Below are 109243 nucleotides of genomic sequence, written 5' to 3'. Positions count from 1 at the left end.
GATGCAGCCGCTGATCTTGAGCTTCAACTCGCCCAGATCGCGCTGGCGATTCTGATCGGCGAAGCGCGTCGCGATCTTCTGTGCGACCGGAATAGAGCGCGCATTGGCAAGGCTGCAATAATCGAGACCGGGGCAGGCGATGATATCGCTGATCAGGTCGAGATTGGCAGGTGCCAGACCCGCCGCGTCGAGCGCTTGCCACACCGCGTACAGGTCCGCCTTGCGCACGTGCGGCAGCACGATGTTCTGCGCGTGCGTCACGCGCAGTTCGTCAAAGCTGTAGCGTTCGGCGAGATCGGCCATCAGGTCGATCTGCTCGGCAGTGGCGTCGCCCGGGATGCCACCGGTCGGCTTCAGGCTGATCGTTACGATCGCATAGCCGGGTTGCTTGTGCGCGGCGGTGTTTTGCGCGCGCCATGCTTGGAAATCCCCGTTCGCTTCGAGCGCAGTCGAGACGCCGGTCGCGGAGGCAGGTGTCTCGACTTCGCTCGACACGAACGGGGTGGCCGGGGTGTCGGCGGCGACGAAGGACGGCGGTGCAAACATCGCGGTGATGCGTTCGAACTCCGCCTTGGGCGGATCGAGCCCGAGCGATTTGACGTGCGCGAACTCTTCCTCGACCTGGCGGCGATAGTCGTCGGCACCGATTTCATGGATCAGGATCTTGATCCGCGCCTTGTAGATATTGTCGCGGCGGCCATAGCGATTGTACACGCGCAGGCACGCCTCGACATAGCTCAGCAAATCGTCGGCGGTGACGAAGTCCTTGATCTCAGGCGCGATCATCGGCGTGCGGCCCATGCCGCCGCCGACATAGATCCGCCCGCCGAGCACGCCGTCACGTTTCACCAATTGAATGCCGATATCGTGCAGCCGCATCGCCGCACGGTCTTCCTCGGCGCCGATCACCGCGATCTTGAACTTGCGCGGCAGGTAGCTGAATTCGGGGTGGAAGGTGCTCCACTGCCGCAGCAATTCCGCCCAGATGCGCGGATCGGCGACTTCGTCGGCGGCAGCCCCGGCATATTGGTCGGACGAGATATTGCGGATGCAATTGCCGCTGGTCTGGATCGCGTGCATCTCGACCGTCGCCAGATCGGCAAGGATGTCGGGCGCGTCGGACAGCTTGATCCAATTATACTGGATGTTCTGGCGCGTAGTGAAATGGCCGTAGCCGCGATCGTATTTGCGCGCGATCGTCGCCAGCATCCGCATCTGGCGGCTGTCGAGCGTGCCGTAGGGAATGGCGACGCGCAGCATATAGGCGTGGAGCTGCAGATACAGGCCGTTCATCAGCCGCAGCGGCTTGAACTGGTCCTCGGTGATCTGCCCCGCGAGGCGACGCTTCACCTGATCGCGAAACTCCTCGACGCGCGCGTCGACGATCTGCTGGTCGTATTGGTCGTATTTATACATTGTGATTCTCGCGGAGACGCGGGGAGAAGGACGGATTCACGCGAAGACGCGAAGGCGCGAAGAAAGAAGACGTTTGCTTCGCGCGGAGGCGCGGAGACGCGGAGAGAGGCCGCGTGCCGCGCAGCGGCTCTATAAATTGCGCGCGGCAGACGCGACGTTGCCCGCTGACGCGGGAGTGTGCAGCGACCGTTGCCCCTCCGCGTCTCCGCGCCTCCGCGCGAACCAAACCATCTTCGCGCCTTCGCGCCTTCGCGTGCCAAAAGATCATATGACCCAGCTTCCCGCAGCGGGGTCGGCAGGCTTCAAGGTCAGATCAGGGCGCACGGTTGGCCCCAAAGCACGGACGCGGTCCTTGATATGGGCAGGGCGGGGGCCTTCGGGCGTGGCGGTGGCGTCGATCACATAGGCACCGTTGACACGGCGCGCGCCTTCCTCAACGCGGGCGATGCTTTCGCCCCGGTCGCCGACATCGCCTGCGTCCTCAACATGGCGCGACCAGGTCGAGCCCGTCCACCACAGCACATCCCCCGTGGGCAAATCGTTTCCGGTCAGCAGTTTCAAGCAACAGACTCCGCAATGCGGGCCCAGCGGCCCAATTTGTCCTCAGCATCGGACAGATCGACGACTTCGCCCACGACGATAATCGCCGGGGACGCGACGTTCTCGCGCTCGACCATCGAACCCAGATCGGCGAGCAGCGTGCGGATCGCGCGGTGGCCGGCGAGCGTGCCGCGTTCGAGCACCGCGACCGGCATTTCCGGCGCGACGCCATCGCGCATCAATTTGTCCGCGATGTCGGCGGCGGTGGCCACGCCCATATAGATGACGAGCGTACGGCCCTTGCCCGCCAGCCCCGACCAATCCTGATCGGCCAGCCCCTTGCACTGCCCGGCGACGAAGCTGACCGCGCTCGAATGGTCGCGGTGCGTCAGCGGCAGCATCGCCTCGGCCGCGCAGCCAAGCGCTGCCGACACGCCGGGGATAACCTCGACAGGAAGGCCAGCAGCCCGCACCGCCTCGACCTCTTCGCCGCCACGCCCAAAAATGAACGGGTCGCCGCCTTTCAACCGCACCACGATCGCACCCGTCTTCACATGCGCGACGATAAGGGCATTGATCGCGTCCTGCGGCAAAGTGTGCCGCGCCCGCCGCTTCGCCACGGAGATGCGCTGCGCAGTCGCTGGGGCAAGGTCGAGCACGCGGGGGTCGATCAACCCGTCATGCACGACGACATCCGCGCTTTCGAGCGCCGCGACCGCGCGGACCGTCAGCAATCCCGGGTCGCCCGGGCCCGCACCGACGAGAATGACGCGCCCGCGCGCAGTGGGATCGAGAAGCGTTGCCATCGTTGTCAGATGGGCTGCACCGAACGCTTGGGCAATTCAAGGTTGCTTGGGGGCGGGGTAGGAGAGCTTTTCCCTACTATCGCGCTAGGCGATCATCCCTTTGTCGCCAGTTCCTTCGATCGACGCGCCAATTTGGCGGCTTCGTCGATCAGCAAGGCGGCCACCTCGCTGTCGCGTTCACGGATCGCGATGGCGAGGCAATTGTCCGATTCGGTTTTCAGCTTGCGGGCGCGGGGCGATTTGCAGTCGGCAGAGTCAGCGTTTTTCACGAACAGGCAAAAGCCCAGCCCGCGCGTAAGTTCCTGATTTTGCGATCAACGGTTGGGCTCAACCCGCGATGGCGCGACCGTCGGCCGCGTTATGCGTCGCGCAAGCCGACGCCGATCGATGCGCGCGCCTGATCGGCCTCGCTCGAGACGACGGGATAGGCGCAATAGTCCGCTGCGTAATACGCACTCGGGCGGTGGTTGCCCGACCAACCGATGCCCCCGAACGGCGCGGCGGAGGAAGCCCCGTTGGTCGGCTTGTTCCAATTGACGATCCCAGCCCGGGCATTGGCCCAGAATTGATCGTACAATGCCGGATTCTGGCTGAGCAGCGACGCCGACAAGCCATAGCGCGTATTGTTCGCTTCGGTGATCGCATCCTCGAAGCTCGATTTGCGGATGACTTGCAGGATCGGGCCGAACAACTCGATGTCGGGGCGATCGTTCATCTCGGTCGTGTCGATCAAGGCCGGGCGCAGGAACGGGCGATCCGCGATCGGGCGCTCCAGATGTCGGATCGGGCGACCGCCGCGCATCATCAGCTCGAGAAAACTCTCGCTGAGCAAATCCGCGCTCTCATTGTCGATCACCGGCCCCATGAAGGGGGAGGGGGTGGCGTGGGGCTCGTCGACGATGATGCGGCTGACCAGCTTGGTCACTTCCGCCATCAGCGGTTCGTACAGCTTTTCATCGACGATCAGGCGGCGCGCGGCGGTGCAACGCTGGCCTGCGCTGGTGAAGGCCGACTGGACGATGATGATCGCCGCGGAAGGCAAATCGGGCGAATCCCACACCACGATCGGGTTGTTGCCACCCATTTCGAGCGCGAGGATCTTCTCGGGCCGTGTCGCAAACGCGCGGTTGAGCGCGATCCCGGTATGCGCCGATCCGGTGAACAGCAGACCATCAATGCCATCATGCGCGGCAAGCGCCTTGCCTTCGTTGGTACCCCCGATCAGCAAGCGGATGCACCCCTCGGGCACGCCGCCGGCATGGAAACAGTCGACCAGAAATGCGCCCGAGGCCGGGGTCTTTTCGGACGGCTTGAACACCACCGCATTGCCGGCGAGCAGGGCGGGCACGATGTGGCCGTTGGGCAAATGCGCCGGGAAATTATAGGGCCCGAGCACCGCGAGCACGCCATGTGGCTTGTGCCGCAACGCCATGCGCCCGCCCATTTGCGAATCGAGCCGCCGCTGGGGCGTGCGCTCGGCATAGGCGGTCACGGAAATGTCGACCTTGGCGATCACGGTTTCGACTTCGGTGCGCGCTTCCCACAGCGGTTTGCCGGTTTCGCGTGCGATCAGATCGGCAAAGGCATCGGCGCGCGCGCGCACGACATTGGCGACACGGCGCAACGCCTCGATGCGATAGGCGAGGGGCTGTGCCGCCCAGCTTGCCCAGCTCGCCCGGGCGGTAGCAACCTCGGCATCGACATCGCCAATCGCGCCACGCCACAAAGTGGCACCGGTCGCGGGTTCGAAGGAAAGAAGTTCAGAAGACATTTATCAGCTTCTCTGCCCCAGAATCGTACGCGAATCCACACCGCTTGCGGCGGTTCGCTCACAATGGGTTACGTCAACGCGTCGCCCATCTCGCGGATGCGCGCGATCTTGGCGTGGAAAGGCTGCCAATCGTCCTGCTGATCGATCGCCGCCCAGATCGCCTCGACCTCGTCGATCAGCATCGAACAGGGTTCGCCCTGCCAATAACGATGGTCGCGCGGCTTGCGGGCATCGTACGGCGCAAGCGCAGCGCGCACTTCGGCAAAGGTCTCGCCTTCGGGCGCTATGCCGCCGAATGTTTCGAAGAAGAAGCGGTCGATACCGCGCTCGCTGGTGCGCAGCGCGCGTTCGATCGTCTGCACCAGCGCACGGTCCTGCTGCGGGTCGCGTGGCGTGACGCCCAGCCGCCACAAAATCGCGCGGGATACAGCCAGCTGATAGCGCTCAGGGAAGCTTTCCAGCACAGCGATCAGCGGTTCGGCCGCGCTGATCGTGCGCAGGCTGACCGCGAGCTGCATCACGTCCCAATGGATCGCTTCGGGCTGGCGACCAAAGGCATAAAGCCCGGCATGGTCAAAATAGGCGGCGGTGAAGCTCGGGTCCCAGGTCGGCGCGAATCGCCACGGGCCGTAATCGAAGCTTTCGCCGGTGACATTGATGTTGTCCGAATTGAGCACGCCGTGGACGAACCCTGCCGCCATATAGCTCGCGGCCAAAGTGGCGGCGCGACCCACCACGAGATCGAGCAACCGCTCGGCGGCGTTCTCGCCGGGTGCCTCGTCATAGAGGTTGCGCAGGACATATTCGACCAGCCGCGTCATGTTCTCGGCATCGCGCAGATAGGCGATGCGCTGGAACGTGCCGATGCGGATATGGCCGTGGCTCAGCCGCACCAGCACCGCCGAACGCGTGGGTGAGGGCTCGTCACCGCGTTCCAGCGCCTCGCCGGTTTCGATCAGCGAGAAGCTGCGCGAGGTTTCGACGCCCAATGCCTCCAGCATTTCGGTGGCGAGCACTTCGCGCACGCCGCCTTTGAGCGTCAGCCGCCCGTCGCCGAAGCGGCTCCACGGGGTCGTGCCTGATCCCTTGGTGGCAAGGTCCATCAGCCGCCCGCGCGAGTCGCGCATCTGGGCGAACAGAAAGCCGCGCCCGTCGCCAATCTCGGGATTATACACGCGGAATTGGTGGCCGTGATAGCGCAGGGCCAGCGGCTCGGCGAGGTTGCCCGGCAGGGGTGCGAAACGCCCGAAATGCCGCAGCCATTCGTCGTCCCCCATCGCATCAAGCCCGACCTCCCGCGCCGCGCGATCGTTGCGGAAGCGCAGTCGCGTTTCGGGGAAGTCGGCGGCGGCGACGGGATCGTAAAAGGCATCCCCCAGTTCGAGGATCGCGCTTTGCGGCGCATATGCTTGCGGGGTGATGCTCATGCGTGGATATGGAGGGTGCCGACCGCAGGACGCAACCCCAGGATCTGACCATGTCGCCTTATGAAAATCGATATTGGTGGTCGAATGACGGAGTGCGGCTGCATTATCGCGATTATCCGGGGTCGGCCGATCGCCCGCCGATCCTGTGTTTGCCCGGCCTGACGCGCAATGCGCGCGATTATGACGAGCTCGCGCGGCGGCTGTCGCCGCAGTGGCGGGTGATCGCGGTCGATCTGCGCGGACGCGGCGAGAGCGGCTATGCCAAGGATCCGATGAGCTATGTCCCGCTCACCTATGTGCAGGATATAGAGGGACTGCTCGGCGAACTGGCCGTCCCCCGCTATATCGCGATCGGAACGTCGCTTGGCGGGATCGTGACGATGTTGCTGGCGGGCACGGCGCGCGAGACGCTGGCGGGTGCGGTGTTGAATGATGTCGGCCCGGAAATCAGCGCTGAAGGCCTATCGCGGATTCGCAGCTATGTCGGCAAATCCAACACCTGGCCGACCTGGGTCCACGCTGCGCGCGCGGTTGCCGAGGCCAATGGCGACGTGTTTCCGACCTACCAGTTGGAGGACTGGCTGGCGATGGCCAAGCGGCTGTACCGGCTCAACAGTGCCGGGCGGATCGTGCTCGATTACGACATGAAGATTGCCGAGCCGTTTCGGGTTCCAGGCAATGAAGCAGGCCCCGATATGTGGCGTGCGCTTGATCGCCTCAAGACTGTGCCGACGCTGATCGTGCGCGGTGGCAAGTCGGATATCCTCGCGGCGGCGACGGCGGAGCGGATGAAAGCGGCGCTCGACCAGGCCGAACTGGTGACGCTGCCGGACATCGGCCACGCGCCGACGCTGAATGAGCCTGCCGCTGTGGCCGGGATCGACCGGCTGCTCGCCCGCATCGCAGCGGAACCGGCAGCGACGTGAGGCGTCTGCGTCCTGTGGCGGTCGCATGGCCATGACGCAGCCAAGGCAGGATTTTCGATGACCTTTTCCCATGATGCGCTGATCTTCGCGCCCGCCGATGTCGACCTCGCGCAGTCGCCGCTGGCGGGCAAGGTCGATGCCGAGACTTATGTGCTCGGCGCGTTCAACCCCGGCATGACGCGCCTACCCAATGGCAATCTGTTGCTGATGGTGCGCGTGGCGGAGGCGCTGCGCACGCCGATGGCAGAGCAGCATATCAACGCCTTGCGCTGGTTCGATGGCGGCTATTGTCTCGATGCCTGGCCGCTCGATTTCGTTGATACCTCCGACCCGCGAAAGTTCATGATGCGCGGTGGCGGGTGGAGGGTAATGGCGCTGACCTCGCTATCTTGGTTGCTGCCAGTCGAACTCAATCCCGACGGCACCCGCATCGAGGCCGTGCATTACGACAAGGCGGTCACGCCGCGCGCGTCCTATCAATGCTATGGCGTCGAGGATGCGCGGATCAGCAAGGTTGGTGATCGCTATTTCATGACGACCTGCTCGGTCAGCCCGGAGCGGCATTCGACCACGCTTTACACCTCCGACACTGCGCTCGACTGGACGCTGGAGGGGATCGTGCTCGATCACCAGAATAAGGACATGCTCATCTTCGAGGGGCTGATCGACGGTAAGTATTGGGCGCAGACGCGGCCCTTGGGCGATTTGTATTTCGCCTATCCGCCGGGCAGCGAATGGCGTGCCGGGCCCTCGATCAACCTCGCCAGTTCGCCCGATGCGCTGCATTGGAAGCCGTATGACAAGCCCGGCATCCGCCCGCACGCCGCGACAATGGCGACTGCGCGGATGGGCGGCGGTGCCCCGCCGATCGCGACGCCCGAGGGCTGGCTCACTTTGTGGCACGGGGTCGAGCCGTCGGGCGTGGTCGGGGTCTACCGCACTTATTGGTCGCTGCTGGACCAGGATGACCCAAGCGTCGTGCTGCGCACCAGCCACGATCCGCTGATCGAAGCCAATCCGGCGCTGACCGACCCGATCAAAGAGCTGATGTATATCGACAATGTCGTGTTCACGACGGGTATCGTCGATGCGGGCGACCACTATGTCATCGCCAGCGGCGAGGCCGATCTCGCGTGCCGCATCACGCATATCCCGAAATCGGCCTTCGCCTGAACGCCCCCCTCCCGCAGTAGCGGGAGGGGGTAAGGGTTTATTCCTCGCGCTGGCCCATCAGGCCCAGCAGCAGCTGGAACAGGTTGATGACGTTCAGGTACAGCGACAGCGCTCCCATGATCGCCAGCTTTTCGGCGGCTTGGGTCCCTGCATATGCGAAATATTCGCTCTTCAGGCGCTGCGTGTCCCAGGCGGTGAGCCCGGTGAACACGACGACGCCGGCGACCGACACGACCGTCTGCAACACCGACGAGCCGATGAACAGATTGACCAGGCTCGCGCCGATCACGCCGATCAGGCCGACCATCAGGAAGGTCGACATTTTGGTCAGGTCCCGCCCGGTGGTGTAGCCCCACAGGCTCATGCCGGCGAACAGCGCGGCGGCGGTGAAGAACGCCTGGGCGATGCTGGTGCCGGTAAAGACCAGGAAGATGCTCGCCATCGACACGCCCATTACGGCGGCGAAGGCGAAGAAGGCGGTGCGGGCACCCGAGGTGGTCATCCGGTCGATGCGGAACGAGAAGAACATCACGAAGGCGAGCGGCGCGAACATCGCCACCCATTTGAGCGGCGTACCGAAGATCAGCGCCACCAGCGCGGGCGTCGAGGCCACGCCCATCGCGACCAGCCCGGTCAGCGCCAGGCCGATCCCCATGTTGCGATAAATGCCGAGCATGTAGCGGCGAAGCCCCTCGTCGCGCGCGGCGACGGTATTGGGGATAGTGCGATAGACATTGGGTTGCACGGGTGTGGGTCCTTTATGCGGTAGCGGTCGCGCGCCGGGTGCGCGCGCGGTGAAGGTGGTCCTTGATCGCGAGACGGCGCTTCTTCAGCGCGGCGATGTGCAAGGGATCGGGGGTAAGGCGTGCGCGCTCGCGCGCAACGGCGGCGTCGATCGCGCGGTGGAGGGCGGTCAGGCGGTCGATCATTTTGGTCATGGCAGCAGCCTCTTCGTCGATGGTGAAATCGATCGGGCTGTTTCGGGGCGGGGGACGGTGTCATGGGCCGTCCTGCACCGAGCGAGCTCGATGCGGTCCGACATCACGAGGGCTTATTCAGCCCTCGCCAGAGGGGCCCGGTCCGCACCCCAACAATATGGATCGTCGTGCGGGCTTTCAAGAGGGGGGAGATGACGCGGGCGTCATTTGTCGCTAACGCGCGGCCAAATGGCGCGTCCGGTCAACATTCTGCATCTGCACTCCACCTTTTCGCTGGGCGGGAAGGAGGCGCGCGCAGTGCGCCTGATGAACGCCTTTGGCGACCGTGCGCGGCACACGATCGTGTCGAGCATGGACGGCCAGTATGGCGCGCGCGATGCGATCGCCACGGGCATCGACTATGAGATCGCGCAGAACCCGCCGCCGTTGACGGGTGGTCCCTCGGTCAAGCGTTATGAAGCGATCGCGGCCTATATGCGCCGCTTCGATTTGGTGCTGACCTACAATTGGGGCGCGATCGACGGGGCGATGGCGCGGCGCGTGTCGTCCGTCGGGGTGCCGCCGCTGGTGCATCATGAGGACGGCTTCAACGCCGACGAAGCCGAGGGGTTGAAGCCGACGCGCAACCTCTATCGCCGCTTCGCGCTGACCAAGGCGGCGGCGCTGGTGGTGCCCTCCGAGACGCTGGAAGACATTGCGCTGAAAACGTGGAAACAGCCGCGCGAGCGCGTCCACCGGATCGCCAATGGCATCAACACCGCGCTCTATGCGCAAAAGCCCAAGCCCAACGCGATCCCCGGCTTCAAGCGCAAGCCGGGCGAGATCGTGATCGGCAGCGTCGCTGGGCTGCGCGAGGTCAAGGACTTGCCGATGCTGGTGCGCGCGGTCGGCGGCATGTCGTCGCGCGTGCGGCTGGTGATCGTCGGCGAGGGGCCTGAGCGGCAGGCCATTCTCGACACCGCCGAGCGGATGGGGATGCAGGACCAGTTGGTGCTGCCCGGTTTCCTGCCGCGCCCGCATGAATATATCGGGCATTTCGACATCCTCGCGCTGTCGTCCAAGTCCGAACAATTCCCGATCTGCGTGATCGAGGGGATGGCGGCGGGGCTACCGATTGTCTCCACCCCGGTCGGCGACGTGCTGCGCATGGTCGTGCCCGACAATGCCAGCTTCATCGAGAAGCGCGGGCATGAGGTGTTGATCCGCGATGCGCTGGAAGCCCTCGCTAAATCGGATCCGGAGGGGCGGCGCTGGCTTGGCGAGCTCAACCGACGCAAGGCGGTGGCGGAGTATGACGAGGCCACCATGATCGCTCGGTACGCCGCCTTATATGGCGCGGTGATCGGGCGGCCGGAGGCCTTCGTCTAATTGACGATTTGCCCGTCAGTGCATCCAAAGCGTATATCGAACGTAGTTTAAGTCGGAGGCCGTCACGTTGTTCAAAGGTTTGAAGCCCATCGTCTATGGCGGCCGCGAGGTCTGGCCCCTGGTCGAGGGTGGCAAGGGCGTCGCTGCGACCAACCACGCGAGCGCGGGGGCCTGGGCGGCGGCGGGCGGTATCGGCACGGTTTCGGCCGTCAATGCCGACAGTTATGATCCCGACGGCAAGATCATCCCGCAAGTCTATAAGGCGCTCACCCGCCGCGACCGGCATGAGGAGTTGATCGAATATGCGATCGAGGGGGCGGTGCAGCAAGTGCGCCGCGCGTTCGACATTGCCGGTGGCAAGGGCGCGATCAACATCAATGTGCTGTGGGAAATGGGCGGGGCGCAGCGCATCCTGCACGGCGTGCTGGAACGCACGCGCGGGATGGTTGCCGGGGTCACCTGTGGTGCCGGCATGCCCTATAAATTGAGCGAGATCGCGGCGTCTTACGAAGTCAGTTATCTGCCGATCGTCAGCTCGGGCCGCGCCTTCCGCGCGCTGTGGAAGCGCGCTTATTCCAAGGCGGCGGAATGGCTGTCGGCGGTGGTGTATGAGGATCCGTGGCTGGCGGGCGGCCATAACGGCCTATCCAATGCGGAAGACCCGCTCGTCCCGCAGGACCCGTATCCGCGCGTCAAGGCGCTGCGCGAGACGATGCGTGAGGGTGGCATTGCCGACAGCGTGCCGATCGTGATGGCGGGCGGCGTGTGGTACTTACGCGACTGGTCCGACTGGATCGACAATCCCGAGCTCGGCACGATCGCCTTCCAATTCGGTACGCGGCCGCTGCTGACTCAAGAGAGCCCGATTCCCGATGCGTGGAAGGCGCGGTTGACCCATATCGAGGAAGGCGAAGTGCTGCTGCACCGCTTCTCCCCGACCGGTTTTTATTCGAGTGCGGTGCTCAACCCGTTCCTGCGGCATTTGCAGGCGCGCTCGGAACGGCAGATCGCCTTTTCGACGCAAAGTGCCGGCGACCATGTCTTCCAGCTCGACGTGGGCGTGAAGGGCAAGAACTTCTGGGTGACGCGCAACGACCTGCTGCGCGCGCGCCAGTGGTTCGGCGAGGGCTTTACCGATGCGCTGAAGACGCCTGACAACACGCTGGTCTTCGTCACGCCCGAGGACAAGGGCGTGATCCGCAAGGATCAGGCGGATTGCATGGGCTGCCTCAGCCAGTGCGCGTTCTCGTCCTGGTCGGACACCGAGACCAATTCGACCGGACGCCTGGCCGATCCGCGCAGCTTCTGCATCCAGAAGACGCTGCAGGACATTGCGCATGGCGGCGATGTCGAACAGAATCTGATGTTTGCCGGCCACGGTGCGTATCAGTTCAAGCGCGATCCGTTTTATTCCAACGGGTTTGTGCCGACGGTGAAGCAATTGGTCGATCGGATCCTGACCGGAGACTGATGTCTTAGCGCTGGCGCAATGTTTGTTGGGTTGGTGAAATCTTCATCCCGTCGCTTTACGTGCCGACGGGATGACCTCTCCTGTTTTCCTGACCGTCGACACGGAATTGATGTGGCGCCACCACGCCGACGGGCTGGTCGGGGCCGAGATTTTCGCGCGGTCGCTGGAACCGGCGGGCGTCGGGGTGTCGTATCAACTGGACGTACTCGCACGGCATGGGTTGAAGGCGTGCTTCTTCGTCGATCCAATGCCGGCATTGACCTTTGGCCTCGCGCCCGTCCGGGCGATCGTGGAAACGATCCTCGCGGCCGGGCAGGAGGTGCAACTGCATCTGCATCCGAATTGGACCGCTGCGGTGGCGGGCGACAAGGGCGCGCGGGCGGCGCGATTCGAGCTGGTCGAATATAGTCTTGCCGAACAACGCGACTTGATTCGCGGCGCAACCGAGTTGCTCGTCGCGACCGGCGCGCCGCACCCGATCGCGTTTCGCGGCGGATCGTATAGCGCCAATGCCGATACGCTGACCGCGCTCGTCGAACTCGGCTTCGTCTATGATTCGAGCCACAATGGCAGCGAACACCCCTGGCCGAGCGCGATCGACCTGCCGAGCGCGCAAATCGCGCCGCTCGCGCATCGCGGGATGATCGAGGTGCCGGTGACGCTGATCGAGGAGAAAGCGGGAGCCTTCCGCAATTTCCAGATCTGCGCGCTGTCGGCAGGCGAAATGCGCGCCGCGCTCGACCATGCGCGCGATCAGCGCCATGCGGCGGTGACGATCGTCAGCCACGGTTTCGAACTCGCCAACCGCGCGGGCACGCGGCCCAATGCGGTGCATGTCCGCCGCTTCGAGGCGTTGTGCGCGCTGCTTGCCGAACGCGCCACCGAAATGCCGACGGTGCATTTCGCCGACCGTCCGGCGTTGCGGCTCGGGCAATATGACGTTCCGCTTGGCCCCGATCCGCTGCGCACGCGCTGGCGTCAGGCCGAGCAATTATGGTCCAACATGGTCGCGGAACGGGCCGCATGAACAGGGCGGAGCCGCTACCCTTGCGGTTCCAAATCGGCGCGCGGACCTTGGCCGCCGTGGAGCGGCATTTGGTGCGCGTGCCTTTGTCGCTGGGGCAGGTGCTGGACGGGGAAGCGCCCACATTGCCGCCGCTTTCCGCGCGGGCGCATGGCTATCTCGTCACCTCCTTGCCTGCGGTGCAGCTCGAGGCCGTGATGGCTGCGGCACCGGGCATGATCGCGCAGGTGCGGCAACGCTATACGCGGCACTATGCCGATCTCGGCATCGGGTTCGACGCCTATCAGGCCGCGCTGTCGGGCAACACGCGCTCCGGCCTGAAGCGCAAGACGCGGCGGGTGATGGAGGTGTCGGGCGGCCTGCTCGACGTGCGGCGGTTCCGCACGCCCGAGGAGATGCAGCGCTTCCACGACATTGCGCGCGGCATTTCGCGGCGCACGTATCAGGAGCGCTTACTCGGCGGCGGTCTGCCCGACGACACGGCGTTTCTGCACAGCCTGCACGCGCTGGCGGCGGCGGATTCGGTGCGCGCGTGGCTGCTCTCTATCGCCGGGGAGCCGGCCGCCTATCTCTATTGCCCGGTCGCGGGAGGGATCGTGCGCTATGACCATGTCGGACACGATCCTGCGTTCAACGATTTGTCGCCGGGCGCGGTGCTGATGCTGGAGGCGATGCGCGACCTCTATGCCGAGCCGGGCCTCACGCAGTTCGATTTCACCGAGGGCGACGGCCAGCACAAGCGCAGCTTCGCCACGCATGGGGTCGCCTGTCTCGACTTGCTGCTGCTGCGCCCCTCACTCGCCAATCGCGCGACGATGGTGGCGCTCGATGTGTTCGACCGCAGCGCGGCGTGGGGCAAGCGCGCGGTCGCGCGGCTGGGGCTGGAGGCGCTGGCGAAGCGGGTGCGGCGGTAGGGATTGGGTGGCTGAGTGGGCACAGATTCGAGGCGGGCGAGCGCGATCCGGGGCGCGCATGAGCCGACAGGCAACTTCTGTCACGCGGGGGCGAAAGCTGCTATCGATAGTTAACTGAAGCGCTGAAAGGCACTCGCCATGGACGATGCGGAAAAAACAAACGGCCATGTAATTGATCGCGACAAGCTTCACGGTGACTTCCCGACGCAATTTCAGGAGCCCGCTTTCTGGGAGGAACTTGGCCGCACGGTCGCTGCCTTTGGATTCATCGAGGGAGAGTTGGCGAAGGCCATTTACGCGCTCACCGGCGAGAAGGAGTTTGATCCCAAGGGCGATCCGGAAGCCTTTAACGCGTGGATCAAGACACTGGAAAAGGCCCTCACGGACCAGCTAGGCGCTCTCATCATCACCTACGGAAAAGCGCTGACTGAAAATCCCCGAACCAAGGAACATGACTTCAGCAGACTGATCGCCGAGCTCAAGGAGGCCAAAGAGATTAGAAATGCGCTGTGCCACGGTTCGTGGGGCAAACCCGACGATCAGGGGCGCACGGTGCCCAAATTCGTGAGGCGCGACCTTCAGATTTTCGAAACGCCGGTTGATGTCGCCTTCTTCAAACAAACCCGCGCCGCCCTGAGGGAAATCATCTGCGACATTCTCGATAGCGTGACAATGGTTGGCTACAAATTTCCGGGTTCCGACAGCCCCGGCGAGCAGCTCTGGCCCGACCCAGCGACCGTTACGGTCAATTAGCGGCCAAAAACGCGCGTCGATTTTGAGTGGCAGCTAACCACCCAATCTAAGCCCAATCCCCAATCCCCAATCCCCAATCCCCCATCGCCCCACGCCAAGGCTGGCGAAAACCCACGCCCGCGTTACACCGCCGCCATGCATCTCCGCGTCGAAGCCCTGATCCTCGCGATCCGCCATCATGGCGAGCATGGCGCGATCGTGCGGGCGCTGACCGCCGAGCATGGACTGCAGGCGGGCTATGTGCGGGGTGGGCGTTCCAGTCGCATTCGGCCGATCCTGCAACCCGCCAACCGTGTGATCGGCGAATGGCGTGCGCGCACCGATGACCAGCTTGCCAGCCTGAGCGTGGAACTCGTCACCAGCCGCGCGCCGCTTTATGCCGAGCCGCTGCCCGCCGCCGCGCTCGATTGGGTGACGACGCTGACCGCTGCTGCCTTGCCCGAGGCGCAACCCTATCCGCGGCTCTATGCAGCGCTCGACGGGACGATCGCGGCGGTCGAATCCGCGCCCGCCGCGCGCGGCTGGGCGCTGGCGCTGGCGCGCTATGAACTGCTGCTGCTGGCCGAGCTTGGCTATGGGCTGGAGCGGGACACGCTGCCGCGCGCGCTGACCACCGGTGTTGCGCCCGATTGGGACGATATTCTCGCCGCGCTCGCGCTCACCGGCGAGGCGCTGGAGCGGCAAATCCTGGTCGATCGCCGCGCCGCGCCGCTCGATGCGCGGGCGCGGCTGGTCGATCGGTTGAAAAGGGCGGTTGCGTGAGACGCTTCGCCTCGGCATTGCCCTGCGCAACATAATGGAGGTCGCCCCGTGGCATTGATCGCACTTCTCGCCGGAGACGGCATTGGCCCAGAGGTCACGCACGAGGCACGCCGTGTGCTCGAAGCGCTCGACCTTGGCCACACGTTCGAGAGCGCGCCGGTCGGTGGGGCCGCCTATCGCCAGACCAGCCACCCGCTGCCGCCCGAGACGCTCGCGCTGGCCAAGCGCGCCGATGCGATCCTGTTCGGCGCGGTCGGCGATCCCGAAATGGACGGGCTGGAGCGCGCACTTCGTCCCGAACAGGCGATCCTGGGCTTGCGCAAGGCGCTCGGCCTGTTCGCCAATTTGCGCCCGGCCAAGATGTTTCCGGGGCTGGAGGACGCCTCTGCACTCCGCCCGGAAGTAGCGCGTGCGATCGACATGGTGATCGTGCGCGAACTCACCGGCGACGTCTATTTCGGCGATAAGGGCCGCAGCATCACGCATACCGGCCTGCGCGAAGGCCATGACCTGATGCGCTATGACGAGGTCGAGGTCGCCCGCATCGTGCGCGTCGGGTTCGAGATGGCGCAGCGGCGCAAGCGCATCCTGACCTCGGTCGACAAGGCCAATGTGCTGGAAACCTCGCAATTGTGGCGCGAAGTGGTCAACGAGATCGCGCTCGATTACCCCGAGGTGAAGCTGACGCACATGTATGTCGACAATGCCGCGATGCAGCTGGTGCGCAACCCCGGCGCGTTCGACGTGATCGTGACGGGCAATCTGTTCGGCGACATCCTGTCCGACCAGGCGAGCATGTGCGTCGGCTCAATCGGGATGCTCCCCTCGGCCTCGCTCAATGAATGGCAGGGGACGTGCGGGCTGTACGAGCCGATCCACGGCTCGGCACCCGATATCGCCGGGCAAGGCAAGGCCAATCCGTGCGCGGCGATTCTGTCGGCGGCGATGCTGCTGCGGCACTCGCTCGCGGATGAAGCCTCGGCGCAGCGGATCGAGGCGGCGGTGATCGCGGCGATTGCAGGCGGCGCGCGCACGCCGGATCTGGGCGGAACGCATTCGACGGCGGCAATGGGCGACGCGGTGCTGGCTGCTTTGCAATGAGCGAGACACTGGAACTCGCAGTGGTCATCCCGACCTTCAACGAACTGCGCAATGTTCCAGTGTTGATCGCCAAGCTCGATGCGGCGCTGGCCGGTCGACGCTGGGAAGCGATCTTCGTCGATGACGACAGCCCCGACGGCACCGCGCAGGCAGCGCGCGATCTTGCCCTGCGCGATTCGCGGGTGCGCGTGATCCAGCGGATCGGGCGGCGCGGCCTGTCCTCGGCGTGCATTGAGGGGATCTGCGCGACTGCGGCACCGGCGGTCGCGGTGATCGATGGCGATTTACAGCATGACGAGACGCTGCTGCCGCAGATGCTCGATGCCTTGCAGGCGGATGGCGCGCTCGATCTAGTGATCGGGTCGCGCTTCGTCGCGGGCGGGGGCACGGGGGATTGGGATCAGGACCGGGTGGCGAAATCGGCGCTGGCGACGCGGCTGTCCCGTTATGTGTTGAAGGCCGACCTTAGCGACCCGATGAGCGGTTTCTTCATGATCCGCACCGCCGTGGCGCGCGCGCTGGTGCCGGGCCTGTCGGCGATCGGCTTCAAGATCCTGCTCGACATCATGACCGCGAGCCCGCGCCCGCTCACCTTTCTGGAACTGCCTTACACTTTCCGCCTGCGCAGCGAAGGCGAGAGCAAGCTCGACCATGTCGTGGCGATGGAGTTTCTGATCGCTTTGTACGACCGGCTGTTCGGGCGGATCGTGCCGGTGCGGTTCGTGATGTTTTCAGGGATTGGGGCGCTGGGCGCGCTGGTCCACCTGGCGGTGTTGTGGGCGCTGTTCCGCGCGGAGGGGCTCAATTTCCTGGCCGCGACGATCGTCGCCACGGGCGTGGCGATGACGTTCAATTTCTTCCTCAACAACGCGCTGACCTATCGCGAGCGGCGGCTGAAGGGCGCGCGGCAATTGCTCGATGGCTGGGTGTCCTTCTGTCTCGTCTGCGCCGTGGGTGCTGCCGCGAATGTCGGCGTCGCGGCGTTCCTGTTCAGCGTGCAGCATGGGGCGTGGGCGGCCCCGGCGCTGGCGGGAATCGTGGTGGCGGCGGTGTGGAATTACGCGCTGTCGTCGCGCTTCGTGTGGGGGCGGTATTAGAGTCGTTTTCGCCCAACGCGCATCTTCGCTTCAACGCGCACCCAAAGTCCGTTCGGGCTGAGCTTGTCGAAGCCCCCCCAAGCGAGCGGTTCCGGCTGCGGAGGCGGCCCTTCGACAGGCTCAGGGCGAACGGGGTCTAAACCCAGCTCGGAAACCAGGTCCAGAAATGGAAGGCGTTGGGCCCCCATAACGGCATGGCCGATAGCACCGGATAAAAGAGCGCGAACAGTGCGAGGACCAGGAGCAGGAAGCGCGTATCCCAGCGCGTGCCGCGCGCGAAATGATCGAGCGATACCGCCAGCGCGACGCACAGGAAGATGCTTGGTAGATAGTAATAATAGAAAAAGCCAAGCGATTTCGGGATGATCGCCCAGATCACGTAACTGCCGAGCCACAGACCCACCGCCGCCAATAGCGCAGGCGCGCGTGTCCGCCACCAGCCGTACAGGCACCCCGCAACCGCGACCAATCCGCCCCACAGCACCGCCGGATTGCCGACCAGCAACACCCCCCGCTGCGCGCCATCGACGCGTTCGTACAGATACCAGATCGGCCGGACCATCATCGGCCAGGTCCACCAAGCCGATTGATAGGGGTGATGCGGCAGGACTTGCGTTTGCTGGCCATACATCTGCATTTGAAACGGCAGCAGCTTGGCCAGCGTCATCGGCTGCACCGTGTAGAAAAAGGCGGGGGCGAAGGTCGCGAAATAGGCGGCGATGCTGACCGTCCCCAGCACCAGAATCGCCGGGATCGCCGCCATGCCCGGCCAGTGTCGATGGATGCCGCCGATCGGGCGGGCATTGAGCGCGGCATAGATCGATCGCCCCTCACGCCGCGCATCGTTCAGCCGCACCGCGACAAAAGCGATCGCGGCATAAGCGACGAACGGCGCGGCGATCCATTTCGCGGCAACGGCGAGACCCAGCAGGACGCTGCCCAAGACCCAGCGCGACCAGGCCGTCCCGCTCGACTCGGCGCGCATCGCCCACAGCAAGGCGGCGATGCCGAGCACCGTGAACGCGGCCATATAGCCATCGAGCATCGCGATCCGTGCCTGAATGAAAACCGTGCCGTTGAACAATGCGAACAAAGCCCCGAACACCGCCGGGCGCACCCGCCCAAGCATCAGCCACAGAATCGCGAACACGCCGAGCACCGTCGCCGTGCCCGCCAGCGTCGAGAAGAACCGCCACCCCAGACTATTGTCGCCGAGCAACAGGATCCCGCCCGCGATGATCTCCTTGGCGAGCAGGGGGTGTTCGATATTGACCGGCCCGCTCAGCGCGATCAGGTGCCGCGCAGCGGGCACATAATGCACCTCGTCGAACATCAGCTTGGTCGGCATGCTCAGGCGAAAGCAGAACAGCGCTTGCGACAGCATCGCGAGCAGCGCGGCGGCGCGATAGGGATGGGATGGGGCAGGGTTCACGCGCGTCTCTATCCGTCTTCCCTTCGGCGCTTTCAAGGCGCGGCGGATGGTAGCCGCAGCGGCCGCAAACGCATCGCCCATTGACGCGCGCCCCCCGCGCCCGGCAAAGCGTGCGCCATGAAACGTCGTACCGGCCAGGACCAGAGCATCACGCGCCAGTGGCGCCCCGCAACGCAAGCCGTGCGTGGCGGCACCGCGCGCAGCGAATGGGGGGAAACCTCCGAGGCGCTGTTCCTCACCTCGGGCTATGCCTATGATTGCGCGGCCGATGCGGCAGCGCGCTTTGCCGGTGATCAGGTCGGCATGACCTATTCGCGGCTGCAGAACCCGACGGTCGAGATGCTCGAAGCGCGCATCGCCTTGCTCGAAGGGGCCGAAGCGTGCCGCACGATGGCGACGGGCATGGCGGCGATGACGGCGGTGTTGCTGTGCCAGCTCCAGACCGGCGACCATGTCGTGGCCGGGCGTGCCGCGTTCGGATCGTGCCGCTGGCTGGTCGACACCCTGCTGCCCAAATTCGGCATCGAGACGACGGTGGTCGATGCGCGCGACCCGCAGGCGTTTGAGGATGCGGCCAAGGCCAACACCAAGGTGTTCTTCTTCGAAACCCCCGCCAATCCGACGATGGACATTGCCGATCTGAGCGCAATTTGCGGCATCGCCCGCGCGCGCGGCATCACCAGCGTGGTCGACAATGCCTTTGCCACACCCGCGCTGCAGCGGCCGATGGAGTTTGGCGCCGACGTCACCGCGTACAGCGCGACCAAGATGATGGACGGGCAGGGGCGCGTGCTGGCGGGCGCGGTGTGTGGCACCGAGGATTTCATCACCAACACGCTGCTGCCCTTCACGCGCAACACCGGGCCGACGCTCAGTGCGTTCAACGCCTGGGTGGTGTTGAAGGGGCTGGAGACGCTCGACCTGCGCATCCGCCGCCAGTCGGAAAATGCGCTGAAGGTCGGTCGCTTCCTCGAGCCGCGCGTGCCGCGCATCCTGCATCCGGGCCTGCCGAGCCACCCGCAGCACAATCTGGCGATGCGCCAGATGGACGCGTGCGGGCCGATCTTCGCGTTCGAGGTTGAAGGGCGCGCGCAGGCGCATGGCCTGCTCGATGCGCTGCAACTGGTCGATATTTCCAACAATATCGGCGATTCGCGCTCGTTGATGACACACCCGTCCTCCACCACGCATTCGGGTGTGGCCGAAGACAAAAGGCTGGAAATGGGCGTGACCGAGGGACTGCTGCGGCTGAACGTTGGTCTGGAAGACGCTGACGACGTGATCGAGGATCTCGATCGCGCGCTGACGGCGGTCGGCTTATGAGCGGGCGGCGGTCGTGAAGGCGCTGTTCCCGTACGTCGCGGAGACGCGCGGGGTGATCGTGCGCGTTGCGGTCAGCTTCCTGCCCGAACAATCCGAGCCCGAACGTGGCCGGTGGTTCTGGGCCTATCATATCCGGCTGGAAAATGCGGGGCCGCAAGTGGTGCAATTGCTGACGCGGCACTGGGTCATCACCGATGGCCGCGGTGCGCGCCATTCGGTCGAGGGCGAGGGCGTGATCGGCGAACAGCCCTTGCTCGCCCCCGGCGAAAGCTTCGATTACGTTTCGGGCTGCCCGCTCTCGACCTCGACCGGGTCGATGCTGGGGAGCTATCACATGATGGGCGAGGACGGCTCCGGCTTTGACGTGGAAATCCCGCGATTCGCGCTGATCGCGCCAGCGGTGGGGGCATGAAGCGGACGCACCTCCCGCTCAATGGCATGCGTGTGCTCGATGCCGCGGCACGCCATCTGAGCTTTACGCGCGCCGCCGACGAACTGGCGGTGACACCGGCTGCCGTCGGCCAGCAGATCCGCGCGCTGGAGGACACGCTGGGCGTGGTGCTGTTTCGTCGCACGACCAAGGGGCTTGAACTGACCCCCGAGGGCGAGGGCGGGCTGGCCGCGCTGCGCGAGGGCTTCCTGCAGTTTGAGGAAGCCGTGCGCGCGATGCAGGCCGGGCAGACGAGCAAGTCGCTGACCATCGCCGCGCCGCGCGACCTTACCCAGAAATGGCTGATGCCGCGCTTGGCCGACATCGCGCGGACCGACGGCGAAATGCGCTTCGTGCTGATCTCGTCCGACACCTTCGGGACCAGCGGCGCGATCGATTTTACCGAGGCCAATCTCGATTTGGCGATTCGCTGGGGCGATGGCCCGGGCGAGCATGAGGGCGAGCCGATTGCCTCGGCCGGGATGGTCACGGTCGAGCGGCCCGGCGGCGGCGCCGATACGCGGATTTCCTGGCCTGGCTGTGTTGATGACGCGTCGGAGTCGCTGGTCCGCGTGGCCGATGCCGGGCTGGCGCTGGATGCCGCAGCACAGGGACTAGGACGCGCGTCGATCCCCGAACTGCTCGCGGCGACCGATCTGGCGGCCGGGCGCGTGGTCGCGGTGGGCGAGGCGCGGCCGTATCGGCTGGGCTATTGGCTGGTCGCGCCATTGCCGCAGTGGCGGCAGAAAAAGGTCAAGGCGCTGGTCGACGCGCTGACGGCATGAAGCCGATTCCGACACTGGAAACGGCACGGCTGCGTCTGCGGGAGCGGACGCCGGACGATGCCGAGGCGCTGTTTCCGATTTTCGCCGATGCCGCTTTGATGACCTACTGGTCGAGCGGGCCGCATCAGTCGATCGAGGAGACTCGCGCCAAACTCACCAAATCGCCTGACATTCAACGGGTGTTTCGCGGGTGGGCGATCACGCTCTCAGGCGATGACACTGCCATCGGCTTCGTCACGCTGCGCGAGAAGCGGCCCAGCGTCTCCGAGATCGGCTATATGGTCGCGCGCCAGCACTGGGGCAGCGGGATAGCGCGCGAAGCGGTAAGTGCGGTACTCGATCAGGTGTTGCGCGTCGAAGGACAACGTCGCGTCATTGCCGACACCGACCCCGAAAATACCGCCTCGAACGGTCTGCTGAAGGCGCTTGGCTTCACGCTGGAAGGGCGGCTGCGCGAGGAGTGGGAAACGCATCTCGGCGTGCGCGACACCTTTTTGTGGGGCTTGCTCGCCAGCGATTGGACCGCGCGATGACCCCCGCTTTGCCACCCCCCAACCTCAACGACCCCGCCGAGCGCGCCGCTTATCAGAAGGAACTGCGCATGGTCACGCGACCGATCCGTTGGATGGGCGTCGCGCTGGCGATTGCGGGTGCGGTGCTGGCAGGCCTGCGCGCACGGTACTGGCCGCAACTGCCGATGATCCTGCCGCTGTTCCTGATCGGCATGGCGGTGCTGCATGTGGTGGCGGGGGTTGTGGTTCGGATGAAATACCACCGCGCAAGGATGGGGGAATAGGGCGTCAGCCGCCGACCGCCGGATCGCGCGACAGATCGACCATTTCGATTTTGGGGACGGGCGAGCGCACCCGCATGCGTGAGCCGGTTTGCGTGGTCCAGGCCGCTGTGAAGGAATATCGTTCCACTCGGAAGAAGCCCGGATTGTCGGGCGCGAGCGGGGCATAACGTCGTCCGGCTATCGCGGTGAGGATCGGCTTGACCCAATCGCCCGAGAGTGTGGCAGACTTGCGCAGCACCTCTGTCTCGCTCACTTTTCCGTCGGCACCGATCAGGAAACTTACGTCAACCCACTGATTATCGAAGTCATCCACAGCGAGTTGGTTAAGCGTGGTGCCGCTTGCGCCTTCGCGCCCGGAGAGCTGACGCTGTTCGATCTTTGGCGCATAGAGCAAGACGGGGACGGCGGTCCCTTTGGCAGCGGCACGATATTCTGCGACAAGGCGATCAACCGCTCCTGTATCGCCATGCTGGACCGCCATATTTGCCTTGAGCAGCTTCGCCGCTCGCACGAAGGGGGCAAGCTCGGGCTCGGTGCGCGCGATCAGGCGATTGGCGGCGTTTACCGCATCTGTATAGTAAGGGCTTGATTTTCCTTTTGAAAACGCTGCGTACAGGTGGGCAATTCTGAGGAGCGCAAATCCCTCGCTGGTTGACTGATGAGCGGCATGGGCGTGTTTGGCAACGTCCTGATAGAGGTCGATAGCGTCATTGGTATCGCCAGTCTTGGCGTAGCTGTCGCCTAACTCGAGCTGCGCGTTCAACACGCGCGGATCGGACGGAGCCAGCCCCGCTTTCAGCGCGATCACGACGTCGATCGCGCCGCTGCGATATGCGGTTTCCTCGCCTAGGTGCGCCGCCACTCGGGAATTGGCGCGCAACAGGTCCGATACGGGGACCGGATATTGCTTGGCGAAACGGCGGTTGCGGCCGATCGATGAGAGCATCGTTGCACGGGCCGATTTGTAGTCCCCGGCGACGAACTCCGTCTCCGCCAGTGCCAAGGTTGCCGCAATATCCTTGTCCGGCGCGCAATGCTGGTCCAGGCAGGCGCGCAGGGCCGCTTTCGCATCGCTCAGCGAAACACCGGTCACGACAATATCAGGCCCTGCGGTGGTCGCTGTCGCCGCGTCCTTTGTCTGTGCGAAGACAGGGCTGCCTATTACGGCCAATAGCAAGCACAGCGTATTTAGACGGGGCATGAAAAACTCCGGCGCAAACCATAGGCCGATGAAGCTTACGCGTCGATCGCGTCTTCGTCCATCCGCGCGGCATTTTCCTGAATGAAGGCAAAGCGATGCGCGGGGTTGGTGCCCATCAAACGGTCGACCAAATCCTTTACCACCGCGCGTTCTTCATATTCCTGCGGCAGGGTGATGCGCAGCATCGCCCGCGACTTCGGGTCCATCGTCGTTTCGCGCAGCTGCATCGGGTTCATTTCGCCGAGACCCTTGAAGCGCCCGATTTCGACTTTCTTGCCCTTGAACTCGGTCGCCTCCAGATGCGCGCGGTGGGCGTCGTCCATCGCGTACAGGCTCTTGGTGCCCGCAGTCAGGCGGTAGAGCGGCGGTTGTGCCAGATAGACGTGGCCCGCACGCACGATCTCAGGCATTTCCTGGAAGAAGAAGGTCATCAGCAGCGTGGCGATATGCGCGCCGTCCACGTCGGCGTCGGTCATGATAACGACGCGTTCATAGCGCAGATTGTCCGCCACACAGTCCTTGCGCGTGCCGCAGCCGAGCGCCTGGATCAGATCGGCGATTTCCTGGTTGGCGTGGATCTTGGCCGAGGTGGCCGAGGCGACGTTGAGGATCTTGCCGCGAATCGGCAGGATCGCCTGCGTCTTGCGGTCGCGCGCTTGCTTGGCCGAGCCGCCGGCCGAATCGCCTTCGACGATGAAGATCTCGGTGCCTTCGGGGCCGTTGGACGAACAATCGGTCAGCTTGCCCGGCAGGCGCAGCTTGCGCGCGCTGGTCGCGGTCTTGCGCTTCACTTCGCGCTCGGCCTTGCGCGCGAGGCGTTCGTCCATCCGCTCGATGACATAAGACAGCAGCGCTTTGCCGCGCTCCATATTGTCGCTGAGGAAATGGTCGAAATGGTCGCGCACCGCGCGCTCGACCAGCGTGGCGGCTTCGGGAGAGGTCAGGCGGTCCTTGGTCTGGCTCTGGAATTGCGGGTCGCGGATGAACACCGAGAGCATCAGTTCGCTGCCGGTCATGATGTCCTCGGCCGAAATGTCCTTGGCCTTTTTCTGGCCGACCAGATCGCCAAAGGCCCGGATTCCCTTCACCAGCGCCGCGCGCAGCCCCGCTTCATGCGTGCCGCCATCGGGGGTCGGAATGGTGTTGCAATACCAGCTATACGATCCGTCGCTCCACAGCGGCCAGGCGACGGCGCATTCGACGCGGCCGGCTTCTCCGGGGAAATCCTGGCGGGTGACGAAGAAATCGGCGGTCGCGCATTCGCGTGCCGCAATCTGTTCGCGCAGATGGTCGGCGAGGCCGCCAGGGAATTGGAACACCGCCTCGGGCGGCGTGTCGTCGGTGATGATGCCCGGCGCGCATTTCCAGCGGATTTCGACGCCCGCAAACAGATACGCCTTGGAACGGGCGAGTTTGTACAGACGCGCGGGCTTGAAGTGCATGTCCGCGCCGAAAATCTCGGCATCGGGCACGAAGCTGACCGAGGTGCCGCGCCGGTTGGGGGCAGCACCGACATGTTCCAGCGGCCCCAGCGTTTCGCCGCGTGCAAAACGCTGGCGATAGAGTTCGCGGTTGCGTGCCACCTCGATGATCGTGTCGGACGACAAAGCGTTGACCACGCTGACTCCGACCCCGTGCAAGCCACCCGAGGTCGCATAAGCCTTGCCGTCGAACTTGCCGCCCGAATGCAACGTCGAGAGGATCACTTCCAGCGCTGACTTGCCCGGAAATTTGGGATGCGGATCGACCGGGATGCCGCGGCCATTGTCGATGATCACCAGCCGGTTGCCGGGGTGCAGCTCGATTTCGATGCGCGTGGCATGGCCCGCGACCGCCTCGTCCATCGCATTGTCGAGCACTTCGGCGGCGAGGTGGTGATAGGCGCGCTCGTCGGTGCCGCCGATATACATGCCCGGCCGCCGCCGGACGGGCTCCAGCCCCTCCAGCACCTCGATCGACGAGGCATCGTAATCGGTCATCGGCTTGGGCGTGGCGGCGAACAGGTCTTCTGGCATGAGGCGGCTATACGGCGCGGGCGGGGATACTGCCAAGCACCATCGCGGTTGGCTCTGTTAGGACTGGTTCAGCATCCGGAGGGGCAGGTCGGCTTTCCCTCACCCCGTTCGTTTCGAGCGAAGTCGAGAAACCAGGCACAGCGCGTGCGGCTGTTTCTCGACTTCGCTCGAAACCAACGGAAAGGGCGCGAGTTTGCAAACAAAAGGGGCCGCCGACGGTGTGTCGGCGGCCCCTTCGGGTCTTGGTATCGCGTGGGAGGTCAGCGAGCGCGGGGGCCGCCGAACGGGAGCGGCGGGGCCGGGCGACGGTCGCGGCGCGGCAGCTGTGCCTGATAAGCGTGGCCGCAATGGCCGACGCAATAGGGGAAACCGGGGTTCACCTTCTCGCCGCAGAAATGGAAGTCGGGCTCACCCGGGTGACCGATCGGCCATTTGCAGATCTTGTCGCTGAGATCGAGCAACGTGGTCTTGCCCGCCATTTCGGGCGAAGGCTTGGCTGGGACGAGGCGGCGCGGCGGCGCGGGCGTGATCGGTGCCTGCTGTTCGCCAGGCGCCTGACGCAGGAAGCCGCCCGGGCCGACCGAGCGCAGGATTGGCGGGGCAGGGCGTGCGACCGCAACGGGTGCCTCGATCTCGTCTTCTGCATCGTCTTCGAGTTCGATGTCTTCGACGACTTCCGGCTCGGGCTTGGCGACCGGCGCGGCGACGACCGGGGGCGCGACTCGTTCGACCGGCGGACGTGGCGCAGGCGGGGTCGGCTTGGGCGCAGCCGCCTTGGGTGCGGCCGCAGTGGCGGGCTCGTTGGGCTTGACCGGCGATGGGCGCGATTGCAGCCCCAGGCGATGCGCCTTGCCGATCACGGCGTTGCGGCTGACGCCGCCCAGTTCCTCGGCGATCTGGCTCGCGGTCTGCCCCGCTTCCCACATCTTGCGCAACGTATCGATGCGTTCGTCGGTCCAGCTCATTCAATCTTCCCAATTGTCATGCCGACCGTTTCCATAACGGGTTGCGGGCGGCGGCGGCAGTCTTTAGCGACAGCACCATGAGCAGCCAGCCCCCAATCGGCGAAATTTCCACAATGATGAACGCTCCGGGCGTTCCGGTCTTCCGGAACGTCAATTGGGGCGGCCTTCGAACGCTCTATATCAAGGAGGTGCGCCGTTTCTTCAAGGTGCAGCTTCAGACGATCTGGGCACCGGCGATCCAGACCTTGCTGTTTCTGGTGGTTTTCACGGTCGCGACGGGGGCGAAACGGCCGGTTGCGGTCGGCGGAATCGATATTCCCTTCGGTGATTTTATCGCGCCGGGACTGATCATTAGCCAGGGCATGATGGGCCCGGCCTTCGCCAATGCGAGCTTTTCGCTGATGGTCGGCAAGATTCAGGGCACGATCGTCGATTATCTGCAACCGCCGCTGTCGACGCTGGAATTGCTGACCGGGCTGGTAGCAGGCGCGATGACGCGCGGGCTGCTGGTTGGGGTCGGGGTGTGGCTGGCGATGCTGCTCTACGGCATTCACCTGATTCAGGTGCATTTCTGGGCGGTTGCCTGGTTCGGGCTGCTCGGCACGATGTTCCTGGCGTTGCTCGGCGTGCTGACGTCGATCTGGGCGGACAAGTTCGACAATGCAGCGGCGGTGTCCAATTTCATCGTGACCCCGCTCGGCCTGCTGTCGGGCACCTTCTATTCGGTCGACAAACTCGCCCCGGCGTTCCGCGCGGTCAGCCATGCCAACCCGTTCTTCTACATCATCTCGGGCTTCCGCTACGGCTTCCTTGGCACCGCCGATTCGCCGATCCTGATCGGCAGCATCGTGGTGCTGGTGATCGACGTGGTGCTGGCGGTGGCGTGTTACGCGCTGCTGCGTTCGGGCTGGAAGATCAAGAATTGACCCGGCGGTGGGCCGTGCTGGCGCTGGGACTGGCGCTCACGGCGTGCAACAAGCCTGCGTCGCAACCGGTTGCCGCCCGCCAGGCGCCGCAGGAACCCTCCATCCGCATCGCGCAGGCGGGAAGCACGATCGTGGTGCCGACGGTGGTTGGGACGGGCACGGTCGCGCTGCGGGAACGCCAGGCGATTGCACCCGGCGCGCGGGCGCAGACCGGGGCACCGAGCTACTCTCTGCGCCTTGCCTTGCCTGCCGCCGATGCCGCGCGAGTCACCTTGGGGGCGACCGCCAAGGTCCGCTTCGCGGCGTTCAACAACGACATCGTCGTCGGTCGCCTGATCGCGCTCGCGCCGCAGGCCGGTTCGGCGGGATCGGTCTCGGCGGAGGTCACGCTGCCCAATGATGCACGGCTGAAGGTGGGGCAGACCGGCGTCGCCAGCATTGTTGCGAGCGGGGCGGGGACGCGCTTGCTCGCCGTGCCGCCCAGCGCGGTGTTCGCGCGGCAGGGGGCGATGGCGCAGGTCTATGTCGTCGATCTTGCCACGTCGCGCGTGCATCTGCGCCGCATCACGCTCGGCGAGGAGACGCCTGCGGGAATCGCGGTCGCCAGTGGGCTTTCGCTCGGCGAATGGGTCGCGCTGTCGCGGGCAGAGCAGCTCAAGGACGGCATGAAGATCGCGCCGATCGGACCGCAATAGCACAGGCCCGGCATCGCACCGCCGAGTCGCACGGTGTTGCACTCGCGCGCGGCGCACCCTAAAACGCGTTTCGGGCGACCGTGTGGGTCGCCCTTTGCTTTTGAGGAGACAGCCCGTGTCGACCCCCGCTTTGATGCCCGTGTACCCGCGTTGCGGCGTGCGCCCGGTGCGCGGCGAGGGCTGCTACCTGATTGGCGAGCAGGGCGAACGCTATCTCGATTTCGCGGCCGGTATCGCGGTCAACGCGCTTGGCCACGGCCACCCGAAACTGGTGCAGGCGATTGCCGATCAGGCAGCGACGCTGATGCACGTGTCGAACCTGTATGGCAGCCCGCAGGGCGAACATCTGGCGCAACGCATCGTCGACAGCTCGTTTGCCGACACCGTGTTTTTCACCAATTCGGGCACCGAAGCGGTGGAATGCGCGATCAAGACCGCACGGCGCTATCATTATGCCAATGGCAATCCGCAGCGCACGACGCTGATCACCTTCAACAACGCCTTTCACGGGCGGACGATGGGTGCGATTTCGGCGACCAACCAACCCAAGATGCGCGACGGGTTCGAGCCGCTCTTGCCCGGTTTCAAATATGCGCCGTTCAACGATCTTGAGGCCGCGCTTTCGCTGATCGACGACACGACTGCCGGTTTCATGGTCGAAACGGTCCAGGGTGAGGGCGGCGTTTCGGCTGGCACGCAAGAGTTCATCCAGGGCCTGCGCAAGGCGTGTGACGAGCATGGCCTGCTGCTGGTGCTGGACGAGGTCCAGTGCGGCTATGGCCGGACCGGCAAGATGTGGGCCTATGAGCATTACGGCATCACCCCGGACATTCTGTCGTCGGCCAAGGGCATTGGCGGCGGCTTCCCGCTGGGTGCATGCCTTGCGACGGCCGAAGCGGCCAAGGGCATGGTGTTCGGCACGCACGGATCGACCTATGGCGGCAATCCGCTGGCGATGGCAGCGGGCGAGGCGATCCTCGACGTGATGCTCGAGCCCGGCTTCCTCGATCATGTCACCGCAATGGGGGACCGGCTGCGCGGCGCGATCGAGCAGATGATCCCCAATCACGACCATCTGTTCGACAGCATCCGCGGCATGGGCCTGATGCTCGGCATCAAGATGAAGGACGCGGCGGTTGCCCGCGATTTCGTGGCGCACCTGCGCGATCATCACGGGTTGTTGACGGTGGCGGCGGGCGAGAACGTCGTGCGCGTGTTGCCGCCGCTGGTGATCGAAGAGAGCCACATCGCCGAATTCGTGCAGAAGCTGAGCGACGGCGCGCGCGACTATGCGGTGGCGACGGTATGAGCGGGGTGAACGCAAACTCCCTCTCCCTTTGGGAGAGGGAAGGGGCCTGCTCGGCGCAGCCGAGTGGGAAGGGTGAGGGGGCTTGTTGCCCGCTCACCCTCACCCTTCCGTCGCTTCGCGCCTCCCTCCCTCTCCCAATGGGAGCGGGGAAATGAGCCGCCACTTCCTTTCGCTCTCCGATGCCGGGCCGGATGGTATCGCCGCGATGCTGGCCGATGCGCTCGATCGCAAGGCGGCCCGCGCCGGCTGGCCCAAGGGCAAGGCGGATGCCGATGCCCCGCTCGCCGGGCACACGCTGGCAATGGTGTTTGAAAAGAACTCGACTCGCACCCGCGTGTCGTTCGACATGGCGATTCGCCAGCTCGGCGGGTCCAGCGTCGTGCTCGACTCGGGCACGACCCAGCTTGGGCGGGGCGAGACCGTCGCCGACACCGCGCGCGTGCTGTCGGGCTATTGCGATGCGATCATGCTGCGCACCGACGACCATGCCAAGGTCGAGGAGATGGCGCATTATGCGACCGTGCCCGTTATCAACGGCCTGACCGACCATTCGCATCCGTGCCAGATCATGGCCGACCTGCTCACGATCATCGAAGCGGGCAAGCCGCTGCCGGGGCTGAAGGTGGCGTGGCTGGGCGACGGCAACAATGTGCTCGCCTCGATCATGGAAGCCGCCGGGCTGATGCAGTTCGATGTCGTCGCGGCGTGCCCGCAAGGCTTCATGCCGCCCGAGAGCGATGTCGCATTGGGCAAGGGCCGCGCGCGCGTGGTCGGCACCGCGCGCGAAGCGGTGGCGGGGGCCGATATCATCGTCACCGATACCTGGATTTCGATGGGCCAGGCGCATGCCGAGACCAAGTTGCAGGCGATGCTGCCCTATCAGGTCGACGCCGCGCTGATGGCGACCGCCAAGCCCGATGCGAAGTTCCTGCACTGCCTGCCCGCGCACCGCGGCGAGGAAGTGACGGCGGAGGTGATCGATGGGCCGCAATCGCTGATCTGGCCCGAGGCGGAAAACCGGCTGCATGCGCAGAAATCGGTGCTGCGCTGGTGCTTTGGCCAGATCGGTTGATCGCGACGCGCCCAGCCCTATTTAGGGATTAACAAGAACCCGTTCGCCCTGAGCTTGTCGAAGGGCTGTCCTTTCTTTCGCGGCTGGAAGGAAGGGCAGGGCTTCGACAGGCTTAGCCCGAACGGTTTACGTATGACATCCTCGACCACCGACACCGACTCCGACCGCGCGCTCGGCTTCACCATCCCTTCGCGCCACGCGCGCGGGCGGATTGTGCGTCTGGGCCCGGTGCTCGACACGATTCTCGATGCCCACGCCTATCCCGCGCCGATCGAGGCGTTGCTGGCGGAAGCGCTGACGCTGGCCGCGTTGATCGGGTCGACGCTCAAGGATGCGCAAGGCCAGCTCACCATGCAGGCGCAAACCCAGTCGGGAATCGTGACGCTGCTGGTGTGCGATTACAAAGGCGGCGAGCTGCGCGGCTATGTCCAATATGATGCCGAGCGGCTGGCGTCGGCCCCGGAGAACCCAAGCCTGTTTGCGCTGTTCGGTGCGGGCTACCTCGCCATCACCTTCGACCAGGCGACGACAGGCGAGCGCTATCAAGGCATCGTCCCGCTCGATGGCGATTCGCTGAGTGCGGCCGCCGAGCATTATTTCCTGCAGTCCGAACAGATCCCCACGCTCGTCCGCGTGGGCGTCGATTGTGGAGGCAAGGAGAAGGGCGGCAAGCGATTCGCCGGCGGCCTGCTGCTCCAACATCTCCCGGAGGGCGAGGTTGGTCGGGACCGGCTGCACACCCGACTCGATCATCCCGAATGGGAGCATGTCGCGATCCTTGGGCAGACCCTTCAGGCGGAGGAACTGTCCGACCCGGCAATTCCGCTCGAGACGCTGGTCTGGCGGCTGTTCAATGAAGAGGATGAGGTGCGGCTCTATGGCGATACCGCCATCGTCCGGGGTTGCCGTTGCTCACCCGACTATATCGCGCAAGTGCTGGGCAAATTCCCGCCCGAGGAACAGCGCGCAATGGCGGACGAAACCGGCACGATCTTTGTCGATTGTGCCTTTTGCGCCCGCAAGTTCCCGGTTCAGGCGGCAACCGAAATCGTTCCGTAGCCGCATTGAAAGTTCCGCGCGCCACCCCAATTAGGAGACGATGGCGGTGAACCCGGGTGGGCTCTGCCCAGGGCCGAACGGGGTTTGAACGAATGCGGATATCGAAGGTCGCGCGCGCGCTGGTTGCGGCGGTGATGGTCGGCGGGTTGGTTGCGGCAGCTCCCACCGCAGGGCCGACTCTGGCGGCGGTTGCCCGGATCGAGCCTGGCCAATGGCAGATCAAGGAGCTTGGCTCCGACTCGCCCGGGCGGACGCTGTGCATCGCGGATCCCGCAATTCTGATCCAATACGGACATGGTAGCGCGCAGTGCCAGCGTTTCGTCATTGATAACGAGCCGGATGTGGCCACCGTGCATTATACTTGCCCTGGCAATGGCCATGGGCGCACCACGTTCAGGGTTTCGACGCCGCGCGCCTTCAATTTGGACACGCAAGGGATCGTCAGCGGCGCGCCATTCGACTATCATTACGAGGCACGCCGGATCGGGGCGTGCCCGCCCGGTGCCAGCACGGCGCGTTAAGCCGGTCTTTAGAGTCTCCCGATATACATCCCGCGTGCTGTATGGCACGCGTTTCTCCCAATTCGCCCCGTTAGGGGAACCCCTGGGTCGCTTTCGGGCGGCCCGATTTTTATGCGCTGCTTGCGTAAGGCGGGGATGGTGATTACCTCCCTGGCATCATGACATTGGAACAGACCTCTTCGGTCGCCCCGCTGGCAGTCGTGCTGGTGTCGGGTGGCCTCGATTCGATGGTAGCGGCAGCGCTTGCGCGCGAGCAGGGCTATCGTTTGCTCGCGCTCTCGGTGGATTATAACCAGCGCCACCGCATGGAGCTGGCATCGGCGCGGCGCATCGCCAGTGCGCTGGGCGCGGTGCGCCATGTCGTGTTGCCGCTCGATCTCGCGGCATTTGGCGGCTCGGCACTCACCGATGATATCGCGGTCCCGAAGGATGGTGTGCAGCCCGGCATCCCGATCACCTATGTGCCGGCCCGCAATACGATCTTCCTCAGCCTCGCGCTTGGCTGGGCAGAGGCAGCGGGCGCGCGCGACCTGTTCATCGGGGTCAATGCGCTGGATTATTCGGGCTATCCCGATTGCCGTCCCGAGTTCATCGCGGCGTTCGAAGGGCTGGCCGAACTGGCGACCAAGGCCGGGGTGGAGGGCAGTCCCTTCCGCATCCACGCGCCGTTGCAGCACATGACCAAGGCCGACATTGCGCGCGAGGCGGCGCGGCTTGGCTTGGACGCAGCGATGAGCTGGTCCTGCTATGATCCTGCTCCCGGTGGCCTGCACTGCGGCACGTGCGACAGCTGCCGACTGCGCAAAAAGGGCTTTGAGGAAGCGGGCTTGCCGGATCCGACCGGCTACGCGGTCTGACGCGATGTCCTATGCGGTCAAGGAAATGTTCCTGACGCTCCAGGGGGAGGGCGTGCAGGCCGGGCGTCGTGCCGTCTTCGTCCGTTTTGCCGGGTGCAATCTATGGTCGGGGCGCGAGCAGGATCGCGCCAGCGCGATCTGCCGCTTCTGCGATACTGATTTCGTCGGCACCGATGGCGCAGGCGGCGGCAAGTTTGCCGATGCCACAGCCCTGGCGGAGGCGGTAACGGGCTTTTGGGGGGACGGTGCCGACAGTCGCTTTGTCGTGCTGACCGGCGGCGAGCCGATGCTTCAGATCGACGATGCGCTGGTCGAGGCGTTGCACGGCGCGGGGTTCGAGATCGCGATCGAAAGCAACGGCACCCTGCCGGTCCATCCGGGCATCGACTGGGTGTGCATCAGCCCAAAAGCCGACAGCGTCGTGGTGCAGCGGACCGGCGACGAGTTGAAGCTGGTCTGGCCCCAGCCCGGCACCGACGTCGCCGCGTTGGAGCAGTGGGCGTTCGCGCATCATCTCGTCCAACCGCTCGACAGCCGCGATGCGGTGGCGAACCATGCCGCCGCGATCGATCTGGTCATGGCACGGCCAAAATGGCGGCTGACGCTGCAGGCGCACAAGGCGTTGGGCCTGCGCTGACCCAACGCCGCCGCGGGCGTCAGCGGTAGGTCAGCTCGAACGGGCCACACTTCTTGGCCACCCACTCGTTGCGCTTCGACCAGCAGATCGAGTCCAGCCGCGGCACGGCAAGGCGGGTGTCGACGCGCACGCGGCGGGAGAAGCGCTCCTCGCCCCAAGGCACCAACGCGTTGCGCAACGCGTTCATCTCGGCAATCGCGACTTTGTACAGCGTGCCGCGCGGGGCGTAGGCAGCGTGCGTGGCAATGCCGCTGGCGGTCTGGCAAAAGCCATATTGCGCGGCGACCGTGGTAAAGGCGGAATAGGTGCGCGTGCCGTAACGGTCCATCGCCGATATGCCGACCTTCGCGCCCTTGTTCGTGCGAACGAAATACTTGTTTATCGTATCATACGCTTTTTTCAGCTCATCCTTATGATTTTCAAGGATGATATTGTAATTTTGGAGCGTCAGCAGCGACGGTTCGAATTTGCACTGCAGCGCCGCCACGTTGAGCGCCGAGCGCAGGTTCCACACCAGATTGGCGCGGACTTCTTCTTCGGTCGCGCCGGGCAGGGATGGCAGGCCGGGCTCGTCGCCGCGGGCGGGCGGGCCGCTCATGTCATGTGACTGGAAGAAGAATTGGGCCGAGGCGGGGCCAGCAAGTGCGGCACTCGCGACAGCGGCCAGCACGGCAAGGGTACGCAACACAGTCATTCGAAGCCTCTCGTTCACACACTTTGCAATTACGGCGTTTTTTCGCGCGCCCCAACCCTAATCGCGCATCCTGCAGCGCGAGGCTACCCGCAAATGCGGTGTAACGAACGGTGGAATCGAAAAGGCCGCCCGGTCGCCCGGACGGCCTTCGATACAATCTTTCCCGAAAGGGAAGATTACATCTTGTTCGTGGTCGTGGTCGACGTGGTGTTGGTGGTCATGGTGTCGTTCGAAACCATCGCACCGTCGTTTGCCATCGCGCCGTCGGTCGACGTCATCGTGTCGTTGGTGGTCATCGTGTCGGTCGAGTTCAGATCGGTGACCATCGTGTTGTCGGTCGTCGTCGTTTCGGTCTTCGGGGTGCATGCCGAAATGGCGATCGCAGCAACAGCGATCATCGAACCAGCAGCGACCTTGGAAATGAATGCACGCATTGGAAAGCTCCCTAGATAATGGATTTGGTTGGCCTCGAGACCTTTAATACCCAAACCGTGGTGGACATTAGTCCGGATCGGCGCGCCCCTCAAGCCCAGTTTTCTGCCGTAGAAGAATGAGTTTGCAGAAACGCTGCGAATCGCAACGCCAGCGCCGCGTCAAAAGTTGCAAAATCGGTCGGGCGTCCCAGCATTTCCATGCTCGTCACCGCATAATCAGCGAGGCCGCACGGCACAATTCCGCTGAAATGAGAAAGGTTTGGCGACAGGTTGACCGAAAAACCGTGCAGCGTCACCCAGCGCCGCACGCGCACGCCGATCGCACCGATCTTGGCCTCGGCCATACCACCGTCCTTGGCCAAATCGGGGATGTTGGTCCAAATGCCAACGCGCCCGGGTGCCCGAAAAGCCGCAACCCCCAGATCTCCGAGCGCCGCGATCACCCATCCTTCCAGCGCGTGGACAAACTGCCGAACGTCGCGGCCGCGCCGGTTGAGGTCTAGCATAACATAGCCGATGCGTTGGCCGGGCCCGTGATAGGTATAGCGTCCGCCGCGCCCGGTCTGCACCACGGGAAAGTGCGGGTCGCGCAATTCGGCCGGGTCGGCGCTGGTGCCGCCAGTGTAGATCGGGGGATGTTCGAGCAGCCACACCATCTCGCGCGCAGTGCCCGCAGCGATGGCTGCGGCGCGCGCTTCCATTTCGGCGACCGCCGCTTCATAGGGGACGGGGGCTGGCGCTATGCGCCATTCGATGTCGTCAGTCTTGCAAGTCACGCCCCGAGAAATGGCGTAGGCGGTCCCCTCGCGCAAGGGACGGTTTGCGACACAGTGGCGGGCGGCAAGACATTGCGCTACCGCCTGATCGCGGCACTATCATTGGGTTAGATGCGGGGAGACAGATACGTGATCACGACGATGAGCACCGTGTGGGATCGTACGGCCGAATTTGTCAGCGACAATCTGGCCGCGCTCATGCCGCTCGTTCTGTTCGGCATTTTCGTGCCGCTCACGCTGATCGGCAGCTTGATGCCGCTGATGGGGACGGGTGGGCAGCCGGCCGATGTGGCGCTTGGCCTGGTGGTGTTGGCGCTGTCGCTGGTGTCGAGCTGGGCCGGGATTGCGATCACTGCACTCGCCTTCGATCCGGCGGCGGGGCGCGCGGTGGCGGTGCAGGTGGCCAATCGACGGTTGTTGCCGGTGATCGGGGTTGGTCTCGTCACCTTGCTCGTCGTGCTGCTGCTCGCCGCGCCGATTTTCATCGCGTTTGCGCTGAGCGGGATCGACATGGCCGCCTTGGCAGCAGGAAAACCGCCTTCGGGCGCGGTCAATCAGGGCGCGCTGACCTTCGGCTCGCTCTACACCCTGTTGCTCGGCCCGGTCCTGTTCTGGGGCTATGCCCGCTTCGTCGTGCTGGCCACGCCGATCATGGTAATGGAGCGGCGCGGGCTCGGCGTTTATGCGCGCGCGTTTGTGCTCACGCGCGGTATCACCTGGAAGGTCACGGGGGTGATCTTGCTATATGGCGGCGTATCGTGGGTCGCCTCGGCTGCGGCCAAACTGGTGTTCGGCACGGTGTTCGGGCTGCTGATTGGCGGGGAGGGGCAGTTGAGCGTTGCGACCGTGTTGACCCAAATTACCGTTGCCGCCGTATCGACGATCTTCTCGCTCTTGGCGGTTGCGTTCGTCGCCAAACTCTATCTTGCGACGCGCGATGCGCGTGAGGCGATCGTCGAGGTTTCATGAAACTGGATGTAGCAGGCGTCCTTCGCGACGCCTGGGAGATGGCAAAGCGCGATTCCGAGTTGCTGCTCGGTATCGCGGGATTGTTCTTGTTCCTGCCCGATCTGGCGGGGACGATCTATATCGCGCCCATGCCCCCGCAGCCGACGGTCATGAATGAGGCCTCGGCAGATCTTTGGCTCAGGCAGATTGGCCTATGGGGCCAGCAATACGAACTGTTGGTCATTGTGCTCGGTCTGCTGTCGCTGTTCGGGGTGCTGGCGCTGTTCGTGGTGTATGCCGACCGCGCGCGTCCCACCGTGAGCGGGGCGCTTGGCCAGGCCGGGGCGTTTCTGCCGCACTATCTGCTGCTGGCGCTGGTTGTCGGCGTGCCGGTCAGCATCGGCTCGATATTGATCTTTCCAGGGCTGTATCTCAAGGGCCGGTTGCTGCCGGTTTCGCCCGTCTTCGTGGCGGAGCGACCGATCGGCGTGTTTGCGGCATGGCGGCGCAGCTTTGCGCTGACGCGGGGCAACGGCCTGGTGCTGATGGGCCTAGCGTTCGTCCCCTTGCTCGGCGGGCGCTTGATCGCGCTGCCGTTCGAGCTGCTCGGCACCGCGCTCGACGGCGCGCCGATGGCCAATCCGGTGGTGGCGGCGGTGCTCGATGCCGGAATTGCTGGGGGGCATACGCTCGGCACCGTCGCGGCGGTGCTGATCGAGATCGCGCTTTATCGGCGACTGAGCAGCGGAATCTGAGGCGCGCTGTCGGGCGGCAAATGCCCGGTGACGCGCGGATCGGGAAAGGTCTCGATCGTCCGCTTGATCGCGACGAACCCCTGCGCGCGGTAGAAGTTGAGCGCCGACGGATGATCGAGCGTGCAGGTGTGGACCCACACCCGCTCGATCCCCTTGCGCCAGCCGCGCGCGAGCGCCTCCGCCATCAGCCAGCGGCCAAGGCCTTTGCCCGCCAGTTCGGGCACCAGCGCGAAATAGGAAATCTCGCATTGGCCCGATTCGCGAAAATCGAGTTCGAGCATCCCGACTTCGATCCCTGCGCGGTCGACCACGGCATGGATCGCGACATTGGGATCGGCGAGAATCGCGCCGAGCGCGCGCTCGTCCATCACCAGCCGGGAAAACCACAGCCACGGTGCCCCGACGCGGCGGAACAACGTGCGATAGGCGTCGATGCTCGGTGCCTCCCACGCGACCAGCCGCATCGGGGAGGCGGGCAGCGGGCGCAGCGGCGGGCGCTGCCGCATTTCGAGTGTGGTGACGATGGTCGCCACCTCGTCATCGCGAACCGCAATCAACCCCATCTTAATGCCCCGACATCAGGACCAGGTTGCCAGCGGCGGCAAGCTCATCAGGATCGCATCGATATTGCCGCCGGTCTTGAGCCCGAACAGCGTGCCGCGATCATAGACCAGGTTGAACTCGGCGTAACGCCCGCGCCATTCCAGCATCTGCGCGGTGTCGGCGGCGTTGAACGGCGTGTTCATTCGCCGCCGCACGATTTTCGGGTACACGTCCAGAAAGGCGCGGCCAATGTCCTGGATGAAGGCGAAGTTCTCGGCGAAATCCCCTTCCAGATGATCGCAGAAGATGCCGCCAACGCCGCGGTGCACCTGGCGATGCGGGATATAGAAATAGTCCTCGGCCCATTTCGAATAGCGCGCATAATAATCGTCGCCATGCGCATCGCACGCCGCGCGCATTGCCGCGTGGAATTCAGCAGTGTCCTCGGCATAGGGAATCGGCGGGTTGAGATCGGCCCCGCCGCCAAACCAGCGCTTGGTCGTGACCAGGAAGCGCGTGTTCATGTGGACGGCGGGCACATGCGGATTGGCCATGTGCGCGACCAGGCTGATGCCAGTGGCAAAGAAGCTCGGGTCTTCGGCGGCACCGTGGATCGATTTGGCGAACTCGCCCTCGAACGCGCCGCCCACGGTCGAGACGTTGACGCCGACCTTTTCGAACACCTTGCCCTTCATCACCCCGCGTACGCCGCCGCCGCCATCGCCGCCATTGGGGTCGGCGCGGTCCCACTGGGTGTAGTCGAAGCTCGCCTCCGATCCGGCTTCCCGTTCGATCGCGACGAATTCCGCACAGATCAGGTCGCGCAGATGCTCGAACCAGTGGCGGGCGGCGGTTTGTTCTTGGTCCAGGTCCATGGGGCTGTTTTGCCGGGGTCGTGCGGCTAAGTCGAGATGCGATCCATCCTCCCCGTGGCGGGGAGGATCAGGCGGGCCAGCCGTTGGTCTGGCGCAAGGCTTCGGCCAGCGCGATGCCGGTTGCCACCGCAATGTTGAGCGAGCGCATCCCCTCGGCCAACGGAATGCGCACCGCCATGTCAGCGCGCGCATGCACCGCATCCGGCACGCCGCTGCCTTCGGACCCCATCAGCAAAACGTCGTTCGGCTGAAACGTCGCTGCGTCGAGGCGCACCCTGCCGCGCGTGGTCAGCAGCACGATTCGCCCGGGCACCTGGCGTTCGAACGTCGCCCAGTCGAGGTGGCGGTGGACGTCCACGACCCCGGCATAATCCATGCCCGAACGGGCGAGGGCCTTCTCGCTCCAGGTGAAGCCGGTTGGCTCGATGACGTCGACCGGCGTTCCCAGGCATGCGCCAAGGCGCAGAATGGCACCGACATTTCCGGCGATTTCGGGTTGGTAGAGAGCAATACGCATAACCAGCGCCCCTACTCCTAAAATGCAGTTGGCAAAACACCGTCGCGCCGTCTAACAGAACGCTCAAGCTTCTCCGGCAGAGGGAAGGCGTTCAGGCGTGACCCACACGTCGTTCTTGTGAGGGTGACGTTGTCGGATTTTTCGTCGCGGCGTGTTTCAACACGGCGTGCGAAGTACAAGGGCAAGTGAATGGCAAGCGGAAACACCCTGGAAGTTCCCCGGCAGGATGAACCCCATCATGACGGCGAACCACGCCGCCGTGACTTTCTGAACATTGCGGCCGTCGCTGCCGCTGGTGTCGGCGGGATCGCGATCGTGGTGCCGCTGATCAACCAGATGAACCCCTCGGCCGACGTGCTGGCGCAATCGACCACCGACGTCGACCTGTCCAAGATCGAAGCGGGGCAGGGCATCGTCACCTCCTTCCGCAAGCAGCCGTTGTTCGTTCGCAACCTGACCCCGGCCGAAATCGCCGCCGCCGACAAGGTTGACGTCAAGACACTGCGCGACCCCGAAACGCTCGCACAACGCACGCGCGGCCAGAAGAACTGGCTGATCACGCTGGGCGTGTGCACGCATCTCGGCTGTATTCCGCAGGGCATCACCAGCGGGGAGGATCGCGGCCAGTTTGGCGGCTATTTCTGCCCGTGCCACGGCTCGCAATACGATACGGCGGCGCGCATCCGCAAAGGCCCGGCACCGAAGAACCTGTTCGTGCCGGAGTATAAATTCACGTCGCCAACGACGGTTACGGTGGGTTGAGGATAGAGATATGAGCTTCCCCTGGGCCAAGCATTACGAGCCGAAATCGGGCTTCACCAAATGGATCGATGAGCGGCTGCCCTTGCCGCGATTGGTCTATGGCGCGGTCGGCGCGGGCTATCCCGTCCCGCGCAACCTCAATTATTTCTGGAACTTCGGCGTGCTCGCAGGGGCTGCGCTGGCGATCCAGATCGTCACCGGGATCGTGCTGGCGATGCACTATGCGGCCAATGGCGGCGTGGCGTTCGACTCGGTCGAGCACATTATGCGCGACGTCAACGGCGGCTGGTTCCTGCGCTATGCGCACGCCAACGGTGCCTCGATGTTCTTCGTGGTGGTCTATATCCACATCTTCCGCGGCCTCTTTTACGGATCGTACAAGGCTCCGCGCGAGATGATCTGGCTGCTGGGTGTCACCATCTTCCTGCTGATGATGGCGACGGCGTTCATGGGTTATGTGCTCCCCTGGGGGCAAATGAGCTTCTGGGGTGCGCAGGTGATCACCGGCTTCTTCTCCGCGATCCCGGTGGTCGGCGATACGATCCGGATTTGGCTGCTGGGCGGATATGCGCCTGATGACGCCGCGCTCAACCGCTTCTTCTCGCTGCATTATCTGCTGCCGTTCGTCATCGCGGGCGTGATCATCCTGCACATCTGGGCGCTGCACATTCCGGGTTCGAACAACCCGACCGGCGTGGACGTGAAGGGCGAACAGGACACCGTCCCGTTCCATCCTTATTACACCGCCAAGGACGGCTTCGGCCTCGGCGTGTTCTTGTTCATCTTTGCGGCTCTCTTGTTCTTCGCGCCCAACAGCCTTGGCCACCCGGACAATTATATCCCGGCCAACGCGCTGCAGACGCCCGCGCACATCGTGCCCGAATGGTATTTCTGGCCGTTCTACGCGATCCTGCGCGCCTTCACGGTCGATTTCATCGGCATCCCGGCCAAGCTGCTCGGCGTGCTGGCGATGTTCGGGTCGATCCTGCTGTTGTTCTTCCTGCCCTGGCTCGACTCGTCGCCGGTGCGCTCGGCCAATTACCGTCCGCTCTATCGCATCTTCTTCTGGGTGCTGGTCGCCGATGTGCTGGTGCTCGGCTGGTGTGGTGGTTCGCCTGCGACCCCGCTTTATGTCATCATCAGCCAGATCAGCGCGGCCTATTATTTCGCGCACTTCCTGATCATCATCCCGATCATCTCGCGGGCAGAACGCCCGACGCCGCTGCCAAACTCGATCACCGAGGCGGTGCTGGCGAAGAAGGGTGGCACGTCACCGGCGCATACCGCACTCAGCGGTAGCGCGGTCCCGGCCGAATAAGGGGCATTACGAGCAATGGTTCGCGCAATCGCAATTCTCATCGGTGCCGGCTTCGTTGCCGTACTGTCCTGGGCTCTGTTCTGGTCGATCCAGGGGGTCATCACCGATCCCCCGGCCCCGACGGCGGTCGACGAATTCCATCTCCACCCCAAGGAGGTCGAGCTCGCGTCAAACGGCTTCTTCGGCACCTATGACCAGCGCCAGCTTCAGCGCGGCCTGCAGGTGTATAAGGAAGTCTGCTCCAACTGCCATTCGCTCAAGCATGTCGCCTTCCGCGACCTGACCCAACTCGGCTACAGCGCGGCGCAGTTGAAGAAGTTCGCGGCGGACTGGTCGGTCAAGGCCAAGCAGTTCGATCCGAAATCGGGTGACACGACCGAGCGGCCCAACACGCCGTCGGATTACTTCCCGACTGTGTATTATCCCGGCACCGGCAACCCGCCAGACCTCTCGCTGATCACCAAGGCGCGGCACGAAGGCCCAGCCTATGTCTATTCGCTGCTGACCGGTTACAGGGACCAGCCCGCGGCGTTGCTGAAGAAGTTCCCCGATGCGAAGGTGCCGGACGGGCTGTATTACAACCCCTATTTCGCCAACCTCAACATCGCGATGCCGCCACCGCTGACGCAGGATGGGCAAGTCACCTATCTCGACGGGACCAAGTCCACCGTGCAGCAAAACGCCAAGGACGTGGCCGCCTTCCTGACCTGGGCGGCGGAACCGAACTTGCCGACACGGCACGCTTATGGCCTGGCGGTGCTTGGCTTCCTGCTGTTCTTCTGCATTCTGGCTTACGGCGCGTATCAAAACATCTGGCGCGACATCAAGCACTGAGCCATGGACGTCGCCCCGGCGCAGGCCGGGGCGACGTCTGGCCGAGCGCGAGGCGAAGGGTTCCCCTTATCGCCGACCGGCCCCGGCCTGCGCCGGGGCGACGAGGATTTTATGGCCGAGAATGACGATCTGAAGGCGCTGATCCGCACCATCCTGGATTTCCCCAAGCCCGGCATCCAGTTTCGCGACATCACCACTTTGCTGCTTGATGCGCAGGGTTTCGCCAGCGCGATCGCGCGGATGGCCGCAGCTACGCGCGGACCGGTCGACCTGGTGGCCGGCATCGAAGCGCGCGGTTTCATCTTTGCGGCGGCCCTTGCCGCGCCGCTCAACGCGGGCGTGCTGCTGATCCGCAAGGACGGCAAGCTGCCCGGTGCGACCATCGCCGAGGATTACGCGCTCGAATATGGCACCGATCGCATTGCGGTGCATGAGGATGCGCTGGCGCCGGGGCAGCGCGTGCTGCTGGTCGATGACTTGATCGCGACGGGTGGCACCGCGCGCGCGGCGGTGCGGCTGCTGCGCAAGGCGGGGGGCCTGGTGGAGCAAGCCCAGTTCCTGGTCGACCTGCCAGATCTGGGCGGAGCCGATGCGTTGCGCGCCGATGGCCTCGCTGTGGATTCGCTGATCGGCTTTCCCGGCCACTAGACCTGGTCCAAGGAACCAATAGCGAGCGCTCGGGTTGATCGGGTAACGCCCGCGCCCCGCACTCCGCCGGGGGACAGCGGCACCAGAGGCCAATCCTATGTCCGTCATCAAACTCTCGCTTGCTGCCGCCGCACTCGTCGCGGTCGGCGGGCTGTCCGCCTGTGCCGAGGATTATGGCTATTCCGGCGTCTCGGTCGGCTATGGGGCCAGTGCGTGGGACCCCTATTATGGCGGGTATAGCGCCGATCCCTATTGGGGCTGGAACGGCGACTATTATTATCCGGGGTCAGGCTATTACGTCTACGACCGGCAGAACGTGCGCCACCGCTGGAGTGCCGAACAGCGCGGCTATTGGCAGGGCCGCAATCAGCGCTGGCATAATGACCACCGCGAAATCCGCCCGATGTGGCGTGATTATGGTGTGCCCGGCCGCCCCGGCGGCGGCGGACATGGCGGCGGACGTGGCGGTCGCGGCCATCGCTGACGCGAGGTGCGCGGCCGGATAAGCGCTATGCGATCGGCCGCGTGCGGATCAGCCCGATTGAGGTAAAGGTCATCACCGCCACGTCGTGTTGGTTGAACACGGTCATCTTGCTGCGAAAGCTGCCCATTTCCGGGCGGCTTTGCGAGGCGCGCTTGTCAACGATCTCGGTCTCGCAGCGCAGCGTGTCACCGGGATAGACCGGTTTCAGCCAGCGCAATTCGTCGATGCCGGGCGACCCGAGGCTGGCCTGATCATTGGCTTTGAAATTTTCGACGACCATCGCCATGGTCATCGCGCAGGTGTGCCACCCACTCGCCGACAGCCGCCCGAAATGGGTTTCGGCGGCAGCCTCGTCGGACAAATGAAAAGGTTGTGGGTCATAGGCCTTGGCAAAGGCCGTCACCTCGTCCCGCGTAACCGCGTACCGGCCGAACGACGCCTTGGTGCCGACCACTATGTCTTCGAAATATTGCATGCCGCCAGTGTCTCGCGCGCCAGCGATGAAGGCAACCCCTAGTTTCGGGCCGGACCTTTCACCGCAGCCCGAAACGGCGCGTCATCGCCGTCGAGGCCCGTTCCCGCTGGAAGGCCGAGCAGATCGCGCACCAGCGGGGCGACATCGACATTGTCGAACGCGGGCAGCGGGCCGAGCGCTGTGATCGCCGGGCCGCTCGCCACGAACAGCGCCGCCATTTCGGGGGCGGCATTGTCATAGCCATGCGCACCGCCATCGGGGACATCCTTGGTCGACGCAGTCTTGTTGAGCAGCCAGCCAGTCTCGGCGAGGCAGAAATAGGGTGGGATGCGCGGGTTGGTGCCGTAGTGCAGCCGCGCCGGTATCTCGCTTTTGCGCCAGCAATCATAATGCGCGTGATGGCCGAGCAACGCCTTTTCCAGCGCGGCTTCATGGCCGGGCACCGGATAGAAACTCGCAAACGGGCCGGCCTCGAACTGGCGATAGTCGGCAGGATTGGCGACGGCATCCATGGCGATGGTGCGGCTTGCGCTGGTCCCGGCCATGCCGTGGTCCGCAACGATGACAAGGTTGGCCGGTTGGCCAAGCGCCTTCAGCCCCGCAACCAGCGTGCCGATCTGGGCATCGACCTTCGCGACCGCCGCCGTCGTTTCGGCGGCATCCGGGCCATAGGTGTGCCCGGCGCTGTCGACGGCATCGAAATAGAGCGTGAGGAAGCGCGGGCGCATCGCCGTCGGGCGACGGAGCCAGTCGAGCACGCCTGCGACGCGCTGTTCGCCGGGCACCGCCATGTCGAACGGCCACCAATCTTCAGGCCGAACACCCCCGGTCGGCTCGCCGTGCCCGCCCTTCATCGCGCCGCCCCAGGCGACGTTCGAGCCCGGCCAGAACATCGTCGCGCTGCGCACCCCGCTGCGCTCGGCGGTGACCCACAAGGGTTCGGCCTCATTCCACCAGAACGGATCCCTGGAATTTTCCATCGTGAAGGTCACGCCTGGCCGACCCGCATCCTCCATCGAATTGGAAACGATGCCGTTGCGATCGGGGCGCAGGCCGGTGACGAGCGCCCAATGGTTGGGGAAGGTCTTGGACGGGAAGGACGGCCGCATCGCCGCGCTGATGCCACTGGCGGCCAGCGCATCGAGAGTGGGCGTCACCCCGCGCGTGCGGTAATCGGGGCGAAAGCCGTCGATCGAGATGAGAATGGTGACGGGAGCACGCGTTTCCGTCTGAGCAATGGCTGCTGGCTTGGGGCCTGAGATGGGGGCCGTGACGCATGCCTGCAGGGCGGCGCACAAGGCGGCGGCGAAGATCCGGGTTGTCCAGCGCATGTGCGTCCCTGTGCGGCGGAAATGCGGCACGGCTATGACAGTGGGGAGCACACACTCGGCCTACTGGACATCAGCAGGTTGCAAGGCTGATCGGACCCAGGCGAAATGCGAGATGACCGCGCTTGCATCGGCATCCAGCGCTTGATGGTAATGATGTTCGTGCGAACTGGGGATCATCGGTTCGCCCTCATGAAAGCCGATCGAGCGCAAGGCCTGAACGACACAATCGGTCCGACCATATGCGTGAATAAGATTGTGCCGATCCCAGACGATGGTCGCTTGGTCGGAGGGGGAATGAACCCACAGGTCGAAGCGAGCGTCCCTGCAGAGAAAATTGTCGAATTCCTCCAGAAACCCAGTCAATTCGCCGCGCGTCAGTCCTGGACTTTGATATCGGCCTGGATCCGCTTCTCCTCGCGGTGTGTGCAGAACGTAAAGCACAAAGACTGGCGGCTCTAAGCACTCGGACAGCTTACGAAATACCAATGAGTCGCTTCCTGGCGCGGTCGCCGTAACTTTTCCTGCGGCACCGGCGCGGGCCTCAATCTTGAACACTGGCGGGTGTGAATGCTCCGACCACACGCCATCGATTTGCGATCCGATTTTGAACATGAATGCCGGCATACGCTCCGTAATCGAAGGCCGCTATTCCATTATCGACGGTCGCAGCGTTCCCGGCGACGGCAACGGGACATGTTTTGTCACAATAGAGAGAGGGGCGCGCAAGGTCGCTCCGCCATATCGGTCCGCAATAGCCGGATCATAGGAGGAGCCCGCCATGTCTTTGTTGAAATATGCCGCACTTTCGTTCGCCATCGTTGCCGCGCCGCTGAGCGCACAATCGCTGTCCGATACGCATGAAATGCGCTGGGCGCCCGTGGGCAAAATCCCCGCGGTGACCTATCACGCGATCAAGCGCGGCTGCGAGCAGCGCACCGCCCCGATCCATCTCTCGGGTAAGACGCAATTGGCTCCCGCACCCGCCGCTGAAGGTTGCGTCCAGGTGATCGCCAGCGCCGACCGCCGTGACCAGAGCAAGGCGGTCGACTGACCCGATTGCCTGCAGCACAGGCGCAAGGGCGGCACCGGGGAGCAGGGCTCTCCGGTGCCGCTTTCGCGTTCAATGTCCGAGCGAGACCTTGGCGAACAGGCTGAAGCTCAGCGGGAAACGCCCATAAGCCGCATCCAGAAGGGCGGGCTTGTCATAGATGCCGACCGCGCCGCCCAGAGCCAACTCGAACGGCCCCACAAAGCGCAGGCGATAGGCATAGCCGCTCTCCAGCTTGCTCACCCGCACCTTGCGGTCGTGCAGCGGATCGAGTGGGTTCGGAAACAGCTCGTCATTCGCCACATTTTCCGCGCGGGCGAACAATGTGTGGTGGCGGTCAATGTCCCAATTGGCCTCGGCCAGCCATGCCGTCAGCACGCGTCCGGGCAACTTATGCTTGTTGGAGAAAGCGAGCAGCGCGGAGACGCCGTGCGCGGCATATTGCACGCTCGCGGTGGTGCGCGCTTCGTTGCGAAAGGCTTCGAGCTGTTCGGGGCTCTTCAGCCAGCCATGGCTGACTTGCACCGCCCAGGCGGGGGAGGGCGTCCAGGTCGCGCGCACGCTCCACGAATCGAGGCCCGGTTGCTCGATATTCCAGCGATATTGGTCGGGCTCGCGGCCGCGAAAGCCTGACGCCTCGATTTGCCAGCGCGCCGTGCCATAGCCCGCCGTCACCACGCCGTAGCTGATATGCGTGCTGTCGAACCAATGGTGCGTGATCGGGCTGAGCGGCTGATAGTGCGCGGAGGCGCGGTGCATGAAGGCCGATGGTCCGAGCGCCGGCTCGGCCACGGGGCCGCCGTAGAGGAACAGGCTGCCGTGCGCGGTATCGACATCGAGCCGCGCCGCCAGTTCCATGAACAGATCGTGCGGGTGCTGGCGATCGGTCAATTGCGTGGTGCCGTTGGCGGTTTCGCCGGTGGCGAACAAATTGGGATAGCCCTTCGCCCCCATCGCGGGTTCGAGGCTCATCATCGATCGTAGTTGCAGCCGCACGCCGCCGAAATCGCGCGTGCCGGTGAGCATCGCCATCGATTCGACGAACGCCTCCTGATCGCCGCGCGGGCCCCCCTGGTTGGTATAGACGCTGGTCGCATAGCCGTGGAGCATCACCATCCAGTCGCCCGTCGCGAGATGCAGACCCTTCATCGCGCCGTCATTGCCGGGGTTGCGCGAGGTGCCGGAGCCGTCGCCATAGGCATGGTCGGCTGGGCCCATGGCCATGCCGGGCATGTCGGGCATGGAATGATTGTGATCGCCTTGGGGCTGCGGGGCGGGGGGCATGGCCATCGGTGGTGCTGTAACGCTGTCGTCCGCCTTCCCCGGCGCAGGCCGGGGCCCAGTCGCGGAGGTGGTGGTCATAGGCGGGGGCGGCGCGTCCGCATCCTCCGCCCGCTGCTGGGCCCCGGCCTGCGCCGGGGAAGAGGAAGGGGCAGCTTCGGGGGCAGGCGGGTGCACCGCCGGGTGCGCGTGTTTCACCACCGGCTTGGGTTTCGCCTTGGGCTTGGGCTTGGCGGGCATCGGCATGTCCATTTTCATGCCGGGCATCATCTGCGCAAAGGCAGGCGCGGGCAGCAGCGCAGACAGCGCGAAGCCCGCGATCAACATCGATCGGGTCATCGGAAAATCCTCAACGGGGAAAGCATGCGGTCGGGCGCGATGGCCCGCCGGATCACGCGGTCCGGCGCGGAGGAGGCAAAGCTGGCGGCGTTCCGGTATCCGGGGCGAAGGCAGTCGCGACGATGCGACGCGGGACCGCCGCCGTCACGCCCGGCGCATCCACCCCGCGCGCGGCGAGGCTGGCGGGAGGAATGCAGCCAATGCAGATATGCGGCACGGTCGCGGGATCGTCCTGGCGCGGCATGTGATGCGTGCCCTGCGCCATCGGCGCAGCCATGGGCATCTCATGGCACGACTGCCCATGCGCCATCGCCGGGATGGCAAAGGCTGCCAGCAGCAGCGCAAGGATCAGGCGGGCGAACATCGCGACCAGCCTAGGCCGCGTGTCGCCCGCCGACAAGATCAGACGTTGAAGCGGAAATTCAGCACGTCGCCGTCATGGACGACATACTCTTTGCCCTCCTGGCGCAGCTTGCCGGCATCGCGCGCACCGGTTTCGCCGCCGAGCGTGACGTAATCGTCATAGGCAATCGTCTCGGCGCGGATGAAGCCGCGCTCGAAATCGGTGTGGATCTCGCCCGCGGCCTGCGGGGCCTTGGCCCCGGCATGGACGGTCCAGGCGCGCGCTTCCTTGGGGCCGACGGTGAAGAAGGTGAGCAGCTTGAGCAACCGGTACCCCGCGACGATCACGCGCGACAGGCCGGTTTCGGTCAGGCCCAGTTCGGCGAGGAAGTCTCCGCGCTCTTCGGGCTCCATCGTCGCGATCTCGGCCTCGATCGCGGCGGAGACGACGACGGCTTCGGCCCCCTCGGCCTTGGCCTTCTCGAACACGCGCGCCGATTGCGCATTGCCGTTGGCAGCGCTCGTTTCCTCGACATTGCAGACATAGAGCACGGGCTTGGCGGTCAGCAATTGCGCCTGCTTGAAGGCGCGGGCTTCGTCCTCATCCTTGGGCACGGTCAGCCGCGCGGGCTTGCCTTCGCGCAGCAGGTCGAGCGCCTGGCCCAGCACCGACGCGGCGACCTTGGCGTCCTTGTCGCCCTGCGTCGCCTTCTTCAGCAAATTGGGGACGCGCTTTTCGAGGCTTTCGAGGTCGGACAGCATCAATTCGGTTTCGACCGTCTCGGCATCGGCGATCGGATCGACCTTGCCTTCGACATGGGTAACGTCGTCATCCTCGAAGCAGCGCAGCACATGCACGATCGCATCGACTTCGCGGATATTGCCGAGGAACTGGTTGCCGAGGCCCTCGCCCTTGGACGCGCCGCGCACCAGCCCGGCAATGTCGACAAAGCCCAATTGCGTCTCAATGATCTTCTGCGATCCCGCGACTGCGGCGAGCTTGTCGAGCCGGGGATCGGGCACCGCGACGTTGCCGACGTTCGGCTCGATCGTGCAGAACGGATAGTTCGCCGCCTGCGCTGCCGCCGTCTGCGTCAGCGCATTGAACAGGGTGGACTTGCCGACATTGGGCAGCCCGACGATTCCACAGCGAAAACCCATGATGATCCTTGAAGCACGATATGTGTGATGCGCCGCCGATACGGCTTCCGGCACCGGAATGCCAGAGACGGCGCGGTATTGGACGGAAGGGAGGGCCTACCAGCGATAGTTGAAGCTGACGCTCACCCGCTCGCTCTTGGCGGTGCCGGGCGCGACTTCGTGGCGCAGCCAGCTTTCCCACAGGAACACGCTGCCCGCCTGCGGCTCGACATAGACGAAGGGTTTCAGCATTTCGGGCGCATCGTCACGCCGCGTCGGGGCCGCCATCATCATCGGCAGGCGCGGGTCTTCCAGCTTGAGCGCACCTGCGCCCTCCGGCACGACGATATAGACCGTGCCCGAAATCACGCTGTGCGGGTGGACATGCCCCGAATGCATCCCGCCCGGTTTCAGGACGTTCACCCACAGGCTGTCGAGCTTCAATTTGCGGTCGTTCAGGTCGAATGCGCAGTCCTCGGCGAATTTGGCGACATGCTTGTTGAGCAGCTTGACCAGATCGGCAAAGGCCGGGTCGCGCATCGGCAAATCGTTGAGTGAGGCGTAGGAGGTATAACCGCGATAGCCATGCGCCTTGGACCAGGCGCGCCCGGCGCGGTCATCCTCGGCCAGCGCCTGGCACGAGCGGTCGAGATCGGCGACCAGAGCGGCGTTCTTCAACTTGCCTTCGTAGAACGGCGTCGCGAACAGCGTGCGCACGGTCATTTCGTCTCTCCCAGTCGCAGTGCGACATCGCTCATGAAACGGCCATCATCGCCCTTGGCCAGCCATGGGGCCTCGGCCCCTATCGCGCCGAGCAGATCGGCCAGCGGCTCCATCTCGGCCTTGGCATAATTGCCGAGCACATAGGGGCTGACTTTGTCTTTGTGGCCGGGGTGGCCGATGCCGATGCGCACGCGGCGAAAGGCGTTGCCGATATGCGCTTCGGTCGAGCGCAGGCCATTATGCCCGGCGGTGCCGCCGCCGGTCTTCACCTTGACGCGGAACGGGTCGAGGTCGAGCTCGTCATGGAAGACGGTGACGTCGCCAACGTCGAGCTTGTAGAAGCGCATCGCTTCGCCGACGCTGCGGCCGCTCTCGTTCATGAAGGTCGCGGGTTTGAGCAGCAGGATCTTCTCGGAGCCGATCCGGCCCTCCTGCGTCCAGCCCTGAAACGCCTTTTTGACGGGGCCGAAATCGTGCAGCTCGGCGATGATATCCACCGCCATGAAGCCGACATTGTGGCGGTTGAGCGCGTATTGCGCGCCGGGATTGCCCAGGCCGACCCAGATTTGCATGGTTTATTCCCTCTCCCCGCTCGCGGGGAGAGGGCAAGCGAGCGCAGCGAAGCGCGGGAGAGGGGCAGTCACTCGCACGTTGGCGTGGTTCACTGCCCCTCTCCCCGACCCTCTCCCCTGCAGGGGAGAGGGAGATGCTTTTACTCGGCGGTGTCGCTCTCGGCGGCCTGCGCCTCGGCAACAGCTGCGTCCGCTGCTTCGTCGGCAACCGTCGGCACCGTCGGCGGGACGATCGTCGCGATGGTGAAGTCGCGGTCGGTGATCGCCGGGGTCACGCCCTTGGGCAGCGTCACGTTCGAGATGTGGATCGAATCGCCGATCTCGCGGCCAGCCAGCGAGATGGTGATGTCGTCGGGGATCTCGGCTGCGTCGCACACCAGTTCCAGCTCGTGCTGGATGATGTTGAGCACGCCCTTGCCGGTCTTGATGCCGGGGGCTTCTTCCTCATCGGTGAACACGACGGGGACGCTGACGTGGACGGTGGTGTGCGCGCCGATGCGCAGGAAGTCGGCATGGACCGGACGCTCGGTGACGGCGTCGAACGACACGTCCTTCGGCAGGGTGCGAACCTGCTGGCCATCGACTTCGATCATCACGACCGAATTCATGAAGTGACCCGTCATCAGGAGACGCATCAGCGCCTTTTCCTCGACGTGGATCGACTGGGGATCTTGCTTGTTGCCGTAGATTACGGCGGGGACGCGGCCTTCGCGACGAAGCAAACGGGAGGCTCCCTTGCCAACCTGTTCGCGCGTCTCGGCTGCGAGCTCCAATTGGTCGCTCATTGCATTACTCCGATATGCGTGTGTGTGGTCTTTCGGCCAGGCCTCCAGGGATGACCCTGACCGAAGCGCGGCGCTATAGGGAAAGGCGGGGCAAAGCGCAATATGCGCTGTCCCACGTCCGGCGGAAGCCGCTGCCATCGCGCAAGCGATAAAAAAGGCTGCGGTGGGGAGGGGTACTCGATCACACGCGCGACCACTTGGTGCCTTTGCGCCTTTGTGCGAGAAAAAGTCTTTTGATCGCACGAAGCCACAAAGGCACGAAGAGAAGGAGAAGGCGTTGCCTGCGGCGCTGCGGTGTCTCTTATTCTACCCGCTCGACCTTCAGCCCGCGCTTGCGCAGCAATTCCGCCACCGATCCCGGCCCGACCAGATGCCCGGCACCGACCGCCACGAACACGCGCCCCGGCCGCGCCATCCGTCGCACGATCACGCTCGCCCAGCGCGCATTGCGGTCGGTGAGCAGCGCCTTGCCGATCGCCGGATCGCGCCGTAGCGGAGCGACCGTCGCGGCGAGCGCGGCGTCATCGCCCGCCGACCACGCCTTGAACAAATGCGCATAGCCGCGCGCTGCGTCCTGCGCATCGATCGCGGCCTGTACTAGCAGCACGCGCTGTGCCGCGGCCGGCAGATGATCGAACAGCCGCAATTGCCCATCGCGCGTCTCCAGCGCGCCGATCGCCTTGCCGGTGAAGCGCCGCGTGAGCACGGGCTCGACGCCTTCGGTCGCGCTCGCTTGCTCGGCATGTCCCGCGCCCGCCGTGATCGTCAGCGCCGCCGCCCAGGTCTTGAGTCCGTCGAGATCTGCTGCCGATTGCCCCGCCACCGCCATGCCGCGTGCGAGCGTCGCACGGTCGGCCACGGGAACCCGCGCCGCGATAGGCGGCAAGCCCGGCTGCTCGGCCAGCGCCACGAACTCCGCGCGCGCCGCTGCGGGGTCGGCGGGCGGCACTTCCAGGATCAGCGTATCCGCCGCATCGACCGCGCGCGCGACGGCGGGGGTTTGCCAGTCGACGCCGGGCGGCAGCGCGTGGATCGTCCCGAACAGCCAGATCGTGGTATCCCCATCCGCCACCCGCCATAGCGCCGGATGCGCCTTGGTCTCGGGCGCTCGCGCACAGGCGCACAGCCCCAGCGCCAGCCCGAGACCAAGCCATCGCCGCCTCAATAGCGGACTCGCTCGGCGACCAGATGATGCTTGGCGAGATAGGCCTGCACGCTGTCCTTGCCCGCCAAATGCCCCGCGCCGACCGCGATGAACACGGTGCCCGGCGTCTTCAGCCGGTTGTCGATCCAGTCGGCCCAGCGCGCGTTGCGATCCGCCAGCAGCACTTTGTAGAGATTGGGCTGGCTGCTCAAATCCTCGTTCATCAGCGCGCTCAGGCCCTCGGCATCGCCCGCTTTCCAGCGATCGAGCATGGCGTTGATCGTCGCATCGAATTTGTCGATTTCCTTCGCGCTCGAGATGAGGAAGGCGATCTGGTCGGCTTGCGGCAGAGTGTGGAAATAGCCGAGCTGCTGCTCCAGCGTCTCGAGCCCCGAGACCGGCTTGCCCGATGCCGTAGCTGCAGCATTCAGCGCGACTTCCACCCCCTCGGCGGCGTTGAACCCGGCCTTTTGCAACTCGATCTGCGCCAGCGTGACCCCGGCGAACCACGGCTCGAAGGTGTCGAAGGCGGTTTCAGGAATGCCGAGCTTGGCCATGGCTGCGGCATAGACCTTGCGGTCCTCCGCGCTCAGTTTCTGGGTCAGCGGTTTGCCCGTCGCGTCCATCGCCAGCGGCACGATCACCGCTTTGGCTTGTTCCTGGGTCGGCAGCGGAATTTCGAGCACCAATTGCCCGCTCGCATCGAACGCCTTGCGCACCGCCGAATCGAACCAGCTCAGTTGCGGCTTCAAGGCATGGATCGTGCCGAACAGATAGATCGTCGTGTCCTTGTCCTTCACCACCCATAAAGCCGGGTCGGCGGGGATGGTGGCGGCAGCGGGGGGCGAGGCGGGGGGCGTCGTCTGCGCGGCCAGCGGTGGTGACAGCAGCAGCGCGACAGTGCTCAGAAGATAGCGCATTTTCATCATCAATATCCTTGTGCAAGCGCCTTAGCGAAACCGGCGATAGAGAAATGCTGCGCACGCCACCAGCATCGTGATCCCGAAGATCACGTCGCCATTGGCGTTGGCCGTGACCCCGGACCAAGCCAGAAACCGCCAGCCGACATAGAGCAGGAGATAGGCGTTGATACCGGCTAGCCCGGCCCATTTGTTCGCCTCCAGCTCCAGCTCATCGACGGCGCGAAAATAGTGATAGGAGCCAAGCCCCGCCGCAATCACGAACAGCGCCACGCCGATGATCGCCGCGGCCTGCGCCAAGGTGGTGCCTTCCCCCGCTGCGGTCACCGCGCCGACGACGCCACCAATCAGCCCGCCAGCGATCATGAGCCGGACGATAATCCCGGTATAACGGCGGTGGTACGCCTTGAGCCGGGCCTCGCCCGATGGCGTTTCCGGCTCAGCCGACATTGTTTTCCCCATCATCGAAAATCTCCTCGATTGCCATGTTGAACAGTCGCCCGATGCGGAATGCGAGGGGGAGCGAGGGATCATATTTGCCCGTTTCGATGGCGTTGACCGCCTGGCGCGACACATCGAGCCGCCCGGCAAGCTCCGCCTGGCTCCAGTCGCGTTCGGCGCGCAGCACTTTCAGGCGATTCTTCATGATATCCTTCGCAAATGCCCTCTGCATGGTCGTTATCCCCTTACTAAAAGTCAGGTGACCCTTACTTTATAGGCATGGCGCACAGTGATTGTCAACAACACCTGACAAAAAGTCACGCGAGCGTGGCATGGCGTTTGCGCGTCGCAACGCTTGGTTGAATTTCCCGCCGCGCTGCGCCAAAGCCCGCGGCGTGACCCAACCGCTCAGCTTCCAACGCATGATCCTTACGCTCCATGAGTATTGGAGCCAGCACGGCTGCCTGATTCTGCAGCCTTATGACATGGAGATGGGGGCGGGCACCTTTCACCCGGCGACGACGCTGCGCGCGCTCGGCCCCGAGACGTGGAACGCCGCCTTCGTCCAGCCGTGCCGCCGCCCGACCGATGGCCGCTATGGCGAAAACCCCAACCGGCTGCAGCATTATTACCAATATCAGGTGATCCTGAAGCCGAGCCCGCCCGATTTGCAGGCGCTCTATCTCGGCAGCCTCGCCGCGATCGGCATCGATCCGCTCGTCCACGACATCCGCTTTGTCGAGGACGATTGGGAAAGCCCGACGCTCGGTGCCTGGGGGCTGGGCTGGGAAGTGTGGTGCGACGGGATGGAAGTGACGCAGTTCACCTATTTCCAGCAAATGGGCGGCTATGACATGAAGCCGGTCGCGGGCGAGCTGACCTACGGGCTCGAACGCCTCGCTATGTATATCCAGAACAAGGACAGCGTGTACGATCTGGCGTTTAACGACGCTGGCGTCAGCTATGGCGACGTGTTCCACGAGAATGAGGTCGAAATGTCGACCTGGAATTTCGAAGTGGCCGATACCGACAGCCTGTTCGACCAGTTCAAGAAGCATGTCGCCGAATGCGAGAATTGCCTCGGCAAGCAGCTTCCGATCCCGGCCTATGAGCAGGCGATCAAGGCCAGCCACATCTTCAACCTGTTGCAGGCGCGCGGCGTCATCTCGGTGGCGGAGCGCCAGGCCTATATGGGCCGCGTCCGCGATCTGGCGAAGGGCGCGTGCGGCGCGTGGATCGCGCACAACACCGCAAAATGGGAAGCGCGCTTCCCGGGGTGGGCCGCATGAGCAGCGCCGCAGGCACTCCCATGCGCCTTCTCCTCCGCGCCCTCCGCGCCTCCGCGCGAACCACCCTTCTTCTGGCGCTCTTCGCGCCTTCGCGCCTTCGCGTGAACCAACCTTCTTTCTCACGCGAAGACGCGAAGACGCGAAGCCGTTGCGTTCTGGTCGCTAACGGGGCGCGCGCATGACCGACTTTTTGCTTGAGCTGCGCTCCGAGGAAATTCCTGCGCGAATGCAGGATCGTGCGCGCGAGGATCTGGCCAAGCTGTTCACCGCCGAGATCGCCAAGAGCGGCCTCACCGCCAGCGAGATCGTCACCTACGCCACCCCGCGCCGCCTGACGCTGATCGCGCGCGGCTTGCCGGTCGAGACGGCGGCGGTGTCGGAAGAGACCAAGGGGCCCAAGGCCTCCGCCCCGCCGCAAGCGCTTGAAGGGTTTCTGCGCAAGACCGGCCTCACACGCGAGCAATTGGTCGAGCGTGACGGTGTGCTGTTCGCGGTGGTCGACAAGCCCGGCCGCGCGACCAGCGCGGTGCTGGCCGAGGCGATCCCGGCGATCATCCGCGCGTTTCCCTGGCCCAAGGCGATGCGCTGGGGTGCCAGCTCGACCACGATGGAATCGCTGCGCTGGGTGCGCCCGCTGCAAGGGATCGTCGCTTTGTTCGGCGATACGGTCGTGCCGGTCGAGATCGCCGGCGTGCAGGCGGGCGCCGCCACCGTCGGCCATCGCTTCCACCATCCCGGCGTCATCACGATTGGCTCGGCCGACGATTATGTCGAGAAACTGCGCGCGTGCCATGTCATCGTCGACCAGGCCGAACGCCGCCAGATCATCGCGCTCGGCGCGACGATGGCGGCGCGCAAGGCGGGGCTCGAGCTGGTGCAGGACGAGGGCCTGTTGACCGAAAATGCCGGCCTCACCGAATGGCCGGTGCCGCTGCTCGGCCGCTTCGACGCGGCGTTCCTCAGCGTGCCCCCCGAAGTGATCCAGCTCACCGCGCGCGTGAACCAGAAATATTTCGTGTGCCGTGGCGCGGACGGGGCCTTGGCGAATGCGTTCGTCTGCACCGCCAATATCGATGCGGCCGATGGCGGCGCGAAGATCGTCGAGGGTAACCGCAAGGTGCTGGCGGCGCGCCTGTCCGACGCGAAATTCTTCTACGAAACCGATTTGAAGGTGCCGCTGGAAGAGCAAGCGACCAAGCTCGACCGGATCGTGTTCCACGAGAAATTGGGCACCGTCGCGGACAAGGTCGCGCGCGTCGCGAAGCTGGCCAAGTGGCTGGTGGAAGAGGGAATCGTTTCTTCTCCCTCTCCCCGCTCGCGGGGAGAGGGCCGGGGAGAGGGGGAGTCTGCCTCCAGCGACGCCCTCGATATTCCAGCACAGCCCCTCTCCCCGACCCTCTCCCCTGAAGGGGAGAGGGAGAATCTTGCCGCGCTCGCGGAACGCGCCGCGCTCCTCTGCAAGGCCGATCTCGTCACCGGCATGGTCGGCGAGTTTCCCGAATTGCAGGGCCTGATGGGCGGCTATTACGCGGCGGCCCAAGGCCAAGACCCCCGCGTCGCCGCCGCGATCCGCGATCACTACAAGCCGGTCGGGCAGGGCGATGATGTGCCGACCGATCCGGTAACGGTGGCGGTGTCGCTGGCGGATAAGCTGGATACGTTGGTAGGTTTCTTTGCGGCGGGGCTGCCGCCTACTGGCTCCAAGGATCCATTCGCTCTTCGTAGAGCTACTATTGCAATAATCTCTCAGGTCATTGAGGGCCAATTCCGGCTTCCGCTGAGCACGGTCGTAGCGGCATCGGCTGCAATACATGCCTCACAGTTTGTATATTGGGAGAATGAGTTCCATAAGGGCGATGACGCTGAGCCGAGGCACGCCAGAGCTCGCCTTGCTCATTTCGACCAAGAGTACGACTGGACAAAAGGTAATCATACGGAAAGCGCGATCGAACGCAAAATCGGCGGATCGTTCATCAGCTATTACGAGTGGGACGGTGAACCTGATTTCATCGAATTTGCAAAGTATCTAGTGTTTGACAGATCAGTCGATGGTCTTCTCGACTTCTTCGCCGACCGCCTCAAAGTCCAGCAACGCGAAGCCGGTGTCCGGCACGATCTGATCGACGCGGTGTTCGCGCTTGGCGGCGAGGATGATCTCGTCCGCTTGCTCGCGCGCGTTCATGCGTTGCAGGCGTTTATCGGGACCGAGGATGGGGTGAACCTCCTCGCCGGGTACAAGCGCGCGGCGAATATCTTGAAGAAAGAGGGCGTTTCTCTCTCTCCCCTGAAGGGGAGAGGGAGAAGGAACCGGCAGAGGCTGCGCTCGCGCTGGCGCTCGATTCGGCTGAGCCTGCCGCTGCCGCCGCGGTGGCGCGCGAGGATTTCGAAGCCGCGATGGCGGCGCTCGCCACGCTGCGCGCTCCGATCGATGCGTTTTTTGAAGGCGTGATCGTCAACGATTCCGATCCCGAAAAGCGCGCCGCCCGGCTCGCTTTGCTTGATCGGGTCCGTGCTGCGGTGCACAATGTCGCAGACTTCTCGAAGATCGAGGGCTGAACGGACGCGCACTTTGCCCTAACTTTAGCCTCACCTTCCAAACGCCTCCCCAGCGAATACAGGTACTTAGAGGGAAGACCCATGACGCAATACGTGTATCGGTTCGGCGGCGGTGTTTCGGACGGGGGCAAGGGCGACCGCAACCTGCTCGGCGGCAAAGGCGCGAACCTTGCCGAGATGGCGGCGATCGGGCTGCCGGTGCCACCCGGCTTCACCATCTCGACCGAATTTTGCGCGGTCTATTATGATGAAGGCGGCCAATTCCCGCAGAGCCTGCGCGACGAAGTCGCCACCGGCATCGCCCATATCGAAGGCGTGACCGGCAAGCGCTTCGGCAACCCGGCGGACCCGCTGCTCGTCTCGGTCCGCTCCGGCGCGCGCGCGTCGATGCCCGGCATGATGGACACGGTGCTCAATCTCGGCCTCAACGACCAGACGGTCGAGGGCCTCGCCGCCACCAGCGGCGACGCGCGCTTCGCGTGGGACAGCTATCGCCGCTTCATCCAGATGTATTCGGACGTGGTGCTCGAACTCGACCATGATGCATTCGAGGAGGCCCTCGAAATCGCCAAGGAAGATCGCGGCTATTTCCTCGACACCGATCTCACCGCCGATGACCTGCGCGGCCTCGTCGCCGAATATAAGGGCCTGGTCGAGCAACTGTGGGGCAAGCCCTTCCCGCAGGACGTGCATGACCAATTATGGGGCGCGGTCGGCGCGGTGTTCGGATCGTGGCAGTCGGAACGCGCCAAGGTCTATCGCCGCCTCAACGACATTCCGGCAAGCTGGGGCACCGCCGTCAACGTGCAGGCGATGGTGTTCGGCAATATGGGCGACACCTCGGCCACGGGCGTGGCGTTCACGCGCGATCCGGCGATCGGCACCAAGGCTTATTATGGCGAATTCCTGATCAATGCGCAGGGCGAGGACGTCGTCGCCGGCATCCGCACCCCGCAATATCTCACCACCGCCGCACGCGCAGCGGCAGGGGCCAAGCCGCTGTCGATGGAAGAGGCGATGCCGGTGGTGTTCGCCGAACTCGCCAAGGTGTTCGACCTGCTCGAAACGCATTACCGCGACATGCAGGATATCGAATTCACCGTGCAGCAGGGCAAGCTGTGGATGCTGCAGACGCGGAGCGGCAAGCGCACCGCCAAGGCCGCTTTGAAGATCGCGGTTGATATGGCCGAGGAAGGCCTGATCACGCGCGAGGAAGCCGTCGCCCGTGTCGATCCGGCGGCGCTCGACCAGTTGCTGCACCCGACGCTCGATCCCAAGGCGGTGCGCGATGTGCTGACCAAGGGCTTGCCGGCCTCGCCCGGTGCGGCCTCGGGCTTTGCCGTGTTCGACAGCGACACCGCCGAGACGCGCGCGGCGGCAGGCGAGGCGGTGATCCTGATCCGCACCGAAACCAGCCCCGAAGACATTCACGGGATGCACGCGGCCAAGGGCATCCTCACCGCGCGCGGCGGCATGACCAGCCACGCCGCCGTGGTGGCGCGCGGCATGGGCCGTCCGTGCGTTTCGGGTGCGGGCGGCATCTCGATCGATGCCAAGGCAGGCGTGATGCGCGTTGGTCTCGGGGCCGAGGCGCGCGTGGTCAACGCAGGCGACATCATCACCATCGACGGCACCACCGGCGAAGTGATGGCGGGCGAAGTGCCGACGGTGCAGCCCGAGCTTTCCGGCGATTTCGCGACGCTGATGGTGTGGGCCGATGGCGTGCGCCGTTTGCGCGTGCGCGCCAATGCCGAGACCCCGCTCGACGCCAAGGTCGCGCGCGAGTTCGGTGCCGAGGGCATCGGCCTGTGTCGCACCGAACATATGTTCTTCGATGCCGAGCGGATCACCAATGTCCGCCAGATGATCCTGGCCGAGGATGAAGCGGGTCGCCGCGCCGCGCTCGACAAATTGCTGCCCGAACAGCGCAGCGACTTCGTGCAATTGTTCGAGGTGATGGCGGGCCTGCCGGTGACGATCCGCCTGCTCGATCCGCCGCTGCACGAATTCCTGCCGCATGAAGAAAGCGAATTCGCCGATGTAGCGGCGGCGGCGGGGGTTGCGGTCGATGTGCTCAAGCGGCGCGCGGCGGACCTGCACGAATTCAACCCGATGCTGGGGCATCGCGGCTGCCGCCTGGGCGTGACCTATCCCGAAATCTACGAGATGCAGGCGCGCGCCATTTTCGAGGCGGCGGTGCTGGTCGCGCAGAAATCGGGCGCGGCGCCGATCCCCGAAGTGATGATCCCGCTGGTCGGCACGCGCCGCGAGCTGGAGCTGATGAAGGCGGTGGTCGACAAGGCGGCGCAAGCCGTGTTCGCCGATACCGGCACGACGATCACCTATCATGTCGGCACGATGATCGAGCTGCCGCGCGCCTGCCTGATGGCGGGCGAGATTGCCGAGGTCGGCGAATTCTTCTCCTTCGGCACCAACGATCTGACGCAGACCACGCTGGGCGTCAGCCGCGACGATGCCGCGCGGTTCCTCACCACCTATGTCGAGCGCGGCATTTATGCGCGCGATCCGTTCGTCAGCCTCGATGTCGAGGGTGTCGGGCAGTTGATCGGCATGGCGGCGGAGCGCGGGCGGGCGACGCGGCCCGACATCAAGCTCGGCATTTGCGGCGAACATGGTGGCGATCCGGCATCGATCGCCTTCTGCGAGACGGTGGGGCTCGATTATGTCAGCGCCTCGCCCTATCGTGTGCCGATCGCACGACTGGCAGCGGCGCAGGCCGCGCTTGCAGCAAAGCCAGCGGCATGAGGTGAGGGACATCGTATGAGGGCTTGGGCGCGGTATCTCATCGGCACGGTGGCCGGGGCTGCGCTCGGGCTGGGCGGTGCGGTCTATGTCCTGCGCAGTGCCGCGCTCGGTAACAATGTGGTGATCGGGCCATGGGCGACCGGGCAGACCTTCGGCTCGGTCGCCGCCGACCCCTATACTCGCGCGGTGGTCGCGTTGAAGGGCCTGCTCGCTTTGCCCGCGCAGGAGGCGCGCTATTACACCGCCGCGCGCGATAGCGCGGGCGCGCCGCTGGAGGGGCGGTGCCGCTACCGCATCACCGGTGTGGCGCTGCCAGCGGCGTGGTGGAGCCTGACGGCCTATGACCCAGACGGCTATCTCGTCCCCAATGCTGCCGGACGCTATTCGGTGGCGGGGGCGGCGTTCCCCGATGGCGGCAAAGCGGGCTGGACGATCCTGCTCGCCCCGACCGCGCCGCCGCCGACGGAAACCGCGAAATGGTTGCCCAGCGGCGGGATTGCGCGCGTCGAACTGACCCTGCGCACCTATTTGCCGAGCGACGGGGGCCGGGGGAATCCAGGGGCCGACATCCTGCCCAAGATCACGCGGGAGGCGTGCTGATGGCGCGCTGGACCGGACCGCTTGTCGCTGGGGCACTCGTCGCGGCGCTCACCAGCTATGGCGCGATCGCCTATGCGCCCGATCTGCTGATGGCGGCGGCGATCCGGCGCGTCGCGGCGGGCGGCTTCAACCGCTTCGCGCACAGCCCGCTTGCCACGGCGAAAAGCCGCCAGATCGTGCGGCCCAGCCCGGACCTGGCCTATTCGGCCTGTCCCTATGACATCTCGCGAGGGTCTTTGCTGATCCATGCAGTGCCGGTGGCGGCACCCTATTGGTCGCTGTCGATCTTCGATTCGCGCACCAATGCGGTGTTCGTGCACAATGGTGGGCAGGCGGAGGGGAAGCCGTTCGCGGTTGCCGTCACCCACGCTGGGCGTTCGGTGCCGACAGGCTATCAGCGCGTCGATGTCGCTGGGGACCGCGGGATCGCGTTGATCCGGATTCTGGTCGCCGACCGCGCCGCTTTCCCCAAGATCGATGCGGCGCGCCGCGCGACGGTGTGCGAGCTGCGTTAAAGCGACGCTGGCGCTGTTGCGGCGAAATGCGCCGCGTGATCGGCATTTTGCCCGGCGCGCAGCAAGGCAGCCTGCGGCCGCCATTGTTCGCGCGCGACATAGCCAACGGGCAAGGAGAGCCGTTGCTCCAGTGCCATCTCGTCCTGCGCGGACAGTTTTTCCAGATCCTCGAAGCGGACGATTCCCAAATCAGACAAGCGCGCCTGTAGCGCGTCATCAATGCCGCGGATTCTCGTCAGCGCATCGCGCGGGGTGGGGATGAAACGGTCGGTAGAGGCGGGGTTCGGGGCTGCGGTCGCGATTTCAGCGGGCTCGGCCTCCAGTTCGGGCAAATGACCTGGTGACGGCTCGACCGCGATCGGGGGAGGGGCTTCCGTAACGGTGGCGGGGGGCGCTGCCACCGGCGGCGTGTCGCCGTGGTCGCTTACCGCTGCCGGTTCCTCCGGCACTGCGGGCGCGGTGACTGGTTCGGGTGACGGGAGCGGCGCCGCAGCGGGCGGGGTCACGGGCAGCGGGACAGTTATCACCGGAGCGGCGGCGGGCGGTGTGGCCGCCGCAGCGGCGCTGCGGAGCCCGACGATCGTCCGTTCCGCCTCGGCATGGTCGGCGCGTAGCGCTTCGAGATCGGCGGTCAGGTTCGCGGCGCGGCTATGCGATGCCCGCAACTGGTCTTGCGCCTGTTCATGATAAGCGGTGAAGCTTTCCGATTGCTCCCGCACCCGGCGCTTCCACTTTTTCGGGCTCGGCGCGCTGACATACCCCAGCAACCACCCGCCGAGGAGCACTGCCGCAAGTACGATGAACTGTTCCGGTGTCGTGAACAGCATGACCTTTGCATCCCCCGCCCAAGATTCGTTTCCGCAACGATCCTGCCGTTAACCACGCCCGGGGGCAAGCGTGCTGACCGGCGGGCCTTAGTGCTTGAACGCGTCCGAGATCGAGCAGGCAGCGGGGCCCAGAATCACCACGAACAACGTCGGCAGGATGAACAGGATCAGCGGGATCGTCATGATCGCGGGCAGGCGTGCGGCCTTTTCTTCGGCGCGCATCATGCGTTCGTTGCGGAACTCGGCCGAGAGCACGCGGAGCGCCGACGCAAGCGGCGTGCCGTACTTTTCGGTCTGCACCATCGTCGTGACGACGCCCTTTACCGCATCCAGCTTCACGCGCTGCGCCAGGTTCTCGAAGGCCTGACGGCGTTCCGCGAGGAAGCCCAGCTCGATTGCGGTGAGGGTGAATTCATCGCCCAGCTCGGGATAGGCTTTGCCCAATTCGCGGGCGACGCGGTTGAACGCGGCGTCGACGGTCAGTCCCGCTTCGGCACAGATCACCAGCAGATCGAGCGCGTCGGGCAAGCCCTTCTGGATCGCCAGCGAGCGCTTGCTGATCTTGTTGTTCAGATAGAGGTCGGGCGCTTTGTACGACAGGATGAAGTTGGCGGCGACCAGGCCATAGGCTTTGATCGGCGTCCAATTCGCGAACATCTCGGTGCCGTAGACCACGTACAGGCCAAACACGCCCCAGGTCAGCGGCAGGACGAGGCGGCCGAAAATCACCGCCACCGCATATTCCTTGGAGCGGATGCCGGCTTGCATCAGCTTGATCTGCGCCGCCTTGACCTGGCTATCCTGCAGCACTTTGAGCGAGGAGAGCAGCGCCTTGATGCGGTCGGTCGTCTCATTCTTGGTGACGAGCTTGGCGCGGCGCTTGGTCGAGGCGGTAATGCCCGCCTTCAACTGTTCGCGACGGTCGTTGAGCGCCTTGACGCGCTTGGTCATCGGGTCGCGCGACGTGGTGACCGCATAGATCGCCAGCAGCACCATGAAGGCAGCAACGCCGGCCAACAGCGTGGCGACGGTATAGACGTCGACGCCAAGGATGACGGGACCAGCGGGGGTGGCGGGATTCATCGCATCAGATCTCGAAATTGACCATGCGGCTCATGATGAACGCGCCGATTCCCATCCAGATCAATCCGCCGCCGCCAGCGACCATCAGGCGTTGGTCGACGAAGAAGTTCTGCATGTAGCTGGCGTTGATCATCCAGATCAGGCCGAACACGATGAAGGGCAGCGATCCGACGATATAAGCGGACGCCTTGGATTCGGACGACATCGCCTTGATCTTCAGCTTCATCTGGCCGCGCATACGCAGCACCGTCGCCAGGTTGGACAGCGTCTCGGCCAGATTGCCGCCGGTTTCGCGCTGGATCGCGATGGTGATGCAGAAGAACTGGAATTCGGGCGTGCCCAGCCGGTCAGCCGTATCTTGAAGCGCTGCGTCCATCGTGCGCCCGATTTTCATCTTGTCGGTGATGTTCTTGAACTCGACGCCGACCGGGCCATCGACCTCCTGCGCAACGACTGCGATCGTCTCCGTAATCGGCAGGCCCGAGCGCAGACCGCGCACCAGCAGTTCGATGGCGTCGGGAAATTTGGCGGTGAATTTGGTGATCCGCCGCTTGATGAAAAAGCCGACCACCATATGCGGCAGTCCGGCACCGACCACCAGACCAAGCAGCAACGCGAGCAGGATCGGCAGGCGCAAAACGATCAGCACCAACGCGACGCCCAGGACAATGCCCAAGGTCGCGATGCCATATTGCCCAACGGTCCAGGTCTTGCCCGTCATCGCCAGGCGCTGTTTGAGGAGCGCGGGGCGCGGGATGAAGCGCATTGCCGCTGCATCCATGCGGTTGTTCCGTGCGGTTGCGATGCGGCGCATTTGCGCATCCACCAGCACGTTGGCGGCATCGCTGTGGCGCGCGCGCAGGGCGGCCATGCGGCGCGTGCGGGCGCGCTCGGCATTGGGGCCCGCAAAGGCGAACGCCATCAGCGCGAGCACGACCAGCGCACCTGCACCCAGCGAAAGGACCGGCATCAGTTCCATGAGGCCTATCAAGCGCTCCGCTTCGTTACGACGGCGTTTACGCCGCAAGGTTTTGCCATGATTTTTTGCGAGATCACTTCTTCTTGGCGGGGCGCGAAATCAGCGATTTGAAATCGAATTTCCCCATCAAAGACGTGCCTTTGGCCGCGCCCTTCTTCTTCGTTGCGCTGTCGATCGGTTCTGCCGAGTCGCCCACCGCCATCAACTTCGTCGCCAGATCGACGATCGGTACGATCGTCTTCGAGCCCTTGCCGGCCTCGGTCATCGGCTTGCCGAGCTTTGCCGATTGCGCCGCGAGTTTCTGGTCGAAGGGGACCAGGAAGTCGATTTTGCGTTCGATCGATCCTTCGAAATCCTTGCGGCTGATTTCGAGCTGCGCGGTCGGCTGGACGCGATTGGCGACCACCACGACTTGCGTCTGCGGCGCGTTGGATTTCATCCATGACAGGATGCGGATCGTGTCGCGCGCCGCAGCGAGCGTCAGCTCGGTCACGATCACCGCCACCTGAATGTCGGTTATCAAATGCGGATGCTGCACCAGCATGTTGCGCGGCAAATCGATCACGGTGCATTCGAACGCGGAGCGCATTTCCTCCTGCAATTGATAGAACGCGCCGCCATCGGTCATGATCGGCGAGTTGATCGGTGCCTCCGCCGACAGCACCGAGAGCATTTCGCTCGACTTGACCATCGCGCGTTCGATGAACAAGCCATCGATGCGGCTGGGATTTTCGATCGCGTCGGTCAGGCCGCGGCCGGGCTCGAGGTCAAGCGACAATGCGCCCGTGCCGAAATGCACGTCGAGATCGAGCAACGCCGTCGTCCGCGCGCCCTTTTCGCTCAGCACCCACGCCACACCCGTGGCGAGGCTGGAAGCGCCGACGCCGCCGCGCGCGCCGATGAACGCGGTGGAGATGTGCGGACGTTCGGTGCCCGTGTCCGAAACCTTCGGCGCATTCAGCACCGTCTGGGCATGGGTGAACGCATCCCGCAGCATGTCGGGATTGAGCGGTTTGAGCAGATAGTCCTGGATGCCGCTCACGATGAGATCGCGGTACAGCCTGACGTCGTTGACCTGGCCTGCGGCGATGACGACGGTGCCCGGCTCGCACACTTCGGCCAGCGCATTGATGTCGTTGAGCGGATCACCGCTTTCGGAGAGATCGACAAACAGGATTTGCGGGCTCGCGGACACGGACAGCGACTGTACCGCGTTGCGCAGGCCGCCTTTGTTCACCTTTTCGGGTGCCCAGCCCATTTCCACTGCGATCGGACGCAGCGTCTCGGCGGCGGTTTCGTCGCAGACATAAGCGGCAAAGGGATCGCGCAAGCCGATACGCGCTGGGTTGAAGGGCGCATTCATTACTTGCCTCCGGTGCTTTCCGTCTTGACCGTCGTGCCGCCAGCACCGGTTGGTGCCGCCTTGCGGTAGCTTTCGATTGCCTTGGCCGAGGCCAATTGGTCGGCGACCGCGCTGCCGCCCTGGCCGCGCACGAGGTCCGCCGGATTGGCGACCATCGCGGCGAGGTTGGCGTTCATCGCGCAGCCGTGGTTGGAGGAGGTATTGGCCTCATATTCGGTCGAGGTGTCCCGGCTGTAGTCGGGGCAGCCCGGCACCGTCGCCTTTGTGCGGCTGACGATGACGCGCGCCATGCCCGGCGTAACGGCCGCACCGACCAAAGGTGCCTCGTCGGATACCAGCAGGCCGTAACGCGACGCTTCGCGCGCGATATCGTCCTTTACGCCGCCGCTCGAAGGCGTGGAATTCTCGACCGCGACCTTGTCGCCATAGCCGACCCGCAACGATGCCATCCACCCGGCGAGGCGCTGCGCTTCGCCCGGGGCGAGGCCGTCGCCGCTCGTTGCGACGTCAATGGCATAATCGGCGCGGCTGACGACCGGCTGATGCACCGATTCGAGTCCGCGATTTTCCGTGCCGACGCACGCAGACAGCGCCAACGCCGGAAGCAGGCCGGTCGTGATCGCACGCACATATTTGTTCATGATCATGTCCCTCGGCCCTTAATTGATGTCGAAACCGGGTGCGGCACTCGCGCCCTTTTTGGTTTGGCTGGATGGTGGCGTGAAGGCGGCGGGCGCATCGCGACGGCGATCGACCGGCGACCCCGGTATGGGGTCGGGCGCGACCGGTGCCGGAGCCGCCGCCCCGAGCGAAGGCTGCGCAGTGGGAGCCGGAGCCATGGTCGGCTTCGGGCGGTCGCCGCCGGTGGTGCCGCCGCCAAGCTGACCCATAAAGACACGACCAAGGTCGGTCGGGGCCTTATAGCCGTCGGTTGGCAGGACGATGTCATTGGCGTTGACCGGTTTCACGAGATACGGCGTGATCACGATCACCAGCTCGGTTTCATTGCGCTGGAACGCGTTGGAGCGGAACAACGCGCCGACGATGGGCATGTCGCCAAGCGCGGGTGCCTTGTCGATCGAGTTGTTGTGATTGTTTTGCAGCAGGCCCGCGATCATCATGCTCTGACCCGAGCCGAGCTCGACGGTCGTCTCGGCCCGCCGTGTCGTCAGCGCTGGAATGCTGACGCCGGAAAGCGTCACCGAACCCTGCGACGACAGCTGCGACACTTCGGGACGGACATGCAGCGAAATGCGCCCATCGGCCAGCACCGTCGGAGTATAGGACAGGCTCACGCCATATTGCTTGTAATCGACCGAGACCGCGCCCAGCCCCTGCGAGATCGGGATCGGGAACTCGCCGCCCGCGAGGAACGAACCGGTTTCGCCGGAAATGACCGTGATGTTCGGATTGGCAAGCGTCGAGACCTGGCCGTCGCGCTCCCCCAGATCGAGCGAGGACAGCAGGTCCATCCCCAATGCATGGCCGGCGAGGCCAAGCGTCGTGCCCATGCCGGTCGCGGCAGGCTGGGTGAAGACGGTTTGTCCCGGAAGCGAACCGTCGGCGTTGATGATGCCGCTGCCGATCGTTCCCGGTGCCGTCGCAATCGTGCCCTGGCGCCCTTGGGTGATGCCGAACAGCGTGCTGCCGGAGCCACGGCTGGTGAGGTTTACGCCGATATTCTTGACGAAGCTGCGGCTGACCTCGGCGATGCGCACCTGCAAATTGACCTGCAAGGGGGTTGCCGCGCGCAAGCGGTTGATCACGCCGACCTTCAGCGCCGCATCGGGGCCGATAGCGACGCCAGGATTGAGCAGCGCGGTAACGAGGCGCTGCGCTGCCGCGCTGTCCTCGGGAGAGGACACCGTGCCGGTGAGCACTGCGATTTGACCGGCGGTCGTCACCTTGATGTCGCTGTCGGGCATGGCGAGCTTCACCATCCGGTCGATCGAGGACAGGTTCTGGCTGACGCGGATGTTGGCGGCGTAAATCACCGTGCCGCTTGCCGAGGTCGCGAAGATCGTCGATTCGCCGGAATCCTTACCGAACAGGTGGATCTGATGCGGGTTGTTTACATAGACGTCGGCCACGCCAGGGTTCGAAACCCACACGTCGCTGACGTTCGCGGGCAAGTTGATCAATTCGCCTTGCCCGGTCGACAGCACGACCTCGGTCGTCGGACGCACCGTACCCGTTGGGGCCGCACCGACATGGGTGACCGGACGTTGCCCGCTGCGTGCAGGCGCGGGCTTCGCCTGAAGTTTGGCACCCGCCGCCAGGGCGGTGACCGGCGCACTGCCGACCAGCGCGGTGATGACCGTCGCCGACAGGATGCGGTGCAGAGCGGTTGCGCTACGCATTATTTCTTCCCCCCAAGGGCGACATCGGTCACCGCATTGCCGCGTGCGACGCGGATTACGGGGCCGGTACCAGCCCCCGGAAACGTTCCGGTGCCCGGCGCGCCACCGGGTGCCGAGGTATCAGCAGGCTTGCCCGGAACCGTGCTGCGTTGAAAACGCGAGACGTCGGCCCCGGTCACCATCGTCCCGCCACCGGTCGCGGGGGTGCTGGCGATGCGGGTCAGCATCGCTTTTTCCGCTTTGGGGTCGTCGGGCATGGAGACATCGCCGCTAGCGATCGCCTGTTCGAGTTCGCTGCTATTGTCGGCGATCGAGCGCAGCGACAGCGACAGCGAGCCGAGCGTCTGCGCGACCGCGATTTGCTCGGCGATCTTCGGCGTCGCTTCGATCGTCACGTTGGAAAAGGTGCGCACGACGGCCTTGCCGTCTTCACCGACACCGTTGTCGGTGCGCTGGTCGGTGGCGAGCACGCGCAGGTTGCGCATGATCGTCTCGGCCGCCTTGAGCGGTGGACCATCGCCGCCACCGGGTACGGTCTGCGTCAGGATCAGGTCGATACGGTCGCCGGGGAACACGAAACCGGCCACGCTGGTCTGCGTCTGTACCGGTACGGTTACGGCGCGCATGCCCGGGCCGAGGGCGGCGGCGAGGAAGCCACGATCGCCCGGCTTGACCAGCGCGCCCTGGGTCACCGGCTGACCGGCGGTGATCGCGTTGCGCACGACCGTGCCCATCAGCGAGCGCGGATCGAAGCCGCCCTTCTTGATGTAATAGGCGTTCTCAACCAGCTCCTTCGGCCATGGCTGATATTTCAGCGAGGTCGCGTCGAGGATGGTGCCGACAGGGAGCGCCTTGGTTGCGACCAGCACTTCCGGGCCGTTTGCGACCGGAGCCATCGCCACCGCATTGGCTTGCGGTGCCGGGCTGCCAATGATCAGCGATCGTGCCATGAACGCCGTGATCGCGGCAACGATCAGCGCACCCACCAGCAGAATGACCTTGCGACTATCCATCTTAGACCTTTCGGACGCGGGCAATTGAGCCCGCGTTAAGCATTCACACCAAAGTGGTTAAAAAGCGGTTCACGCAGTGTAATCAGCGCCGCAATTGCGATCGCTACGCCGTAGGGAACCTCGATTTGCGCCGTGCGATGGCGCAGCGCGCGCTCGATCAGCAGGATCACGGTCAACGCGCCGCCGAGCAGCGACATCACGATCAACATCCAGGTCAAGGCGACCGGGTCGAGCAGCCACAGCGCCAGCGCGCCGATCATCTTGACATCGCCGCCGCCCATCCAGCCGAAATGAAAAGCGGCAACGAAGGCCGCGAACACCAGCAGCGCGACCCCCACTTGCTCGGCAATCGCCATCCAGCCCAGGGCGTTCGCCCACCACCATAATGGGGCGAGCAGCGCGATCGCGGCGTTTTTCCAATTGGCGATCTCGCGCGTGCGCGCGTCCTGAATCCCGGCCGAAACCAGGAGCGCCGCCAGCACCAGCAGCAACATCGTTGACAGATTGATCCCACCCATGAGGAAAGGTGTAGACGGCGGGCCTTTCAAAACCGTAACCATCGTCCATGGTTTCCCCTCAGCTTTATCGTCGCGCGATTCCTGCGGCTGCGCGGATCACCCAATGGTCCGCTCCCGATGGCTGGGCGCTGCGGCGCTTTGACTGGGGCGTCGAGGGACGCCCGCGCGGGCGCATGCTGTTCCAGGGCGGGCGCGGCGATATCTTCGAAAAATATCTTGAGGCGTTCGCGCACTGGCATGCGCTTGGTTGGTCGATCACTTCGTTCGACTGGCGCGGGCAGGGTGGGTCGGGGCGGCTGTCGCCCGATCCGCATGTTGGCCATGTCGACGATTTTCAGCAGTATATCGATGATTTCCGTGCCTTTTGGGCGGATTGGGTCGCAGAGGATGCCGGGCGCGACGGCGGACCGCATGTTGCGCTTGGCCATTCGATGGGCGGGCATTTGCTGTTGCGCGCGCTGGCCGAGGGCGCGGCGCAGCCCGATGCCGCCGTTCTGATCGCCCCGATGCTGGGGCTGCACAGCCCGGTTGGCGCGACGCTTGGTGAACGGCTCGCCCGTATGCTTGGCGGTGTGGGCAATACGGCCCGGCCAGCCTGGCGCGGGAATGAGCGGCCCGCCACCACCGAAACGCGCCAGGCCCTGCTGACCAAGGACACCGATCGCTATGAAGACGAAATCTTCTGGCAATCGAGCAAGCCCGAATTGCTGCTTGGGCCGCCGAGCTGGCGCTGGGTGATCGAGGCGTTTGCCTCGACCCGGCGGCTGAGCGTCGATCCGCGTTTGAAGACGCTCGGCGTGCCTTTGCTGTTCGTCATTGCCGATGACGATAAACTGGTCGATCCCAAGGCCGCGCTGAAGATCGCGGCAAAGGTGCCGGATGCGCGGGTGGTGCGCTTCGGCAAGGAATCGGCGCATGAGATTCTGCGCGAGGCGGATCCGGTGCGCAATCGCGCGATTGGCGAGATCGACATCTTCCTGTCCTCGCGGGCGCAGAGGTAACACCGTGACGCATTATGACGTGGCCATTGTTGGTGCCGGGATTGCGGGCGCAAGCCTCGCCGCCGCGATTGCGCCTTACGCTTCGGTGGTGATGCTCGAGGCGGAGGATCTGCCCGGTTACCATGCGACCGGACGCTCGGCGGCGTTCTGGTCGGAAACCTATGGCGGCCCCGATGTGCAGCCGCTCACCACCGCATCGGGCGCTGCGTTACGGGGCGGGGGCTTCCTGGCCGATCTCGGCTCGCTCCATATCGGGCGCGCGTCGGATGCGGACCGGATCGACGGCTTTCTGGAGGAATTTGCGGGCAGCAGCGTGGCGCTGCAGCGGGTGGATCCGCGCGCCTACATTCCGGGCTTACGCGCCGACTGGACGCTCGGCGTGCTGGAGGCGAGCAGCACCTATATCGATGTCGCGGCGCTGCACGCGCATTATCTGGCACAGGCGCGACAGGGCGGGGTGACGCTGTTGCTGTCCGCGCCGCTGCAGCGGGCGCTCCACACCGGTGGCCGCTGGCAAATGGAGACGGGTGCGGGGCCGGTGTCGGCGACGATCCTCGTCAACGCCGCCGGTGCCTGGGCCGATGCGGTTGCAGAAATGGCGGGGGTCGCGCCGATCGGCATCGCCGCGTATCGCCGCACCGTCGTGCAATTGGCGACCAGCCCAGCGGCCCCCGATGCGCTGCCGCATATCGCGGACATTTCTGGGCAATTCTATTTCAAGCCCGAGGCCGGGGGGCGGCTGTGGCTCAGCCCGCATGATGAGACTCCGGCCACGCCCGGCGATGTCCAGCCCGAGGAGATCGACGTCGCCATCGCGATCGACCGGTTCGAACACGTTGTCGATTGGCAGATCACCCGCGTCGAACGGCGTTGGGCGGGTCTGCGCAGCTTCGCGCCGGATCGCTTGCCGGTCTATGGCTTCGCCCCCGATTCGCCCGGTTTCTTCTGGTGTGCGGGGCAGGGCGGTTTCGGCATCCAGACGGCACCGGCAGCGGCCGCGCTGGCCGCAGCGCTCCTTTTGGGCCGCGCGCCCGATCCCAGCGTCGCTGCGATTGATCCTACCCGCTATGCACCGGGCCGCTTCGCGGTGCTGGCGTAACGATATCGCCGTCGCTATCCTTCCCGAACCGACAAACCGGGGAGGTTCGCATGGCACACAAATTCGTGATCGAGCAGAACAAGGCGGGCGAGTATGTCGCCAAGTTCAAATATAACAGCGAACTGATTTGGTGGACCGAGGGCTATTCGAGCAAGGCCGGGGCCAAGAATGCGATCGAATCGGTGCTGAAGAACGGCCCGGGCGCGCCGGTCGAAGAGGCTTAAGCGCGCCTTCCAGCGGCCACCGCGGCATCGCTCGCCAGCCGGTCTGCGCGTTCGTTGTCGGGGTGGCCGGCATGGCCTTTGACCCAGGTCCATTCGACGCGGTGCGGTTTCGCCGCGTCGAGCAGTGCCTGCCACAGATCGGCATTCTTCACCGGCTGGCGCGCGGCGGTCTTCCAGCCGTTCTTCTGCCAGCCTTTGATCCACTTGGTCAGCCCGTCCATTACATAGCGGCTGTCGGTCGATAGCATCACATGGCAGGGGCGTTTCAGCGCGTTCAGCCCCTCAATCGCGGCCATCAATTCCATACGGTTGTTGGTGGTCAGCGCTTCGCCGCCCGACAATTCCTTCTCGGTGCCGCCTGCGCGAATCAGCGCGCCCCAGCCACCCGGGCCGGGATTGCCCTTGCAGGCTCCATCGGTGGCGATTTCGACTTTGGTAAGCTCTTTTACGGTCGCGGTCATCGCGTCCGCTTAGCCAGCTCCGGCGCATAATGCGAGAGTCGCCGGACATAAGCGAGCGGGTCCTTGCGCGTGACGAGCGCGTCGGCGGGGGTGTTGAGCCAGTCCCATGCGCGCGACAGCGCGAAGCGGACACAGGCCCCGCTGGCCAGCGTCGGGAAGGCGGCCTGTTCGACCGACGATAGCGGAAAGCGCTGCTCATACCCTGCCGTCAACGCATCGCCGATGGCGGCATCATAGTGCGCCCCCGTGGCATCAAAGGCCCAGGCGCTGTGCATGATCGCCAGATCGTACACGCGCAGATCGGTGCAGGCGAAATAGAAATCGATCAGCCCGGATACGGCGTCGCCCCGCATCAGCACATTGTCGGGGAAGAGATCGGCGTGGATGGTCACCGTGTCGAGCATCGCCTGCGGCCATGCCCCGACGACCCGATCGATCGCGAAGCCGAGATCATCATACAGGCCGGGCGCGATGGTATCGAGACTGCGCCCGCAGCGCTCGAACAAGGGGGACCAGGTCTCGACTCCCATCGAATTGGCGCGGGTCTCGGGAAAGTCGGCCAAGGCGGCGTGCATATCCGCCATCGCCACACCCGCCGCGCGCGCCTGCGCGGACGTCGGGTGCGATACCGACACGCCGGACAGAAATTTGATGAGGCAGGCCGGACGACCTTCCAGCGTTTGAATCGCGGTGCCGCTGCGGTCCTTGATCGCCGGCGGCACCGGATTTCCGCGCGCGGCGAGATGATCGAGCAGCGCCATGAAATAGGGCAAGTCGCCGCCATCGACGCGCTTTTCGTACAGCGTCAGGATGAAGCGACCGGTGGTGGTGTCGACCAGGTAATTGGTGTTTTCGACGCCCTCGGCGATGCCCTTGGCGGACACCAACTCGCCAACGTCATAGCGCGCGAGGAATTCGGCCAGAACTTCGGCCGATACCGGCGTGTACACGGCCATCGTTCAGGCCGTGGCTTCAAGCCCGCGGGGCAGCTTGAACGAAATCGTCTCGCGCTTCGTTTCCACTTCCCGCTCGGTGACCTTAAACCGCTCGCCCAGGCGATCAACCAGTTCACGCACCAGCACCTCGGGTGCCGATGCTCCAGCGGTAATGCCGAGTCTCGTAATGCCCTCGACGAAGCTCCAGTCGAGCTCTGCCGCGCGCTGGATCAAACGGGCAGGCGTGCCTTCGCGCTCGGCGACTTCGACCAGGCGCACCGAGTTTGAAGAGTTGGGCGCGCCAATCACCAGCATCGCGTCGCAGGCATGGGCAATCGCCTTGACCGCGCCCTGACGGTTGGCGGTGGCGTAGCAAATGTCCTCGCCGCGCGGCCCCTGGATGGAGGGGAAACGCCGTTGCAGCGTGGCGACCACATCGGCGGTGTCATCCATCGACAAGGTCGTCTGCGTCAGGAAAGCGAGATTGTCGGGGTCGGCGGGCGTATAGCTTTCGGCATCCGCTACGGTTTCGACCAGCGACATCGCGCCTTCGGGCACCTGGCCGAACGTGCCGACCACTTCGGGATGGCCGGCATGGCCGATGAACACGATGTGCCGCCCGAGCTGGACCATGCGTTCGGCCTGGCGGTGGACCTTGGACACCAAGGGGCAGGTCGCGTCGAAAAAGGCGAGGCCGCGTTCCGCCGCCTTGTTCGGCACCGCCTTGGGGACGCCATGCGCGGAGAAGACCACGGGAACGCCGTCGGGAACCTCATCCAGTTCCTCCACGAACACCGCGCCTTTGTCGCGCAGCATGTCGACAACGAAGCGGTTGTGGACGATTTCGTGCCGGACATAGACCGGTGCGCCATATTTGGCGATCGCCAGTTCCACAATCTGGATGGCACGGTCGACTCCCGCGCAGAAGCCGCGCGGTGCGGCGATAATGAGCTCGAGTTTTGGCTTTGAAGCGGTGAACATCTCGCAGGAAGCCTACGCGATTGCTTGCGCGGGCGATAGCCGGTTCCTATGGTGCCGCCGCGTCTGCGCGATAAATCCTAACGCAGGCGATCCCTTTTGCATGATAAGGTGCGTGACCCCGTGACATTCCGGAAATCAGCCATCGCCGCTCTCTCGCTTCCCGTGTTCGCGGCGGTCTTGCTCGGCGGATGTCGGCACACGGGCGACCTTGACGAGACGGGCGGTATCACCGCCGTCCGCACCGCCTGCCCCAGCGTAGCGGTCCCCGCCGGGACTGGCGACATCACGCTGTTCGATCCCGCAACCAGCCACGATGCGACGGCGCTCGACCTCACGGCGGTGCTGACCAATGTGCGCTCGACCTGCACCGATGCAGGCGACGACATTCTGACCACGGTGACCTTCTCGGTCGAAGGGCGGCGGCTGCGCACCGATGGCGCGCGCGACGTGACCTTGCCGTATTTCATCACCGTGGTGCAGGGCGGCAGCGCCGTCGTTGCCAAGCGCCTGGGCCATGCCACGCTGCATTTCGAGCCGGGCCAGCCGCGCGCATCGGTGCAGGGCACGGCCACCGCGACGGTGTCGCGCGCCGCCGCCACGCTGCCCAACGATGTCCGCAAGAAGTTGCTCGAGAAGCGCAAGGCGGGTGGCGAGGACGCTGCGGTCGATCCGCTGACGCGCCCGGAAGTGCGTCAGGCGGTGCTGCGCGCCACCTTCGAGGCTTTGGTTGGCTTCCAGCTGACCAACGACCAGCTGAAATATAACGCGACACGCTGATTGTTGACGCGGTCGGGGCAATGGGTCGTTGACTCGCTTGCTGCGCCGCGTCAAACCGACAGCGTCGATCACGGGCAACCGGGATAGGCACGCGCGGGAGAGCGTCTCGAATGCCGTTTGCGGCATTCTGGACCGCCGAAGGAGCAACCGCCCCGGAATCTCTCAGGCAACCGGACCGCGCGGGCTTGTCGACACTCTGGAAAGCGCACCCGCTTCAGGCGGTGTGCCACCGAAGGGGTAAGCTTGCGGCATCTGCGGCAAGTCAAAGCTCTCAGGTATCCGTGACAGAGGGGGCGGCGGATCATGGACGCTACGGCGTCATGCTGCGCCGTAGACCTCGCACGGAAGGCCATTATGACCGACGCTGACATTCCCGACGAAATCGCGATCGAGACCTTGCCGCTCGACGCCTGGCATCGCGCCCGTGGCGGGCGGATGGTGCCCTTCGCCGGGTATGAGATGCCGGTGCAATATGAAGGCATCATGGCCGAGCATCTGTGGGTGCGCGAATCGGCTGGCCTGTTCGACGTCAGCCATATGGGCCAGTTGCTGTTCCGCTCCGACGAAGGTGCCGATCTGGTCGCCGCGCTCGAAGCCGTGCTGCCCGCCGACATTGCTGGCCTCGGCGAGGGCAAGCAGCGCTATTCGCTGCTGCTGGCCGAAGATGGCGGCATCCTCGACGATCTGATGGTCACGCGCCTGCCCGACGCCAATCCGTTCGACATTCAGGGCTTCTACATGGTCGTCAACGGCGCGACCAAGATCGACGATATTGCGCATCTGCTCGAATATCTGCCCGACGACATTGCGCTCAACCATATGGAAGACCAGGCGCTGCTGGCGCTGCAGGGCCCCAAGGCGGTCGATGCGCTGGCGCGGCTGGTGCCGGGCGTCGAGGCGCTGGTGTTCATGACCGCGGGCGCGTTCGAGTGGAACGGCGTGCCGCTCTGGATCAGCCGCTCCGGCTATACCGGCGAGGATGGTTTCGAGATTTCGGTGCCCGCCGAGAATGTCGAGGCGCTCGCGACCGCGCTTGCGGCCGAGCCCGAAGTCAAGCCGATCGGCCTTGGCGCGCGCGATTCGCTGCGGCTCGAGGCTGGCCTGCCGCTGTACGGGCATGACCTCGATCCTGAGACCACGCCGATCCAGGCCGATCTCGGCTTTGCTTTGTCCAAGCGCCGCCGCGAGGCGGGGGATTTCATGGGCGCGGCGCGCATTCTGGCCGAGCGCGAGACCGGCGCGATCGTCAAGCGCGTCGGCTTGCTCGTCGCCGGGCGCCAGCCGGTGCGCGAAGGTGCAGCCGTGCTCGATGCGCAAGGTTCCGAAGTCGGCCGCGTGACCTCGGGCGGCTTTGCGCCCAGCGTCGGGGCACCGATCGCCATGGCCTATGTGCCGACCGCGCTTGCGGTTCCCGGTACGACAATTCAATTGGCGCAGCGCGGCAAGGTCCATCAAGCGACCGTGACGACAATGCCCTTTATTCCCCACCGCTACGTCCGCGCAGGAGGCAAGTGATGAGCCGTTATTTTACTGAAGATCATGAATGGGTTGATGTCGATGGTGACGTCGGCATTGTCGGTATTACCGAATATGCGCAGAGCCAGCTCGGCGACATCGTGTTCGTCGACGTTCCCGAAGAGGGCAAGGAACTCGCCAAGGGCGACGAAGCCGCCGTCGTCGAATCGGTCAAGGCCGCGTCGGACGTCTATTCGCCGGTGTCCGGCACGGTGATCGACGGCAACGCCGCGCTCGCCGACACGCCCGGCCTCGTCAATGAGGATCCCGAAGGCGATGGCTGGTTCTTCAAGCTGACGCTGAGCGACGCCGACGAGCTGAACGAGCTGATGGATGAAGTCGCCTATCAGGCGTTCGTCGCGAAGCTCTAAGTCTTCCTCCCCTTCCTGGAAGGGAGGGGATCGAGGGGTGGGTCGCTCTCAATGGGAACGTCACGCCAGCCTCATACCAACCCACCCCCAACCCCTCCCTTCCAGGGAGGGGAGAGGACTGTTTGATGCGTTACTTACCCCTGACTCAGTCCGATCGCGAGGCGATGCTCGGCGTGATCGGTGCCGCCTCGATCGACGATCTGTTCGTCGACGTGCCCGAAGCCGCCCGGCTCGACGGCCCGATCCACGATCTGCCGATGCACGCCAGCGAGATGGCAGTCGAGCGCCACATGAGCGCACTGGCGCGCAAGAATCTGACAGCGGGGGAAGCGCCCTTTTTCCTCGGCTGCGGCGCCTATCGCCACCATGTGCCGGCCTCGGTCGATCACCTCATCCAGCGCGGCGAATTCCTGACGGCCTACACGCCGTATCAGCCCGAAATCGCGCAGGGCACGCTGCAAATGCTGTTCGAGTTCCAGACGCAAGTCGCGCGGCTGCTCGGCACCGATGTCGCCAACGCCTCCATGTATGACGGCTCGACCGCCTGCTGGGAAGCGATCGGCATGGCGCGCCGCATCACCAAGCGCGGCAAGGCGATCCTGTCGTCGGGCCTGCACCCGCATTATGTTTCGGTCGCCAAGACGATGGCGAAGTTCACCGGCGACGTGCTCGAGACCGCGACGCCAAGCCTGAGCGCAGACACCGATCTGGCAACGCTGATCGCGGCAATCGACAAGGATACGTCGTGCGTCGTCGTGCAATATCCCGACATTCTCGGCCGCATCGCCGACCTCACGCCGCTCGCCGACGCCTGCCACGCCAACAAGGCGCTGCTGATCGCGGTGGTGACTGAGCCGGTTGCCTTGGGCGCGATCAAGGCTCCGGGTGAGATGGACGCCGACATCGTGGTTGGCGAAGGCCAGTCGCTCGGCGTCGGCCTGCAATTCGGCGGCCCCTATGTCGGCCTGTTCGGCTGCAAGGAAAAATACGTCCGCCAGATGCCGGGTCGCTTGTGCGGCGAAACGCTGGATGCCGATGGCCGCCGCGGCTTCGTGCTCACGCTGTCGACCCGCGAGCAGCATATCCGCCGCGAAAAGGCGACGTCGAACATCTGCACCAATAGCGGCCTGTGCGCGCTCGCTTTCTCGATCCATATGACGCTGCTGGGCGAGAAGGGCCTGCGCACGCTGGCAGAGATCAACCATCACGGCGCGGTGGCGGCGGCGGCGCGGCTGTCGCAAGTCCCCGGCGTCGAGCTGGTGACGCCCACCTTCTTCAACGAATTCACGCTGAAACTGCCGCAGGAAGCACGGCCCGTTGTGCGCAGCCTGGCCGAGCGCGGCATTCTCGCCGGCGTGTCGCTCGGGCGGCTCTATCCGGGTGAGGCGAGCCTCGCCAACGGCCTGGTCGTCGCGGTGACCGAGACGACCTCGGCAGAAGATGTAGAAACGCTGGCCGCCGCGCTTGAGGAGATTCTGGCATGAGCATCAATGCAAGCGGATGGCGCCCGGAAGCGCCCGTCGCCGGCGGCAAGGCGTCCCCGACCGTCACCGGCAATAAGGGCCTGATGCTCGAAGAAGCGCTGATCTTCGAGATCGGCGACAGCGAGACGACGGGCGTCGATTTCGCATCTTCTCCCTCTCCCCTCCGGGGAGCGGGCCGGGGAGAGGGGCCGTCCGGCACCAGCCTCGGCAGCCTTGCCCGCACCGCGCCGATCGGCCTTCCCGGCCTGTCGGAACCCGAAACGGTGCGTCATTACACGCGCCTCAGCCGCCAGAATTACGGCATCGACCTCGGCTTCTTCCCGCTCGGATCGTGCACGATGAAGCACAATCCGCGCCTTAACGAGAAGATGGCGCGGCTGCCCGGTTTCGCCGACATCCATCCGCTCCAGCCGGTCGATACCGTGCAGGGCGCGCTCGGCGTCATCAACGAGCTGGCAGTGTGGCTGACCAAGCTGACCGGCATGTACGGCGTCGCGATGAGCCCCAAAGCGGGCGCGCATGGCGAATTGTGCGGCATTCTGTGCATCAAGGCCGCGCTGGAAGCGCGCGGCGAGGGCCACCGCAAGGTCGTGCTGGTGCCCGAGAGCGCGCATGGCACCAACCCCGCGACCGCAGCCTTTGCGGGCTTCACCGTCGAGGATATTCCCGCCACCGCCGAGGGCCGCGTCGATACCGCAGCGCTCAAGGCCCGGCTCGGGCCGGACGTGGCGGCGGTGATGATCACCAACCCCAACACCTGCGGCCTGTTCGAGCGCGACATGAAGGCGATCTCGGACGCGGTCCATGCGGTCGGCGCCTATGTCTATTGCGACGGTGCCAATTTCAACGCGATCGTCGGACGCGTGCGCCCGGGCGACCTTGGCATCGACGCGATGCACATCAATTTGCACAAGACCTTCTCTACCCCGCATGGCGGCGGCGGCCCCGGCTCGGGTCCGGTCGTGCTGTCGGAAGCGCTGGCGCCGTTCGGTCCCTTGCCCTTCACCGCGCGCTACGAAGATGGCCATCTCGCGCTGATCGAGGAAGAAACGGCGGGCGACGAACACCCGCACACCTTCGGTCGCATGACCGCCTTCCACGGGCAGATGGGCATGTTCACCCGCGCGCTGACCTATATCCTCAGCCACGGGGCCGATGGCCTGCGCCAGGTGTCGGAGGATGCGGTGCTCAACGCCAATTACATCCTGCGCAGCCTGGAAAAGACGCTCGACGCGCCCTTCGCCGGGTCGGGCCCGTGCATGCACGAGGCGCTGTTCTCGGATAATGGCTTGGCCGACGGCTTCTCGACGATCGACGTCGCCAAGGGGCTGATCGACGAGGGCTTCCACCCGATGACGATGTACTTCCCGCTCGTCGTCCACGGCGCGATGCTGATCGAACCGACCGAGACCGAATCGAAGGCCGCGCTCGACCAGTTCATCGCCGCTTTGCGCTCGGTCGCAGAGCGCGCCAAAGCGGGCGACATCAGCCTCAAGAGCGCGCCGCATTTCGCGCCGCGCAGCCGCCTCGATGAAACACTGGCGGCACGCAAGCCAGTGCTGGTATGGAAGGACCCGGTTCTGGCCCAAGCGGCCGAATAACAAGGGGGAAATTCATGCCGGTCCACGCTGCGCCGCCGGGGATTTTGCAATATGCAATCCCGATCGCGATCTTCCTTGCGGTGTTCGCGCTGCGCGCGCGGCGGTTGACCAGGCTCAGGCCGCTCAAGGTCGAGCAATTGTGGATCGTGCCGGCACTTTATACCGCCGTCGTCGCCGTCATCTTCTATCGCAGCCCGCCCACGCTGGCGGGCTGGGGGATTGCGGCGGCGGCGTTGCTGGTTGGGGCGGCACTCGGCTGGCAGCGTGGCAAGACCATGCAAATCCATGTCGACCCCGAAACCCACGAATTGCGCCAGCGTGCCTCGCTCTGGGCGCTTGCCTTCATCGTGGTGCTGATCGCGATCAAATCGGTCGCGCAGGCCGAAGGGGCGGCGTTGCACTTCAACGTGGCGGTGCTGATCGATACGCTGGCGGCGCTCACGCTCGGCGTGTTCGCGGCGCAGCGGCTGGAAATGTATCTGCGCGCGAATCGCCTGCTCGCCGAAGCCCGCGCGTGACGGCACCCGCACCCTGGATTCCGGGGGAGGCGGGAGAAGCAGCGCGGCGGCATGCCCCGGCGACACTGCGCAACCGCATGGCGATTGCCGATGTGCTGCGCGAAGTGCTGCCACGCAGTGGCGTCGTGCTGGAGGTTGCCAGCGGGTCTGGCGAGCACGCCGCGTATTTCGCACAGGAATTTCCGGCGCTGGACTGGCAACCGAGCGACCCGGACCCGGATGCGCGCCGCTCGATCGGCGCGTGGTGCGAGGGGATCGCCAATGTTCTGCCGCCGCTCGATTTCGATGCGGCCGCAGGCACCTGGCCGATCGCCCGTGCCGACGCGGTGCTTTGCGTCAACATGGTCCATATCAGCCCGTGGGACGCGACGCTCGGTTTGCTCGCGGGGGCGGCGAAGCTCCTGCCGCCCGACGCACCGTTGATCCTATATGGCCCGTTTCTGCAAGCGGGCGTCCCGACCGCACCGAGCAACCTCGCGTTCGACGAATCGCTGCGCGCGCGCGATTCGCGCTGGGGGTTGCGTTCCGTTGAGGCGGTAACGGCTGCGGCGACATCCTTCTCGCTCGACCAGTGCCTCGCAATGCCTGCGAACAACCTGCTGCTGGTGTTTCGTCGCAATTAGGGGCTCACGGCTTCGGTCACGGGCCGACGCCGCACCTGTTCCCGCCAGACAATGTAGAGCCCGCTCGCCACGATGATCGGCGCGCCGAGGACAGTGCCCCAGCCGGGCAACGTGCCGAACAATAGCCAGCCATAGAGCGTGCCCCAGAACAGGCTCGAATAATCCATCGGGATCACGGTCGAGACCGGCGCGTGGCGCACCGCCGCAGTCAACGCCAGTTGCGCCAGTCCGCCAATCAGGCCGACGCCCACCAGAATCGCCCAGGTCAAGGCGTCATGCTGCTGAAGGTTAAGCGCATAGGCGATGCCGAGCGGCGGAATGGAGAGCGCCGAGAACCAGAACACGGTCGTCAGCGCGCTTTCGGTGCGCCCAATCTGGCGCAGCAGGATCGCGACCAATGCCACGAACATGGCCGCGACAAGGCCAACCGCCGCGCCGCCTAGTGGCAACGCGCCTGTCCCCGGTTGGGTGACGATCAACACGCCGATAAAGCCGACGACGACGGCGGCCCAGCGGTGGATGCCGACCTGTTCGCCGAGGATGAGCGCCCCCAGCAGCGTGCCGAAGATCGGTACGGTAAACTGCAAGGTGGTCGCGTCCGCCAACGGCAACAGCAACACCGCGCCGAAGGTCGTGATCATGCCGACCAATCCTACGGCGGTGCGCCGGACATGCGCGCCGAATCGCTGGGTCCGCAGCGACGAAAGGCCGGGGCCGGTCACTACGATTCCCAAAATCAGCATCGCCGCGAAGGCCTGACGGAAGAACATCGTCTCGGCGAGGTTTGCCCCACGATTTTCCGCGAGTTTGATCAGCGCGCTCATCGTCGCCAGGCCAGCGACGGCGAGCAGGCGCAAGGCCAGCCCCAGCAGGACGCGGTCGGGGGTATAGTGCGGTGCCGTTTCGACGGAGGGTAAAGCGGGGGCTTCGATCGAGTGTCTCCAGAGTATGCGTTGGTCCATGACGCCGCGCGGCGCGCGACACAAGCGCGGGGGTGACGGGCGCGTTGCCAGTCGCTATCCGCACCGGCATGATCAAACGCGCACTCCCCGTCACTCGTGAGGCCGATTTCTCGGCCTGGTATCAATCCGTCATTGCAGAAGCCGACCTTGCCGAGGAATCGGGCGTGCGCGGCTGCATGGTGATCCGGCCATGGGGGTACGGCATTTGGGAGCGGATCCAGCGCCTGCTCGATGACCGGATCAAGGCGACGGGGCATGAGAATTGCTATTTCCCGCTGTTCATCCCGCTCTCGTATTTCGAGAAAGAGGCGGAGCATGTCGAAGGCTTCGCCAAGGAAATGGCGGTCGTCACGCATCACCGGCTGAAGGCCGATGGCAAAGGCGGGCTGATCCCGGATCCAGAGGCAAAGCTGGAGGAGCCGCTGGTCGTCCGCCCGACCTCTGAGATGGTGATTGGGGCTGCCTTCGCCCGCTGGGTGCAGTCGTGGCGCGATTTGCCGGTGCTGATCAACCAATGGGCCAACGTCGTCCGCTGGGAAATGCGCACGCGCATGTTCCTGCGGACCAGCGAATTCCTGTGGCAGGAAGGGCATACCGCGCACGCTTCAGCCGAGGAAGCACGAGACGAAACGCTCAAGATGCTCGAGGTCTATCGCTCGTTCGCCGAGGATTGCCTCGCATTGCCGGTGGTCGCGGGCGAGAAGCCGGAGAACGAACGTTTCCCCGGCGCGGTCGCGACGTACAGCATCGAAGCGATGATGCAGGACGGCAAGGCGTTGCAGGCCGGCACCAGCCACTTTCTGGGCACCAATTTCGCGAGCGCGCAGAACATCCGTTTCCAGAACGACCAGGGCGAATTCGTCCTCGCCAACACGACGAGCTGGGGCGTGTCGACGCGGATGATCGGCGGCGTCATCATGGTTCACGGCGATGACGACGGCTTGCGCGTCCCCCCGCGCATCGCGCCGTGGCAGATCGTGATCGTGCCGATGTTGCGCGACCAGCCCGAGGATGCGGCAATCGTCGATTATTGCAAGGCGTTGCAGGCCGAACTGGCCAATCAATCGGCGCTGGGCGAGCCGGTGCGCGCGTTGCTCGATCTCAAATTCGGCAAGGCCGCGACCAAGCGCTGGGGCTGGGTCAAGAAGGGCGCGCCGATCGTGATCGAAGTGGGCGGGCGCGATGTTGCGGGCGGCAACGTCTCGGTCATACAGCGCGACCGGTTGTACCGCGAGGACGGCAAGCTCGACAGCGCCGTCGTCGCCCGTGCCGATTTCGTCCGGGATGCGGGGGGCGTGCTGGAGGAAATCCAGGCAGCGCTCCATGCCGAAGCGCGTGCCCGGCTCGCGGACAATATCGTCGCCGCTGCCGATTTCGCCGCGATCGAAACGCACTTTGCCGAAGGCGTGAAGAACCCGGGCTGGCTCGAAGTGCAATGGTCGCGGCCGACGGGTGCCGCGCTGGACAGTGTGGTGGAACGGCTCAAGGCGTTGAAGCTCACCATTCGCAACGCGCCGATGGCGCAGGCTGCAGCGGATGGCGTCTGCGTGTTCACCGGGGCCTCTGCGGTTGAACGGGTGCTGATCGGGCGCGCTTATTGAGCGGGGGCATGATGGACGTTCACGGCAGCTATGCGCGCGATGGCTATGCACTGATCAAAGGGCTGCTGCCGCGCGACGTCGCGACGGCGTTCCTGCGGCAAATGAAGGCGGATCTTGCGCAGGGTGGGGCTCCGATCGAGCGCCACACCCGCGCGTCGCCGCTGCTGAAAGGCGATGCGGTCGAGGTTTATGGCTATCATTACCCGCCCATGCTGGGGATGCTGTGGGGGCTCACGCCGACGGTCCGCGCGCTGACTGGTCGCGACGTGCTGCCGACCTATGATTATTTCCGCATCTACCGCGAAGGCGACATCCTGCGCGTGCATAGTGATCGGCAGGCGTGCGAGCACAGCCTGTCGCTGACGCTCGATTATAGCGACGGTGTTCCGTGGGATCTGGAGGTCGGGACCGACCGGCTTGATGGCCCGAGCGCGGCGGTTGGACCCGATTTTGGCGGCCAGCCCTATGTCTCGCTGACGATGGAGCCGGGCGATGCGGTGCTCTATCGCGGCGTCGAGCATCGGCACGGGCGGATGACGCCCAATGCCAATGGCTGGTCGGCGCATCTCTTCCTGCACTGGGTTGAGCGCGACGGCCCCTATGCCAGCTTTGCGTTCGACGGCAATGCCGACAGCACCAAGCCAGTGAATTTCAGCTTTTCGTGAGATCGGGCGCAAAGCGCGCGCCGACATGGGCTTCGCCGCGTGCCTCGGCGAGTTTTACCTGGCGGTGGCGCTCGGCATAGCTGGCGCGGGCCTGCGCATCGCGGGTGGCGTGGCAAGCGGGGCAGGTGACGCCTTCCTCATAAAATGGTGAGGCCCGGTCGGCGGGGCTGACCGGCATACGGCAGGCGCGGCAGAGCTCGTGCGTGCCAAGCGCCAGGCCGTGGCCGACCGCGACACGCTCGTCGAACACGAAGCATTCGCCGTGCCAGCGGCTTTCAGCTTGCGGCACCTCTTCGAGATATTTCAGGATGCCGCCTTCGAGGTGGAAGACGTCGCTTAGCCCTTCGGCCTTGAGAAAGGCGGTCGACTTCTCACAGCGGATGCCGCCGGTGCAGAACATCGCGACCTTTTTACCCTCCAACTCGGCGCGGTGTTCGCGCACCCAGGCGGGAAAGTCGCGGAAGCTCTCGGTCGCCGGGTCGATCGCGCGGGCGAAGGTGCCGACCTTCACCTCATAGGCATTGCGCGTGTCGATCACGATCGTGTCGGGATCATCGATCAACGCATTCCAGTTGGCAGGCTTCACATAGTGGCCGACGCCCTGAAGCGGATCGATATCGGGTTCGCCCATCGTCACGATCTCGCGCTTGAGGCGGACCTTCAGGCGGTGGAACGGCATCGCCGTGGCATGGCTGTATTTGACCACGATCTCGGCACAGTCGGGCAGCGTGCGGATGCGCGCAATGACGGCGGCGATGCCTGCCTCCGACCCGGCGATGGTGCCGTTAATGCCTTCGCGCGCGAGCAGCAGCGTGCCCTTGATCCCTTCTGCGTCGCACAAGGCGAGCAGCGGCGTGCGGATGACGGCGGGGTCGGGGAAGCGGGCGAAGCGGTAGAGCGCAGCGACGGTGATGGGGGAGGGGGCACTTGTCATGACGCCGACCCTCTAAAAGGTTTCATCAATGAGGGGAACCGCCCCTCCGTTCACGCTGAGCCGGTCGAAGGGCCCTCGTCACAAGCGCCTGAGCGCGAGCAGAGAGGACGGCTTCGACAAGCTCAGCCCGAACGGACGTGGGGGACGTTTTACGCCTGCTTCAGCGACTGCATGTCGATGACGAAACGATACTTCACGTCGCTCTTCACCATCCGGTCATAAGCGGCATCGATATCCTGGATGCGGATCATCTCGATATCGGCGGTCAGGCCATGTTCGCGGCAGAAATCGAGCATCTCCTGCGTCTCCTTGATCCCGCCAATCAACGATCCTGCCAGCGCGCGGCGCTTGAACACGAGATGGCCGACGTCGGGCGCGGGATGCGGCGATTCGGGCACGCCGACCAGCGTCATCGTCCCGTCGCGCTTGAGCAGCGCGAGGAACGGGTTGAGATCATGCGCGGCAGCGACGGTGTTGAGGATAAAGTCGAAGCTGTTGACATGGTCCGCCATCGCTTGCGGGTCCTTGGACACGATCAGGTCGGTCGCGCCCAGCCGCTTGGCATCGTCGCGCTTGCTGGGGGAGGTGCTGAACACATAGACCTCGGCCCCCATCGCGGCGGCGATCTTGACGCCCATATGGCCGAGCCCGCCCAGGCCGACGACGCCGACCTTCTGCCCTGGTCCCACTTTCCAATGGCGCAGCGGCGAATAGGTGGTGATACCGGCGCACAGCAACGGCGCGACGGCGGCGAGATCGGCCTCGTCATGCGTGACCTTCAGCACGAAATCCTGCTTCACCACGATATGGTCGGAATAGCCGCCCATGGTGTGGCCGCCCATCACCGGATCGGGTCCGTTATAGGTGCCGACAAAGCCGGTGGTTTCGCAATATTGCTCTTCACCGTCGTTGCAGGACGGGCAGTGGCCGCAGCTGTCGACCATGCAGCCGACGCCGGCAATGTCTCCGACCGCGAATTTGGTGACGTTGTTGCCGATTGCGGTAACGCGACCGACGATTTCATGCCCCGGCACGCACGGATACAGTGTGCCGCCCCATTCGCCGCGCACGGTGTGCAGGTCGGAATGGCAGACGCCGCAGAACAGGATGTCGATCGCCACGTCATCGGGTTGGGGATCGCGACGCTCGAAGGTGAAGGGGGCGAGCGGCGCGTCGGCGGCATGTGCGGCAAAGGCGTGGGTGGTGGTGGTCATGGGAAATCCTTTTGCCACCGCTACGCGCAGGCGCGGGCGGCTGTACTGGGATGGTTGTGTGCCTAGGCCGCGGTAACTCGCCCGTGATCCACATCGTTCCCGCCCGCAGTCGGGAAAGTTGCCGTCCACCAGCGCTCAACCTGCGCGCGCTCGGCCTCGCTCAGATGCAGCCCCAATTTGGTGCGGCGGAGCAGGACGTCGTCGGTGCTGCGCGCCCATTCGCGATCATGCAGCCAGCGCGCCTCGACTTCGGTGAGACCGCCGCCAAGATCGGTTCCGAGCGCGGCTGCGCTATCGATGCCGTCGAGCATTTCGGCGAGGCGTGCTCCATAAGCGTGCGCCATCCGCTCCGACTGCGCGTCGCCCAGAAACGGCCACCGCGCGCGGACTTGGGTCAGGAACTGCGCAAAATCGGGGATTGCACCGCCGGGAAACACTCGCGCCCGCGTCACCGGATGCGCGGTGAAGCCCATCGGGCCAGACAGTTTGCCCAACGCCTCTTCGGCGAGATGCCGTGCCGTCGTGATCTTGCCGCCGAAGATGGAGAGCAAGGTCGGCCCGTTGGTATCGAACTCCAGCACATAATCGCGCGTCACCGCCTTGGCTTCGCTCGCGCCATCGTCATAAAGCGGGCGCACCCCCGACCAGGTGGAGGTGACGTCGGTGGGGCTGATCTGCCGGACGAAATGGCGGTTCACTGCATCGCACAGATAAGCGATTTCGCCCGCGTCGATCTGCGCGTCTTCGGGGGCATCGACCGGAATGTCGGTGGTGCCGATCTCGGTAAAGGCCCCCTGATAAGGGATGGCGAAGACGATGCGGCCATCGGGCTGCTGCAGGATATAAGCGTGGTCGCCCTCATACAGGCGCGGCACGACGATGTGGCTGCCCTTGACCAGCCGCACGCCCGAGGCGGCGTTGACGCCGAGCCGACCGAGCAACTGATGCACCCACGGCCCGGCGGCATTGACCAGCGCGCGGGCGGTGACGGTGCGGCCATCGGACAGAGTAGCACGCCAGACATCGCCCTCGCGCCGCGCCGAATCGAGCGCGGTGCCAACCGCAATTTCGGCCCCGTTGGCGGCGGCATCGACCGCGTTGAGTACGGTCAGCCGCGAATCATCGACGAACGCGTCCGAATAGACGAAGCCCTTGCCCGCATCTTTAAGCGGCGCGGTGAAGGCGGTGTCGCTCCGCCGTAGCCCGCGCGAGCGCGCCAGCGTCATCTTGCCGCCCAGAAAATCATAGAGATAGAGGCCGAGCCGTACCATCCACCACGGCCGGAGCGCATTTTCGTGCGGCAGAACGAAGCGCAGCGGATGGATGATGTGCGGCGCGGCCTTCACCAGCCGCTCGCGCTCGCGCAGCGCCTCGGCGACGAGCTTGAACTCATAATATTCGAGATAGCGCAGGCCGCCATGGATCAGCTTGGTCGAGGCTGAGGAGGTGTGCGCGGCGAGATCGTCGCGCTCGACCAGGAGGACCTTGAGGCCAAGCAGGCTGGCCTCGCGCGCGATCGCACAGCCGTTGATACCGCCGCCGACGATGAGGAGATCGTATGTCACCGCTGTCCTGTATCCCACTCGCGCGGCGGATGCGACTGGGGTTTGCGGGGGGCGATTGGAGGTGCGCGCAAGGTTAATCGTTCATAATTGGGCGATCGCTGCCACTTCCATCTGCTATCAGGCGGAGGTCGCCGATCGCCAGGATATCGCCGCGAGGCGTCATCCGCGCCAGTTCGTTCTGATAGGCGGCGGAAATCCGATCGTGATGTTGCGCCGCGTCTGCATCCATCGATGTCCATATGACCGTTGGAGGAGCAAAGTATAACTCGAGACGACCGCCCTTTACCTCTCTCGATACGATGTCGCGACGAGCGACGGCACCAAAAGAAAGATCCCTAACTCGGGCACTGCTAAATGAGAGCATAGACTTGAACGCTTGGGAGACACCGGAATTGGGAACGCAACTTAGCCGTAATGCGACATTGCCGATAAGGCCACCCAGCACCCCCAACTCATGCGAAGCACGGAGCACATCACCCATCGAACATTCCGGCTCGGTCTGCGCCGAAAACTTGGTCACGGTACGCATCGCGTCAATTGCGATCGTGAGCAGGGGCCACCCGGTGCCTGAGCCCATGCTCATCGAGATCGATCCAAGATCGAGGACCTGATCGTTGATGCGCATTTCGAGGTCTATCCACGCCTCTGGAGGCATCTGCTGCAGAAGCGCGAACAGGAGCAACTGATCCATCGTTGTGGAAGTCTCCTGCTTCAGGTGCGCCCGCACTCGGGTCCGGTCTTGCGGGCCGACGACGATGTCAAGCCCGCCAGCATCAAGCCGCCAAGCACAATGGGTGCCGTCATTCGCGCTGTACAGGCGCGCTGCGACCGTGCAGCGCCTGATCCCCGGAAAGTTGAGGTGTAGCGTACCCCGATCGGCGTAAGGCTTGACGGACAACAGAACGCCGATTTCGTCGATTTCGGGTTCGCGGGCTTGTATTCCGAAGCGCTCGGATGTGTAGGTAAAACGAGTCACCTTCAGGCTGTCCTTCAGCCCGAGCATTAGATCGAATATGTCATGCGCGTGTTCGGAGCCCACGGTCGCCTTGATAACGCCCGCACGCTCCCCAAATCCGATGGTCTGGACGATATTTCCTTTGCGCTTGACATAGTCGAAGCTCTCCGTGGCGATTTCCCCGGCCATCCAGCCGAGAAGATCGTCGTGACGATCGTCGTCACTGAAGGTCAGCGAAATCTGTGTCGTATGCGGAGGGGTGCCGTTAGCGTCCGCCATGCGACCGGCGAGCAGCCAAGCTCCGATCAGCTGGGCCCAGACGTGCTTAGCGTACCAGATGGTCCGATCGCCCTCCAGCACTGCAAGGACGATGAATGTGGGTAGTTCGGATCGAGCGTAGCGAATGGCATTGTCCAGCTTCAACGAGACGGTTCGCTGGTCGCCTTTCGTCGCCTTGACCTGCACCAGTGCTCGCGGCGCGTTCGGCTGCATGTCCAATGCGATGCTCGAACGTGCGCGGGGCGGGAATTCTATGAACTTATCCCAGCCGTAGTCGTCCTCTTCCGAACGGTTACAGGTCACATCGTGATCCGTACACAGCAAGCTAAAGCGTTTCTCGCCGCTGCGCCCGATCATCTGGTTCCGATTCGACATAAAACAGAGACTAGCAGACATGCCCCTCTGCACCAGAGAGGGGCATGTCTGCCCGAAACGTTACCATCCCATCGCTGCCACTCCCAGTCCGGGCGGCGGTTCAGTGCCCCACTCTTGTCGTCATTCTCGTTCCGACTCCAACTGGCAACACCCACCGCGCCGACTCAGTTGACCCCGCCGCGAACCCGCTGTATGCGCACCTCCGCTTGACCGGGGCTTGCTCCGGGCCAGTGCTTGAACATTGCTGGATGCATTCCAGGGCCCAGGGGGTGGTTTCACGCCCAATGGCCCTTTTTGTATTCCCCATTTTGTTCGGGGGGGCGTGATGGCTCCAGCAAAGTAACCAACAGTCAAGGTGAAGAGATTCAATGCCGACGATCAACCAGTTGGTCCGCAAGGGCCGCGATCCGCAGAAGGCCAAGTCCAAGGTCCCTGCCATGGAGCAGAACCCGCAAAAGCGTGGCGTTTGCACCCGCGTCTATACGACGACCCCGAAGAAGCCGAACTCCGCACTGCGCAAGGTGGCCAAGGTCCGCCTGACCAACAGCCGCGAAGTCATCAGCTACATCCCCGGTGAGGGCCACAACCTGCAGGAGCACTCGGTCGTGCTGATCCGCGGCGGTCGCGTTCGCGATCTTCCCGGCGTGCGCTACCACGTTCTGCGCGGCGTGCTCGATACACAGGGTGTGAAGGATCGTCGCCAGTCGCGTTCCAAGTACGGCGCTAAGCGTCCGAAGTAAGCCGGTCGGCTCGATTAGCCGATCCCAGATGGCTGAAGTTTAGAAGGAAGAATTGAAATGGCACGTCGTCGTCGCCCAGAAAAGCGTATCATCCTCCCCGATCCTAAGTACGGTGATGAGGTCCTCTCGAAGTTCATGAATTCGGTGATGCTTGACGGCAAGAAGTCCGTCGCGGAACTGATCGTGTACGGCGCGATGGAAACCGTCGAAGCTCGTGCGAAGAAGGATCCCGTCGCGGTTTTCCATGACGCGCTCACCAATGTGAAGCCCGGCATCGAAGTCCGCAGCCGCCGCGTCGGCGGTGCGACCTATCAGGTCCCGGTCGAAGTGCGCCCCGAGCGCGCCCAGGCCCTGGCAATCCGCTGGCTGATCGCCGCTGCGCGTGCGCGGTCGGAGAACACCATGTCGGCACGCCTGTCGGGCGAGCTGATGGATGCCGCCAATAACCGTGGCAATGCCGTCAAGAAGCGCGAAGATACGCACCGTATGGCCGAGGCCAACCGCGCCTTCTCGCACTACCGCTGGTAAGCTGGCGCTCGCTGCAATCGTAACCTATATCGTGGGGAGCCGGACCATCCGGCTCCCCACATCGCTAAGGAAGCACTGACATGGCCCGCAGCCATCCGCTCGAACGCTATCGCAACATCGGCATCATGGCGCACATCGACGCCGGTAAGACGACGACGACCGAGCGTATTCTTTATTACACCGGCAAGTCCTACAAGATCGGCGAAGTGCATGAAGGCACCGCGACGATGGACTGGATGGAGCAGGAGCAGGAGCGCGGGATCACGATCACGTCGGCTGCTACGACGTGCAAGTGGCGCGCCAGCGAAGGCAAGGGCGAAGAGCACCTGATCAACATCATCGACACCCCCGGGCACGTCGACTTCACGATCGAAGTCGAGCGTTCGCTGCGCGTGCTCGATGGCGCGGTTGCCTGCTTCGACGGCGTTGCCGGCGTTGAGCCGCAGTCGGAAACCGTGTGGCGCCAGGCTGAAAAGTACAAAGTGCCGCGCATGTGCTTCGTCAACAAGCTCGACCGCACCGGTGCCGATTTCTATTTCTGCGTTCAGTCGATCATCGATCGTCTGGGGGCGCGCCCGGCCGTGCTGTATTTGCCGATCGGCATGGAAGGCGACTTCAAGGGCCTGGTCGACCTGGTCGAGAACCGCGCGATCATCTGGCTCGAAGAGAGCCTGGGCGCGAAGTTCACCTATACCGACATCCCGGCGGACCTCGCCGAGAAGGCCGCTAAGTATCGCAGCGACCTGATCGAGATGGCGGTCGAGCAGGACGACGCCCTGATGGAGGCGTATCTCGAGGGCAACGAGCCGAGCACGGCCGACCTCAAGAAGCTGATCCGCAAGGGTACGCTTAACTTCTCGTTCGTGCCAGTCGTTTGCGGTTCGGCGTTCAAGAACAAGGGCGTGCAGCCGCTGCTCGACGCCGTTGTCGACTATCTGCCGTCGCCGCTCGACGTTCCCGCCATTCAGGGCCTCAAGATCGACGGCGTGACCCCGGACGAGCGTCCTTCGTCGGACGAGGCACCGTTCTCGGCGCTCGCGTTCAAGATCATGAACGATCCGTTCGTCGGCACGCTGACCTTCGCGCGCATTTATTCGGGCAAGCTCGAAACCGCGTCGCAGGTCACGAACTCGGTCAAGGACAAGAAGGAAAAGGTCGGTCGCATGCTGCTGATGCATGCGAACGAGCGTGAGGACATCCAGGTGGCATACGCGGGCGACATCGTCGCTCTCGCAGGCCTCAAGGACACCACGACCGGCGACACGCTGTGCGCGATGAACGCTCCGATCATCCTCGAGCGGATGGAATTCCCCGAGCCCGTGATCGAGCTGTCGGTGGAGCCGAAGACCAAGGCGGACCAGGAAAAGATGGGCGTCGCGCTCAATCGGCTTGCTCGCGAGGACCCGTCGTTCCGCGTCTCGTCCGATTCGGAAAGCGGCCAGACCATCATCAAGGGCATGGGCGAGCTCCATCTCGAAATCCTGGTCGACCGCATGAAGCGCGAGTTCAAGGTCGAGGCCAATGTCGGCGCGCCGCAGGTGGCGTATCGCGAATATCTCGCGAAGCCGGTCGACATCGACTACACGCACAAGAAGCAGTCGGGCGGCACCGGTCAGTTCGGTCGCGTCAAGGTCAAGCTGACTCCGGGCGAGCGTGGTTCGGGCTTCGTCTTCAAGGACGAGGTCAAGGGTGGTAACATTCCGAAGGAATATATCCCCGCGATCGAAAAGGGCTTCCGCGAGACGGCGGCTACGGGCTCGCTGGTCGGCTTCCCGATCATCGACTTCGAAGTGCTGCTGTATGACGGTGCGTACCATGACGTCGACTCGTCGGCGCTGGCGTTCGAAATCACCGCCCGTGCAGCGATGCGCGAAGCGGCGCAGAAGTCCGGCATCAAGCTGCTCGAGCCGATCATGAAGGTCGAAGTTATTACGCCTGAGGATTATCTGGGCGACGTGATCGGCGACATGAACAGCCGTCGTGGCCAGATCCAGGGCACCGACACGCGCGGCAACGCGCAGTCGGTGGACGCAATGGTCCCGCTGGCGAACATGTTCGGCTATGTGAACGCGCTGCGCTCGTTCACCCAGGGTCGTGCGAACTACTCGATGCAGTTCTCGCATTACGAAGAAGTGCCTGCCAACGTTGCCGACGAAGTGAAGGCGAAGCTGGCCTAAGACGCTAAACCTGGCGCCGGTGATCGGCGCTAGGGCTGGCGTAACCTGAAAACTCCCGCTATGGGGCCCCCTTCGCGTGGCGCTGTGGCGAACCGAAAACGATCAATAAGGTAGGAAAAATGGCAAAAGCAAAGTTCGAGCGGACCAAGCCGCACCTCAACATCGGCACGATCGGCCACGTCGATCACGGCAAGACCTCGCTCACGGCTGCGATCACCAAGGTGCTCGCGGAAACCGGCGGCGCGACCTTCACCAGCTATGCCAACATCGACAAGGCACCTGAAGAGCGCGAGCGCGGCATCACCATCTCGACCGCACACGTCGAGTATGAGACGACCGAGCGTCACTATGCGCACGTCGATTGCCCGGGCCACGCTGACTATGTGAAGAACATGATCACCGGTGCGGCGCAGATGGACGGCGCGATCCTCGTCGTTTCGGCGACCGACGGCCCGATGCCACAGACCCGCGAGCACATCCTGCTCGCCCGTCAGGTCGGCGTGCCGACGATGGTCGTGTTCATGAACAAGGTCGATCTGGTCGACGACGCCGAGATCCTCGAGCTCGTCGAGCTGGAAATCCGCGAACTGCTCTCGTCCTATGATTTCGACGGCGACAACATCCCCGTCATCCAGGGTTCGGCCGTTTGCGCGCTCGAAGACAAGCAGCCCGAGATCGGCCATGACGCCGTCCTCAAGCTGATGCAGGCTGTCGACACGTACCTGCCGCAGCCCGAGCGTCCGCTCGACAAGCCGTTCATGATGCCGATCGAAGACGTGTTCTCGATCTCGGGTCGTGGTACGGTCGTCACCGGTCGCGTCGAGACCGGCATCGTCAAGGTTGGCGAAGAAGTCGAGATCGTCGGCATCAACGACACCCGCAAGACCACCGTCACGGGCGTCGAAATGTTCCGCAAGCTGCTCGACCAGGGCCAGGCAGGCGACAACATCGGCGCGCTGATCCGCGGCGTTGGCCGTGAAGAAGTTGAGCGTGGCCAGGTGCTCTGCAAGCCCGGCTCGATCAAGCCGCACACCGACTTCCAGTCGGAAGTGTACGTGCTGTCGAAGGACGAAGGTGGCCGTCACACGCCGTTCTTCGCCAACTATCGTCCGCAGTTCTACTTCCGCACCACGGACGTCACCGGCACCGTCGAGCTGCCTGAGGGCACCGAAATGGTCATGCCTGGCGACAACATCGCGCTCGGCGTCAAGCTGATCGCACCGATCGCTATGGACGTTGGTCAGCGCTTCACGATCCGCGAAGGCGGCCGTACCGTTGGTTCGGGCATCGTCAGCGGCATCTCGAAGTAAGCTGCTAAAAGAAAAGTTGCCGCCTGCGCCTCAAACGAGGCGTGGGCGGTTGCTTTTTTGTGGAGGCCCCTGTAGTGGCCCGCCTCCAGTTTTGGTTTTGAACAGCAAGAGCCCCGCTACGGGGCCCGCTCTTTCGCATCGGTAGGGACTATGGACAGCAATATCCGCATCCGCCTCAAGGCGTTCGATCATCGCGTGCTCGATCAGGCGACCGGCGACATCGCCGACACCGCGCGCCGCACCGGCGCTCTCATCCGTGGTCCCATTCCGTTGCCGACGCGCATCGAGAAGTTCACCGTGAACCGCGGTCCGCACATCGACAAGAAGTCGCGCGAGCAGTTCGAAGTCCGCACCTACAAGCGCATGCTCGACATCGTGCAGCCGACCCCGCAGACGGTCGACGCGCTTATGAAGCTCGACCTCGCCGCAGGCGTTGACGTTGAGATCAAGCTCGCGTAATAGCGCGCCTCCAAGAGATTCGGTGACACTTCGGTGTCGCCCGATAGATGGGATACCGCCGGATTTATCCGGGTCTGCGTCCCCCGACACGCTCCACCGCCGACGCGGGGAGCACCAGCCCGGGTCGGGGCCGCAGTATAAAATAAAATTGGGCTGAGTACGCACCCTTCGGAATGGTCCGAGGGGTGCCTCTGCATTGAATGGAGCATTGATCATGCGCACTGGCGTGATCGCGAAAAAGATGGGGATGACCCGCTGGTTCCAGGACGATGGGCGCCATGTGCCCGTGACCGTTCTGGCGCTGGAAAATCTGCAAGTTGTGGCCGTTCGCGAGGCCGATCGTGATGGGTATGTCGCAGTCCAGCTGGGCGCGGGTACCGCAAAAGCAAAGAACGTTGCCAAGCCGCAGCGTGGCCATTTCGGCAAGGCCGAAGTTGAGCCCAAGGCGAAGCTCGCCGAATTCCGCGTGAGCGAAGATGCTCTGCTCGAAGTCGGCGCGACCATCTCGGCCGACCATTATGTCGCTGGCCAGATCGTCGATATCCAGGGCGTGACCCAGGGTAAGGGCTTCCAGGGCGGTATGAAGCGTTGGGGCTTCGGCGGTCTGCGCGCAACGCACGGCGTTTCGGTCTCGCACCGTTCGCTGGGTTCGACCGGTCAGCGTCAGGATCCGGGTAAGGTCTTCAAGAACAAGAAGATGGCCGGGCACATGGGCGACAAGAACCGCACCCAGCAAAATCTCGAAATCGTTTCGACCGACGTCGAGCGTGGCCTCATCTTCGTCAAGGGTTCGGTCCCTGGCTCGAAGGGTGGCTGGCTGCTCGTCAAGGATTCGGTGAAGGTCGCGCGTCACGCCGATGCGCCGTATCCCGCCGGCCTGAAGCAGGTCGCCAACAACAACGACACCGCTCCCGCCGAGACGCCTGCTGACGTCGCGACCGTGGACGCGACCGACGGCCAGGAGGGCTGAACATGAAGGTCAAGGTTCAATCCTTCGCCGACACCGCAGGCGCGGACATCGAGCTCAACGATGAGGTCTTCGGCCTCGATCCGCGCGCCGACATCCTGCACCGCGTTGTCACCTGGCAGCTCGAAAAGCGTCGCGCGACCGCAAGCGGCACGCGTGAGCGCGCTGACGTTGCTCGCACCGGTAAGAAGTTCGGTCGCCAGAAGGGCGGTGGTACGGCACGTCACGGCGATCGCCGCGCTCCGATCTTCGTCGGCGGTGGTAAGGCGCATGGTCAGCGGACCCGCGACTTCAACCCCGGTTTGAACAAGAAGGTTCGCGCGCTCGGTCTGAAGATGGCGCTGTCGAGCCACGCTCAGGCAGGCACGCTGGTTGTCATGGACAGCCTGACGGTCGCCGAGAGCAAGACCAAAACGCTGATCGCGGACTGGGCAAAGCTCGGCCCAGATGGAGGGTGGGGCAAGACCGCGCTCGTCATTGACGGCGCAGCGGTCGAGACCAGCTTCGCGCTGGCAGCGGGCAACCTGCACACGATCAACGTGATGCCGGCCGCCGGTGCCAACGTCTATGACATCCTTAAGCACGACACGCTGGTCCTGACCCGCGCTGCCGTCGAAATGCTGGAGGCGCGCTTCAATGGCTAAGCAGAAAGCCGCGATCGACGCGCGTCATTATGACGTGATCGTCGCACCGCACATCACCGAAAAGGCCACTTTGCTCAGCGAGCATAACGCGGTCGTCTTCAAGGTCACCAACGACGCGACCAAGCCGCAGATCAAGGCTGCGGTCGAGGCGCTGTTCGACGTGACCGTCCTGGGCGTGAACACGATCGTCCAGAAGGGCAAGACCAAGAAGTGGAAGGGCGCGCCCTACACCCGCTCCGACATCAAGAAGGCGATCGTGACGTTGAAGGACGGCCAGTCCATCGACGTGACGACGGGGATCTGATCCGATGGCATTGAAGCATTATAATCCGACCAGCCCGGCACGACGCGGTCTCATCCTCGTCGACCGTTCCGGCCTGCACAAGGGCGGCCCCGTCAAGGCGCTGACCGAAGGCAAGCGCAAGACCGGCGGGCGCAACAACAAGGGCCATGTGACCTCGCGCGGCATCGCCGGCGGCCACAAGCAGCGCTACCGCATCATCGACTTCAAGCGCCGTAACTGGGGCGTCGATGGCGTGGTCGAGCGGATCGAATATGATCCCAACCGCACTGCCTTCATCGCGCTGATCAATTATGGTCAGACCGCCGATGGCAAGGAAAACGTTGCGTACATCATTGCGCCGCAGCGCCTCGCCGTTGGCGACAAGGTGATCGCGGACAAGAAGACCGACGTGAAGCCGGGCAATGCGATGGAACTGGGCCAGATGCCGGTCGGCACGATCGTCCACAACGTCGAGATGAAGCCGGGCAAGGGCGGTCAGCTCGCACGGTCGGCCGGCACCTATGTGCAGGTCGTCGGTCGCGACAAGGGCATGGTCATGGTCCGCCTCAACTCGGGCGAGCAGCGTTACATCCACGCCAATTGCATGGCGACGGTTGGCGCGGTTTCGAACCCCGACAACGGCAACACCAACCTCGCCAAGGCGGGTCGCAATCGCTGGTTGGGCATCCGCCCGCTGACGCGCGGCGTCGCCAAGAACCCGGTCGACCATCCGCACGGCGGTGGTGAAGGCCGGACCTCGGGCGGCCGTCATCCGGTTACCCCGTGGGGCAAGCCGACCAAGGGTGCGCGCACCCGTCATAACAAGGCGACGGACAAGATGATTATCCGCAGCCGTCACGCCAAGAAGAAGGGCTAAACGATGGCTCGTTCCGTCTGGAAGGGTCCGTTCGTGGACCTTCACCTGCTGAAGAAGGCAGAAACCGCGCAGGAAACCAACGCGCGTGGTGCGATCAAGACCTGGTCGCGCCGCTCGACGATCCTGCCGCAGTTCGTTGGCCTGACCTTCAGCGTCTATAACGGCCGCAAGTTCGTGCCGGTTTCTGTCAACGAGGACATGGTGGGCATGAAGCTCGGCGAGTTCGCGCCGACGCGCTATTTCCCCGGCCATGCCGCGGACAAGAAGGGCAAGCGCTAATGGCTAAGGCAAAAGCTCCCCGCCGCGTGGCGGATAACGAGGCGCTGTCGGTCGGCACGCAAATCCGTGGTTCCGCGCAGAAGCTCGGCCTCGTCGCGGCATTGATCCGCGGCAAGAAGGTCGGCGATGCGATGAACATCCTGCAGTTCTCGACCAAGGGCATGGCGGTTGACGCGCGCAAGGTGCTGGCATCCGCCATCGCCAATGCCGAGAACAACCACAATCTCGACGTCGACTCGCTCGTCGTCGCAGAGGCTTCGGTTGGCAAGTCGATCGTGATGAAGCGCTTCGCGACCCGCGGTCGTGGCAAGTCGACGCGCATCCTCAAGCCGTTCAGCCGTCTGCGCATCGTCGTGCGCGAGCAGGAAGAAGCATAATGGGTCAGAAATCGAACCCGATCGGTCTGCGCCTGCAGATCAACCGCACCTGGGATAGCCGCTGGTATGCGGAAGGGGCCGATTACGGCCGTCTTCTGCTCGAAGATCTCAAGATGCGTGCGTACATCCTGAAGACGCTGCCGCAGGCGGCGATCTCCAAGGTGGTCATAGACCGTCCGGCCAAGCTATGCCGCGTTTCGATCTTCGCTGCCCGTCCCGGTGTCATCATCGGCAAGAAGGGTGCGGACATCGAAAAGCTGCGCCGCACGCTCGGCAAGATGACGACGTCCGACGTCAGCCTGAACATCGTCGAAATCCGCAAGCCGGAAGTCGACAGCAAGCTGGTTGCACAGGGCATCGCCGATCAGCTCGAGCGTCGTATCGCCTTCCGCCGCGCCATGAAGCGTGCGGTGCAGTCGGCGATGCGTCTGGGCGCCGAAGGCATCCGGATCAACTGCGGCGGCCGTCTTGGCGGCGCCGAGATCGCACGGTCGGAATGGTATCGCGAAGGTCGCGTGCCGCTCCACACGCTGCGCGCCAACGTTGATTACGCTGAAGCGACTGCACACACGGCATACGGCGTGTGCGGCGTGAAGGTCTGGATCTTCAAGGGCGAAATCCTGGGTCATGACCCGATGGCGACCGACCGGCTGATGATGGAAGCGCAGACTTCCGGCGTCCGGCCTGATCCGCGCCGCTAAGGAATAGATCATGCTGCAACCGAAAAAGACCAAGTTCCGCAAGGCCTTCAAGGGCCGCATCCATGGCGACGCCAAGGGTGGCACCACGCTCAACTTCGGGTCGTACGGCCTGAAGGCGATGGAGCCGGATCGTCTCACCGCACGCCAGATCGAGGCGGCTCGCCGCGCGATCACGCGTCACATCAAGCGCCAGGGCCGTTTGTGGATCCGCGTTTTCCCGGACGTTCCCGTCTCGGGCAAGCCCGCCGAAGTCCGCATGGGTAAGGGCAAGGGTTCGCCGGAATATTGGGCAGCCCGCGTCAAGCCCGGCCGTATCCTGTTCGAACTGGACGGCGTTCCGGGCGACATCGCGGCCATGGCGTTCAGCCGTGCAGCGATGAAGCTGCCGATCAAGGTGAAGGTCGTTGCCCGTCTCGGCGACACCTCGCATCTGGGAGTTGCATAACATGGCGAAGATCGACACGCGTCGCTCCGACCTCAAGGCGAAGACCGAGGACCAGCTGGGCGAAGAGCTCGGCAACCTGAAGCGCGAGGCGTTCAACCTCCGTTTCCAGGCCGCGACCAACCAGCTCGAAAAGCCGAGCCGGGTCAAGGAAGTCCGTCGCGACATCGCTCGCATCAAGACCCTGCAGTCCGCGCGTTCGCGCGACACTGCGGCAAAGTAAGGATTTAGACATGCCAAAGCGCGTGCTGACGGGGCTGATCGTCTCCGACAAGGGCGACAAGACGGTGGTCGTGAACGTGGAGCGTAAGGTCAAGCACGCGCTCTATGGCAAGATCATCCGCCGTACGAAGAAGTATCATGCCCATGACGAGGGCAATGAGTTCAAGCAGGGCGAGACCGTGCGGATCGAAGAGACCGCGCCGATTTCCAAGCTGAAGACCTGGAAGGTGATCGATCGGGTCAACACCCACGCGACGCCGGACCGGGTCGACGTCGACGCATAAGAGCGGGGCCGCGTTCGCGCGGCTCCATTGATCGAGGCGGGGTCCGGTCGGTATCGGCCCCAGATGAGAAGGAAGCGGATCTATGATCCAGATGCAATCCAATCTCGAGGTCGCTGACAATAGCGGCGCGAAGCGGGTTATGTGCATCAAGGTGCTTGGCGGGTCCAAGCGTCGTGTTGCAGGCGTTGGCGACATCATCGTCGTCAGCGTGAAGGAGGCCGCACCGCGCGGTCGCGTGAAGAAGGGCGACGTGCACCGTGCCGTCATCGTGCGTACGGCGAAGGACATTCGCCGCGCCGACGGGTCGGTGATCCGCTTCGATTCGAACGCAGCCGTGCTGGTCAACAAGAATGAGGAGCCGATCGGCACCCGTATCTTTGGCCCAGTGGTTCGCGAACTGCGCGGCAAGAAGCACATGAAGATCATCAGTCTCGCGCCGGAGGTGCTGTAATGGCGACCGCAAAGATCAAGAAGGGCGACCGCGTCATCGTTCTGTCCGGCAAGGACAAGGGCAAGACCGGTGAAGTCACGATGGCACTCCCCAAGGACGGCAAGGTCGTCGTTGCGGGCGTGAACGTTGCCGTTCGCCACGTAAAGCCGAGCCAGGGTGACCCGCAGGGTGGCCTGAAGCGCGCCGAAGCGCCGCTGCACGTCTCCAAGGTCGCTCACGTGACCGCCGACGGCAAGCCCACGCGCGTTCGTTTCGAGACCCAGGACGGCAAGAAAGTCCGTGTTGCGGTCAAGACCGGAGACAAGATCGATGGCTGATGCAGCTTACAAGCCCCGGATGAAGGGCATCTATGACGACAAGATCGTCAAGGCGATGACCGAGAAGTTCGGCTACAAGAACGCCATGGAAGTTCCGCGCATCGACAAGATCGTGCTGAACATGGGCGTTGGCGAAGCCACGCAGGACAAGAAGAAGGTCGATCAGGCCTTTGGCGAAATGGAATTGATCGCAGGGCAGAAGCCCGTCGTGACCAAGGCCAAGAAGTCGATTGCACAGTTCAAGCTGCGCGAAGGCATGCCGATCGGCGTGAAGGTCACCCTTCGCCGTGAGCGCATGTACGAATTCCTGGACCGTTTCATCACGATCGCGCTTCCCCGCGTTCGCGATTTCCGCGGGCTCAACCCCAAGTCGTTCGACGGACGCGGCAACTATGCCTGCGGCCTGAAGGAACAGCTGGTGTTCCCGGAAATCAGCTATGACCGGATCGACAAGATTCGTGGCCTGGACGTGATCGTGGCAACCACGGCGAAGACCGACGAGGAAGCGCGCGAGCTGCTCCGTTTGTTCGGTTTCCCGTTCCCGATCGAAGACGCTGACACCGAAAAGAAGGCGGCATAAGATGGCGAAGGTAAGTTCTGTCAACAAGAACGAGCGTCGCAAGATGCTGGTCAAGAAGTATGCGCCCAAGTACGCGGCGCTGAAGGCGATCGCTGCCGATACGTCGCTCAGCGACGGCGAGCGGATCGAAGCCCGTCTCAAGATGGCCGAGATCCCCCGCAACGGCAACCCGACGCGCATCCGCAACCGCTGCGAGCTGACCGGTCGTCCGCGCGCATATTATCGCAAGTTCCGCCTCTGCCGTATTCAGCTGCGCGATCTGGCCAACAAGGGCCTGATCCCGGGCGTTACGAAGTCGAGCTGGTAAGGATCAACAGATGGCATTGACCGATCCCCTGGGTGATATGCTCACCCGCATCCGCAACGGCCAGCGCGCGCGCAAGGACTCCGTCCTGACGCCGGGCTCCAAGCTGCGGGCCCGCGTGCTCGACGTGCTCCAGCGCGAGGGCTATATCCGTGGCTATAGCGAAGAGCAGATGGGCCCTGCGGCCGGCATCCGCATCGAGCTGAAGTATTTCGAGGGCCAGCCCGCGATCAAGCATGTCGCGCGCGTGTCCAAGCCTGGCCGTCGCGTCTATTCGGCTTCGACCGAACTGCCGCGGGTCATGAATGGCCTTGGCATCACGATCGTCTCCACGCCTCGCGGCGTTCTGTCCGACGCCGAAGCGCGCGAACAGAATGTCGGCGGCGAAGTCCTCGCGGAGGTGTTCTGATGAGCCGCATCGGTAAAAAGCCGGTCACGATCCCGAGCGGCGTGACCGCGACGATCGAAGGCCAGCAGCTCAGCGTGAAGGGGCCCAAGGGCACCCTCGCCATGCCGCTGCGCGAAGAGATCAGCTATGTGCTTGAAGATGGCGGCATCGCCGTCAACCCGGCGAATGAGACCAAGCGCGCTCGCGCGTTCTGGGGCATGCAGCGTACGCTGGTGCAGAACCTCATCACCGGCGTGTCGGACGGCTTCACCAAGAAGCTGCTGATCAATGGCGTGGGCTACCGCGCTGCGGTTCAGGGCAAGACGCTGAACCTCAAGCTCGGCTACAGCCACGACGTCAACATCGACGTGCCGGAAGGGATCGAAGTCAAGACCCCGGACAACACGACGGTCGAGATTTCGGGTTCCGACAAGCAGAAGGTCGGCCAGCTGGCCGCTGAAATCCGTCGCTGGCGCAAGCCCGAGCCGTATAAGGGCAAGGGCATCAAGTACGACGGCGAGTTCATCTTCCGCAAGGAAGGGAAGAAGAAGTAATGTCGACCAAGGGTATGTCTCTCTTCGAGAAGCGGCGCCGCCGCAACCGCACCGCGCTCCGTGCGCGTGGATCGGGCCGTCCGCGGCTGTCGATCCATCGCTCGGGCCGCCACATCTATGCGCAGATCATCGACGACGCGCAGGGCGTGACGATCGCAGCTGCTTCGACGCTGGAAAAGGACGTGCGCGACACGTCCGGCGCCAACATCGACGCAGCGACGGCTGTCGGCACCCGCATCGCCGAGGCCTGCAAGGCTGCTGGCGTCACGCAGGTCGTGTTCGATCGCGGTGGCTTCCTGTTCCACGGTCGCGTCAAGGCGTTGGCGACTGCCGCGCGTGAAGCCGGATTGGAGTTCTAATTATGGCTGACGACAACATTCCAACCGAAGCTACGGCAGCTCCCGAAGGCGCAGCCGCTCCCGACGCCCGCGGTCCCCGCGGCGGTCGTGGTCGCGGTGGCCCCGGCGGCGGTGGCCAGAATCGTGGCGGCCGTGACAACCGTGGCGGTCGCGACAATCGCGGTCGTGGCGGCCCCGGTGCCGATGATGGCGGCGAAGAGCTGATCGAGAAGCTGGTTCACATCAACCGCGTCTCGAAGACGGTCAAGGGCGGTAAGCGCTTCGGCTTCGCGGCTTTGGTCGTCGTGGGCGACGGCAAGGGCCGTGTCGGCTTCGGTCATGGCAAGGCACGCGAAGTGCCGGAAGCCATTTCCAAGGCGACGGCTGCTGCCAAGAAGGCAATGGTCCGCGTTCCGCTGAAGGAAGGCCGCACGCTGCATCATGACGGTAACGGTCACTTCGGTGCCGGTCTCGTCACGCTGCGCTCGGCACCGCAGGGAACGGGCATCATCGCCGGTGGCCCGATGCGCGCCGTGTTCGAATCGCTCGGCGTTGCCGACGTGGTGACCAAGTCGGTCGGTACGTCCAACCCGTACAACATGATCCGTGCGACCTTCGAGGCGCTGACCAGCCAGGTGAGCCCGAAGTCGGTTGCGCAGCGTCGTGGCAAGAAGATCGCCGATCTGCTCGGCCGTGGTGGTGCGGAAGCACCCCAGGCTGAAGCCGAAGCGATCGTGGAGTAAAGTCCCATGGCAACCATCAAGATCACGCAGACCGGTTCGCCGATCCGCCGCGAGAAGGACCAGCGCGCAACGCTGATCGGTCTCGGCCTCAACAAGATGCACCGCACGCGCGAGCTGCAGGACACGCCCGAAGTTCGTGGCATGATCCGCAAGGTCGCGCACATGGTGAAGATCGAGGCGTAACCAATCTCCCTCTCCCGCTTGCGGGAGAGGGTGGCCGAGGCGAGGTCGGGAGAGGGCAGGGCAACACTAAGGGTGTCGCCCGTTACAGCCCCTCTCCCCGGCCCTCTCCCCACAGGGGAGAGGGAGAAGAAGTAGACAAATCCGGGGCAGGGGGCTAACGGCCCCCTTCCTCATTTATCCAGCGCGTCAAAAGCGAAAGCGAGTGCACACATGAAACTCAATGATATCCGTGACAACGCCGGTGCGCGTAAGTCGAAAATGCGCGTCGGCCGTGGTATCGGTTCGGGCAAGGGCAAGACCGCAGGCCGTGGCCAGAAGGGCCAGAAGAGCCGCGAGGGCGTTTCCATCGCCGGCTTCGAGGGCGGCCAGATGCCGCTCCACATGCGTCTGCCGAAGCGTGGCTTCAACAACATCTTCGCCAAGGATTATGCTGAGGTGAACCTCGGCGCGATCCAGGTTGCGGTCGACGCAGGCAAGATCGAAGCTGGCGCGACGCTCGATCACAACGCGCTGAAGGCTGCTGGCCTCGCGCGCGGTGGCAAGGACGGCGTCCGTCTGCTCGGCAAGGGCGAACTGACCACCAAGCTGTCGTTCACCGTGGCCGGCGCGTCCAAGGGCGCGATCGAAGCGGTCGAAAAGGCCGGTGGTTCGGTCGACGTGATCCACGTCGTTCCTGCCGCTGAAAAGGCTGCCGCCAAGAAGGGCGTCAAGTATCGCGAGCGCAAGGCGCACAAGGAATCGTTCAAGGCGTAAGCCGGACGATCTGATACTCTTTGTCCCGAACGGCGACCCCGCTGTTCGGGACAAATCGTTTAAGCGATCCCGGCTTTTAGACGCGCTCTGTCGCTCGCTCCGTTCGTTTCGAGCGAAGTCGAGAAACAGGTATCAAGCGCTGCGCGGGGTTTCTCGACTACGCTCGAAACGAACGGATAGGGGCAGGTCGGCGCGATCTCTTCGCGCAACCCATTAGACAAGCCCGCTTGGGCCCCTATATGAGCGGCGGGGCGGTAACACGTTTCCCGCCGCTTTTGTTTCCGCCGCTACTGCATCCAGGACGATAGACGCACATGGCATCCGCAGCCGACCAGATGGCTTCCAGCATCAGCCTGTCGAAATTCGCACAGGCGACCGACCTCAAGAAGCGGCTGTGGTTTACCATCGGCGCGCTGATCGTGTTCCGCCTGCTCAGCTACGTGCCGCTGCCGGGGATCGATCCGACCGCGCTGACCGAACTGGCCAGCCGCACCAGCGGTGGCGTGCTCGATTTCTTCAACGCTTTCTCGGGCGGCTCGCTCAAGCGCGCCAGTCTGATCGCTCTGGGTGTCACGCCCTACATCACCGCCTCGATCGTGGTGCAGCTCGCGACCTCGCTGTCGCCGACGCTCGCCGCCATCAAGAAGGAAGGCGAGAGCGGGCGCAAGCGGCTCAACCAATATACGCGCTACGGCACCGTCGCGCTGACCATCATCCAGGGCTATTTCCTGACGCTTGGCTTTGAGAGCCAGGGCGTCGTTGTGAATCCGGGGCCGATGTTCATCGCCGGGTCGATCGTCAGCCTGGTTGGCGGCACGATGTTCCTGATGTGGATCGGTGAGCAGATCACCAGCCGCGGCATCGGCAACGGCATGTCGCTGATCATCATGGCGGGTATCGTCGCGAACTTGCCGACGACGCTCTACACGCTGGCCGAGGGCGGCCGCGCCGGGAACCTCGACGGGTTCAAGATCCTTGGCATCATCGTCGCGGTGGCGGGCCTGATCCTGTTCATCTGCTTCATGGAGCGCGCGCAGCGCCGCATCCTGATCCAATATCCCAAGCGCCAGACGCAGCGCGGCATGCAGGCCGACCGCAGCCATCTGCCGCTCAAGATCAACACCGCCGGTGTGATCCCGCCGATTTTCGCTTCGTCGCTGCTGCTAATGCCGCTGACCGTGATGCAGCTGGCCGGCAAGCAGCCGGCGGGCGGCAAGGAAACCTGGTGGGGTGACGTCGTCATCACGCTCAACCAATATCTGCAGCACGGGTCGCTGGTGTACATGCTGCTCTACGGCGCTGGCATCGTGTTCTTCTCGTTCTTCTACACTGCCGTGGTGTTCAACCCGGAAGAGACCGCCGACAATCTCAAGCGCTATGGCGGCTTCATCCCCGGCATCCGCCCGGGCAAGAACACCGAGGCGTATTTCGATTATGTGCTGACCCGCATCACCGTGATCGGTGCCGGGTATCTGGCGATCATCTGCCTCTTGCCGGAATATCTGGTGTCGGCGCTGTCGATCCCGTTCTACCTTGGTGGCACTAGCTTGCTGATCGTGGTCAACGTAACAATGGATACGGTGACGCAGATTCAGAGCCATTTGCTTGCGCATCAATATGGCGATCTGATCAAGAAGGCGAAGCTGAAGGGCGGGCGTCTCCGCTAAAAGCGGAACGCGAGTCGCCACGGCGATTGGGGAGAGCGTATTGAACATCATCCTGTTGGGGCCGCCCGGAGCCGGTAAGGGCACGCAGGCGAGCCATTTGGAAGCGGATCGCGGTATGATCCAGCTTTCGACCGGCGACATGCTGCGCGCCGCGCGCAAGGCGGACACGCCACTCGGCCATCAAGTTGCGGCAGTTATGGATTCGGGCGCGCTCGTCTCCGACGAGATCGTCTCCGCGTTGATCGATGACAAGCTGGGCACGCTCTCGCTCGAGCAAGGCACGATTTTCGACGGATATCCGCGGACTGCGGCCCAGGTCGAATCGCTCGATACGATCCTTGCCCAGCATGGCCGCAAGCTCGACACCGTGATTGAACTCGACGTGAATGAGGATGCGCTCGTCGCACGCATCGTCGGTCGCTATACCTGTGCCAGCTGTGGCGCGGGCTATCATGACAGCTTCAAGCAGCCCAAGGTCGCCGGGACCTGCGACGTGTGCGGCGGGCATGAGTTCAAGCGCCGTCCCGACGACAATGAGGAAACCGTGCGCACGCGCATGGCCGAATATCGTGCCAAAACCGAGCCGATTATCCCGATTTACCAGGCGCGCGGGTTGCTCGCGCGGGTCGATGGCATGGGCGACATTGGCGACGTGACGCGTGCGATCGAGGCGATCCTCGACGCGCGCTGACCGTTTGGCACAAAAGACAATGCGGGCGCACGCTGGCGGTGTGTGAGGCGTTTCTCGGCCGAATGACATTTTCGTCACCTCAGTGTCATCGCGTTGGATGCGCGACCGGCGCATGAAGGGCGCAGGCCATGCACGCTGGCCGGAAATGTATTCACGAGATCGACACTCGCACTCCCGGGAGTGTCGTTGGCCGGCGGAAGGCATGCTTTCCGTCGGCCTCATTTCATTCTAGGCACGAGGAAACCGCCCGGAATGCCGCCTGTGACCCGCAAGATCCTGATCGTCGAGGACGATAGCTCCACCTCCGCCTATCTCGCCAAGGGCTTGAGCGAGGCGGGCTTTGCGGTCGAATCCTGCTCGGATGGGCGCGACGGCTTGTTTCTGGCGAGCGAGGGCATTTTCGATCTCATCATCGCCGACCGCATGTTGCCGGGGCTGAACGGCATTGCGATGCTCGGCGCGATTCGCGCGGCCGGGGTACGTACGCCGACCTTGATCCTCTCGGCGCTGGGCACAGTCGACGACCGGATCGACGGATTGAATGCCGGTGCCGATGATTATCTGGTGAAGCCGTTTTCCTTTGCCGAGCTGACCGCACGCATCGATGCGATCTTCCGCCGCGTCGATCGTGGCGTGGGGGAGGGGCAGGCGACGCGCTTGTCGGTCGGGGATCTGGAAATCGATTTGCTCGGGCGCACGGTCGCCCGCGCGGGGCGGCCCATTCAACTCGGCGCGCGCGAATTCAACCTGCTCGAATATCTCGCACGCCATGCCGGACAAGTCGTCACGCGCACGATGATGCTGGAGAAGATCTGGAACTATCATTTCGATCCGGGATCGAACGTGGTCGATGTGCATATCGGGCGGTTGCGCCGCAAGCTTGAGGAGGGCTTCGCCGCACCGATCCTGCACACGGTGCGTGGGGCCGGGTATCGGTTATCGGTCGAGCCATAGCCATTTCCTTCTCGTCCCGCCTGTCGGTAACCGCGCGGATCGCGCTGCTGGCAATTCTGCTGGGGCTCACCTCCAATGTCGCACTGGTCGCGTTCGTCTGGAAGCTTGTGCGCGATCAGGCGATCGACGAGTTGCGCCGCGATACCGTCGAGGAATCGGAGGGGCTGGTGGCAATTTATCGCGCTGGCGGGCTCCCTGCGCTAGCGCGGACGATCGACGAGGGGCGCGCAAATGGAGATCGTTCGCGCATCGTCGCGGTGATCGCTGCCGATGGGCGACGCGTTGCTGGCATCGGCCCGGCGATCGTCGGCAGCGGCGCACCTGCACCCACCATCTTCCGCATCGGACGCATGGGGGATTCGAGCCCGTGGCTGGAGCGCGAGGCGGGGTATGCGGTGCGTGAGGTCGGCCCGTATCGATTGGTCAGCGGGCGCTTGCTCGACGATTGGGAGCAGGAGCAACAGGGGATCGAGCGCGCGCTTGCTGCGGCGATGCTGCTGTCGCTGGCGCTTGGCATTGGGGGCGGGTTGATTGTGACCCGCTATGTCGGGCGGCGGCTCGACCGGGTTGCCGATGTGATCGAAGGGGTTGCGAGCGGTGACCTGTCGCGCCGCGTGGTCAATCCGGCGGCGGGGCATCCGGGGGGTGGCGACGCGTTCGACCGACTGGCGTCGCGGCTCAACGCCATGCTCGACAAGACCGAGCGGCTGATGACCGAATTGCGGATCGTCACCGATGGCCTGGCGCACGATTTGCGCTCTCCGCTCGCCCGGCTACGCGCCAAGGCCGAGGTGGCGGTGCTGCAGGCCGACCCGGCGCAGCGCGAGGCGGCGATGGGCGGGCTGCTGATCGAGACCGATCTGGTGATGCGGATGCTGTCGACGATGATCGAAATCACGCGCGCCGAATCGGTCCCGCGCGACCGTCTGGCACCGATCGACCCGGCGGCGTTGATGGAGGAGATTGCCGAGCTTTACGGACCGGTGATCGAGGATTCCGGGATGCGGTTCGAGATTGCGATCGACGCGTACCCGCCGCACGTCGTGCTGCACCGCGAGTTGATGACGCAGGCGATCGCCAATCTGATCGACAATGCACTGCGCCATGCGGCACAGGGTGGCGAGATCCGGCTCGGGCTGGTGATCGGTCCGGACGAAGCGCGCTTTCAGGTTGCCGATCGCGGCCCGGGCATTGCCGAGGCTGACCGGGCGCAGGCGCTGCGTCGGTTCGGGCGGCTGGATGTCGCGCGCAGTGTGCCGGGGGCGGGGCTCGGCATGGCGCTGGTCGAGGCGGTCGCCCGGTTGCATGGCGGGCGTCTGGAGCTGGGGGATCATGCGCCCGGCCTGATCGTGGCGATCGTCATCCCGCTGACGGCGTGATCG

At 64.4% G+C, this 109243-nt stretch carries 124 protein-coding genes, 1 pseudogene and 2 riboswitches (1 of these 127 only partly in view); of the genes and pseudogenes, 78 read left to right on the top strand and 47 right to left on the bottom strand.

Annotation, left to right across the window (positions count from 1 at the left end; translation table 11 throughout):
• The 6 genes from ON00_RS05730 to ON00_RS05710 form a co-directional block, all read right to left on the bottom strand.
• Nucleotides 1–1416 carry the 5' portion of a nitrite/sulfite reductase gene (locus ON00_RS05730; protein ID WP_010403902.1) on the bottom strand. The gene continues 273 nt to the left of window position 1, outside the view, so only the first 1416 of its 1689 coding nucleotides appear in the window; the start codon lies at nucleotides 1414–1416; its stop codon lies off the left edge, out of view.
• A gap of 264 nt (nucleotides 1417–1680) precedes the next feature.
• On the bottom strand, nucleotides 1681–1977 hold the full coding sequence (locus ON00_RS05725) for a DUF2849 domain-containing protein (protein ID WP_010403899.1): 297 nt from the start codon (nucleotides 1975–1977) through the stop codon (nucleotides 1681–1683).
• Nucleotides 1974–2762, bottom strand: a complete 789-nt coding sequence (gene cobA / locus ON00_RS05720) for a uroporphyrinogen-III C-methyltransferase (RefSeq protein ID WP_010403896.1) — start codon at nucleotides 2760–2762, stop codon at nucleotides 1974–1976. The genes ON00_RS05725 and cobA overlap by 4 nt, the downstream gene beginning before the upstream one ends.
• A 92-nt stretch (nucleotides 2763–2854) precedes the next feature.
• Nucleotides 2855–3031 (bottom strand): hypothetical protein, encoded by a 177-nt coding sequence (locus ON00_RS20845; RefSeq protein ID WP_169313319.1) that lies wholly within the window; start codon nucleotides 3029–3031, stop codon nucleotides 2855–2857.
• Between the two features lie 89 nt (nucleotides 3032–3120).
• Nucleotides 3121–4533, bottom strand: a complete 1413-nt coding sequence (gene astD, locus ON00_RS05715) for a succinylglutamate-semialdehyde dehydrogenase (RefSeq protein ID WP_010403894.1) — start codon at nucleotides 4531–4533, stop codon at nucleotides 3121–3123.
• Nucleotides 4534–4601: 68 nt separating this feature from the next.
• Complete coding sequence (locus tag ON00_RS05710) at nucleotides 4602–5960, bottom strand: protein adenylyltransferase SelO family protein (RefSeq protein WP_010403892.1); 1359 nt, start codon at nucleotides 5958–5960, stop codon at nucleotides 4602–4604.
• A gap of 50 nt (nucleotides 5961–6010) precedes the next feature.
• Here ON00_RS05710 and ON00_RS05705 point away from each other — a divergent pair, with 50 nt between their 5' ends.
• Nucleotides 6011–6886, top strand: a complete 876-nt coding sequence (locus tag ON00_RS05705) for an alpha/beta fold hydrolase (RefSeq protein WP_029622464.1) — start codon at nucleotides 6011–6013, stop codon at nucleotides 6884–6886.
• Nucleotides 6887–6943: 57 nt separating this feature from the next.
• On the top strand, nucleotides 6944–8059 hold the full coding sequence (locus tag ON00_RS05700) for a glycoside hydrolase family 130 protein (RefSeq protein ID WP_010403888.1): 1116 nt from the start codon (nucleotides 6944–6946) through the stop codon (nucleotides 8057–8059).
• 37 nt (nucleotides 8060–8096) lie between these two features.
• On the opposite strand, the gene ON00_RS05695 is transcribed toward ON00_RS05700, so the two are convergent.
• Nucleotides 8097–8735: a Bax inhibitor-1/YccA family protein gene (locus ON00_RS05695; RefSeq protein ID WP_083834153.1), complete on the bottom strand. Its 639-nt coding sequence runs from the start codon at nucleotides 8733–8735 to the stop codon at nucleotides 8097–8099.
• An 82-nt stretch (nucleotides 8736–8817) separates the two neighbouring features.
• The gene (locus tag ON00_RS05690) at nucleotides 8818–8997 is read right to left on the bottom strand and encodes an HP1242/YdcH family protein (RefSeq protein ID WP_010403885.1); all 180 of its coding nucleotides are present in this window, start codon (nucleotides 8995–8997) and stop codon (nucleotides 8818–8820) included.
• A 228-nt stretch (nucleotides 8998–9225) separates the two neighbouring features.
• Between ON00_RS05690 and ON00_RS05685 the strand changes: the two genes are divergently transcribed.
• From ON00_RS05685 to ON00_RS05650, 8 genes are all read left to right on the top strand, one after another.
• Complete coding sequence (locus tag ON00_RS05685) at nucleotides 9226–10365, top strand: glycosyltransferase (protein ID WP_029622462.1); 1140 nt, start codon at nucleotides 9226–9228, stop codon at nucleotides 10363–10365.
• A 67-nt stretch (nucleotides 10366–10432) separates the two neighbouring features.
• On the top strand, nucleotides 10433–11836 hold the full coding sequence (locus tag ON00_RS05680; protein WP_010403882.1) for an NAD(P)H-dependent flavin oxidoreductase: 1404 nt from the start codon (nucleotides 10433–10435) through the stop codon (nucleotides 11834–11836).
• 70 nt (nucleotides 11837–11906) lie between these two features.
• Entirely contained in the window at nucleotides 11907–12863 is a 957-nt protein-coding gene (locus tag ON00_RS05675; RefSeq protein WP_010403881.1) for a polysaccharide deacetylase family protein, read from the top strand.
• Nucleotides 12864–12883: 20 nt separating this feature from the next.
• The gene (locus tag ON00_RS05670) at nucleotides 12884–13774 is read left to right on the top strand and encodes a GNAT family N-acetyltransferase (RefSeq protein WP_245535534.1); all 891 of its coding nucleotides are present in this window, start codon (nucleotides 12884–12886) and stop codon (nucleotides 13772–13774) included.
• 138 nt (nucleotides 13775–13912) lie between these two features.
• The gene (locus ON00_RS05665; RefSeq protein WP_010403877.1) at nucleotides 13913–14527 is read left to right on the top strand and encodes a hypothetical protein; all 615 of its coding nucleotides are present in this window, start codon (nucleotides 13913–13915) and stop codon (nucleotides 14525–14527) included.
• A 135-nt stretch (nucleotides 14528–14662) separates the two neighbouring features.
• Nucleotides 14663–15289, top strand: a complete 627-nt coding sequence (recO, locus tag ON00_RS05660; RefSeq protein ID WP_010403875.1) for a DNA repair protein RecO — start codon at nucleotides 14663–14665, stop codon at nucleotides 15287–15289.
• Nucleotides 15290–15337: 48 nt separating this feature from the next.
• On the top strand, nucleotides 15338–16390 hold the full coding sequence (leuB, locus tag ON00_RS05655) for a 3-isopropylmalate dehydrogenase (protein ID WP_010403874.1): 1053 nt from the start codon (nucleotides 15338–15340) through the stop codon (nucleotides 16388–16390).
• The gene (locus ON00_RS05650; protein ID WP_010403873.1) at nucleotides 16387–17487 is read left to right on the top strand and encodes a glycosyltransferase; all 1101 of its coding nucleotides are present in this window, start codon (nucleotides 16387–16389) and stop codon (nucleotides 17485–17487) included. Before leuB ends, ON00_RS05650 begins: the two co-directional genes overlap by 4 nt.
• 136 nt (nucleotides 17488–17623) lie before the next feature.
• Here the strand turns inward: ON00_RS05650 and ON00_RS05645 are convergent, their stop codons facing one another.
• Nucleotides 17624–18919 carry a phospholipid carrier-dependent glycosyltransferase gene (locus tag ON00_RS05645; RefSeq protein ID WP_010403871.1) on the bottom strand — a complete coding sequence of 432 codons (1296 nt, stop codon included), beginning with the start codon at nucleotides 18917–18919 and terminating at the stop codon, nucleotides 17624–17626.
• Nucleotides 18920–19036: 117 nt separating this feature from the next.
• Here ON00_RS05645 and ON00_RS05640 point away from each other — a divergent pair, with 117 nt between their 5' ends.
• Genes ON00_RS05640 through ON00_RS05620 form a run of 5 tightly spaced genes read left to right on the top strand, consistent with a single transcriptional unit; the run spans nucleotide 19037 to nucleotide 22253 of the window.
• Entirely contained in the window at nucleotides 19037–20242 is a 1206-nt protein-coding gene (locus tag ON00_RS05640; RefSeq protein ID WP_010403868.1) for a trans-sulfuration enzyme family protein, read from the top strand.
• Nucleotides 20243–20255: 13 nt separating this feature from the next.
• Nucleotides 20256–20654, top strand: a complete 399-nt coding sequence (gene apaG, locus ON00_RS05635) for a Co2+/Mg2+ efflux protein ApaG (RefSeq protein ID WP_010403866.1) — start codon at nucleotides 20256–20258, stop codon at nucleotides 20652–20654.
• Entirely contained in the window at nucleotides 20651–21457 is an 807-nt protein-coding gene (locus ON00_RS05630) for a LysR family transcriptional regulator (RefSeq protein ID WP_010403865.1), read from the top strand. Before apaG ends, ON00_RS05630 begins: the two co-directional genes overlap by 4 nt.
• Nucleotides 21454–21990 (top strand): GNAT family N-acetyltransferase, encoded by a 537-nt coding sequence (locus ON00_RS05625; RefSeq protein WP_010403863.1) that lies wholly within the window; start codon nucleotides 21454–21456, stop codon nucleotides 21988–21990. The genes ON00_RS05630 and ON00_RS05625 overlap by 4 nt, the downstream gene beginning before the upstream one ends.
• Nucleotides 21987–22253: a hypothetical protein gene (locus ON00_RS05620; protein WP_010403862.1), complete on the top strand. Its 267-nt coding sequence runs from the start codon at nucleotides 21987–21989 to the stop codon at nucleotides 22251–22253. Before ON00_RS05625 ends, ON00_RS05620 begins: the two co-directional genes overlap by 4 nt.
• Before the next feature lie 4 nt (nucleotides 22254–22257).
• On the opposite strand, the gene ON00_RS05615 is transcribed toward ON00_RS05620, so the two are convergent.
• The 3 genes from ON00_RS05615 to ON00_RS05605 all read right to left on the bottom strand — a co-directional run bounded on the left by ON00_RS05615 (nucleotide 22258) and on the right by ON00_RS05605 (nucleotide 26434).
• Nucleotides 22258–23061 carry a tetratricopeptide repeat protein gene (locus tag ON00_RS05615; protein WP_154651281.1) on the bottom strand — a complete coding sequence of 268 codons (804 nt, stop codon included), beginning with the start codon at nucleotides 23059–23061 and terminating at the stop codon, nucleotides 22258–22260.
• 428 nt (nucleotides 23062–23489) lie between these two features.
• Entirely contained in the window at nucleotides 23490–25469 is a 1980-nt protein-coding gene (parE, locus tag ON00_RS05610; protein WP_010403860.1) for a DNA topoisomerase IV subunit B, read from the bottom strand.
• 260 nt (nucleotides 25470–25729) lie between these two features.
• Nucleotides 25730–26434, bottom strand: a complete 705-nt coding sequence (locus ON00_RS05605; protein WP_010403859.1) for a GcrA family cell cycle regulator — start codon at nucleotides 26432–26434, stop codon at nucleotides 25730–25732.
• A gap of 77 nt (nucleotides 26435–26511) precedes the next feature.
• On the opposite strand from ON00_RS05605, the gene ON00_RS05600 reads away from it, so the two are divergent.
• The 8 genes from ON00_RS05600 (at nucleotide 26512) to queE (ending at nucleotide 33510) form a co-directional block, all read left to right on the top strand.
• Complete coding sequence (locus tag ON00_RS05600; protein ID WP_029622461.1) at nucleotides 26512–27360, top strand: ABC transporter permease; 849 nt, start codon at nucleotides 26512–26514, stop codon at nucleotides 27358–27360.
• Entirely contained in the window at nucleotides 27357–28055 is a 699-nt protein-coding gene (locus tag ON00_RS05595; RefSeq protein ID WP_010403857.1) for an efflux RND transporter periplasmic adaptor subunit, read from the top strand. The genes ON00_RS05600 and ON00_RS05595 overlap by 4 nt, the downstream gene beginning before the upstream one ends.
• Before the next feature lie 115 nt (nucleotides 28056–28170).
• Nucleotides 28171–29364 (top strand): aspartate aminotransferase family protein, encoded by a 1194-nt coding sequence (locus ON00_RS05590; RefSeq protein WP_010403855.1) that lies wholly within the window; start codon nucleotides 28171–28173, stop codon nucleotides 29362–29364.
• A 151-nt stretch (nucleotides 29365–29515) separates the two neighbouring features.
• The gene (gene argF, locus ON00_RS05585; protein ID WP_010403852.1) at nucleotides 29516–30436 is read left to right on the top strand and encodes an ornithine carbamoyltransferase; all 921 of its coding nucleotides are present in this window, start codon (nucleotides 29516–29518) and stop codon (nucleotides 30434–30436) included.
• A 132-nt stretch (nucleotides 30437–30568) separates the two neighbouring features.
• Nucleotides 30569–31495, top strand: coding sequence for an Hsp33 family molecular chaperone HslO (gene hslO, locus ON00_RS05580; protein WP_010403850.1), 927 nt, complete (start codon nucleotides 30569–30571; stop codon nucleotides 31493–31495).
• Nucleotides 31496–31587: 92 nt separating this feature from the next.
• A complete protein-coding gene (locus ON00_RS05575) occupies nucleotides 31588–32016 on the top strand; it encodes a DUF3617 domain-containing protein (RefSeq protein ID WP_010403848.1) in 429 nt (142 codons plus the stop codon).
• A 158-nt stretch (nucleotides 32017–32174) separates the two neighbouring features.
• A complete protein-coding gene (queC, locus tag ON00_RS05570) occupies nucleotides 32175–32873 on the top strand; it encodes a 7-cyano-7-deazaguanine synthase QueC (protein ID WP_010403846.1) in 699 nt (232 codons plus the stop codon).
• 4 nt (nucleotides 32874–32877) lie between these two features.
• On the top strand, nucleotides 32878–33510 hold the full coding sequence (gene queE, locus ON00_RS05565; RefSeq protein ID WP_010403845.1) for a 7-carboxy-7-deazaguanine synthase: 633 nt from the start codon (nucleotides 32878–32880) through the stop codon (nucleotides 33508–33510).
• A gap of 19 nt (nucleotides 33511–33529) precedes the next feature.
• Here queE and ON00_RS05560 read toward each other — a convergent pair whose 3' ends face one another.
• From ON00_RS05560 to lipB, 3 genes are all read right to left on the bottom strand, one after another.
• Nucleotides 33530–34204, bottom strand: coding sequence for a hypothetical protein (locus tag ON00_RS05560; RefSeq protein ID WP_010403844.1), 675 nt, complete (start codon nucleotides 34202–34204; stop codon nucleotides 33530–33532).
• Nucleotides 34205–34380: 176 nt separating this feature from the next.
• Nucleotides 34381–34638, bottom strand: a complete 258-nt coding sequence (locus ON00_RS05555) for a hypothetical protein (RefSeq protein ID WP_010403843.1) — start codon at nucleotides 34636–34638, stop codon at nucleotides 34381–34383.
• A gap of 89 nt (nucleotides 34639–34727) precedes the next feature.
• Nucleotides 34728–35414: a lipoyl(octanoyl) transferase LipB gene (gene lipB, locus ON00_RS05550; RefSeq protein ID WP_050810900.1), complete on the bottom strand. Its 687-nt coding sequence runs from the start codon at nucleotides 35412–35414 to the stop codon at nucleotides 34728–34730.
• 129 nt (nucleotides 35415–35543) lie between these two features.
• Here lipB and ON00_RS05545 point away from each other — a divergent pair, with 129 nt between their 5' ends.
• Nucleotides 35544–36383, top strand: a complete 840-nt coding sequence (locus ON00_RS05545) for a hypothetical protein (protein ID WP_010403840.1) — start codon at nucleotides 35544–35546, stop codon at nucleotides 36381–36383.
• Nucleotides 36380–37117: a hypothetical protein gene (locus ON00_RS05540; protein WP_010403838.1), complete on the top strand. Its 738-nt coding sequence runs from the start codon at nucleotides 36380–36382 to the stop codon at nucleotides 37115–37117. The genes ON00_RS05545 and ON00_RS05540 overlap by 4 nt, the downstream gene beginning before the upstream one ends.
• Here the strand turns inward: ON00_RS05540 and ON00_RS05535 are convergent.
• The 3 genes from ON00_RS05535 to ON00_RS05525 all read right to left on the bottom strand — a co-directional run bounded on the left by ON00_RS05535 (nucleotide 37090) and on the right by ON00_RS05525 (nucleotide 39052).
• On the bottom strand, nucleotides 37090–37680 hold the full coding sequence (locus tag ON00_RS05535; RefSeq protein WP_010403835.1) for a GNAT family N-acetyltransferase: 591 nt from the start codon (nucleotides 37678–37680) through the stop codon (nucleotides 37090–37092). The genes ON00_RS05540 and ON00_RS05535 overlap by 28 nt on opposite strands.
• A 15-nt stretch (nucleotides 37681–37695) precedes the next feature.
• Complete coding sequence (hemF, locus tag ON00_RS05530) at nucleotides 37696–38535, bottom strand: oxygen-dependent coproporphyrinogen oxidase (RefSeq protein WP_010403832.1); 840 nt, start codon at nucleotides 38533–38535, stop codon at nucleotides 37696–37698.
• A 67-nt stretch (nucleotides 38536–38602) separates the two neighbouring features.
• Nucleotides 38603–39052: a tRNA (cytidine(34)-2'-O)-methyltransferase gene (locus tag ON00_RS05525; RefSeq protein WP_010403830.1), complete on the bottom strand. Its 450-nt coding sequence runs from the start codon at nucleotides 39050–39052 to the stop codon at nucleotides 38603–38605.
• Between the two features lie 189 nt (nucleotides 39053–39241).
• Here ON00_RS05525 and petA point away from each other — a divergent pair, with 189 nt between their 5' ends.
• The 5 genes from petA to ON00_RS05500 all read left to right on the top strand — a co-directional run bounded on the left by petA (nucleotide 39242) and on the right by ON00_RS05500 (nucleotide 43098).
• Nucleotides 39242–39814 carry a ubiquinol-cytochrome c reductase iron-sulfur subunit gene (petA, locus tag ON00_RS05520; protein ID WP_010403829.1) on the top strand — a complete coding sequence of 191 codons (573 nt, stop codon included), beginning with the start codon at nucleotides 39242–39244 and terminating at the stop codon, nucleotides 39812–39814.
• 10 nt (nucleotides 39815–39824) lie between these two features.
• Nucleotides 39825–41132 carry a cytochrome b gene (locus ON00_RS05515; protein WP_010403828.1) on the top strand — a complete coding sequence of 436 codons (1308 nt, stop codon included), beginning with the start codon at nucleotides 39825–39827 and terminating at the stop codon, nucleotides 41130–41132.
• Between the two features lie 15 nt (nucleotides 41133–41147).
• Nucleotides 41148–41966 carry a cytochrome c1 gene (locus ON00_RS05510; RefSeq protein WP_010403827.1) on the top strand — a complete coding sequence of 273 codons (819 nt, stop codon included), beginning with the start codon at nucleotides 41148–41150 and terminating at the stop codon, nucleotides 41964–41966.
• 111 nt (nucleotides 41967–42077) lie between these two features.
• Entirely contained in the window at nucleotides 42078–42614 is a 537-nt protein-coding gene (locus ON00_RS05505) for an adenine phosphoribosyltransferase (RefSeq protein WP_029622458.1), read from the top strand.
• Nucleotides 42615–42711: 97 nt separating this feature from the next.
• A complete protein-coding gene (locus ON00_RS05500) occupies nucleotides 42712–43098 on the top strand; it encodes a hypothetical protein (RefSeq protein WP_010403823.1) in 387 nt (128 codons plus the stop codon).
• Nucleotides 43099–43123: 25 nt separating this feature from the next.
• On the opposite strand, the gene ON00_RS05495 is transcribed toward ON00_RS05500, so the two are convergent.
• From ON00_RS05495 to ON00_RS05485, 3 genes are read right to left on the bottom strand one after another with little or no spacing between them, the layout of a single operon-like run.
• The gene (locus ON00_RS05495; protein ID WP_010403822.1) at nucleotides 43124–43573 is read right to left on the bottom strand and encodes a MaoC family dehydratase; all 450 of its coding nucleotides are present in this window, start codon (nucleotides 43571–43573) and stop codon (nucleotides 43124–43126) included.
• A 38-nt stretch (nucleotides 43574–43611) separates the two neighbouring features.
• The gene (locus ON00_RS05490) at nucleotides 43612–44904 is read right to left on the bottom strand and encodes an alkaline phosphatase family protein (protein ID WP_010403821.1); all 1293 of its coding nucleotides are present in this window, start codon (nucleotides 44902–44904) and stop codon (nucleotides 43612–43614) included.
• 60 nt (nucleotides 44905–44964) lie between these two features.
• Complete coding sequence (locus ON00_RS05485; RefSeq protein WP_029622457.1) at nucleotides 44965–45516, bottom strand: hypothetical protein; 552 nt, start codon at nucleotides 45514–45516, stop codon at nucleotides 44965–44967.
• Nucleotides 45517–45682: 166 nt separating this feature from the next.
• On the opposite strand from ON00_RS05485, the gene ON00_RS05480 reads away from it, so the two are divergent.
• A complete protein-coding gene (locus ON00_RS05480) occupies nucleotides 45683–45955 on the top strand; it encodes a hypothetical protein (RefSeq protein ID WP_010403819.1) in 273 nt (90 codons plus the stop codon).
• Between the two features lie 69 nt (nucleotides 45956–46024).
• Here the strand turns inward: ON00_RS05480 and ON00_RS05475 are convergent, their stop codons facing one another.
• The 10 genes from ON00_RS05475 to ON00_RS05430 form a co-directional block, all read right to left on the bottom strand.
• Nucleotides 46025–47572 (bottom strand): hypothetical protein, encoded by a 1548-nt coding sequence (locus ON00_RS05475; RefSeq protein ID WP_010403818.1) that lies wholly within the window; start codon nucleotides 47570–47572, stop codon nucleotides 46025–46027.
• Between the two features lie 52 nt (nucleotides 47573–47624).
• Nucleotides 47625–47936 carry a hypothetical protein gene (locus ON00_RS05470; RefSeq protein WP_010403817.1) on the bottom strand — a complete coding sequence of 104 codons (312 nt, stop codon included), beginning with the start codon at nucleotides 47934–47936 and terminating at the stop codon, nucleotides 47625–47627.
• Between the two features lie 38 nt (nucleotides 47937–47974).
• A complete protein-coding gene (ychF, locus tag ON00_RS05465) occupies nucleotides 47975–49075 on the bottom strand; it encodes a redox-regulated ATPase YchF (protein ID WP_010403815.1) in 1101 nt (366 codons plus the stop codon).
• A gap of 96 nt (nucleotides 49076–49171) precedes the next feature.
• The gene (locus tag ON00_RS05460) at nucleotides 49172–49777 is read right to left on the bottom strand and encodes a TIGR02466 family protein (protein WP_010403813.1); all 606 of its coding nucleotides are present in this window, start codon (nucleotides 49775–49777) and stop codon (nucleotides 49172–49174) included.
• Nucleotides 49774–50349: an aminoacyl-tRNA hydrolase gene (gene pth / locus ON00_RS05455; RefSeq protein ID WP_010403812.1), complete on the bottom strand. Its 576-nt coding sequence runs from the start codon at nucleotides 50347–50349 to the stop codon at nucleotides 49774–49776. The genes ON00_RS05460 and pth overlap by 4 nt, the downstream gene beginning before the upstream one ends.
• Nucleotides 50350–50489: 140 nt before the next feature.
• On the bottom strand, nucleotides 50490–51134 hold the full coding sequence (locus ON00_RS05450) for a 50S ribosomal protein L25/general stress protein Ctc (protein WP_010403809.1): 645 nt from the start codon (nucleotides 51132–51134) through the stop codon (nucleotides 50490–50492).
• 301 nt (nucleotides 51135–51435) lie between these two features.
• The gene (locus tag ON00_RS05445) at nucleotides 51436–52299 is read right to left on the bottom strand and encodes a TraB/GumN family protein (RefSeq protein ID WP_010403807.1); all 864 of its coding nucleotides are present in this window, start codon (nucleotides 52297–52299) and stop codon (nucleotides 51436–51438) included.
• The gene (locus ON00_RS05440; protein WP_010403805.1) at nucleotides 52296–53204 is read right to left on the bottom strand and encodes a TraB/GumN family protein; all 909 of its coding nucleotides are present in this window, start codon (nucleotides 53202–53204) and stop codon (nucleotides 52296–52298) included. Before ON00_RS05440 ends, ON00_RS05445 begins: the two co-directional genes overlap by 4 nt.
• Before the next feature lie 24 nt (nucleotides 53205–53228).
• Nucleotides 53229–53663, bottom strand: coding sequence for a hypothetical protein (locus tag ON00_RS05435; RefSeq protein ID WP_154651280.1), 435 nt, complete (start codon nucleotides 53661–53663; stop codon nucleotides 53229–53231).
• The gene (locus ON00_RS05430) at nucleotides 53638–53844 is read right to left on the bottom strand and encodes a helix-turn-helix transcriptional regulator (RefSeq protein WP_040601584.1); all 207 of its coding nucleotides are present in this window, start codon (nucleotides 53842–53844) and stop codon (nucleotides 53638–53640) included. The genes ON00_RS05435 and ON00_RS05430 overlap by 26 nt, the downstream gene beginning before the upstream one ends.
• A gap of 217 nt (nucleotides 53845–54061) precedes the next feature.
• Between ON00_RS05430 and ON00_RS05425 the strand changes: the two genes are divergently transcribed.
• The 6 genes and pseudogenes from ON00_RS05425 (at nucleotide 54062) to ON00_RS05405 (ending at nucleotide 61365) form a co-directional block, all read left to right on the top strand.
• Complete coding sequence (locus ON00_RS05425; RefSeq protein ID WP_040601902.1) at nucleotides 54062–54928, top strand: glycine--tRNA ligase subunit alpha; 867 nt, start codon at nucleotides 54062–54064, stop codon at nucleotides 54926–54928.
• Between the two features lie 178 nt (nucleotides 54929–55106).
• Complete coding sequence (gene glyS / locus ON00_RS05420; RefSeq protein ID WP_083834065.1) at nucleotides 55107–57377, top strand: glycine--tRNA ligase subunit beta; 2271 nt, start codon at nucleotides 55107–55109, stop codon at nucleotides 57375–57377.
• Nucleotides 57281–57484: pseudogene (locus ON00_RS21180) on the top strand (DALR anticodon-binding domain-containing protein); the annotation flags it as partial. The gene glyS and the pseudogene ON00_RS21180, both read left to right, overlap by 97 nt.
• 81 nt (nucleotides 57485–57565) lie before the next feature.
• Nucleotides 57566–60250 (top strand): pyruvate, phosphate dikinase, encoded by a 2685-nt coding sequence (gene ppdK / locus ON00_RS05415; RefSeq protein ID WP_010403798.1) that lies wholly within the window; start codon nucleotides 57566–57568, stop codon nucleotides 60248–60250.
• A gap of 15 nt (nucleotides 60251–60265) precedes the next feature.
• Nucleotides 60266–60850, top strand: coding sequence for a DUF1214 domain-containing protein (locus tag ON00_RS19785; RefSeq protein WP_010403796.1), 585 nt, complete (start codon nucleotides 60266–60268; stop codon nucleotides 60848–60850).
• Nucleotides 60850–61365, top strand: a complete 516-nt coding sequence (locus tag ON00_RS05405) for a DUF1254 domain-containing protein (RefSeq protein WP_010403793.1) — start codon at nucleotides 60850–60852, stop codon at nucleotides 61363–61365. The genes ON00_RS19785 and ON00_RS05405 overlap by 1 nt, the downstream gene beginning before the upstream one ends.
• On the opposite strand, the gene ON00_RS21020 is transcribed toward ON00_RS05405, so the two are convergent.
• The 8 genes from ON00_RS21020 to ON00_RS05360 form a co-directional block, all read right to left on the bottom strand.
• Nucleotides 61362–62192 (bottom strand): hypothetical protein, encoded by an 831-nt coding sequence (locus ON00_RS21020; RefSeq protein WP_010403791.1) that lies wholly within the window; start codon nucleotides 62190–62192, stop codon nucleotides 61362–61364. The two genes, ON00_RS05405 and ON00_RS21020, sit on opposite strands and share 4 nt — an antisense overlap.
• Nucleotides 62193–62279: 87 nt before the next feature.
• Nucleotides 62280–63275, bottom strand: a complete 996-nt coding sequence (locus ON00_RS05390) for a type II secretion system F family protein (RefSeq protein ID WP_010403790.1) — start codon at nucleotides 63273–63275, stop codon at nucleotides 62280–62282.
• A 4-nt stretch (nucleotides 63276–63279) separates the two neighbouring features.
• Entirely contained in the window at nucleotides 63280–64254 is a 975-nt protein-coding gene (locus tag ON00_RS05385; protein ID WP_010403788.1) for a type II secretion system F family protein, read from the bottom strand.
• Nucleotides 64255–64327: 73 nt separating this feature from the next.
• On the bottom strand, nucleotides 64328–65617 hold the full coding sequence (locus tag ON00_RS05380) for a CpaE/TadZ family protein (protein ID WP_010403786.1): 1290 nt from the start codon (nucleotides 65615–65617) through the stop codon (nucleotides 64328–64330).
• A complete protein-coding gene (locus ON00_RS05375) occupies nucleotides 65617–66258 on the bottom strand; it encodes a CpaD family pilus assembly protein (protein ID WP_245535533.1) in 642 nt (213 codons plus the stop codon). The genes ON00_RS05380 and ON00_RS05375 overlap by 1 nt, the downstream gene beginning before the upstream one ends.
• An 18-nt stretch (nucleotides 66259–66276) precedes the next feature.
• The gene (locus ON00_RS05370; protein ID WP_010403784.1) at nucleotides 66277–67977 is read right to left on the bottom strand and encodes a type II and III secretion system protein family protein; all 1701 of its coding nucleotides are present in this window, start codon (nucleotides 67975–67977) and stop codon (nucleotides 66277–66279) included.
• Nucleotides 67977–68990: a Flp pilus assembly protein CpaB gene (gene cpaB / locus ON00_RS05365; RefSeq protein WP_010403783.1), complete on the bottom strand. Its 1014-nt coding sequence runs from the start codon at nucleotides 68988–68990 to the stop codon at nucleotides 67977–67979. Before cpaB ends, ON00_RS05370 begins: the two co-directional genes overlap by 1 nt.
• Before the next feature lie 35 nt (nucleotides 68991–69025).
• Entirely contained in the window at nucleotides 69026–69508 is a 483-nt protein-coding gene (locus ON00_RS05360) for an A24 family peptidase (RefSeq protein WP_010403782.1), read from the bottom strand.
• A gap of 47 nt (nucleotides 69509–69555) precedes the next feature.
• Here ON00_RS05360 and ON00_RS05355 point away from each other — a divergent pair, with 47 nt between their 5' ends.
• Genes ON00_RS05355 through ON00_RS20090 form a run of 3 tightly spaced genes read left to right on the top strand, consistent with a single transcriptional unit; the run spans nucleotide 69556 to nucleotide 71832 of the window.
• Nucleotides 69556–70509, top strand: coding sequence for an alpha/beta fold hydrolase (locus ON00_RS05355; protein ID WP_010403781.1), 954 nt, complete (start codon nucleotides 69556–69558; stop codon nucleotides 70507–70509).
• 4 nt (nucleotides 70510–70513) lie between these two features.
• A complete protein-coding gene (locus tag ON00_RS05350; protein ID WP_010403779.1) occupies nucleotides 70514–71608 on the top strand; it encodes an NAD(P)/FAD-dependent oxidoreductase in 1095 nt (364 codons plus the stop codon).
• A gap of 50 nt (nucleotides 71609–71658) precedes the next feature.
• The gene (locus ON00_RS20090; protein ID WP_010403777.1) at nucleotides 71659–71832 is read left to right on the top strand and encodes a YegP family protein; all 174 of its coding nucleotides are present in this window, start codon (nucleotides 71659–71661) and stop codon (nucleotides 71830–71832) included.
• On the opposite strand, the gene rnhA is transcribed toward ON00_RS20090, so the two are convergent.
• Genes rnhA through ispH form a run of 3 tightly spaced genes read right to left on the bottom strand, consistent with a single transcriptional unit; the run spans nucleotide 71829 to nucleotide 74209 of the window.
• A complete protein-coding gene (gene rnhA / locus ON00_RS05345; RefSeq protein WP_010403775.1) occupies nucleotides 71829–72293 on the bottom strand; it encodes a ribonuclease HI in 465 nt (154 codons plus the stop codon). The genes ON00_RS20090 and rnhA overlap by 4 nt on opposite strands.
• The gene (gene thrB, locus ON00_RS05340; protein WP_010403772.1) at nucleotides 72290–73249 is read right to left on the bottom strand and encodes a homoserine kinase; all 960 of its coding nucleotides are present in this window, start codon (nucleotides 73247–73249) and stop codon (nucleotides 72290–72292) included. Before thrB ends, rnhA begins: the two co-directional genes overlap by 4 nt.
• A 3-nt stretch (nucleotides 73250–73252) precedes the next feature.
• Nucleotides 73253–74209, bottom strand: a complete 957-nt coding sequence (ispH, locus tag ON00_RS05335; RefSeq protein ID WP_010403771.1) for a 4-hydroxy-3-methylbut-2-enyl diphosphate reductase — start codon at nucleotides 74207–74209, stop codon at nucleotides 73253–73255.
• Between the two features lie 120 nt (nucleotides 74210–74329).
• Here ispH and ON00_RS05330 point away from each other — a divergent pair, with 120 nt between their 5' ends.
• The 7 genes from ON00_RS05330 (at nucleotide 74330) to ON00_RS21170 (ending at nucleotide 81098) form a co-directional block, all read left to right on the top strand.
• On the top strand, nucleotides 74330–74986 hold the full coding sequence (locus ON00_RS05330; RefSeq protein ID WP_083834152.1) for a hypothetical protein: 657 nt from the start codon (nucleotides 74330–74332) through the stop codon (nucleotides 74984–74986).
• Nucleotides 74987–75070: 84 nt separating this feature from the next.
• A riboswitch (glycine riboswitch) is annotated at nucleotides 75071–75174 on the top strand.
• Nucleotides 75175–75284: riboswitch (glycine riboswitch) on the top strand. It begins immediately after the preceding riboswitch.
• A 56-nt stretch (nucleotides 75285–75340) separates the two neighbouring features.
• A complete protein-coding gene (gene gcvT, locus ON00_RS05325) occupies nucleotides 75341–76501 on the top strand; it encodes a glycine cleavage system aminomethyltransferase GcvT (protein ID WP_010403769.1) in 1161 nt (386 codons plus the stop codon).
• Nucleotides 76501–76872, top strand: coding sequence for a glycine cleavage system protein GcvH (gene gcvH, locus ON00_RS05320; protein ID WP_010403768.1), 372 nt, complete (start codon nucleotides 76501–76503; stop codon nucleotides 76870–76872). Before gcvT ends, gcvH begins: the two co-directional genes overlap by 1 nt.
• A gap of 125 nt (nucleotides 76873–76997) precedes the next feature.
• The gene (gcvPA, locus tag ON00_RS05315; RefSeq protein ID WP_010403766.1) at nucleotides 76998–78356 is read left to right on the top strand and encodes an aminomethyl-transferring glycine dehydrogenase subunit GcvPA; all 1359 of its coding nucleotides are present in this window, start codon (nucleotides 76998–77000) and stop codon (nucleotides 78354–78356) included.
• Nucleotides 78353–79957 (top strand): aminomethyl-transferring glycine dehydrogenase subunit GcvPB, encoded by a 1605-nt coding sequence (gene gcvPB / locus ON00_RS05310; RefSeq protein ID WP_010403764.1) that lies wholly within the window; start codon nucleotides 78353–78355, stop codon nucleotides 79955–79957. The genes gcvPA and gcvPB overlap by 4 nt, the downstream gene beginning before the upstream one ends.
• Before the next feature lie 14 nt (nucleotides 79958–79971).
• Complete coding sequence (locus ON00_RS21175; RefSeq protein WP_010403762.1) at nucleotides 79972–80475, top strand: CcdC protein domain-containing protein; 504 nt, start codon at nucleotides 79972–79974, stop codon at nucleotides 80473–80475.
• The gene (locus ON00_RS21170) at nucleotides 80472–81098 is read left to right on the top strand and encodes a DUF938 domain-containing protein (protein WP_245535532.1); all 627 of its coding nucleotides are present in this window, start codon (nucleotides 80472–80474) and stop codon (nucleotides 81096–81098) included. The genes ON00_RS21175 and ON00_RS21170 overlap by 4 nt, the downstream gene beginning before the upstream one ends.
• Here ON00_RS21170 and ON00_RS05295 read toward each other — a convergent pair.
• On the bottom strand, nucleotides 81095–82060 hold the full coding sequence (locus ON00_RS05295; protein WP_010403757.1) for a DMT family transporter: 966 nt from the start codon (nucleotides 82058–82060) through the stop codon (nucleotides 81095–81097). The genes ON00_RS21170 and ON00_RS05295 overlap by 4 nt on opposite strands.
• A 68-nt stretch (nucleotides 82061–82128) precedes the next feature.
• Here ON00_RS05295 and ON00_RS05290 point away from each other — a divergent pair, with 68 nt between their 5' ends.
• Nucleotides 82129–83661 (top strand): aminoacyl--tRNA ligase-related protein, encoded by a 1533-nt coding sequence (locus ON00_RS05290; RefSeq protein WP_040601893.1) that lies wholly within the window; start codon nucleotides 82129–82131, stop codon nucleotides 83659–83661.
• A gap of 8 nt (nucleotides 83662–83669) precedes the next feature.
• Nucleotides 83670–84326, top strand: a complete 657-nt coding sequence (locus ON00_RS05285) for a hypothetical protein (protein ID WP_050810899.1) — start codon at nucleotides 83670–83672, stop codon at nucleotides 84324–84326.
• Here ON00_RS05285 and trhO read toward each other — a convergent pair.
• The 4 genes from trhO to ON00_RS05265 all read right to left on the bottom strand — a co-directional run bounded on the left by trhO (nucleotide 84313) and on the right by ON00_RS05265 (nucleotide 89669).
• Nucleotides 84313–85260, bottom strand: a complete 948-nt coding sequence (gene trhO / locus ON00_RS05280; protein ID WP_010403754.1) for an oxygen-dependent tRNA uridine(34) hydroxylase TrhO — start codon at nucleotides 85258–85260, stop codon at nucleotides 84313–84315. The genes ON00_RS05285 and trhO overlap by 14 nt on opposite strands.
• Before the next feature lie 149 nt (nucleotides 85261–85409).
• Nucleotides 85410–86474, bottom strand: a complete 1065-nt coding sequence (locus ON00_RS05275; protein WP_010403753.1) for an NAD(P)-dependent alcohol dehydrogenase — start codon at nucleotides 86472–86474, stop codon at nucleotides 85410–85412.
• 62 nt (nucleotides 86475–86536) lie between these two features.
• Entirely contained in the window at nucleotides 86537–88039 is a 1503-nt protein-coding gene (glpD, locus tag ON00_RS05270) for a glycerol-3-phosphate dehydrogenase (RefSeq protein ID WP_010403752.1), read from the bottom strand.
• Nucleotides 88040–88112: 73 nt separating this feature from the next.
• Entirely contained in the window at nucleotides 88113–89669 is a 1557-nt protein-coding gene (locus ON00_RS05265) for a hypothetical protein (RefSeq protein WP_010403747.1), read from the bottom strand.
• A gap of 347 nt (nucleotides 89670–90016) precedes the next feature.
• On the opposite strand from ON00_RS05265, the gene rpsL reads away from it, so the two are divergent.
• The 29 genes from rpsL (at nucleotide 90017) to ON00_RS05120 (ending at nucleotide 109240) form a co-directional block, all read left to right on the top strand.
• Nucleotides 90017–90388 (top strand): 30S ribosomal protein S12, encoded by a 372-nt coding sequence (rpsL, locus tag ON00_RS05260; RefSeq protein WP_010185487.1) that lies wholly within the window; start codon nucleotides 90017–90019, stop codon nucleotides 90386–90388.
• Nucleotides 90389–90445: 57 nt separating this feature from the next.
• Nucleotides 90446–90916: a 30S ribosomal protein S7 gene (gene rpsG, locus ON00_RS05255; RefSeq protein WP_010403744.1), complete on the top strand. Its 471-nt coding sequence runs from the start codon at nucleotides 90446–90448 to the stop codon at nucleotides 90914–90916.
• An 80-nt stretch (nucleotides 90917–90996) separates the two neighbouring features.
• A complete protein-coding gene (gene fusA / locus ON00_RS05250) occupies nucleotides 90997–93093 on the top strand; it encodes an elongation factor G (RefSeq protein ID WP_010403742.1) in 2097 nt (698 codons plus the stop codon).
• A gap of 119 nt (nucleotides 93094–93212) precedes the next feature.
• On the top strand, nucleotides 93213–94403 hold the full coding sequence (gene tuf / locus ON00_RS05245; protein WP_010403740.1) for an elongation factor Tu: 1191 nt from the start codon (nucleotides 93213–93215) through the stop codon (nucleotides 94401–94403).
• Between the two features lie 150 nt (nucleotides 94404–94553).
• A complete protein-coding gene (gene rpsJ / locus ON00_RS05240) occupies nucleotides 94554–94862 on the top strand; it encodes a 30S ribosomal protein S10 (protein WP_007406109.1) in 309 nt (102 codons plus the stop codon).
• A 214-nt stretch (nucleotides 94863–95076) separates the two neighbouring features.
• Nucleotides 95077–95832 carry a 50S ribosomal protein L3 gene (rplC, locus tag ON00_RS05235; protein WP_010403739.1) on the top strand — a complete coding sequence of 252 codons (756 nt, stop codon included), beginning with the start codon at nucleotides 95077–95079 and terminating at the stop codon, nucleotides 95830–95832.
• Nucleotides 95833–95834: 2 nt separating this feature from the next.
• Nucleotides 95835–96473: a 50S ribosomal protein L4 gene (gene rplD / locus ON00_RS05230; protein WP_010403735.1), complete on the top strand. Its 639-nt coding sequence runs from the start codon at nucleotides 95835–95837 to the stop codon at nucleotides 96471–96473.
• Nucleotides 96466–96777, top strand: a complete 312-nt coding sequence (locus ON00_RS05225; RefSeq protein WP_010403734.1) for a 50S ribosomal protein L23 — start codon at nucleotides 96466–96468, stop codon at nucleotides 96775–96777. Before rplD ends, ON00_RS05225 begins: the two co-directional genes overlap by 8 nt.
• Nucleotides 96778–96781: 4 nt before the next feature.
• Nucleotides 96782–97633, top strand: coding sequence for a 50S ribosomal protein L2 (gene rplB / locus ON00_RS05220; RefSeq protein ID WP_010403733.1), 852 nt, complete (start codon nucleotides 96782–96784; stop codon nucleotides 97631–97633).
• Between the two features lie 3 nt (nucleotides 97634–97636).
• On the top strand, nucleotides 97637–97912 hold the full coding sequence (gene rpsS / locus ON00_RS05215; RefSeq protein ID WP_010164582.1) for a 30S ribosomal protein S19: 276 nt from the start codon (nucleotides 97637–97639) through the stop codon (nucleotides 97910–97912).
• Nucleotides 97912–98289: a 50S ribosomal protein L22 gene (gene rplV / locus ON00_RS05210; protein WP_010403732.1), complete on the top strand. Its 378-nt coding sequence runs from the start codon at nucleotides 97912–97914 to the stop codon at nucleotides 98287–98289. The genes rpsS and rplV overlap by 1 nt, the downstream gene beginning before the upstream one ends.
• Nucleotides 98289–98990, top strand: a complete 702-nt coding sequence (gene rpsC / locus ON00_RS05205) for a 30S ribosomal protein S3 (RefSeq protein ID WP_010403730.1) — start codon at nucleotides 98289–98291, stop codon at nucleotides 98988–98990. Before rplV ends, rpsC begins: the two co-directional genes overlap by 1 nt.
• A gap of 10 nt (nucleotides 98991–99000) precedes the next feature.
• A complete protein-coding gene (rplP, locus tag ON00_RS05200) occupies nucleotides 99001–99435 on the top strand; it encodes a 50S ribosomal protein L16 (protein WP_010164579.1) in 435 nt (144 codons plus the stop codon).
• A gap of 1 nt (nucleotide 99436) precedes the next feature.
• On the top strand, nucleotides 99437–99655 hold the full coding sequence (gene rpmC / locus ON00_RS05195) for a 50S ribosomal protein L29 (protein WP_010403727.1): 219 nt from the start codon (nucleotides 99437–99439) through the stop codon (nucleotides 99653–99655).
• 10 nt (nucleotides 99656–99665) lie between these two features.
• Nucleotides 99666–99938 carry a 30S ribosomal protein S17 gene (rpsQ, locus tag ON00_RS05190; protein ID WP_010403725.1) on the top strand — a complete coding sequence of 91 codons (273 nt, stop codon included), beginning with the start codon at nucleotides 99666–99668 and terminating at the stop codon, nucleotides 99936–99938.
• Nucleotides 99939–100020: 82 nt separating this feature from the next.
• Complete coding sequence (gene rplN / locus ON00_RS05185) at nucleotides 100021–100389, top strand: 50S ribosomal protein L14 (protein WP_010403723.1); 369 nt, start codon at nucleotides 100021–100023, stop codon at nucleotides 100387–100389.
• Complete coding sequence (gene rplX, locus ON00_RS05180; RefSeq protein WP_010403721.1) at nucleotides 100389–100706, top strand: 50S ribosomal protein L24; 318 nt, start codon at nucleotides 100389–100391, stop codon at nucleotides 100704–100706. Before rplN ends, rplX begins: the two co-directional genes overlap by 1 nt.
• Nucleotides 100699–101286 (top strand): 50S ribosomal protein L5, encoded by a 588-nt coding sequence (gene rplE, locus ON00_RS05175; protein ID WP_010403719.1) that lies wholly within the window; start codon nucleotides 100699–100701, stop codon nucleotides 101284–101286. The genes rplX and rplE overlap by 8 nt, the downstream gene beginning before the upstream one ends.
• A gap of 1 nt (nucleotide 101287) precedes the next feature.
• Nucleotides 101288–101593 (top strand): 30S ribosomal protein S14, encoded by a 306-nt coding sequence (gene rpsN / locus ON00_RS05170; RefSeq protein WP_010403717.1) that lies wholly within the window; start codon nucleotides 101288–101290, stop codon nucleotides 101591–101593.
• A gap of 10 nt (nucleotides 101594–101603) precedes the next feature.
• Nucleotides 101604–101999, top strand: coding sequence for a 30S ribosomal protein S8 (gene rpsH / locus ON00_RS05165; protein WP_010185507.1), 396 nt, complete (start codon nucleotides 101604–101606; stop codon nucleotides 101997–101999).
• Nucleotides 101999–102532, top strand: a complete 534-nt coding sequence (gene rplF, locus ON00_RS05160) for a 50S ribosomal protein L6 (protein ID WP_010403714.1) — start codon at nucleotides 101999–102001, stop codon at nucleotides 102530–102532. Before rpsH ends, rplF begins: the two co-directional genes overlap by 1 nt.
• Nucleotides 102532–102891, top strand: a complete 360-nt coding sequence (gene rplR / locus ON00_RS05155; protein WP_010403713.1) for a 50S ribosomal protein L18 — start codon at nucleotides 102532–102534, stop codon at nucleotides 102889–102891. Before rplF ends, rplR begins: the two co-directional genes overlap by 1 nt.
• Nucleotides 102892–102893: 2 nt before the next feature.
• The gene (gene rpsE / locus ON00_RS05150) at nucleotides 102894–103613 is read left to right on the top strand and encodes a 30S ribosomal protein S5 (protein WP_010403712.1); all 720 of its coding nucleotides are present in this window, start codon (nucleotides 102894–102896) and stop codon (nucleotides 103611–103613) included.
• A 6-nt stretch (nucleotides 103614–103619) separates the two neighbouring features.
• Nucleotides 103620–103796, top strand: coding sequence for a 50S ribosomal protein L30 (rpmD, locus tag ON00_RS05145; RefSeq protein ID WP_010403711.1), 177 nt, complete (start codon nucleotides 103620–103622; stop codon nucleotides 103794–103796).
• 210 nt (nucleotides 103797–104006) lie between these two features.
• Complete coding sequence (gene rplO, locus ON00_RS05140; protein ID WP_010403710.1) at nucleotides 104007–104549, top strand: 50S ribosomal protein L15; 543 nt, start codon at nucleotides 104007–104009, stop codon at nucleotides 104547–104549.
• A gap of 314 nt (nucleotides 104550–104863) precedes the next feature.
• A complete protein-coding gene (gene secY / locus ON00_RS05135) occupies nucleotides 104864–106216 on the top strand; it encodes a preprotein translocase subunit SecY (protein WP_010403709.1) in 1353 nt (450 codons plus the stop codon).
• A gap of 40 nt (nucleotides 106217–106256) precedes the next feature.
• On the top strand, nucleotides 106257–106907 hold the full coding sequence (locus ON00_RS05130; protein ID WP_010403708.1) for an adenylate kinase: 651 nt from the start codon (nucleotides 106257–106259) through the stop codon (nucleotides 106905–106907).
• Between the two features lie 261 nt (nucleotides 106908–107168).
• Nucleotides 107169–107861 (top strand): response regulator transcription factor, encoded by a 693-nt coding sequence (locus tag ON00_RS05125; protein WP_010403707.1) that lies wholly within the window; start codon nucleotides 107169–107171, stop codon nucleotides 107859–107861.
• Nucleotides 107862–107968: 107 nt separating this feature from the next.
• On the top strand, nucleotides 107969–109240 hold the full coding sequence (locus ON00_RS05120) for a sensor histidine kinase (RefSeq protein WP_010403706.1): 1272 nt from the start codon (nucleotides 107969–107971) through the stop codon (nucleotides 109238–109240).
• Nucleotides 109241–109243 lie beyond the last annotated feature (3 nt).

It is taken from the genome of Sphingomonas echinoides ATCC 14820 (assembly GCF_000241465.1).
GTDB lineage: Bacteria > Pseudomonadota > Alphaproteobacteria > Sphingomonadales > Sphingomonadaceae > Sphingomonas > Sphingomonas echinoides.
This window is presented reverse-complemented; position numbering and strand designations above follow the sequence as displayed.

Excerpts from the sequence above, each read along its gene's own strand:
- ON00_RS21175 (WP_010403762.1), top strand. The coding sequence starts at position 79,972 with ATGCCGGTCCACGCTGCGCCGCCGGGGATTTTGCAATATGCAATCCCG.
- ON00_RS05710 (WP_010403892.1), bottom strand. The coding sequence starts at position 5,960 with ATGAGCATCACCCCGCAAGCATATGCGCCGCAAAGCGCGATCCTCGAA.
- ON00_RS05425 (WP_040601902.1), top strand. The coding sequence starts at position 54,062 with ATGATCCTTACGCTCCATGAGTATTGGAGCCAGCACGGCTGCCTGATT.
- ON00_RS05265 (WP_010403747.1), bottom strand. The coding sequence starts at position 89,669 with ATGTCTGCTAGTCTCTGTTTTATGTCGAATCGGAACCAGATGATCGGG.
- rplP (WP_010164579.1), top strand. The coding sequence starts at position 99,001 with ATGCTGCAACCGAAAAAGACCAAGTTCCGCAAGGCCTTCAAGGGCCGC.
- ON00_RS05430 (WP_040601584.1), bottom strand. The coding sequence starts at position 53,844 with ATGAAGAATCGCCTGAAAGTGCTGCGCGCCGAACGCGACTGGAGCCAG.
- thrB (WP_010403772.1), bottom strand. The coding sequence starts at position 73,249 with ATGGCCGTGTACACGCCGGTATCGGCCGAAGTTCTGGCCGAATTCCTC.
- rpsQ (WP_010403725.1), top strand. The coding sequence starts at position 99,666 with ATGCCAAAGCGCGTGCTGACGGGGCTGATCGTCTCCGACAAGGGCGAC.
- gcvT (WP_010403769.1), top strand. The coding sequence starts at position 75,341 with ATGACCGACGCTGACATTCCCGACGAAATCGCGATCGAGACCTTGCCG.
- ON00_RS05525 (WP_010403830.1), bottom strand. The coding sequence starts at position 39,052 with ATGCGTATTGCTCTCTACCAACCCGAAATCGCCGGAAATGTCGGTGCC.
- astD (WP_010403894.1), bottom strand. The coding sequence starts at position 4,533 with ATGTCTTCTGAACTTCTTTCCTTCGAACCCGCGACCGGTGCCACTTTG.
- ON00_RS05225 (WP_010403734.1), top strand. The coding sequence starts at position 96,466 with ATGGCTAAGCAGAAAGCCGCGATCGACGCGCGTCATTATGACGTGATC.
- rplC (WP_010403739.1), top strand. The coding sequence starts at position 95,077 with ATGCGCACTGGCGTGATCGCGAAAAAGATGGGGATGACCCGCTGGTTC.
- ON00_RS05390 (WP_010403790.1), bottom strand. The coding sequence starts at position 63,275 with ATGAATCCCGCCACCCCCGCTGGTCCCGTCATCCTTGGCGTCGACGTC.
- ON00_RS20090 (WP_010403777.1), top strand. The coding sequence starts at position 71,659 with ATGGCACACAAATTCGTGATCGAGCAGAACAAGGCGGGCGAGTATGTC.
- ON00_RS05650 (WP_010403873.1), top strand. The coding sequence starts at position 16,387 with ATGAGCGAGACACTGGAACTCGCAGTGGTCATCCCGACCTTCAACGAA.
- queE (WP_010403845.1), top strand. The coding sequence starts at position 32,878 with ATGTCCTATGCGGTCAAGGAAATGTTCCTGACGCTCCAGGGGGAGGGC.
- ON00_RS05450 (WP_010403809.1), bottom strand. The coding sequence starts at position 51,134 with ATGAGCGACCAATTGGAGCTCGCAGCCGAGACGCGCGAACAGGTTGGC.
- rplR (WP_010403713.1), top strand. The coding sequence starts at position 102,532 with ATGTCGACCAAGGGTATGTCTCTCTTCGAGAAGCGGCGCCGCCGCAAC.
- ON00_RS05380 (WP_010403786.1), bottom strand. The coding sequence starts at position 65,617 with ATGAATGCGCCCTTCAACCCAGCGCGTATCGGCTTGCGCGATCCCTTT.
- ON00_RS05690 (WP_010403885.1), bottom strand. The coding sequence starts at position 8,997 with ATGACCAAAATGATCGACCGCCTGACCGCCCTCCACCGCGCGATCGAC.
- ON00_RS05605 (WP_010403859.1), bottom strand. The coding sequence starts at position 26,434 with ATGAGCTGGACCGACGAACGCATCGATACGTTGCGCAAGATGTGGGAA.
- ON00_RS05440 (WP_010403805.1), bottom strand. The coding sequence starts at position 53,204 with ATGAAAATGCGCTATCTTCTGAGCACTGTCGCGCTGCTGCTGTCACCA.
- ON00_RS05360 (WP_010403782.1), bottom strand. The coding sequence starts at position 69,508 with ATGGGTGGGATCAATCTGTCAACGATGTTGCTGCTGGTGCTGGCGGCG.
- rplX (WP_010403721.1), top strand. The coding sequence starts at position 100,389 with ATGGCGACCGCAAAGATCAAGAAGGGCGACCGCGTCATCGTTCTGTCC.
- ON00_RS05640 (WP_010403868.1), top strand. The coding sequence starts at position 19,037 with ATGAAACGTCGTACCGGCCAGGACCAGAGCATCACGCGCCAGTGGCGC.
- glyS (WP_083834065.1), top strand. The coding sequence starts at position 55,107 with ATGACCGACTTTTTGCTTGAGCTGCGCTCCGAGGAAATTCCTGCGCGA.
- ON00_RS05510 (WP_010403827.1), top strand. The coding sequence starts at position 41,148 with ATGGTTCGCGCAATCGCAATTCTCATCGGTGCCGGCTTCGTTGCCGTA.
- ON00_RS05290 (WP_040601893.1), top strand. The coding sequence starts at position 82,129 with ATGATCAAACGCGCACTCCCCGTCACTCGTGAGGCCGATTTCTCGGCC.
- rplN (WP_010403723.1), top strand. The coding sequence starts at position 100,021 with ATGATCCAGATGCAATCCAATCTCGAGGTCGCTGACAATAGCGGCGCG.
- rpmD (WP_010403711.1), top strand. The coding sequence starts at position 103,620 with ATGGCAACCATCAAGATCACGCAGACCGGTTCGCCGATCCGCCGCGAG.
- recO (WP_010403875.1), top strand. The coding sequence starts at position 14,663 with ATGCATCTCCGCGTCGAAGCCCTGATCCTCGCGATCCGCCATCATGGC.
- ON00_RS05675 (WP_010403881.1), top strand. The coding sequence starts at position 11,907 with ATGACCTCTCCTGTTTTCCTGACCGTCGACACGGAATTGATGTGGCGC.
- ON00_RS05620 (WP_010403862.1), top strand. The coding sequence starts at position 21,987 with ATGACCCCCGCTTTGCCACCCCCCAACCTCAACGACCCCGCCGAGCGC.
- ON00_RS19785 (WP_010403796.1), top strand. The coding sequence starts at position 60,266 with ATGAGGGCTTGGGCGCGGTATCTCATCGGCACGGTGGCCGGGGCTGCG.
- ON00_RS05575 (WP_010403848.1), top strand. The coding sequence starts at position 31,588 with ATGCGGATATCGAAGGTCGCGCGCGCGCTGGTTGCGGCGGTGATGGTC.
- ON00_RS05375 (WP_245535533.1), bottom strand. The coding sequence starts at position 66,258 with ATGAACAAATATGTGCGTGCGATCACGACCGGCCTGCTTCCGGCGTTG.
- ON00_RS05470 (WP_010403817.1), bottom strand. The coding sequence starts at position 47,936 with ATGTTCGCCCGCCTGATCCTTGCGCTGCTGCTGGCAGCCTTTGCCATC.
- ON00_RS05295 (WP_010403757.1), bottom strand. The coding sequence starts at position 82,060 with ATGGACCAACGCATACTCTGGAGACACTCGATCGAAGCCCCCGCTTTA.
- rplO (WP_010403710.1), top strand. The coding sequence starts at position 104,007 with ATGAAACTCAATGATATCCGTGACAACGCCGGTGCGCGTAAGTCGAAA.
- rpsL (WP_010185487.1), top strand. The coding sequence starts at position 90,017 with ATGCCGACGATCAACCAGTTGGTCCGCAAGGGCCGCGATCCGCAGAAG.
- ON00_RS05460 (WP_010403813.1), bottom strand. The coding sequence starts at position 49,777 with ATGACCGTGCGCACGCTGTTCGCGACGCCGTTCTACGAAGGCAAGTTG.
- ON00_RS05475 (WP_010403818.1), bottom strand. The coding sequence starts at position 47,572 with ATGACCCGATCGATGTTGATCGCGGGCTTCGCGCTGTCTGCGCTGCTG.
- ON00_RS21020 (WP_010403791.1), bottom strand. The coding sequence starts at position 62,192 with ATGCTGTTCACGACACCGGAACAGTTCATCGTACTTGCGGCAGTGCTC.
- ON00_RS05535 (WP_010403835.1), bottom strand. The coding sequence starts at position 37,680 with ATGGGGTTGATTGCGGTTCGCGATGACGAGGTGGCGACCATCGTCACC.
- pth (WP_010403812.1), bottom strand. The coding sequence starts at position 50,349 with ATGCAAATCTGGGTCGGCCTGGGCAATCCCGGCGCGCAATACGCGCTC.
- ON00_RS05540 (WP_010403838.1), top strand. The coding sequence starts at position 36,380 with ATGAAACTGGATGTAGCAGGCGTCCTTCGCGACGCCTGGGAGATGGCA.
- ON00_RS05355 (WP_010403781.1), top strand. The coding sequence starts at position 69,556 with ATGGTTTCCCCTCAGCTTTATCGTCGCGCGATTCCTGCGGCTGCGCGG.
- hemF (WP_010403832.1), bottom strand. The coding sequence starts at position 38,535 with ATGGACCTGGACCAAGAACAAACCGCCGCCCGCCACTGGTTCGAGCAT.
- fusA (WP_010403742.1), top strand. The coding sequence starts at position 90,997 with ATGGCCCGCAGCCATCCGCTCGAACGCTATCGCAACATCGGCATCATG.
- ON00_RS05285 (WP_050810899.1), top strand. The coding sequence starts at position 83,670 with ATGATGGACGTTCACGGCAGCTATGCGCGCGATGGCTATGCACTGATC.
- ON00_RS05435 (WP_154651280.1), bottom strand. The coding sequence starts at position 53,663 with ATGATGGGGAAAACAATGTCGGCTGAGCCGGAAACGCCATCGGGCGAG.
- rplB (WP_010403733.1), top strand. The coding sequence starts at position 96,782 with ATGGCATTGAAGCATTATAATCCGACCAGCCCGGCACGACGCGGTCTC.
- ispH (WP_010403771.1), bottom strand. The coding sequence starts at position 74,209 with ATGTTCACCGCTTCAAAGCCAAAACTCGAGCTCATTATCGCCGCACCG.
- ON00_RS05485 (WP_029622457.1), bottom strand. The coding sequence starts at position 45,516 with ATGTTCAAAATCGGATCGCAAATCGATGGCGTGTGGTCGGAGCATTCA.
- ON00_RS05665 (WP_010403877.1), top strand. The coding sequence starts at position 13,913 with ATGGACGATGCGGAAAAAACAAACGGCCATGTAATTGATCGCGACAAG.
- ON00_RS05495 (WP_010403822.1), bottom strand. The coding sequence starts at position 43,573 with ATGCAATATTTCGAAGACATAGTGGTCGGCACCAAGGCGTCGTTCGGC.
- ON00_RS05625 (WP_010403863.1), top strand. The coding sequence starts at position 21,454 with ATGAAGCCGATTCCGACACTGGAAACGGCACGGCTGCGTCTGCGGGAG.
- ON00_RS05700 (WP_010403888.1), top strand. The coding sequence starts at position 6,944 with ATGACCTTTTCCCATGATGCGCTGATCTTCGCGCCCGCCGATGTCGAC.
- petA (WP_010403829.1), top strand. The coding sequence starts at position 39,242 with ATGGCAAGCGGAAACACCCTGGAAGTTCCCCGGCAGGATGAACCCCAT.
- ON00_RS05695 (WP_083834153.1), bottom strand. The coding sequence starts at position 8,735 with ATGCTCGGCATTTATCGCAACATGGGGATCGGCCTGGCGCTGACCGGG.
- ychF (WP_010403815.1), bottom strand. The coding sequence starts at position 49,075 with ATGGGTTTTCGCTGTGGAATCGTCGGGCTGCCCAATGTCGGCAAGTCC.
- ON00_RS05500 (WP_010403823.1), top strand. The coding sequence starts at position 42,712 with ATGTCCGTCATCAAACTCTCGCTTGCTGCCGCCGCACTCGTCGCGGTC.
- ON00_RS05705 (WP_029622464.1), top strand. The coding sequence starts at position 6,011 with ATGTCGCCTTATGAAAATCGATATTGGTGGTCGAATGACGGAGTGCGG.
- tuf (WP_010403740.1), top strand. The coding sequence starts at position 93,213 with ATGGCAAAAGCAAAGTTCGAGCGGACCAAGCCGCACCTCAACATCGGC.
- argF (WP_010403852.1), top strand. The coding sequence starts at position 29,516 with ATGAGCCGCCACTTCCTTTCGCTCTCCGATGCCGGGCCGGATGGTATC.
- secY (WP_010403709.1), top strand. The coding sequence starts at position 104,864 with ATGGCATCCGCAGCCGACCAGATGGCTTCCAGCATCAGCCTGTCGAAA.
- hslO (WP_010403850.1), top strand. The coding sequence starts at position 30,569 with ATGACATCCTCGACCACCGACACCGACTCCGACCGCGCGCTCGGCTTC.
- rpsC (WP_010403730.1), top strand. The coding sequence starts at position 98,289 with ATGGGTCAGAAATCGAACCCGATCGGTCTGCGCCTGCAGATCAACCGC.
- rplD (WP_010403735.1), top strand. The coding sequence starts at position 95,835 with ATGAAGGTCAAGGTTCAATCCTTCGCCGACACCGCAGGCGCGGACATC.
- cobA (WP_010403896.1), bottom strand. The coding sequence starts at position 2,762 with ATGGCAACGCTTCTCGATCCCACTGCGCGCGGGCGCGTCATTCTCGTC.
- rplE (WP_010403719.1), top strand. The coding sequence starts at position 100,699 with ATGGCTGATGCAGCTTACAAGCCCCGGATGAAGGGCATCTATGACGAC.
- rplF (WP_010403714.1), top strand. The coding sequence starts at position 101,999 with ATGAGCCGCATCGGTAAAAAGCCGGTCACGATCCCGAGCGGCGTGACC.
- ON00_RS05555 (WP_010403843.1), bottom strand. The coding sequence starts at position 34,638 with ATGCGTGCATTCATTTCCAAGGTCGCTGCTGGTTCGATGATCGCTGTT.
- trhO (WP_010403754.1), bottom strand. The coding sequence starts at position 85,260 with ATGACAAGTGCCCCCTCCCCCATCACCGTCGCTGCGCTCTACCGCTTC.
- rplV (WP_010403732.1), top strand. The coding sequence starts at position 97,912 with ATGGCTAAGGCAAAAGCTCCCCGCCGCGTGGCGGATAACGAGGCGCTG.
- ON00_RS05275 (WP_010403753.1), bottom strand. The coding sequence starts at position 86,474 with ATGACCACCACCACCCACGCCTTTGCCGCACATGCCGCCGACGCGCCG.
- rpsH (WP_010185507.1), top strand. The coding sequence starts at position 101,604 with ATGGCATTGACCGATCCCCTGGGTGATATGCTCACCCGCATCCGCAAC.
- ON00_RS05480 (WP_010403819.1), top strand. The coding sequence starts at position 45,683 with ATGTCTTTGTTGAAATATGCCGCACTTTCGTTCGCCATCGTTGCCGCG.
- rpmC (WP_010403727.1), top strand. The coding sequence starts at position 99,437 with ATGGCGAAGATCGACACGCGTCGCTCCGACCTCAAGGCGAAGACCGAG.
- rnhA (WP_010403775.1), bottom strand. The coding sequence starts at position 72,293 with ATGACCGCGACCGTAAAAGAGCTTACCAAAGTCGAAATCGCCACCGAT.
- rpsE (WP_010403712.1), top strand. The coding sequence starts at position 102,894 with ATGGCTGACGACAACATTCCAACCGAAGCTACGGCAGCTCCCGAAGGC.
- rpsS (WP_010164582.1), top strand. The coding sequence starts at position 97,637 with ATGGCTCGTTCCGTCTGGAAGGGTCCGTTCGTGGACCTTCACCTGCTG.
- ppdK (WP_010403798.1), top strand. The coding sequence starts at position 57,566 with ATGACGCAATACGTGTATCGGTTCGGCGGCGGTGTTTCGGACGGGGGC.
- queC (WP_010403846.1), top strand. The coding sequence starts at position 32,175 with ATGACATTGGAACAGACCTCTTCGGTCGCCCCGCTGGCAGTCGTGCTG.
- ON00_RS05385 (WP_010403788.1), bottom strand. The coding sequence starts at position 64,254 with ATGGAACTGATGCCGGTCCTTTCGCTGGGTGCAGGTGCGCTGGTCGTG.
- cpaB (WP_010403783.1), bottom strand. The coding sequence starts at position 68,990 with ATGGATAGTCGCAAGGTCATTCTGCTGGTGGGTGCGCTGATCGTTGCC.
- gcvPB (WP_010403764.1), top strand. The coding sequence starts at position 78,353 with ATGAGCATCAATGCAAGCGGATGGCGCCCGGAAGCGCCCGTCGCCGGC.
- gcvH (WP_010403768.1), top strand. The coding sequence starts at position 76,501 with ATGAGCCGTTATTTTACTGAAGATCATGAATGGGTTGATGTCGATGGT.
- rpsG (WP_010403744.1), top strand. The coding sequence starts at position 90,446 with ATGGCACGTCGTCGTCGCCCAGAAAAGCGTATCATCCTCCCCGATCCT.
- ON00_RS05685 (WP_029622462.1), top strand. The coding sequence starts at position 9,226 with ATGGCGCGTCCGGTCAACATTCTGCATCTGCACTCCACCTTTTCGCTG.
- ON00_RS05600 (WP_029622461.1), top strand. The coding sequence starts at position 26,512 with ATGAGCAGCCAGCCCCCAATCGGCGAAATTTCCACAATGATGAACGCT.
- rpsN (WP_010403717.1), top strand. The coding sequence starts at position 101,288 with ATGGCGAAGGTAAGTTCTGTCAACAAGAACGAGCGTCGCAAGATGCTG.
- ON00_RS05370 (WP_010403784.1), bottom strand. The coding sequence starts at position 67,977 with ATGCGTAGCGCAACCGCTCTGCACCGCATCCTGTCGGCGACGGTCATC.
- ON00_RS05515 (WP_010403828.1), top strand. The coding sequence starts at position 39,825 with ATGAGCTTCCCCTGGGCCAAGCATTACGAGCCGAAATCGGGCTTCACC.
- gcvPA (WP_010403766.1), top strand. The coding sequence starts at position 76,998 with ATGCGTTACTTACCCCTGACTCAGTCCGATCGCGAGGCGATGCTCGGC.
- ON00_RS05505 (WP_029622458.1), top strand. The coding sequence starts at position 42,078 with ATGGCCGAGAATGACGATCTGAAGGCGCTGATCCGCACCATCCTGGAT.
- ON00_RS05405 (WP_010403793.1), top strand. The coding sequence starts at position 60,850 with ATGGCGCGCTGGACCGGACCGCTTGTCGCTGGGGCACTCGTCGCGGCG.
- parE (WP_010403860.1), bottom strand. The coding sequence starts at position 25,469 with ATGCCAGAAGACCTGTTCGCCGCCACGCCCAAGCCGATGACCGATTAC.
- ON00_RS05490 (WP_010403821.1), bottom strand. The coding sequence starts at position 44,904 with ATGCGCTGGACAACCCGGATCTTCGCCGCCGCCTTGTGCGCCGCCCTG.
- rpsJ (WP_007406109.1), top strand. The coding sequence starts at position 94,554 with ATGGACAGCAATATCCGCATCCGCCTCAAGGCGTTCGATCATCGCGTG.
- ON00_RS05630 (WP_010403865.1), top strand. The coding sequence starts at position 20,651 with ATGAAGCGGACGCACCTCCCGCTCAATGGCATGCGTGTGCTCGATGCC.
- ON00_RS05560 (WP_010403844.1), bottom strand. The coding sequence starts at position 34,204 with ATGACTGTGTTGCGTACCCTTGCCGTGCTGGCCGCTGTCGCGAGTGCC.